This is a genomic window from Xanthomonas sp. F10, from assembly GCF_014206815.1.
In the GTDB taxonomy this organism is placed as follows: Bacteria; Pseudomonadota; Gammaproteobacteria; order Xanthomonadales; family Xanthomonadaceae; genus Xanthomonas_A; species Xanthomonas_A indica.
On the sequence record NZ_JACHNP010000001.1, the window covers coordinates 901,523 to 1,016,865 of the forward strand.

Here is a 115,343-nt window from a genome sequence, read left to right on the forward strand (position 1 = left end):
TGCTACATCGTCGAGTACGACGAAGACCAGCAGAGCATGCGCTTCCTGTACTTCTCCGACCGCCACGACGACTTCGTCGCCGATCCGGAGCGGACCTACTTCCTGCACGACATGCCGCACAGCCTGACCTTCGCCCTGCTGCGCCACGGCCGTGCGGTGCGCGGGCCGTCGGAGCAGGTGCGCGAGCGCCTGAAGGTGGGCGACAACATCGGCCACGGCCCGGAGAGCCGCGACTGGCTGGGCGTGCCGATGCTGCGCGAGGGCCGCGTGTGCGGCGCCATCGTGGTGCAGAACTACGACTATGCGCTGCGCTACACCGATGCCGACCGCGCGCTGCTGGCCTACGTGGCGCAGCACGTGCAGACCGCGATGGACCGACGTCATGCGCAGGTGCAGCTGGAGCGGCGGGTGGACCTGCGCACCCAGGAGCTGCAGCGCGCCAACTGCGACCTGCAGGACGAGATCCAGGAGCGCAAGCGCGCCGAGATGCTGCAACTGGCGCTGTTCCGCATCGCCGAGCTGGCGATCCGCTCGGAGAGCCTGCAACAGTTCTACACCGAGGTACATGCCATCGTCGGCGGGCTGATCGACGCACGCAATCTGTACATCGCCCTGCTGTCCGACGACGACACGATGCTGGAGTTCGTGTATTCGGTGGACGAGTTCACCCCGTACCGGCCGCAACGGCGCCGCGGCCGCGGGCTGACCGAGTACGTGATGCGGGTACGGCGTCCGCAGCTGCTCGAACTGTCCGACATCGACGCCTTGCTGGCGCAGGGCGAGGTGCAGGAGTACGGCCAGCGCCCCTACAGCTGGCTGGGCGCGCCGCTGTTCGACGAGGGCGAGGTGATCGGCGCGATCGTGGTGCAGAGCTACGTCGCCAAGGTGCGTTTCACCGAGCACGACCAGCGCCTGCTCACCTTCGTCGCGCACAACATCGGCAGCGGCCTGGCGCGGCAGCGTGCGCAGGAACGGCTGCGGTTGGCGCACGCGGAGCTGGAGCAGCGCGTGGACGAGCGCACCCGCGAGCTGGCCGAGGTCAACGAGCAACTGCTGGCGCAGATCGCCGAACGCTGGCGCGCCGAGCAGCGGCTGACCCATCAGGCGCTGCACGATGCGCTGACCGGGTTGCCGAACCGCTCGCATCTGCTGGACCGGCTCAGCGAGGCGATCGCCCGTGCCCGCGGCGGCGGCAAGACCTTCGCCGTGCTGTTCCTGGATCTGGACCGGTTCAAGCTGGTCAACGACAGCATCGGCCACGCCGCAGGCGACGAGATGCTGGTGCAGGTGGCCAAGCGCATCGTCTCCACGATCCGCGGCCAGGACGTGGTGGCGCGCCTGGGCGGCGACGAGTTCGCGGTGCTGACGCCATCCGAGCACGGCCTGGACGGCGCGCGCGAACTGGCGCGGCGCCTGCTGCACGTGCTCGGCCAGCCGATGTGGGTGGCCGGCCGCGAACTGTTCCCGTCCGGCAGCCTGGGCATCGCCGCCTGGCATCCGCGCTACCACAACGGTGAGGAGATGCTGCGCGACGCGGATGCGGCCATGTACCGGGCCAAGGCGCAGACCCAGGACCGCTGCGTGGTGTTCGACGAGGCCATGCGCGAGGCGGCGCTGCGCAGCCTCGATCTGGAGGCGGACCTGCGCCGCGCGATCAACAACCGCGACTTCGAGCCGTTCTACCAGCCGATCGTGCGCCTGCACGACGGCGAGGTGATCGGCCACGAGGCGCTGTTGCGCTGGCGCCACGAGAGCCGCGGGCTGCTGGTGCCTAGCCAGTTCATCGACCTGGGCGAAGAGAGCGGCCTGATCGAGCAGGTGGACTGGCTGCTGTACGCGCAGGTGATCCGGCGCCTGGCGCAGAGCGAGGGTGGCTACGTCTCGGTCAACGTCTCGCCGCGGCACTTCCGCTCGCCGGATTTCACCGAGCGGCTGTTCGGTCTGATCGACACCGCGGGCGCCGATCCGCGCCGCCTGCGCGTGGAGATCACCGAAGTGGCGCTGCTCGACGACGCGCCGCGCACCCTGGCCATCCTGCAGGCGCTGCGCGAGCGCGGCGTGCTGGCGCAACTGGACGACTTCGGTACCGGGTTCTCGGCGCTGTCCTACCTGCACCGCTTCCCGATCTCGGTGCTGAAGATCGACCAGAGCTTCGTCGCCGGCCTGCAGGACGAGGGCGGCACCGGCAGCCACGCGCTGGTGCGCGGCATCCTCGCCCTGGCCAGCACGTTGGGCATCGAGACGGTGGGCGAAGGCATCGAGACCGAGCAGCAACTGGCAACCCTGCGCGAGCTGGGCTGTGACTACGGGCAGGGCTATCTGCTGGGGCGCCCGGCCGCCGCGCCGCAACAGCTTTAGGCGATCGAATGCAGAGCGCGTCGCCATGCGCGTGGCGCTTGCTGCCGAGGCGATGTGTTTCGTCTCGGCGCGACACGTTGCGGCGATTCCGGTCGGTCCGTACCTCAGTCATTCCCACAGGCTGGAGCGACTGGAGGGCACCTGCTCTGGCCACACGCAATCCAGATGCGCTTGTCCCGTAGGAGCGGCTTCAGCCGCGACAGGGCGTTACCGGGAACGCCCGTCGCGGCTGAAGCCGCTCCTACGAGACGCTTCCTGTCGTTGTGTGCGGTGACCGAAGCGGTCGCCACGCGCCATGAACTCGCGGTCCGTCAGGCGCCTCATCGCAACGCGTTGCTTTGCTTTTCGTCGATCCGCGCCGCAGGAGCAGTGGGGCGCCGAAGTCTGTAACGCGTTGCCATGCGTCAAACCCTTGCCGCCGATCAGCTGCGCTTAGCGCAATGCATTGCGCCGCTTTTCATCGATCCACTTCGACGCCTGCGCCGGCGTGTAGTCCCGCATCCAGCCCAGCATCGTCTCGATGTCGCTGCCGTACCACAGGTCGGCGCGCTGGTCCGGGTGCAGGAAGCGCTCCTCGACCATGCGATCGATCATGCCGATCAGCGGCGCGTAGAAGCCTTCCACGTCGAGGAAGGCGCAGGGCTTGTTGCCGATGCCAAGCTGGCGCCAGGTCAGCATCTCGAAGATCTCCTCCATGGTGCCGAAGCCGCCGGGCAGGGCGACGAAGGCGTCGGAGAGGTCGAACATGCGCGACTTGCGCTCATGCATCGAGCCGACGATCTCCAGTTCGGTGAGGCCGCGGTGCGCCACTTCCCAGTCGGCCAGTTGCTTGGGAATCACCCCGGTGACCTCGCCGCCGGCGGCAAGCACCGCATTGGCCACGGTGCCCATCAGGCCGACATTGCCGCCGCCATAGACCAGGCGCAGCCCCTGCTCGGCGATGCGCGTGCCCAGCGCGGTGGCGCGTTCGACGTAGGCGGGCTTGTTGCCGGCATTGGAGCCGCAGTAGACGCAGATGCTTTTCATGGGATTCGGGAGTCGGGATTGGGGATTCGTAAAAGCAGTGGGTTTATCGGTCCGCCGATGATGCCGGAGCGGCGATGTGTCATCGCTTGATCGGCTTCATGCGTGGGGCGATCCGCAAAGCACAACGCCGGGCATGTGCCCGGCGCTGCGCGATTGAAGGATGGGGTAGGAAGAGGGCTGCTGTTGCGAATCCCCACTCCCGAATCCCCAATCCCAGCCTCAATTGGCCTTGTGGATCGCCCGCTTGCTCACCGCCATGGCCGCGTCGTGGATCGCTTCGGACAGGGTGGGGTGGGCGTGGCAGATGCGCGCCAGGTCGTCGGCCGAGCCGTTGAACTCCATGGTCAGCACGCCTTCGTGGACCAGTTCGGAGACGCCGACGCCAACCAGGTGCATGCCCAGCACGCGGTCGGTCTCGGCGTGGGCGATGACCTTGACGAAGCCCGCCGGCTCGCCCATCGCCACCGCACGGCCGATCGCCGCGAACGGGAAGCTGCCGGCCTTGTACGGCACGCCCTCGGCCTTGAGCTGCTGCTCGGTCTTGCCGACCCAGGCGATTTCCGGCTCGGTGTAGATGACCCACGGGATGGTGTCGAAGTTGACGTGGCCGGGCAGGCCGGCGATCAGTTCGGCGACCGCGATGCCCTCCTCGAAGCCCTTGTGCGCCAGCATCGGCCCGCGCACGCAGTCGCCGATCGCCCACACGCCGTCGACGCCGGTGTGGCAGTGCGCATCCACCTCGATTTGGCCGCGTTCGTTGACCTTGACCCCGGTGCCTTCGGCCAGCAGGCCCTTGGTGGCGGCGCGACGGCCGACGGCCACCAACAGCTTGTCCACGTTGAGGGTCTTCTCGCCTTCGCCATCGCTATAGGTGACGACGACTTCCTGCTTCTTGCCCTTGCCGGTGACCTCGGTCTTGGACACCTTGGCGCCGAGCTTGATGTCCAGGCCCTGCTTCTTGAATTCCTTCAAGGCGGTCTTGGCTACTTCGGCATCGGCCAGGGCCAGGAAGTCCGGCAGCGCTTCGAGGATGGTGACCTCGGCGCCCAGGCGCTTCCACACGCTGCCCAGTTCCAGGCCGATCACGCCGGCGCCGATCACCGCAAGACGCTTCGGCACTTCGGTGAAGTCCAGCGCACCGACGTTGTCGACGATGGTCTCGCCGTCGAACTTGGCGAACGGCAGTTCGATCGAATCCGAGCCGGCGGCCAGGATCACGTTGGTGCCCTTCAGCTCGACTTCGCTGCCGTCGTGCTGCTTGACCTTGACCACGTTGCCCGGCTGCAGTTCGCCGAAGCCGTAGTACGGGGTGATCTTGTTCGCCTTGAACAGCATCGCGATGCCGCCGGTGAACTGCTTGACGATCTTGTCCTTGCGCCCGACCATCGCCGCGACGTCGATCTTGGCATCCTTGAAGCTGATGCCGTGCTCGCCGAACAGGTGGCCCATGTTCCAGAACTGGCGCGAGGAATCCAGCAGCGCCTTGGACGGGATGCAGCCCACGCGCAGGCAGGTGCCGCCGAGCGCCGGCTTGCCGTCCTTGCCCAGCGCCGCGTCGATGCACGCGGTCTTCAGGCCCAGCTGGGCGGCGCGGATGGCCGCGTGATAGCCGGCAGGACCGGCACCGATGACGACGACGTCGTATTGCTGTTGTTCGCTCATTTCATTCGCTCACGGGATTCGGGATTGGAGATTCGGGATTCGCAAAAGCAGGAGGGGCTCAGGACGGGGACGCTGTGACCAATCCCCAATCCCGAATCCCCAATCCCGGCTCTTACAGACCGAACAGCATCCGGCCCGGGTTTTCCAGCTGGTTCTTGATGTCGACCAGGAACTGCACCGAGTCCTTGCCGTCGATGATGCGGTGGTCGTAGGACAGCGCCAGGTACATCATCGGGGCGATCACGACCTGGCCGTTCTCGGCGATCGGACGCTCCTTGATCGCGTGCATGCCCAGGATCGCGCTCTGCGGCGGGTTGATGATCGGGGTCGACAGCAGCGAGCCGAAGGTGCCGCCGTTGGTCACGGTGAAGGTGCCGCCCTGCAGTTCTTCCAGGCTCAGCTTGCCGTCGCGCGCCTTCTTGGCGTAGTCGGCGATGCCCTGCTCGATGTCGGCGAAGGACTGCCGCTCGACGTTGCGCAGCACCGGCGTGACCAGGCCCTTGTCGGTGGACACGGCGATGGAGATGTCGCTGTAGCCGTGATAGATGATGTCGTCGCCGTCGATCGAGGCGTTGACCAGCGGGAAGCGCTGCAGCGCGTTGGCCGCGGCCTTGACGAAGAAGCTCATGAAACCGAGCTTGATGCCGTGGGCCTTCTGGAACTCGTCCTGCAGTTCCTTGCGCGCGGCCGAAACCTTGGCCAGGTTGACCTCGTTGAAGGTGGTCAGCATCGCGGTCGAGTTCTTCGACTGCATCAGGCGCTCGGCGATGCGCTTGCGCACGCGGGTCATCGGCACGCGCTCTTCCGGACGCGCACCGCTGGCCTTGCCGGCGCCGCCGTGCTTGGCGTAGTTGAGGATGTCTTCCTTGGTCACCGCGCCGCGCCGGCCGGTGCCCTCGACCTGCGACGGATCCACGCCTTCGGTGATGGCGCTGAAGCGCGCGCCCGGCGGCAGGCTGGAGACGTCACCGGCGGCCTTCGGCGCCTCGGCCTTGGCAGCCTTCGGCGCTTCCGCGGCGGCGGCCTTGGGCGCTTCGGCCTTCGGGGCCTCGGCGACCTTGGCCTCGGCCGGCGCCGCAGCGGCGGCCGCGCCTTCCTCGATGATCGCCAGGATCTGCGAGCTGGTTACGGTGGCGCCGGTCTCGAACTTGATCTCCTTCAGTACGCCGTCGACGGGCGAGGGCACTTCCAGCACGACCTTGTCGGTCTCCAGGTCCACCAGGTTCTCGTCGCGCTTGACCGCCTCGCCGGCCTTCTTGTGCCAGCTGGCGATGGTGGCATCGGATACGGATTCGGGCAGTACCGGAACTTTGACTTCGGTGGCCATTGCAGGGGGCGTCCTAGTGGTGTCTTTTTTCGAAAGGGTGATGTGGTTTATTCAGCGACTTGGTCGTTGAACGGATTCAACAGCGCGTCGGCGACCAGCTTCAGCTGCTCTTCCACGTGCTCGGCGAAATGGCCGGCGGCGGGAGACGGCGAACGGGCGCGGCCGGCGTAGTGCAGGCTCTGTCCGTCGGCCAGGCAGGCCTGCAGGTGGTGCTTGATCTGGTACCAGGCGCCCTGGTTCTGCGGCTCTTCCTGGCACCAGACCAGGTCGGTGGCATTGCCGTAGCGCTTCAGTTCGGCCGACAGCAGCTCGCGCGGGAACGGATACAGCTGCTCCACGCGCAGGATGGCGACGTCGTCCTGGCCGCGCTTGGTCTGGTCCTCGAGCAGGTCGTAGTAGACCTTGCCGGAGCAGGCGACCACGCGCTTGACCTTCTTCGGGTCGGCCTTGGCGTCCGGGATCAGGTGCTGGAACTCGCCATCGGCCAGTTCTTCCAGCGTCGACACCGCCAGCTTGTGGCGCAGCAGCGACTTGGGCGTCATCACCACCAGCGGCTTTCGCGTGGACATGCGCATCTGCCGACGGATCATGTGGAACGCCTGCGCCGGGGTGGTCGGCACGCAGACCAGCATGTTCTCCAGCGCGCACAGCTGCAGGAAGCGCTCCAGGCGCGCGGAGCTGTGCTCCGGACCCTGGCCTTCGTAGCCGTGCGGCAGGAACAGCGCCAGGCCGGAGATGCGGCCCCACTTGGCCTCGCCGGCGGCGATGAACTGGTCGATCACCACCTGCGCGCCGTTGGCGAAGTCGCCGAACTGCGCTTCCCAGATGCACAGCGCATTGGGATCGGTGGTGGAGTAGCCGTACTCGAAGCCCATCACCGCCTCCTCGCTGAGCAGCGAGTCGATCACGGTGGCGTCTTCCGGGTTCTCCACCAACTGCCGCAGCGGCAGGTAGTAGCTGTCGGTCTTCTGGTCGTGCAGGATCGCGTGGCGGTGGAAGAACGTGCCGCGGCCCGCGTCCTGGCCGACCAGGCGCAGCTTGTGGCCTTCGCCCAGCAGGGTGGCATAGGCCAGGTTTTCGGCGAAGCCCCAGTCGCCCGGCAGTTCGCCGGCGGCCATCTTCACCCGGTCCTCGTAGATCTTGGCCACGCGCGGGTGCAGCTCGACGCCGCCCGGGATGGTGGTGATGATCTTGGCCAATTGGTCCAGGGTCTTGCGCTTGACCGTGGTGTCGACCTTGTCCGAGAGCTTGCCCGACAGGTACTTGGACCAGTCGATGGCGAATTCGTCGGGCTTGCGGGTCGCCAGTTCGGTGGTGTACTCGCCCGAATCGAGCTTGTTGCGGTAGCCGTCGACCAGCGCCTGCGCCTCGCCGGCCTGCAGTACGCCTTCGCTTTCCAGCTGGGCGGCGTACAGCTCGCGGGTGGTCTTGTGCTTGCGGATGGTCTGGTACATCACCGGCTGGGTGGCCGCCGGCTCGTCGGCCTCGTTGTGGCCCCAGCGGCGGTAGCAGACCAGGTCGATGACCACGTCCTTGTTGAACTGCTGGCGGAAGTCGTAGGCCAGGTTGGCCACGAACGCCACCGCGTCCGGATCGTCGCCGTTCACATGGAACACCGGCGCGCCGATCATCTTGGCCACGTCGGTGCAGTACAGCGTGGAACGGGCGTCGTCGCGGGCGCTGGTGGTGAAGCCGATCTGGTTGTTGACCACGATGTGCACGGTGCCCCCGACCGCGAAGCCGCGCGCCTGCGACATCTGGAACAGCTCCATGACCACGCCCTGGCCGGCGAACGCAGCATCGCCGTGGATGATCACCGGCAGCACCGACTTGCGCGCGGCGTCGCCGTAGCGCTCCTGGCGCGAACGCACGCTGCCGACCACCACGGGGTCGACGATTTCCAGGTGCGAGGGGTTGAACGCGAGCGCCAGGTGCACCGACTTGCCGTCGGCTACCGCCACGTCGGCGGAGAAGCCCATGTGGTACTTCACGTCGCCGGTGTGGGCGCGGTCGTCGTGGGCGTGCTCGAACTTGCCTTCGAACTCGTCGAACAGCTTGCGCGGGTTCTTGCCCAGGGTGTTGACCAGCACGTTGAGGCGGCCGCGGTGGGCCATGCCGACCACGATGTCCTTGACCGCGTCGTTCCCGGCGCGCTGCACCAGCACGTCCATCATCGGGATCAGCGAGTCGCCGCCTTCCAGCGAGAAGCGCTTCTGGCCGACGTACTTGGTGTGCAGGTAGCGCTCCAGGCCCTCGGCGGCGGTGATCCGCTCCAGGGTACGGCGGCGGCTGGCGGCGTCGCCGGCGATGTTGCCGCCCGCGTTCTCCAGGCGCTGGTAGATCCACTGGCGCTGTTCGAACTCGGAGATGTGCATGAACTCGCTGCCGATCGACCCGGTGTAGGTCGCCTTCAGCCGCGCCAGCAGATCGCGCAGTTTCATCCGCGGCTGGCCGCCCAGGCCGCCGGTGCTGAACTCGCTGCCCAGATCGCTTTCCGACAGGCTGTGGAACGGCAGGCCCAGGTCCGGCGGGTTCACCGGCGGGGTCAGGCCCAGCGGATCCAGGCGCGCGCCGAGGTGGCCGCGCGAACGGTAGGCGGTGATCAGGCGGCCGACATGGCGCTCGCGCTCGTCGCCGCTCGGGCCGGTGCCGCTGTTGGCGGCCTGGCGCGCGGCGCTGGCGATGTGGGCGATGACCGCGGAGTGGGGGACGTCACCGGCATCGCGGCCCTGGAAGCCGTCGAAGTAGGTTTTCCACTTGGGATCGATGCTGTCGGGAGAGACCAGGTACTGTTCGTACAGGTCTTCGATATAGGCGGCATTGCCGCCGGCGAGTTGCGATGACTGCGCAAACTGCTTGAGTAGATTGTCCACGATGGTGGGGTGCGGTCGCTTTGTTGGGGTGGCTTGCGGTAGGAACCGGCGGACGCGTGGGCCGCGCGGGCGTAATCAAGCGCAAAAATTATACCCCCATGAACCAGCCGGGGTGTGCATTCGGCGTGGTCAAGGCCGATCCCGGTTCATCCGCGGCGCACGTGGCGGCGCGGTCCGGCGGCCTCACCAACCCAGTGCGCGCAGTTCGCTGCAGGGGCGCGCACGCTCCCAGACCCGGGCGAAGGAGCTGCGCAACTGCCGCGCGCGGGCACTGCCGAGCAGGTCGGTCTCGCCGTCGTAACGGTGACCGAGACCACGGAAGTAGTAGCCGCCGCCCTCGTTGACCAGGTAGGCGGTGGCGTCGCTGCGGTCCACCGGATCGCTGACTTCGCGGAACTGGAACACGCTGGGCAAGCGCTGCGCCAGGGCCAGCAAGGGCGCGCCGGCGCGCTGCGGCGCGGCCGCATCGTGCAGCAGGATCCACACCTGCTTGGCGTGCGCGGCGACCGCGAAGCGGCGCAGTTGCTCCAGCACGCGGGCATCGTCGAGCAGGCCCGGATCCAGCGCGCGGCTGTGGATCAGTACCTGGCGGCGGGCCTGCGCCAGTACCGCGATGCTGGCGGCGATCGCCATCGCCGCGTCCTCCACCGCCACGGCACCGTCGAAGCGGCGCCGCAGCGGCACGGCCTCCGCGGCGGCGGCCATGCCGCCCGCGGGCGGCAGAAAGCCGTGGCGGGCATAGAACGCCAGCGTGGCGGCCGGGGCCTGCAGCTCCAGGTGCGGCCAGCGCCGGCGTTGCGCCGCCTCGACCAGGCCACGCAGCAGCGCGCTGCCGACACCGCGCCCGCGCCAGCCGGGCAGCACGGTCAGTGCGGCGATCCGCCGGTCCGCGCCGAGCCGCACCGCGCCCACCGCCTGGCCGTCGTCGCTGCGCGCGACCAGGTGCTCGCCCAGCGCGTCCAGCGCCGCCGCGGCGGTGTCGGCGGAGTCCGCGGCGGCACCGGTCGCGGCACGCAACGCGCGCAGTTCGGCGCCGTCGCGGACGGGATCCAGCGCAGCGATACGGAAACCGGGGCCGGGCATGGTCGGATCAGCTCGCCTCGGCGTCCTCGTCCTCGGCATCCTGCGCGTCCAGCGGCTGATAGAAGCCGCCTTCGATCAGTTCCAGCAGGGTCTGCCTGCCGGCCGCCGACAGTGCCGCGTAGTCCGTGCCGTCGAGGTGCTCGGCCGCGGCCAGGCGCTTGGCGTCCTTCACCGGCAGCGCGAATTCCAGGCCGCTGCAGAACAGCATGGCGCCGCGGCTGGCGCGCCGCCACGCCGGCCGTGCCCAGGGATGCCGTTGCAGGACCAGGCCCTGTTCCAGCGCCGCGGCGATCTCCGCCGCCGGCGGCAGCCCGGCCGGCGGCAGGATCTCGCCGGCGGCACGGTAGGTGGTGATGAAGCGGCCGAACCAGGCACCCAGCTTGTCCGGATCGTTCATGCGCAGCGCGTTCAGCGCCTCGACCACGCGGCCCATCGCCGCCGTGTCGATCTCGTACGGGTCGGCCGGCGCCTGCAGGTCTTCGTCGTGGTAGCGCAGCGCCTCGTCGGCGCCGTCGATCAGGGTGTCCAGGTAATCGGCGATCAGCTCGGCCGAGGACGGCGCACGCATGCCCACCGAGAAGGTCAGGCAGGCGTCCTCGGCCACGCCGTGGTGCGGCACCAGCGGCGGCAGATACAGCATGTCGCCCGGCCCCAGCACCCAATCGTGGGTCGGGTCGAACTGGCGCAGCAGCTTCAGTTCCACGTCGTCGCGGAAGTCGGTCGGCGGCGCCGGCCGGCCCAGCGCGACGCTGGCGTCGATCTGCCAGCGGCGGTGGCCATGGGCCTGCAGCAGGAACACGTCGTAGTGGTCCACGTGTGCGCCGACCGAGCCGCCGCGCGCGGCGAAGCTGACCATCACGTCGTCCACCCGCCAGCGCGGCAGGAAGCGGAACTGCTCGAGCAGGGCGCGGATGTCCGGGTCCCATTTGTCCACGTCCTGCACCAGCAGCGTCCAGTCGTGGTCGGGCATGCCGGGGAACTCGTGTTCCTGGAACGGGCCGCTGCGCACGCGCCAGCGGTCGTTGGCGCGGTCGTGCTCGATCAGCCGCGACAGCGCCGCCTCCTCGCACGCCAGCCCGGCCAGGTCGCCGGGCTCGATCGGCGAGACGAAGCCGGGGAAGGCGTTGCGGATCAGCAGCGGGCGCTTGTGCCAGTAGTCGCGCAGGAAGGTCGCGGCGGGCATGCCCAGCGGTTGCCCGGGGCGGGCGTGGAGTTCGAAGGCGGGAGCGGCGGTCTTGCGGGCAGCCATGTGCAGTGGGTCCTTGCGACGCGGAAGGTAAAGGGCGGGCGCGCAGCGGCGCCGGCCGGACCCGGCCATTGTCCGCCGGTTTGGCGCGTGTGGCCATCGCGCTGGCCTTCGTGTGCGCCGCTGCGCGCGGATGGGCGGCCGGGCGGAGGCCCTGGCCGTGTGTCGTGACCGCGTATCGTGGGTGACCACGTGCGCAGGCCATGGGCGGCGCTAGGCGCATACGAACTGGGCGATGACGGCGACCCTCAGGGCAGTGGGGGCGCAGCGTCGGTCGCGCTACTGGACGAGGATGCGGTTGTCGCGGCCGCCGTCGTCGACCTGAGCGCTGCCGCTGCGCTGGACGATGGCGTTGTCGTTGCCCTGCAGGGCGATGGTGGCGATCTCGGTGGCCTGCAGTTGGTTCTGGTCGCCGGACACGTCCAGGGTCGCGATGCGTGCCATCTGCAGCCGGCCATTGCGGCCGAACAGCGCGACCTGCCCCGCGTCGCCGCGCATCGCCACCTGGGCGTTGTCGCCGAGCACGCGCAAGGTGTCGGCCCGCTCGATCTGCAGGTTGCCGTTGCGGCCGAACAGGCTGACGGTGGCGCAGTGCCCATGCAGCACCAGGGTGGCGTCGCGGCCGACGATGTTCAGGTCGCGACCGTCGCAATCGATGTCGCCGCTGGCCGAGGCGACCATGCGGATCGGCGCTTCCGCGTCGCGCTCGTCGCCATCGGCAATGTCGCCGGCCGACGGCGCCGCCGCGATCGGCGGCGCGGCCTGCATGATCACGGTACGCGGGGCGGCGGTGTGCGCGCCATCGCCGGCCGGCGGGCGTGGCGCCTGCGCGCAGCCGGCCAGGGCCAACAGCGGCAGCACAAACAACGGGGTGTGTCTCATCGCGGGGCTCTGCTGTGAGCCACCAGCATGCCCCCGGCCGATTAACCCAGGATGGACGGCCCTAGATGGCGCGCGCCAGCCGCTCGGCCAGGCCGACGTAGCCGCCCGGGGTCAGGTCGCGCAGGCGCTGCTTGGCGTCCTCGGGCAGTTCCAGGGTCTCGACGAAGGCGCGCATCGACTCGGCGGTGATGCCCTGGCCGCGGGTCAGCGCCTTGAGCTGCTCGTAGGGGTTGGGCAGGCCGTGGCGGCGCATCACCGTCTGCACGGCTTCGGCGAGTACTTCCCAGGCGGCATCCAGGTCGGCATCCAGGCGCTCGGGGTTCACGGTCAGCTTGCCCAGGCCCTTGGCCAGCGAGTCCAGCGCCACCTGGGTGTGGCCGAAGGCGGTGCCGAGCGCGCGCAGCACGGTGGAGTCGGTGAGGTCGCGCTGCCAGCGGCTGATCGGCAACTTGGCCGAGAAGTGCTCGAACAGGGCGTTGGCGATGCCGAAGTTGCCTTCGGCGTTCTCGAAATCGATCGGATTGACCTTGTGCGGCATGGTCGAGGAGCCGACCTCGCCTTCCTTGAGCTTCTGCTTGAAGTAGCCCAGCGAGATGTAGCCCCAGATGTCGCGCGCCAGGTCGATCAGCACGGTGTTGGCGCGGCGGGTGGCGTCGCCCAGTTCGGCGACGTTGTCGTGCGGCTCGATCTGGGTGGTGTAGGGGTTGAATACCAGGCCCAGGCTTTCCACGAAGCGCTGCGCGAAGCCCGGCCAGTCGACGTCGGGGTAGCTGGCGACGTGGGCGTTGTAGTTGCCGACCGCGCCGTTGATCTTGCCGGTCAGCTCGACCGCGGCGATCTGCCGGCGTTGCCGCTGCAGGCGCGCGACCACGTTGGCGATCTCCTTGCCCAGGGTGGTCGGCGAGGCGGTCTGGCCGTGGGTGCGCGAGAGCATCGGCTGTGCGGCCTGTGCGTGGGCGAGCCCGCGCAGCGTGGCGATCACCGCGTCCAGGGTCGGCAGCAGCACCTCGCGCCGGGCCTGCTCCAGCATCAGCCCGTAGCTGAGGTTGTTGATGTCCTCGCTGGTGCAGGCGAAATGCACGAACTCCAGGGCCGGGCCGAGTTCGGCGTCGTCCTTGAGCTGCTCCTTGATGAAGTACTCCACCGCCTTGACGTCATGGTTGGTGGTGCGCTCGATCTGCTTGACCCGCGCCGCGTGCTCCACGCCGAAGCCGTCGGCCAGCGCGCGCAGGCGTTGCGCCGCCGCCGGCGAGAACGCGGCCAGTTCGCCGATGCCCGGCTCGGCGCCCAGCGCCAGCAGCCATTCGATCTCCACCTTCACCCGCGCCTTGATCAGGCCGTATTCGGAGAAGATCGGCCGCAGGGCGTCGACCTTGCCGGCATAGCGGCCATCGAGCGGGGACAGGGCGAGCAGGGCGGAATCGGACATGGCGGGGGCGTGGGGTGGTGTCGGCGGGGGCGCCATTCTACGTCGGCGCGGCGTCCGTGGCCTGGGCTGGGGTGTGTCGTACTCCCTGAGCAGGCCGCACCACGGCCCTTCGGGTCGGGCGTGGCAGACGCCGGCGGCGCTGCGTGGCGTGACCTGGCGGCCAGTCGGGCGCTGCGCCCAGGCAATGCCGGCGCCTGCCTGCCAGACGCAGGCGACACACTGCGGCACACCCTCACGAAGGAATGACGGACCCCAGCCGCACGGTCACCGCCTGGATGCGGTGCCCGGCCATGCGCTTGACCGTGAACAGGTGGCCGTCGATCTGCAACTGCTCGCCTTCCTCGGGCAGGCGCTGCAACTGATGCACGATCAGCCCGCCGACCGAGTTGAGGTGCTCCGGCGCGTGCAGGTCGCGGCCGAGCAGGCGTTCGAGGCGGAAGATCGAGGTCGAGCCGGCCACCAGCACGCTGCCGTCGGCGCCGCGGGTCGGCGCGTCCTTGACCACGTGCGGGTGCTCGTCCTCGATGTCGCCGACCACCACTTCCAGCAGGTCTTCCAGGGTGAAGTAGCCGAGGATGCGACCGTGCTCGTCCACGCACAGCGCCATGTGCGTGGCGCCGGTGCGGAAGCGCTCCAGCACCAGCGGCACCGGCGTCTCCAGCGCGATCAGGTTGGCCGGGCGCAGCAGCGCGCCCAGATCGTCGCTGCGGCGGCCGCGGGCGATCTCCACCAGCAAATCCTTCATGTGCAGGATGCCGAGCACCTGCTCGCCGTCGCGGTCGAACCACGGGTAGCGGCTGTAGCGGCTCTCGGCGAACTCGGCCATCACCGCCTCCAGCGCCATGCCCTCGCGGAACGCGCGCAGATGGTCGCGCGCGCGCATCAGGTCGCCGGCGACCAGTTCCGGCAGCTCCAGCGCATGGCTCATCAGGGTCAGTTCGTGGTCGGGCGCGCCGCCGGCGGGGTGCTGGCGGCCCACGATCAGCTTCAGTTCCTCGCGCGAGTAGCGGTGCGAGGCATGCTCGACCTCGCCCCAGCCAACGGCCTTCAGCAAGCCGTTGGCGCTGGTGTTGAGCAGCCAGATGGCCGGATACATCGCCCAGTAGAACAGGTACAGCGGCGCCGCGGTCCACAGCGACATGCGCTCCGGGCGGCGGATCGCCATCGACTTGGGGGCCAGTTCGCCGAGCACGATGTGCAGGAACGAGATCACGCTGAAGGCGATGACGAAGGCGCTCAGGCGCGCCGCCTCCTCGCTCAGCCCCAGCAGGTCGAACAGCGGCTGCAACAGGTGCGCGAACGCCGGTTCGCCGACCCAGCCCAAGCCCAGCGATGACAGGGTGATGCCGAGCTGACAGGCGGACAGGTAGGCGTCGAGATGGCCGTGCACATTGAGCAGCAGGCGGCCGCGCCAACCGTGGTGCTCGGCCAGGCCCACGGCCTGGGTATGGCGCAGCTTGACCAGGGCGAACTCGGCGGCGACGAAGAAGCCGTTGAGCAGCACCAGCAGCATCGCCAGTGCCAACAGCAGGAGGTCGCCGATCATGTGCGGTCCCCGGCGCGCGCCGCTGGCGCGTCATCGCGCCGGGCGGGAGGGGTGGAAACGGCGGAGTGCGTGGTCCGGCGCAGCGTGCGCCATCTACAGTCTGAATCGTCGCCCATGGCGGCGTGGAAGTTCCATCGGTGATACGTCGCCGCAGTCTAGCCGATGCGCCATGGCGGCGGCGCCCGCGGGCACCGTCTCGCGCATTCGGTCACAGGCAAGCGTCGCCAACGAACACCCGCACAAGCGCGCAACCGCTGTTGCGAATCCCCAGTCCCGACTCCCCAATCCCGGCCCTCCAGCCATCACGCCGCGACAATCTTTTCGTTTGCTAGACTTTCTGTAACCGTTTTCAACATCAACGTTCCCCCCAATGAAATCTTCTTTGCGTCTGGCGGCGCTGGCCGCCGCTGTGTCCGTTTTCATGACCGCCTGCGGCGGCAAGCCCTCGGCCACGCCGACCGATTCCGATGCCAGTGCCGATGCCCGCCATGCCTCCGCCGATACCGCTGGCAGCGAAACGGATCAGGCCCTGACCAGCAAGCTCAACGCCTACATCGAATGCTTCAACAAGGTCGATGGGCGCATCCACGAAGGCGCGCAGCAGTACATCCGCTGGATGGCCGACCCCAAGGCCGGCCCGACCGGCAAGGAAACCAGCGTGTATGGGCCGGCCCCGATCGACGAGTACGCGATGAAGCTGTGCGATGCGCCGATGACCCAGGCGATCGCGGCCAAGCCGGCGCTGCCGGCGCTGGATGCGGCGGCGAAGCGCTATCTGGCCGCGTTGAAGACGCTGCAACCGTTGGCCAACCAGGCCCGCGACTACTACGACCGCGAGGATTACCAGGACGACCAGTTCGCCAAGGGCAAGCAACTGCATGCGCCGCTGATGGCCGCGCTGTCCGAATTCCACGAAGCCAGCGAGGCCTTCAGCCATGAGCTGGAGGCGCAGAACGATGCCGCGCAGCGCGAGCAGTTGAAGGCGATGGAGAAGGCCGAAGGGCGCACCCGCGAGTTCTACCGGCTGTCGATGATGCTCGAGGCCAAGGAGATCGCCGGCCTGATGCAGGACGACGACTTCGACACCGCCAAGGCCACGGCGCTGGTGGCCGGCTTCAACCGCCTGTCCGACGAGGCGCACGCCAAGGTCGCCGACCAGGAGCCGGGCAAGTCCGACTGGGCAGGCTTCGAAAGCGCGGCAGAGAATTTCCGCAAGGAATCCAAGGCGCGGATCAAGCGCGTGGCGGACAAGATTCCGTACAGCGCATTCGAGCAGCGCTCGCTGGACAATCCGATCGTCGCACCGGAAGGCTCGCCGGCGCGCCTGCTCAAGAGCTACAACGACCTGGTGTTCCAGAGCAACCGGCAGCAATGAGCGTCCGGGCCGGCGGCGCATGCCGCTGGCCCTCACCCGTGTCGTCGTCCCGTCGTTTGCCGACAACGGCGCATGGCTCACGCCGTTCGCACCGCGCTGCCTGGCTCCGCGGATCCGATCCGCGCTCGGATGCGGCTGCCGATCGCGGCAGGTCTGCGCCGGGCGGACAAGCCTCCAGACATTCCTAACATCCGCGGGCGCACACTGCTGACGCCGGGCGCTGCGCCGCGGATAATGCGCGCGCCAGCCGCAATCCCGCCAGCCTGCCTCCCCGGACGTCCGACGACGGCGCCGATGGGTTCCCTTTTGCAGATGCGGAGATTGCGCAATGAGTGACAAATTTAGGGTCGAACACGACAGCATGGGCGAACTGCAGGTGCCCGCCGATGCCTTGTGGGGAGCGCAGACCCAGCGTGCGGTGCAGAACTTCCCGGTGTCGGGGCGTCCGATGCCGCGCGGCTTCATCCGCGCGCTGGGCCTGATCAAGGCCGCCGCGGCCGGCGTCAACGCCGACCTGGAGCTGTTGCCCAAGGCCGTCGCCAAGGCGATCCAGGCCGCCGCGCTGGAGGTGGCCGAGGGCCGCCACGACGCGCACTTCCCGATCGACATCTACCAGACCGGATCGGGCACCTCGTCGAACATGAACGCCAACGAGGTCATCGCCACGCTGGCCAACCGCACCGCCAAGGGCGAGGGCAAGAACGGCAGCAAGGCGCTGCCGACGGTGCATCCCAACGACCACGTCAACCTCGGCCAGAGCTCCAACGACGTGGTGCCGACCGCGATCCGGGTCGCGGCGTTGCTGGCCGCGCGCGAGCATCTGTTGCCCTCGCTCAAGCATCTGCGCAAGGTGATCGACAAGCGCGCCAAGCAACTGCAGGGCGTGGTCAAGACCGGGCGCACCCACCTGATGGATGCGATGCCGCTGACCTTCGGCCAGGAGTTCGGCGCCTGGTCGGCGCAACTGGTGTCGGCGCAGGAACGCATCGACGACAGCCTCAAGCGCCTGCGCCGGCTGCCGCTGGGCGGCACCGCCATCGGCACCGGCATCAACGCCGATCCGCGTTTCGGTGGCAAGGTCGCCAAGGCGCTGTCGACGCTGACCGACTGCACCTTCGAGAGCGCCGAGAACAAGTTCGAGGGCCTGGCCGCGCAGGACGACGCGGTGGAACTGTCCGGGCAGCTCAATGCGCTGGCGGTGGCGCTGATCAAGATCGCCAACGACCTGCGCTGGATGAACGCCGGGCCGCTGGCCGGCCTCGGCGAGATCGAGTTGCCGGCGCTGCAGCCGGGCAGCTCGATCATGCCGGGCAAGGTCAACCCGGTGATTCCCGAGGCCACGGTGATGGCCTGCGCGCAGGTCATCGGCCACCACACCGCGATCACCGTGGCCGGGCAGACCGGCAACTTCCAGTTGAACGTGACCCTGCCGCTGATCGCGGCCAACCTGCTGGAGTCGATCCAGTTGCTGGGCAACGTGTCGGTGCTGCTGGCCGATTCGGCGATCGCCGGGCTCAAGGTACGCGAGGAGCGGGTGCGCGAGGCGCTGGACCGCAACCCGATCCTGGTGACCGCGCTGAATCCGATCATCGGCTACGAGAAGGCCGCGGCGATCGCCAAGCGCGCCTACAAGGAGAACCGGCCGGTGCTGGAGGTGGCCAAGGAGGACAGCGGCCTCGGCGAGGACGAGCTGCGCCGGCTGCTGGACCCCGCCGCATTGACCGAAGGCGGCATTCACGCCGGCGCGGGCGGCGGCGGCTGAAGCGCGCTGGCGCTGCGAGCAGAAATGCCTGGCACGGCGTTATGGCGTGCCAGGCGCAGCGGACGATCGCACGGTGAAAGCAGTCGGGACTGAAGTCCCGCCCACATCGTCTCCGGATATCTCGCCGCAAGCACCTGTAGGAGCGGCTTTAGCCGCGAAGAACGAAGGAGGGCGGCAATCGGACACCGAAGGCAGTCGGGACTGAAGTGCCTCCGACATGGCCTCCGGCTGTCTCACCGCAGGCCTCTGTAGGAGCGGCTTTAGCCGCGACGGGCTTTCTCGGTAAAGCCATCGCGGCTGAAGCCGCTCCTACAGGAAGACATCCAGCTTTACTGGAGGCGCTCTTGTGCCGGCACTTGCGCGCGCCGGCGCCCCTCAGCGACGCTCGGCCTGCAGGTTGCCGAAGCTATCGCGGTACGGCTGCAGCGACGGAATGTCGCGCAAGACCGCTTCCTGCGCGGCGGTGATCTCCGGAGTCGGCGCGAAGCCGACCGAGCGCATGTTCGGGTCCGGCGCCGCGGTCTCCAGGGTGCGCTGGCGCTGCATCTGCAGGTGCATGAACAACTGCTGCAACTCGGTGCGCTGCGCGGCCGGCAGCGGCAGTTCGATGTCGTCGATGCGCAGGCTGCCATCGGGGCCGATGGTGGCATTGGCGGCCGGGGCGCGGCGCAGCATCACGTTCATGCTGTCCACTGCCACCCGCGGCTTGCTGCGCTCGGCGCGCGAGGAGGCGGTCTCGCCGCCGCGTCCGCCGCAGGCGGCGAGCAGCAGGCACAGCGACAGCAGCGAGAACCAGGCGAACAGCGTCTTCTTCATGGGGGCAATGCAGTGGGGGAGTAAGGCATTCTAGAACGTGCGGCGGCTGCGGTCGTGGCGAGGCGCGCTGGCCGCGCGCTAGCGGCGCGGGTTCGGGGTGGACTGCATGGCGCGCGCGAGCACGCTGAACATCCGCTCGTCGGTGGATTGCGCCACGTTGAAACGCAGGAAATCGCCCGCGCTCAGCGACTGGCTGAAGGCATTGCCCGGTGCCAGCACCACGCCCTCCTGCAGGCAGGCGCGCGCGATCGCGGCGGCCTCCATATCCGCTGGCAGCCTGCACCAAAGGAACAGGCCGGCCTGCGGGATCAGCCAGGGCCGGATGTCGAGGCCCTGGAGCCGCGCCACGGTCCTGGCCATCTGCTCCGCCAGCCGTCGCCGCAAGGTCTCCATGTGCCGGCGGTAGCCACTGTCGGTCAGGGCGATCAGCACGGCCTCGGCCGCCAGCCGTCCGCCGCCGAAGCTGGTGGCGATCTTCAGGTCGGCGAGGCTGTCGATCCAGTCGCCACGCGCGGCGATGTAGCCGCAACGCAGCGACGCCGACACCGTCTTCGAGAAGCTGCCGACCTGGATGACCCGCGCCAGGCCGTCGAAGGCCGCCAACCGCGGGGCGGGGCTGGTCTCGAAGTCGGCGAAGATGTCGTCCTCGACGATCACCAGGTCCGAGCCCTCGGCCAAGAGCAGCAGCCGGTGCGCCGTCGCCGCGGACAGGGTCGCGCCGGTGGGGTTGTGGATCCCCGAATTGGTGATGTACAGCCGCGGGGCGTGCGCCTGCAGTGCAGCTTCGAAGTGCGCCACATCCGGTCCGTTCGGCGTGTAGGGCACGCCCACGAGCTGCACGCGATGCGCCTTGAGCAAGGCATGGAAATTGAAGTAGCACGGGTCGTCGACCAGCACCGTGTCGCCGGGCGAGAGCAGGAAACGGCCGATCAGGTCGATCGCATGCGTTCCCGATTCGGCGAGCAGGATCTGTTCGGGCGGCGCCTGCACGCCATTGCTCGCCAACCGTCGCGACAGGAACTGGCGCAAGCCGGGGTGACCCAGGGGCGTGGCGTACTCGGTCAGTTCCAGCGTGTCGGCGCGCGCCAGCGTGCGCAGTGCGCGGCGCATGCCCGCGCCGTACAGCCACTCCGGGGGCAGCCAGCCGCAGCCGGGCTTGAGCGCACGCGCATCCGCTTCCAGCGACTGCCGCGACACCCACAGCGGATCGATCTGCCTGTCGAGCTTCGGGCCGAGGTGCGCCAGCGCCAGCGGGGCCACGGACCCGGCCACATAGAAGCCCGACCCCGGTCGCGCCACGATCGCGCCTTCGGCCGCCAGCCGCTCGTAGGCTTCCACCACCGTCGACACCGATACGCGCAGCGCGCGCGCCTGTGTGCGTACCGAAGGCAGGCGCGCTCCGGGCAGGCTGGTGCGGTTGGCGATGCGGGCGCGGATATCGGTCATCACCGCATCGATGCGCGTACCGGGTGCTTCAGGTCTGTCCACTGTCGTCGTCTGTACTGGGTCTTGAGGCATAACAGTACTGCGAAACCGTATTGGACCGTATCTGGCCGCAGCGGCTTCGCGCGGCGTCTACTACAGCGGCGACGCAACCGGGAGACTCGCATGGAAAAGATCACCAGTGGCTGGATCAATGGATGTATCGGCGTGATGATTTTCGCGGGGTCGTTGCCGGCGACCCGCGTCGCGGTTGCCGATTTCTCTCCCGTGTTCCTGACCTGCGCCCGCGCCAGCATTGCCGCCGCACTTGGGCTAGCGCTCCTGCTCGCGTTTCGGCAGCCGCGTCCGCGCCCCGCCGAGCTACCCGCCTTGGCGATGACGGCGCTGGGGGTCGTGGCCGGGTTTCCGCTGCTGACCGCGCTGGCGCTGCAGCACGTCACCTCGGCGCATTCCATCGTGTTCGTGGGCCTGCTGCCGTTGTGCACCGCCGTCTTTGCCGTGTTGCGCGCCGGCGAACGCCCGCGTCCGTCGTTCTGGGTGTTCTCGCTGGCCGGTGCCTCCAGCGTCGTCGGCTATGCGGCGATCGGCGGGATCGACGCCTCGCTGCGAGGCGATCTGCTGATGCTGGCTGCGGTGGCGCTGTGCGGGCTGGGCTATGCGGAGGGCGCGCGCCTGTCGCGCACGCTGGGCGGATGGCAGGTCATCTGTTGGGCGCTGGTGCTGTCGTTGCCGCTGATGGTGTCCCTGGCCTTGCTGACGCAGCCCGCGTCGTTCGGCGCTGTGCGGATGCCGGCATGGCTCGGCCTGGGCTATGTCTCGCTGTTCAGCATGTTGATCGGCTTCGTGTTCTGGTACCGCGGCTTGGCGCAAGGCGGGATCGCGGCGGTCGGGCAACTGCAGTTGTTCCAGCCCTTCATCGGCTTGGGCCTGGCGGCGCTGCTGCTGCACGAAACGGTGAGCTGGACGATGCTGGCGGTGACCCTGGTCGCGGTGGTCTGCGTGGCCGGCGCGAAACAGTACGCCCGCTGAGACCGCGAGCCGCCCGGCAAACGTTTGCACGACTGCCGGGTGGAGCGCGAACATGGCGGGCGGTTGTGGACGAGCGTCGCGGCAGCGCGGCTGCCGCTGGTTACGCGGCCGAGTGCCTGCAGTCGCTGACGTCGCTGTCGTCAAGGGTGGAGTAGGGACGGAACGCCGGCACCTTCTGCATCAGCGCATCCTGCGCGGCACGCAGCGCGGCGACCTGGTCGCAGATCTTCAGCGCCGCCTGCTTGATCTTGTCGGCCTGCGCCTCGACCTGCGCACCGATGTGCTCGGTGTCGCCGCTGAGCACGCCGCTGATGGCATCGCCGGCCGCCTTCACGCCGAGCGCCGCCCCGGCCTTGCCGACTTCCACGCCCTGCTTGCCCACCGCCTCGATCTGGCTGCGGTAGGCCAGCAGCAGGCGTTGCTGCTCGGCGTCCAGCGCGACCGGCTTGCCGTCTATCAGCAGCTTGCCGTCGCGGGTGATGGTGGCCGGCGGCTGTCCGTCGGCCTTCAGGGTCAGGTCGCCGTTGAGGAAGGTCAGGCTTTGCGCGCCGCCGTGATCGACCACGACGCGGTCGTTGGATGAGCGTTGGCAGGCGCTCAGCGCGAGCAGGGTGGCCAGGGCGACGCCGGCCAGGGGCAGGGAACGGAACTGCATGGGCGTGTCCTCGTACGAAAGGGAGAAAGCGGAGGAGATCAGCGCGGCTTGGGCAGGTTGACGCTGCCGCGCACGCCACGGTGGGTGACGTCGCCGCTGCCGACCTTCTGCACGCTCAGGTTGCCGCCGACGTTGCCCACGTCCAGGTCGCCGGAGCCGACGGTCTGCACCGCGACGCTGCCGCTGACGTCGCGCAGTTGCACATCGCCCGAACCCACGCTGTCGAGCTGCACGCTGCCGCGCACGCCGTGCACGGTGAGGTCGCCGGAGCCCACGGTGCCGACCTTGACGTCGCCGCCGACCTGATCGGCCTTGACGTCGCCCGAACCCAGCGTCGGCAGGGCCACGCTGCCGACATTGCGCAGTTCGATGTCGCCGGAGCCGACCGTGGCGCTGACCGCGCCGCGGATGTTCTGCGCGTGCAGGTCGCCGGAACCGATCTTGGCGTCGAGCGAGGCCACGCCGCTGATCTCGGCATCGCCGGAGCCCAGTTGCAGCTGCACCGGCAGGTTGGCGGGAATGCTGCCGGCCACGTTGAGGTAGGCGTAGCGGTTGCCGACGCTGATGCCGTGGATCTTGCCCTCGTGCTTGAGCGTCACCACCAGGGTATCGCCGTCGTGGCGCTGGCGCAGGGTCAGCTCCTTGAGCATGTCCTCGTCGGAGGCGCAGGCGCGGCCGCGCAGCGTGGAGTCGCCGCCGCTGGCGCCGCTGAGCTTGAGGTCGTTCTGCTGCACGTCAAACAGCACCGACTTGACGCCGGCCAGGTCCAGCTTCAGTTCGCGCGGTTCGGAATACTTGCAGTCGTCGGCCATGGCGACGGCCGGCAGCGACAGCAGCGCACACAGGGCGAGGGTCTTGCGCATCGGGATACTCCTTGCAGAAAAGGGAAGGGGACTGCGCTGCGATCAGGCTTCGTCGCGCCAGCGGCGCACGTAGATCGCGGCGACGATGAAGGCCACGCCGACGGCGGCGCCGATCCACATGTCCGGGTCGCGGAACAGCACCCAGCTGTCGCCCAGGTGGATCGCATTGACCAGGTCCTGCGGACCGCTGATGTGGGTCTCGGCCACCTGCTCGTTCAGTACCGGGCCCCAGCTGCCGGGCAGCACGCTGAGCAGGCCGCGATAGACCACCGTGTACCAGATCAGATTGTGGTTGACATTGAGCATCGGCAGGATGCCCATCATGCTGGCGGTCACGCAGCCCAGGATCGGGATCAGCACCGCCCACAGGAACGGCTTGCTGCGCGCCCAGGCCGAGCACAGCATCAGCCAGCCGATCGCCGGCAGCGACCACATCACCTGTACCGGCAGCGCGGCCAGGACCATGCCGATGATGCGCAGCGGGTGCGATTCGGTGAAGACCGCGGTGCTCTGCGGGATGCCGTTGACCGACAGGGTCAGGGCGGTGACCACCCACAGCGCCAGGCCGATCAGCAGGCCGACGCCGATCGCCAGCAGCGGCGCCAGCAGCAGCGCCCAGGCGGCCTTGGACAGCACCGTGCCGGTGTCCGACAGCGGCAGCGACTTCCAGAACAGCACGCTGCGGTCGCGGCGGTCGTCGTACAGCGCGCCCAGCGCGTAGAAGAACACCACGAAGCCGACCACGATGCTGGCCAGCAGGACGCCGGCGAGCATGGTGCCGTCGCCGACCGCGCCGATGATCTGGTGGGCGTTCTGGGCCTGGCCGTCCCACTGCACGTCGTTCAGGCGCGAACCGCCGCCGTGGTTGCGGCCGGCGATGCTGCCGATGATCGACAGCACCGTGTACAGCGCGGCGACGATGCCGCCGGTGATGACCGGGGCCCACAGGAAACCGCCGCGGTGTTCCCAGAACTCGCGCTTGAGCAGCCACGTGAAGGTGGACACGGGAGAGATTGTCTTGGCGGGAGCGTTCATGCGTAGGTGCCCTTCATGATGGCGACGAACAGGTCGGCCAGGCCGGGAGTGCGGGTTTCGCCGAGCGCGGCCAGCTGCGCCTGCGGCACGCCGTCGTACAGGAACACCGACTTGCCGAACGGCAGGCCGCGTTCGTCGATCGGCTGCAGCGCGCGCGCCGCGTCGATGCGCTCGGCCGGCACCAGCAGCTCGGTGTAGCGGGTGGCCATGTGCTCCATGTCGGCGCTGAGCACGATGCGGCCGTCGCGGATGAACAGCACGTCGGTGAGGATGTGCTCGATCTCCTCCACCTGGTGGGTGGTGATGACGATGGTCTTCTGCTCGTCGAAATAGTCTTCCAGCAGGCGCTGGTAGAACTCCTTGCGGTACAGGATGTCCAGGCCCAGGGTCGGCTCGTCCAGCACCAGCAGGCGCGCGTCGATCGCCATCACCAGCGCCAGGTGCAACTGCACGATCATGCCCTTGGACATCTCGCGCACCCGCAGCTTGGGCGAGAGCTTGGTGTTGGCCAGGAAGCGCTCGCACTTGGCGCGGTCGAAGCGCGGATGCACGCCGGCGACGAAGTCGATCGCCTCGCGCACCCGCATCCAGCGCGGCAGCACCGCCACGTCGGCGATGAAGCACACCTCGTTCATCAGCGCGTCGCGCTGCTTGCGCGGGTCCATGCCCAGCACGCGCAGTTCGCCTTCCACCGCAGTCAGGCCCAGCACCGCCTTCAATGCGGTGGTCTTGCCGGCGCCGTTGGGGCCGATCAGGCCGACGATCCGGCCGGGCGCGATGGTGAAGGACGCGTCGGCCAGCGCCGGCTTGTGGTTGTAGGTCTTGCGCAACCCCTGCGCAGAGACGACGGATTCGGATGCGACAGCGGCAGTCATGGCGTTTTCCCCGGTGGCAACAAGTCTTGCAGTGTCAGGCCCAGGCGCTGGATGCGTTCCAGCACCAGAGGCCACTCTTCGTTGAGGAAGCGCTCGCGCTCGCTGCCACGCAGCTTCTGCGCCGCTTCCTCGGTCATGAACATGCCCAGCCCGCGGCGCTTCTCGACCAGGGCCTCGTCGGCCAGTTCCTGGTAGGCGCGCGAGACGGTGATCGGGTTGAGCTGGTATTCGGCGGCCACCTGGCGCACCGAGGGCAGGGCGTCGCCGGGCTTGAGGATGCCGTCGAGCATCATCGCGATGACGCGCTCCTTCAGCTGGCGGTAGATCGGAGCGCCATCGCTCCATTGGATATCGCTCATGGTCAGCTCCGTGGGCGCAGGGTGCGCGCGAAGGAGAAATAAGGCACGGACAGCGAGGCCCGCAGACGCCGTACCGCCGGGGCGGTGGCGGGTGCGGCGCCGGTGGCGCTGTCGTCGTGCGGCGTGCTGGCGCCATAATCCAGCGGCCGTCCCTGGTGGCGTTGGGCGCCGATCCAGCTCGCGCAGAGCAGGGTGCCGACGATGACCAGGGCCGGAAGGCTGCGCTGGAAGCGTTTGAGATTCATCGTGGGACCTGCTCTGGGTGAGTGGTGTTGTATTTAACTATAACACCGTTACACGGCATGTCAACACGCTGCGGACCCAACTTCCGACCTGGTCGTACGCGACTTCCCTTTCTCTTCGACGGTGCCCCATGAAATTTTCCAAGCGTCTGTTTTTCCTCGCGATCCTGGCCGCTGCCGGCACCGTCGGCAGTGCCTGGGCGGGCTCCTTGCTGGACCGGGACTACCGTCCGCTGGCCGGCAAGGACAAGGTGAACCTGAACAAGACCTACGGCGGCAAGGTGCTGCTGGTGGTCAACACCGCCAGCAAGTGCGGCTACACCCCGCAGTACGACGGCCTGGAGAAGCTGCAGCGGCAGTACGCGGCGCAGGGCTTCAGCGTGCTCGGCTTCCCGTCCAACGATTTCAAGGGCCAGGAGCCGGGATCGGAGAAGCAGATCCAGGAATTCTGCACGCTCACCTACGGGGTCAAGTTCCCGATGTTCGAGAAGGTGCACGTGATCGGCGACGAGGCCACGCCGCTGTACAAGCAACTGACCCAGGCCACCGGCGTGGCGCCGGGCTGGAATTTCCACAAGTATCTGATCGCGCGCGATGGGCGCGTGGTCGCGCAATTCCCGAGCAAGGTCACGCCGGACGATCCGGCCTTGCGCAGTGCCATCGAACGCGAACTGAAAGCGCAGCCTGCGTCGCACTGAAAGCGAGTCAACATCTCGGCCGCGCATGCGACAATGCCGGCCTCTGTCTGCGCCATCCCGGCGCGTCCAGTTCACGGTTCACTTCCAGGGAAAGTAGCGAATGAAGATGGGAATGCGCGGCGCCGTGGCGTCGCTGGTGGTGGGGATGATGCTGGCCGCCGGCCAAGCGCAGGCGCAGGCGCCGGCTGCCGGCAGCGCGACGACGACGCTGAGCAGCGAGAAGCAGAAGGTCAGCTACGCGATCGGCATGGATGTGGCGCGTTCGTTCGAGCCCATCGCCCAGGACATCGACGTCAACGCGCTGCAGCGTGCGATCGAGAACGCGTTCAAGGGCGGCAAGCCGCTGTTGTCCGACGAGCAGACCCAGGCCACCGACACCGCGCTGCGCACGCAACTGGCCGCGCGTAACGGCCAGCCGGTGCCGGGCATGGCGCCTGGCACGCAGCCGCCGCCGGTGTCCAAGGAGAACGTCGGCCTGATGCTGGGCGACCGTGCGGTCGGCCCGTCGCTGGCGCGGATCCAGAACGACATCGACCTGCCGACGCTGATGGGCGCGGTGCGCACGGTGTTCGCCAAGGGCCAGACCGCGATGACCCAGGAGCAGGCGATGGCCACGCTGCAGGCGTTCGGCGCCTCCAAGCAGGCTGCCGTGGCGACCAAGAACAAGCAGGAGGGCAACGCCTTCCTGGCGCAGAACAAGAACCAGAAGGGCGTGATCACCACGCCGTCGGGCCTGCAGTACATGGTGCTGCGCGAAGGCAGCGGCGCGCGGCCCACGCCCACCAGCAAGGTGCGGGTGAACTACGAAGGCAAGCTGCTCGACGGCACCGTCTTCGACAGCTCCTACAAGAACGGCCAGCCGGCCGAGTTCTCGCTGAGCCAGGTCGTGCCGGGCTGGAGCGAGGGCGTGGCGCTGATGCCGGTGGGGTCCAAGTACCGCTTCTGGATTCCGTCCAACCTGGGCTACGGCCCGCAGGGAACGCCGGGCGGCCCGATCGGCCCGGATGCGATGTTGACCTTCGACGTGGAACTTTTGAACATCCTTCAATAACCGAAAGGAGATTACATGCGCGTAGCGATATTCGGCACCGGCTATGTCGGGCTCGTCACCGGAACCTGTCTGGCCGAAGTCGGCCACCATGTGGTGTGCGTAGACATCGACCAGGCCAAGGTGGATGGGCTCAACAAGGGCGTGGTCCCGATCTACGAGCCTGGCCTCTCGCCGATGGTCAAGGCCAATCACGCCGCACGGAGGCTGTTCTTCACCACCGATGCGGCCAGCGCCATCGCGCATGGGGATATCGTGTTCATCGCCGTCGGTACGCCGCCGGACGAGGACGGTAGCGCAGATCTGCAGTACGTCCTGGCGGTGGCCCGCACCATCGGCCAGCACATCCAGGGGCCGACCATCGTGGTCAACAAGTCGACGGTGCCGGTGGGCACCGCCGACAAGGTGCGCGCGGCGATCGCCGCCGAGCTGGAAGCGCGCGGCGAAGCGATCGAGTTCGACGTGGTCTCCAACCCGGAGTTCCTGAAGGAAGGCGATGCGGTGGCCGACTGCATGCGGCCGGACCGCATCGTCATCGGCAGCAGCAAGCCCGGCTCGGCCGCGCGCCTGCGCCGCCTGTACGCGCCGTTCAACCGCAACCACGACCGCATCGTGGAGATGGACGTGCGTTCGGCCGAACTGACCAAGTACGCGGCCAACGCGATGCTGGCGACCAAGATCAGTTTCATGAACGAGATCGCCAACATCGCCGAGCGCGTCGGCGCCGACGTGGAGAAGGTGCGCCAGGGCATCGGCTCGGATCCGCGCATCGGCTGGCACTTCATCTACCCGGGTGCCGGCTACGGCGGCTCGTGCTTCCCCAAGGACGTGCAGGCACTGGCGCGCACCGCGCAGCAGTACGGCCACGCGCCCAGGCTGCTGGATGCGGTGGAAGCGGTCAACGAGGCGCAGAAAGGCCACCTGTACGAGCTGATCCAGCGCCACTACGGCGCGGCACAGCCGCTGAAGGGCAAGACCTTCGCAGTGTGGGGCCTGGCGTTCAAGCCCAACACCGACGACATGCGCGCCGCCTCCAGCCGCCGCCTGCTGGCGCAACTGTGGGAAGCGGGCGCCACGGTCTGTGCCTACGATCCTGAAGCGACCGAGGAGGCCAAGCGCATCTTCGGCGAGCGCGCCGACCTGCACTTCTGCAGCGATGCCTTCGATGCGCTGGAAGGCGCCGACGCGCTGGTGGTGGTCACCGAGTGGAAGCAGTTCCGCAGCCCGGACTTCACCCGCATGAAGGAGCTGATCGGCGATGCGGTGGTGTTCGACGGCCGCAATCTCTACGATCCGCAGGAAATCGAGAGCTTCGGCCTGGCGTACTACGGCATCGGCCGCGGACGTTCGATCCATGCAGCATGATTTTTCCACCCAGGATCGGTTGCTGGAGAACCGCCTGATCGAGCTGGAAACGCGCCTCTCCTTCCAGGAGCAGGCGCTGGCGGAAATGAGCGATGCCCTGGCCGAAGCGCGGATCGAAAGCCAGCGCAACGCCGAGTTGCTGCGTCACCTGCTCGAAGATCTGGGCAAGGTGCGCAGCACGCTCTACGCCGACCCGGCCGACGAACCGCCGCCGCCGCATTACTGATCCCCCGAACCGATCGATTCCGTCCCGATGAGCGATACCCTCCGCGAGCAGTTGCTGGGCCTGGGCTTCAAGCCTGCGCCAAAACCCGAACGCAAAGCCCCGCCCGCCGCGCCGCGGCCGCAGGGACGGCCGGGCCAGCGCCCGGCACCGGCCGGGGCGCGCGGCGAGCGCGCTCCCGGCGGCGCGCCCAACGCCGGCAAGCCCGGCGGCGGGCGCGGCCGTCCGCACGGCCACGGCCAGGGCAAGCCGCAGGGTGCGGGCGGCCAGCCTGCACGGCCGCCGCGCAGCCGCGAGGACATCGACCTGGCCAAGGCCTATGCGATCCGCGCCCAGCGCGAGAAGGACGAGCGGATCGAGGCGGAGCGGCAGAAGCAGGAAGAAGCACGCCTGCGCCGCGAGGCGCGGGCCAAGCTCGACGCGTTGCTCAAGGACCAGGCGCTGAACCAGTCCGAGGCCGACATCGCCCGCCACTTTCCCTATGGTGGCAAGATCAAGCGCATCTACGTCACCGCCGACCAGCTCAAGGCGCTCAACGCCGGCGAGCTGGGCGTGCTGCAGCAGAACGGCCGCTACCTGCTGGTGACCGCGGCGCTGCTGGACCAGGCCGAAGCGATCTTCCCGGCAGCGGTGGCGCTGCGGGTGGATCCGAACGCGCCGGCCGAGGAAGACCCCTACGCCGATCCCAAGTACCAGATCCCCGACGATCTGGTCTGGTAAGCGTGGCACTGCCAGGGACGGGCACGCAGGACGCCGGGCGTCTGCGCACGCCGCCGCACGCGGGCGGCGGTTACCTGCCGTACGTGGATGGGCTGCGCGCGATCGCGGTGCTGGCGGTGATCGCCTACCACCTCGATCCGGCGTGGCTGCCGGGCGGGTTCACCGGCGTGGACATGTTCTTCGTGATCTCCGGCTTCGTGGTCAGCGCCTCGCTGCAGCGCTTGCCGGCGGCCGGACAGCTGGGCGTGTTCGCGCAGTTCTACGCGCGGCGGATGCGCCGCATCGCGCCGGCCCTGGTGGCGTGCCTGCTGGTCACGGGGCTGGCCAGCGGCCTGTTCATTCCCGAGTCCTGGCTCAGCGAGACCAGCGCCAAGACCGGGCGCATGGCCTTCGTCGGCCTCAGCAACTGGGTGCTGGCCGCGACCGGCAACGATTACTTCTCGCCCAAGGCCGAATTCAATCCCTACACCCACACCTGGTCGCTGGGCGTGGAGGAGCAGTTCTACCTGCTGTTCCCGCTGTTGTTCCTGGCCTGGAACCGCGGTGGCCGCGGCCGGCTGTGGTCGACGCTGCTGGTGGCGCTGGCCTCGGCCGCCTCGCTGGCGTTCGCCTGGCGGCATAGCCGTGACGCCGGCGATGCCGCGGCGGCGTTCTATCTGACCACCGCGCGCTTCTGGCAACTCGGCAGCGGGGTGCTGCTGTACCAGGTGCTGGCATTGCGCGGACGATACGACGCCGGCACACAGGCGCCGCCGCCGGCTGCCTGGACCTGGCGTTCGCCATTGCTGGCGGTGGCGCTGGGAGCGGTGGCGGTCGGCCTGTGGCGCGCGCGCCCGGGCCACTCGCCGTGGCCGGATGGCCTGTGGCCGGTACTGGGCACGCTCGGCCTGCTGGCGCTGCTGCATGGTGCTCCGGCCGGCTGGACCCGTCGCGCGCTGGCCCACCGCCTGCCGGTGGCGATCGGCCGCGTGTCGTATTCGCTGTACCTGTGGCACTGGCCGGTGTTCGTGCTGTTCCGTTGGACCGTCGGCCTGGAATCGGCGCCGGCCAGGGCCGTGGCGCTGCTGCTGGTGGCGGCGCTGGCGCTGGCCTCGTACCGCTGGGTGGAGCTGCCGTGGCGGCATGGCCGGATCGGCCGCGTGCGCACCCCGGCGCGGACCGTCGTCGCCGGCCTGGGCGTGGTGCTGCTCGCCGCGGGCACCCATGCGCTGCTGCAGGACACCCAGCGCTACTACGGGCTGAGCACGGTCAGCCGGCATCCGCTGGACTGGTACGCCTATGCCAAGGGCCTGCGCCGGGAATTCCCGCACTGCGCGCTGCAGACCCGCCAGGTACCGGTACAGGTGGGCAGCGCCAAGCTGTTCGAACGCGGCGCCTGTACGCTGCACAACCGCGCGGGCGGCCGTTTGTTCGTGGCCGGCGACTCGCATGCGCTGGCCTACAACGAACTGCTGCGGCGCTTTGCGCTGCAGAGCGGGATGCCGGTGCGCCTGTACGGCGTCGGCGGTTGCCCGATCGTCGGCCTGCAGGCCTGGCAGGCGAGTAACCCCGGCTGTCAGGCCTACGAGCGCAGCACCCTGGCCGACGTCGCCGCGCATGCGCGCGATGGCGATGTGCTGTTCCTGCCCGCGTTGCGGGTGCTGCGCCTGGCCGACCAGGACCGCCTGTTCGACGAGACGGCGGTGATGGCCGAGCAGGAAGGCGCCGAAGCGCAGGCCGCGCGCAGCGCTGGCGAAGCGGCCGCGCTGGCGCTGCTGCAGCCACTGGCGCAGCGCGGCGTGCGCATCGTCTTCGAGGCGCCCAAGCCGGTGCTGCGCGCGCCGCCGTATCGCTGTTCGGATTGGTTCAACCGCGGCAATCCGATCTGCGCGCGCGGCATCCCGATTTCGCGCGCAACCATGGAGCGTTACCGCGCACCGGTGCTGCAGAGCCTGCAGCGCATCGCCGCGCAGCTGCCGCATGCCTCGGTGTGGGATCCCTTGCCGCTGCTGTGCGACGCGCAGCGATGCAGCGGCCGCCGCGACGGGCGCCCGCTGTTCTTCGATGCCGATCACCTCAGCGGCTACGGCAACCGCGTGCTGTTGCCGGACTTCACGTCGCACATCGCGGCGATCCAGGCACACTCGCCGCCGGCGCCTTGAGGCGCAGCCCCTCCGCCTCCCGCCTCGCAAGGAGTTCGCGCATGCCTGTTCCACGTTTTCTCGCGCCGCCGTCGCTGGCGGTGTCGGCGTCCGTCGCCGCCCGCCATGGCCGCCGGCCGCCGTTGCGCCGCCGCGGCGATGTGCTGTTGCGCGGGGCGCTGCTGCTGGCCGCCACTGCCGGCAGCGCCGGCGTGGCCTGCGCCGACGACGCACCGGCGTTCGACCGGCCTGGCATCGGCTTCGCCTCGAGCACCCTGCAGCGCGGCCAGGTGGCCTGGGAGCAGGCGTTCTTCGATGGCAGCTACGACCGCGACGGCGACGTGCGCAGCACCGAGTACGTCGCCAACAGCCGGCTGCGGATCGGCCTGAGTGCGCGCACCGAACTGCAGTTGGCGATCGACAGCCAGGTGTGGCAACGCGTGCGCGGCGGCGGCCAGGACCGGCGCGGGCACAGCGGCGGCGACGCCAGCATCGGCCTGAAGCAGGCGCTGCCGAGCACCCGCGACGGCTTTACCTGGGCGCTGCTCGGCAGCGCCAGCCTGCCGGTCGGCCGCGCGCCGTACGGCGATGCCGGCCACCGCTACGACCTGGGCCTGAGTGCCGGGTGGGACCTGCCGCAAGGACGTAGCGTGGCCCTCTATGGCAATGTCAGCGACAGCGAGGACGGCTCCGGCTGGAGCGTCTCGCCGAGCTACACCTTCTATGCCGGCGACACCCTGAGCGCCTACGTCGAGGCCGGCATCGGCGGCGGCGAGGACGACATGCGCGCGCTCGGCAGCGGCGTCACCTGGCTGTTCGCCAAGCGTGTGCAACTGGACGTGTCGGTGTTGCGCGGTCTCTCCTCGCAGACCCCGGACTGGCAGGGCGGCCTCGGCATTTCGGTGTTGTTGCGCTGAGCGCGCCGTGCGCGTTGCGCCTTTTCGCAGCGGTCTTGGGCGCGCGACGCGCAGAGGCTGCACGCGGGATCAAGCCGCACGACGCCTGGTCATGTGCGTCTCGATCCGCGCACCGGTGCGCGTGCGACAAGCCGGCGCTTCCATCAGCGCCAGCGCGTCATCGTTGTTTCGATCCACGCACGCGTGAGCGCGCGACGGTGCCGGCTCACTCCGGGTCATAGTCCAGGTTCGAGGCCAGCCAGCGCTCGGCCTGTTGCAGCGAGACACCTTTGCGCCGGGCGTAGTCGGCGAGTTGGTCCTTGCCGAGCCGGCCGACCACGAAGTACTGGCTCTGCGGGTGGCTGAAGTAGTAGCCGGACACCGCGGCGGTCGGCAGCATCGCGAAACTCTCGGTCAGCGACATGCCGGCGTTGCGTCCGGCGTCGAGCAGCGCGAACAGGGTCTGCTTTTCGCTGTGGTCGGGGCAGGCCGGATAGCCGGGGGCGGGACGGATGCCGCGGTAGCGCTCGGCGATCAGCGCCTCGTTGTCCAGCGCTTCGTCGTCGACATAGCCCCAGAACTCGGTGCGCACGCGTTGGTGCAGGCGCTCGGCCAGCGCCTCGGCCAGGCGATCGGCCAGGGCCTTGAGCAGGATCGCGTTGTAGTCGTCATGCGCGGCCTCGAAGCGCGTCACGTGCGGCTCGATGCCGATGCCGGCGGTGACCGCGAACGCACCGATCCAGTCCTGCTTGCCGCTGTCGCGCGGGGCGATGAAGTCGGCCAGGCAGAAGTCCGGTCGCTCGGCGGGTTTGTCGACCTGTTGGCGCAGGAAGTGCAGGAGGTGCCGGGACTCGGGACCCGGGACCCGGGACCCGGGGGAAGCAGATCCCAAAGTGTCGGCAGTTTCTTGCTGTTGCGGGTCTTGGGTCCCGGGTCCCGGGTCCCGCCCAACCACCACTTCCACATCATCGCCCACCGACTGTGCCGGCCACAGCCCGAATACCGCCTTGGCGGTCAGCCATTTCTCCTCGACGATCCGCTGCAGCATCGCCCGCGCGTCCTGGTACAGCTCGCTGGCCTGCTGGCCGACGATCTCGTCGGTGAGGATCGCCGGGAACTTGCCGGCCAGTTCCCAGGCCTGGAAGAACGGGGTCCAGTCGATCAGCGGGACCAGGTCGTCCAGCGGGTAATCGTCGAACACATGCAGGCCGGGCTGGCGCGGGGTCGGCGGGGTGTAGGCGTCCCAGCCGCCGTCGAAGCGCTGCCCGCGCGCGTGCGCGAGCGAGACCAGGCGCTTGGCGTCGCCGCGGTTCTTGTGGCGCTGGCGGATCTCGGCGTAGTCGGCGTCGTTGGAAGCGACGAAGGCCGCGCGCAGTTCGCGCGAGATCAGCGATTGCGCCACGCCCACCGCGCGCGAGGCGTCCTTGACCCACACCGTCGGCGCCGCATAGTGCGGGTCGATCTTCAGCGCGGTGTGCGCGCGCGAGGTGGTGGCGCCGCCGATCAGCAGCGGCATCGAAAAGCCCTGCCGCTGCATCTCGCGGGCGACGTGGGTCATCTCTTCCAGCGACGGGGTGATCAGCCCGGACAGGCCGATGATGTCGGCGTTCTCGGCGCGGGCGCGGTCGAGGATGGTCTGGGTCGGCACCATCACCCCCAGGTCGATCACGTCGAAGTTGTTGCAGGCCAGGACCACGCCGACGATGTTCTTGCCGATGTCGTGCACATCGCCCTTGACCGTGGCCATGATGATCTTGCCGTTGGACTTGCCCGTGTCGCCGCTGCGCAGTTTCTCCGCTTCGATGTAGGGCAGCAGGTAGGCGACCGCCTTCTTCATCACCCGCGCCGACTTCACCACCTGCGGCAGAAACATCTTGCCGGCGCCGAACAGGTCGCCGACCACGTTCATGCCGTCCATCAACGGGCCTTCGATCACGTCCAGCGGGCGCGCGGCCTGCTGCCGCGCCTCTTCCGTATCGACCTCGACGAACTCGTCGATGCCGTGCACCAACGCATGGCTCAACCGCTCGCGCACGGTCTTTTCGCGCCAGGCCAGCTTTTCCCGATTCCCGATTCCCGCCTCCCGATTTCCCGCCTTTTTGTAACGCTCGGCGATCTCCAGCAAGCGTTCGGTGGCGTCGCGGCGGCGATTGAGGATCACGTCCTCCACGCGCTCGCGCAGCTCCGCATCCAAGTCGTCGTAGATCGGCATGCCGCCGGCGTTGACGATGCCCATGTCCATGCCGGCGGCGATGGCGTGGTACAGGAACACCGAATGGATCGCCTGGCGCACGGTCTCGTTGCCGCGGAACGAGAACGACACGTTGGAGACGCCGCCGGAGACGTGGCAGTGCGGCAGGGTGCGCTTGATCTCGCGGGTCGCCTCGATGAAGTCGACCGCGTAGTTGTCGTGCTCCTCGATGCCGGTGGCCACGGCGAAGATGTTCGGGTCGAAGATGATGTCTTCCGGCGGGAACCCGACCTGCTCGGTGAGGATGCGGTAGGCGCGGGTGCAGATCTCCACCTTGCGCGCGCAGGTGTCGGCCTGGCCGACCTCGTCGAAGGCCATCACCACCGCCGCGGCGCCATAGCGCAGCACCTTGCGCGCCTGTTCGACGAACAGCGCCTCGCCTTCCTTGAGCGAGATCGAGTTGACCACGCTCTTGCCCTGCAGGCACTTCAGCCCGGCCTCGATCACGCTCCACTTGGAGGAGTCGACCATGATCGGGATGCGCGCGATGTCCGGCTCGGACATGATCAGGTTGAGAAAGCGCACCATCGCCTTCTCCGAATCGATCAGGCCCTCGTCCATGTTGACGTCGAGGATCTGCGCGCCGTTGGCGACCTGCTGGCGCGCCACCTCCACCGCTTCCTCGTAGCGCTCTTCCTTGATCAGCTTGCGGAACTGCGCGCTGCCGGTGACGTTGGTGCGCTCGCCGACGTTGACGAACAGCAGGTCCGGGGTCAGCAGCAACGGCTCCAGGCCGGACAGGCGGGTGTGGCGGGCGGACATGGTCAGCGTTCCGGAAACGGAGAGGTGCAGGCGCGCGCGCAGGCGGCACCGTGCCGGCGCAGGAGTACGGGGGCGAGGACGGCGGGCATGCGCACGGCGGACATCAGGCGACCTGCGCCTGCGCCGCCAGCGGCACGCGCGGCGGCAAGCCCCGCACCGCCTCGGCGATGGCGCGGATGTGGGCGGGGGTGGTGCCGCAGCAGCCGCCGACCAGGTTCAGCAGCCCGGACTCGGCGAACTCGCGCAGCGTCGCCGCCATTTCCTCGGGCGTCTCGTCGTACTCGCCGAAGGCGTTGGGCAGGCCGGCGTTGGGGTGCGCGCTGACGTAGCCGTCGGCGATCCGCGCCAGGGTTTCCACGTGCGGGCGCAGGTCCTTGGCGCCGAGCGCGCAGTTCAGCCCCACCGACAGCGGCCGCCCATGCGCGACCGAGGCATAGAACGCTTCGGCGGTCTGCCCGGACAGGGTGCGGCCGGAGGCGTCGGTGATGGTCCCGGAGATCATCACCGGCAGGCGCCCGCCGCGCGCGTCGAACACCTCTTCGATCGCGTACAGCGCGGCCTTGGCGTTGAGCGTGTCGAAGATGGTCTCCACCATCAGCGTGTCGGCGCCGCCGTCGATCAGGCCGTCGATGGCCTCGCGGTAGGTGGCGCGCAGCTCGTCGAAGCTGGTGTTGCGGAAGCCGGGATCGTTGACGTCCGGGCTGATCGAGGCGGTACGGCTGGTCGGACCGAGCACGCCGATCACGAACCGCGGCTTGTCCGGCGTCAGTGCCTCGACCGCATCGCAACAGGCGCGGGCGACCTGTGCGCCGGCCTTGTTGAGTTCGTAGACCAGGTGTTCCAGGTGGTAGTCGGCCTGGCTGATGGCGGTGGCATTGAAGGTATTGGTCTCGAGCAGGTCGGCGCCGGCGTCGAGGTAGGCCCGGTGGATCTCGGCGATCACCTCGGGGCGGGTCAGCAGCAACAGGTCGTTGTTGCCCTTCAGGTCGTGGCCCAGCGGTGCGTGGTCGCAGCCGGGGCCATGCACATGCTCGGCCTGCGCGTCGTAGCCCTCGGCGAAGCGCTCGCCGCGGTAGTCGGCCTCCTGCAGCCCATGGCGCTGGATCATTGTGCCCATCGCCCCGTCGATGATCAGGATGCGCTCGGACAAGGCCTGCAGCAGTTTCTGCGTGCGCTCTGGGTTTAGCCAGGGCAGGCCCGGGACCCGGGACCCGGGACCCGGGACTCGGGGAGAAGCGTCGCTCATGCGCCTTCTCCTGCTTTTGCCGTGGCTTTACCGGGTCCCGGGTCCCGGGTCCCCGGTCCCGGCTCTCCCGGCTTCCCCGCAATCAACGAAATCACCTCGAAATGCGGCGGACGCTTCTCGCGGGTCACGGTTTCCAGGCTGGAGACCTCGAGCCCGGCCTTGCCGACGAACTTGCGCAGTTCCTTGGCGGCGAAGCCGAGGTTGACGTGGCCGTAGGCCTGCACCGCGGCCTTGTGTTCGTGGCGCGCCAGGCTGCACAGCAGCAGGCGGCCGCCCGGGCGCAGCACCCGCGCCGATTCGCACACCGCCTGCGCCGGCTTGGTGGCGTAGGTCAGGGCGTGCATCATCACCACCAGGTCGAAGCTGGCGTCGGCGAAGGGCAGGGCGTGCATGTCGCCCTCGCGCACCTCCACGTTGCCGAGCCGGCGCAGGCGCTCGCTGGCCGCGGCCACCACCCGCGCGCTGGTGTCGATGCAGACGTAGCGGCGCGCGTGCGGCGCCACCAGTTCGGCCAGCACGCCGTCGCCGGAGGCGATGTCGAGCACGTCGCCGGTCTCCAGCAGCGGCAGCGCGGTGCGCGCCAGCGCTTCCCAGGTGCGGCCCGGCGAATAGTGGCGTTCCATGTCGCCGGCCACCGAGTCGGCCCAGTTCTGGTCGGCGGCGCGGTTGGCCAGCACCGCGGCCACGCGTTCGGCGTCCTGGCGCAGCAGCGGATCGTCGCTGCCGGTGCTCAGCGCCAGCCACAGCGCGCGCTGGGCCGGGTCCAGCAGGGTCTCGTCGAAGCGATAATAGGCCGACACGCCGGCGCGGCGGTCGCGCACCAGCCCGGCCTCCTTGAGCTTGGCCAGGTGGGTCGAGACGCGCGGCTGCGCCAGGCGGGTGATGGCCGACAGTTCGGCCACGGTCAGCTCCTCCTGCTCCAGCAACGCCAGCAGGCGCACGCGGGTGGCGTCGGCGAAGACCTTCAGCCGGGACGACCAGTCCTCCAGATCCATAAATATCTTCCTATCGCGATATAGAGATATTTTGGTCCGCGCGGCGGTTGCGGTCAAGTTGCACACGCCGGCGTATGGTCGGCGCGGCTACAATGGCCGCACCAACAAGCCCGGGAGGGGTTCGACGTGGATTTCAGCTTTACCGAAGAGCAATTGATGATCCAGGACGTGGCGCGGCGCATCGCCCAGGAGCGGATCGCCCCCAGCGCCGAGCACCACGACCGTGCCGGCGAATTCCCGCTGGAGAACATCCGCCTGCTGGGCGAGAACGGGCTGATGGGCATCGAGGTGCCGGAGGAATACGGCGGTGCGGGCATGGACCCGATCGCCTACGTGCTGGCGATGGTCGAGATCGCCGCCGGCGACGCGGCGCATTCCACCATCATGTCGGTCAACAACTCGCTGTTCTGCGCCGGCATCCTCAAGAACGGCAATGAGGAACAGAAGCAGAAATACGTGCGCGCCATCGCCGAGGGCCGCGAGATCGGCGCCTTCGCCCTGACCGAGCCGCAGTCCGGCTCCGACGCCACCGCGATGCGGTGCCGCGCGGTGCGCCAGGACGACGGCAGCTTCGTCATCAACGGCAAGAAGAGCTGGATCACCTCCGGCCCGGTCGCCAAGTACATCGTGCTGTTCGCGATGAGCGAGCCGGACAAGGGCGCGCACGGCATCACCGCGTTCGTGGTCGATACCGACAAGCCGGGCTTCCATCGCGGCAAGACCGAGCCCAAGCTGGGCATTCGCGCCTCGGCCACCTGCGAGATCGAGTTCCAGGACTACGTGGCCAGCGCCGACGAGGTGCTGGGCACGCCGGGCGAAGGCTTCAAGATCGCGATGAGCGTGCTCGACGCCGGCCGCATCGGCATCGCCTCGCAGGCGATCGGCCTGGCCCGCGCCGCCTACGAGGCCACCCTGGAGTACGTGAAGGAGCGCAAGGCGTTCGGTTCGCCGATCGGCGCGTTCCAGATGACCCAGGCCAAGATCGCCGACATGAAGTGCAAGCTGGACGCCGCGCTGCTGCTGACCTTGCGCGCGGCCTGGCTGAAGGGGAAGGGCCAGCGCTTCACCACTGAGGCCTCGGTGGCCAAGCTGACTGCCTCCGAGGCGGCGATGTGGATCACCCACCAGGCGGTGCAGATCCACGGCGGCATGGGTTACTCCAAGGAGATGCCGCTGGAGCGCTACTTCCGCGATGCCAAGATCACCGAGATCTATGAGGGCACTTCGGAGATCCAGCGCCTGGTGATTGCCCGTAACGAGACGGGATTGCGTTGAGGCGGGGATTTGGGAGTCGGGATTGGGGATTGGCCGGTTTCCGAATCGGTTGAGGCATCGGGAGAAGCGGCCGCAAGGCCGCTTTTTCTTTTTGTGGAAAAGGGATGAGTGGCGTTCGGGCTGCATTGCGTCGGGACTGAAGTCCCTCCCACAGGGAGCGCTCGGCCTTCAAGGAGCTCTCCGTCTTGCGGCGGGTTTTGGATCGCGCTTCCCGACTAGATTCCCGGACAACAAAAAGCGGCCTTGCGGCCGCTTCTTGTTTTGCCTCTACAGGACGGAAGGATCAGGGCCGGGAGCGGGCCGATTCACGAATCCCAACTCCCAAATCCCTGGCCTTTCAGCAGCCGAATGGCTGATCATCCCCGCCCCTCAGCGATCCGGCTGATGCCGCGCCAGGCCGGCTTCCTGCATCTGCGTGAACTCCTTCGAGGGCTCGTCCAGCTTGTCGCCGAGCATGCGCCGCACCATCACGAAGAACAGCGGGATGAACAGCACGCCCAGCACGGTGGCGAACAGCATGCCGCCGATCACGCCGGTACCGATGGCGTGGCGGGCGTTGGCGCCGGCACCGGTGGAGATCGCCATCGGCAGCACGCCGAGGATGAACGCGAACGAGGTCATCAGGATCGGGCGGAAGCGCAGGTGCGCCGCCTCGGCCGCGGCCTCGCGCAGGGTCTTGCCCATCGCCCGCTGCTCCACCGCGAACTCGACGATCAGGATCGCGTTCTTGGCGGCCAGGCCGATCACCGTGATCAGGCCGATCTTGAAGTAGATGTCGTTGGGCAGGCCGCGCAGCAGCGAGAACGCCACCGCACCAAGCACGCCGATCGGCACCACCAGCAGCACCGACACCGGGATCGACCAGCTCTCGTACAGCGCCGCCAGGCACAGGAACACCACCACGATCGACAGCACCAGCAGCAGCGTGGCGGTGTTGCCGGCGATGATTTCCTGGTACGACATGCCGCTCCAGTCGAAGCCGAAGCCCGGCGGCAGGTCGTTGTTGACGATGTCCTCCATCGCGCCCATCGCCTGGCCCGAGCTGCCGCCCGGGGCCGGGTTACCGACGATGTTGACCGCCGAGTAGCCGTTGTAGCGGCTCAGCGAGGGCGAGCTGTAGATCCAGTCCGAGCTCACCACCGTGCTCAACGGGATCATCTGCGGCAGGCCGCTGCTGTCGGTGGCGGTGCTGCTGGGCACGTAGAAGTTGCGCAGCGACTCCGGACCGGTGCGGAACGGCGCGTCGGCCTGCATGTTGACGCGCTTGATGCGGCCTTCGTAGAAGAAGTCGTTGACGTACACCGGCGCCAGCATCAGCTGGATCGACTGGTAGATGTCGTTGACCGACAGGCCCATCGACTGCGCCTGCACGCGGTCCACCTTCAACTGCAGCTGCGGCGAGTTCTCCAGGCCGTTCGGACGCACGCCGGCCAGGGTGTCCTGGCGCTGCGCGGCCTTGCCGAGCACGATGTTGCGCGCCTGCAGCAGGGCTTCCTCGCCGGCACCGGTCCGGTCCTGCAGCCACATGTCGAAGCCGCCGAACTGGCCCAGGCCCTGCACGGTCGGCAGGTTGACCACGAAGATCTGCGCGTCCTTGATCCCGTAGAACATCCCGTTCAACTGCTGGATCAGGTCGCCTGCGGCGATGTCGCGGTCTTCCCAGGGCTTGAGCCGGATGAAGCCCATGCCCACGTTCTCGCCGCGGCCCAGGAAGCTGAAGCCGGCCACCTGCAGCATGCCTTCGACCGCCTTCTGCTGCTGCAGCACGCCGCGCATCTGCGCGAACACCTCGTTGGTGCGGGTCTTGGTCGCACCCGGCGGCAACTGCACGATCGCCAGCGCGAAGCCCTGGTCCTCTTCCGGCAGGAAGCTGCCCGGCATGCGCGTGAACAGGAAGCCGCACAGCACCAACAGCAGGGCGAACACGGCCATCCAGCGCGGCGCGCGGCGGATGGTGCTGCCGACCGCGCCGACATAGCGGTGCGCCAGCTTGTCGTAGTACTTGTTGAAGGTGCGGTAGACCCAGTTCGGGTTGTCGTTGTGGGTGGGCTTGAGGAACGCCGCGCACAGCGCCGGGGTGAAGCTCAGCGCCAGGAACGCCGAGAACCCCATCGACATGGCGATGGTGATCGCGAACTGCTTGTAGATCGCGCCGGCCGCGCCGGGCTGCATCGCCGAGGGGATGAACACCGCCGCCAGCACCACGGTGATCGCCACCACCGCGCCGGTGATCTGGGTCATCGCCTTGTGGGTGGCCGCCTTCGGTGCCAGGTGCTCCTCGGACATGATGCGTTCGACGTTCTCGATCACCACGATCGCGTCGTCGACCACGATACCGATCGCCAGCACCATCGCGAACAGGGTCAGCTGGTTGATGGTGAAGCCGATCGCCCACATGCCCAGGAAGGTGCCCAGCAACGCCACCGGGATGACCAGGGTGGGGATGATGGTGGCGCGGAAGTTCTGCAGGAACACCAGCATCACCAGGAACACCAGCACGATCGCCTCGGCCAGGGTCTTGACCACTTCCTCGATCGAGATCTTGACGAAGGTGGTGCTCTCGTACGGCGTGAACCAGGTGACGCCCTGCGGGAAGCTGGGCTGCAGCTCGTCCATCTTGGACTTGACCGCCTCGGACACGCTCAGCGCATTGGCGCCGGGCAGCAGCTGGATCGCGAAGGCGCCGGTCGGCTTGCCGTTGTACTGGGTGTCGAAGCCGAAGTTGGTCGGGCCGAACGCGACCCGGGCCACGTCCTTCAGCCGCACCACGGTGCCGTTGCCGTCGGCGCGCAGGATGATGTTCTCGAACTGCTCGGGCGAGGTGAAGCGGCCTTCGGCGCTGACCGTGGCGGTGAACGACTGGCCCTGCGGTGCCGGATCGGAACCCAGCGAGCCGGCCGCGAACTGCACGTTCTGGGCGCGGATCGCGGTGTACACGTCGTTGGCGGACATGTGGTAACCCTGCAGCTTCTCCGGGTTCAGCCAGATGTCCATGGCGTACTCGGCACCGAACTGCTGGGTGCTGCCGACGCCGGGCACGCGCGAGATCTGTTCCAGCACGCGCGAACCGACGATGTCGTTGAGCGCGTCGCGGTCGATCGACGGGTTGTCCGAACGCAGCGCGATCACACTGAGGAAGCCGGCGTTGGCCTTGGCCACCACCACGCCCTGCGCGGTCACTTCCGAGGGCAGGCGCGGGGTGGCCAGTGACACCTTGTTCTGCACCTGCACCTGGGCGATGTCCGGATCGGTGCCGGTCTCGAAGGTCAGGGTGATGGTGGCGGTGCCGCTGGAGGACGACGACGAGCTGAAGTAGAGCAGGTGGTCGATGCCGGTCAGTTGCTGCTCGATCACCTGGGTGACCGAGCGTTCGGTGGTGCTGGCGCTGGCGCCGGGATAGGTGGCGGTGACGGTGACCTGGGGCGGGGCGATCGAGGGATACGACTCGACGCCGAGATTGAGGATGGCGATCACGCCGCTGAGCGAGATCAGGATCGCCACCACCCAGGCGAAGACCGGGTGTTCGATGAAGAACTTAGGCATGGGGGGAGTCCGTTACTGCTTCGGCTGGTCGGAATGCGAGGCGGCGTCCGGCGAATCGCCGTGCGCTGCGCCCTGTGCCGGGGCGGCGCCCTTGGCCGGTGCGGCAGCACCCTGGCCGGGGGCGGCGCCAGCGCCCGGGCCCTGGCCCTGCGCAGCGGCGTTCGGGTCCCACGGCTTGGCCACGGCCGGTGCGCCTTCCTTGACCTTGGGCAGGCCACTGACGACCACCTGGTCGCCGCTCTGCAGGCCGCCGCTGACGATCCACTTGTCGCCCTGCTGGCCGACCGTGGTCAGGTCCTTGCGCACCACCTTGCTGTCCTTGCCGACGACCATGGCGTAGGCGCCCTTGGCATCGCGCAGCACCGCCGCCTGCGGGATCAGGTAGACGTCCTTGCGCTGGCCCAGGTTGGCCGCGAAGCTGACGAAGGCGCCGGGCAGCAGCACCCGGTCCGGGTTCGGCAGCAGTGCGCGCAGCGTCACCGAGCCGGTGCTCGGATCCACCGCGGCGCCGGAGAAGTCCAGCGTACCGGCATGCGCATAGGTGCTGCCGTCGCCGAGCTTGATCTGCACGGTGGACTTGTCCTCGGCGTTGAGCGCGACGTTGCCCTCGGTCTGCGCCTGGCGCAGCTGCGCCAGTTCGTCGGCGCTCATCGAGAAGTTGACGTACAGCGGGTCGAGCTGGTCGATCGTGGTCAGCAGGGTGCTGTCGCCCTGGCCGACCAGCGCGCCCTCGGTGACCTGCTGCTTGCCGGCGCGGCCGGAGATCGGCGCGGTGACGGTGGCGTAGCCGAGGTTGATGCGTGCGGTTTCGACCGCCGCGCGGGCCTGCTGCACCGACGCGGCGGAGCTGCGCTCGGTGGCCTCGGCGTTGTCCAGGTCGGACTTGGACACGTAGGCCTGCGGCGCCAGGCTGCGCGCGCGGGCGGCGGCGGCCTTGGCGTTGGCGTAGGTGGCTTCGGCGGCGGCCAGCTGGCCCTGCGCCGAGGCCAGCGTCGCCCGCAGCGGCGCCGGGTCGATCTGGAACAGCGGCTGGCCTTCCTTGACGTCGGTACCTTCGGTGTACAGGCGCTTTTCCAGCACGCCGGCCACGCGGGCGCGCACATCGGCGCTACGGAACGCGGACAGGCGGCCGACCAGTTCGCGCTGCAGCGGCACGGTCTGCGGCTGCGCCTGCAGCACGCCCACCTCCGGCGGCGGCATGGCCTGCTGCTGATCCTGTTTCTTGCAGGACGCCAACACCACCACGACGGCGCAGGCCAGGGCGAAAGAACGCAACGGGGAGGTCATCGGGTGGTACTCCGGTCTGGTTTTGTAGAAGGAAGGGAAGGGGCGGGGGTGAAGGCGCGCAGGAAACCGTCCACGGCGAACTCGGCCCAGGCGCGCTGCGCGGCGGGCGCGTCGCGATGCGCGCTGTGGAAGCGCCGACGTTCGAAATCCATGCCGACGATCATGCTCAACAGCAGTTCGGCCATGAAGTGCGGATCGTCATGCCGGAGCTGGCCCCGGGCCATGGCATCGCGCAGGTGCTCGCTCAGGCGTTGCATCAGCGCTCCGGCGCTGTCGCGGAACAAGGAGCGGGCTTCTTCGGGGAAGTGCCGAGATTCGGCGGCGATCAGCTGGGAACTCTGCAGAACGCTCGGCTCGAACAACTGTTCCAGGTATTCGCAGGCGAAGCGCAGCAGGCTGCCGCGCAGGTCGTCCTGCGCCGGCTCCAGGTGCGCGGTGGCCAGGTCCAGGTGGTCCTGCAGCGCCCGCCGCAGCAAGGCTTGCTTGCTGCGGTAGCGGCTGTACAGGGTCTGCTTGGAGCAGCCGGCGCGTGCCGCCACCGTGTCCATGCTCAGGCCCATGCCTTCCTCGGCCAGCAGCTCGCGCACGACCGCGTACACGCGTTGGTCGCGCGCCTGGCGCTGTGCGGCAGAGGCGAGGGGGGTGCTCATCGATTGTGGACTATACCGTCCAGTTTAGAATTAGAACAGCCTTGACACCGCGGCGTTCTTGCTGACAACAACGCGGCCCGCAAAGCGTGGTGATCGCGGCGTGACGATGGTGTCGCGACCCGCTTTGCCCGATTTGGCGCCTCGTCTCCGCCACGCCGTCGGTTTGCGATGCAGCAAGGTAGTTGAACGGAGCACCGGTACAATTCTCGCTTTCCCATCGAGCATCGTTGCTGCTCTCCGTCATGAAACCCAAACACGCCGCTTCCCGTTCCAAATCTCCGGCCGCCACCCGCACCTCCGCGACCCCGTCCGCCACCAAGTCGGCCAAGGCGCCCGCCAAGCCCAAGGCGGCCGCCAAGCCTGCGGCCAAGCCGGCCGCCCCGCGCAAGGCCGCGACGCCGCCCAAGCTGGCCGCGACCGTGCCGGCCACGTCCAAGGTGATCGACGCGGCGCCCGCCGCCGGCGGTTTCAGCCTGACGCCGGTGTTCGCGGCGCTGCGCAAGCGCTACCCGGCCGCCCGCCAGGAGGAAGCGCAGACGTTCGCCGAGGAGTTCTACAAGCGCATGGAGGAGGACGAGTTCCCCCACCACAGCGCACAGGAGTGGGCGGCGCTGGCCGCGTCGATGCTGGAATTCGCGCGCAAGCGCAAGCCGGGCACGGTCAACGTGCGGGTGTTCAATCCGAATCTGAAGGACGACGGTTGGGAGTCGTCGCACACGGTGCTGCAGATCGTCAACGACGACATGCCGTTCCTGGTCGATTCGGTGAGCATGGCGCTGGCGGAACTGGGTATCGGCGTGCACGTGCTGGGCCATCCGGTGCTGCGCATGCAGCGCGACAAGAGCGGCATGCTGGAGAACGTGGGCGAGGGCAAGGCGGAATCGCTGATGGCGCTGGAGATCGACCGCCAGCCGCCGGAAGACATGGCGCAGGTGGAAGCGGCGATCCGGCGCATCCTCGGCGAGGTGCGCAACATCGTGCGCGACTGGGGCAGCATGCGCGAGAAGATGCTGGCGCTGGCCGACGACCTGACCACCCGGCGCCTGCCGGTGGACGACAAGGGCCGGCGCGAGGCGCAGGAATTCCTGCGCTGGGCCGCGGCCGACCACTTCACCTTCTTCGGCTACCGCGAGTACCGCGTGGAGAAGCAGGGCGGGGAAGACGTGCTGGCGCCGCTGGAAGACAGCGGCCTGGGTCTGCTTCGCGGGCAGGACAAGTCGCCGGCGCGGCCGGTGCGCACGCTGGCCGCGCACGGCCTCAGCGAGTCGGGCAACAAGGAAGCGCTGATCCTGACCAAGACCAATGCGCGCTCGCGTGTGCACCGCAGCGGCTACATGGACTACATCGGCGTGCTGGAGTTCGACGCCAAGGGCCGCATCGTCGCCGAACAGCGCTTCCTCGGCCTGTTCACCTCCAGCGCCTACAACCGCCGCCCGTGGGAGATCCCGCTGGTGCGCGAGCGCTTCGACTATGTCATGCGCAAGTCCGAGCTGACCCCGAGCAGCCACAGCGGCAAGGCGCTGCGCCACATCCTGGAGACGCTGCCGCGCGAGGAACTGTTCCAGTCCAACGAGGAAGAGCTGTACCGCACCGCGATGGGCATCCTCGGCCTGCAGGAGCGGGTGCGCAGCCGCCTGTTCCTGCGCCGCGACAAGTACGGCCGTTTCATTTCCGCGCTGGTGTACATCCCGCGCGAGCGCTTCAACACCGACGTGCGCCTGCGCATCGAGGCATTGCTGAAGGACGCGCTGCACGGCGAGTACATCGATTCCAACGTGGTGCTGGGCGAATCGCCGCTGGCGCAGCTGCACCTGATCGTGCGGCCGAAGCCGGGCGAGGCGCTGGAGTTCGACACCACCGAACTGGAGTCGCGCCTGGCGCACCTGCTGCGCAACTGGCACGACGACCTGCGCGAGGCGCTGGTGGCCAGCCGCGGCGAGCGCGATGGCCTGCGCCTGGCCGCCGGCTATGGCCGCGCGCTGCCGGCCGGCTACATCGAGGAGTCGACCGCGCAGATCGCCGCGCGCGACGTCGAGCGCCTGGCCGCGCTGCGCGGCCCGGAAGACCTGCACCTGAGCCTGCAGGCGCTGCGCCGCGACGGCGCCGACAGCCTGCGCCTGAAGCTGTACCGCCAGCACGACGACCTGCCGCTGTCGGACGTGTTGCCGATGATGGAGAACCTGGGCCTGCGGGTGATCTCCGAGCGTCCGTACCGCCTGGTGGTGGACGGCACGCCGCTGTCGATCCAGGACTTCGAGGTCGAGCCGCTGGCCGGCAGCATCGACGTGGACGCCGCCGACGCGCCGCTGTGCGAGGCGTTCGTGCGGATCTGGCGCGGCGACGCCGAGAACGACGGCTTCAACCGCCTGATCGTCGGCGCCAGCCTGAGCTGGCGCCAGGTCGCGGTGCTGCGCGGCTACTGCAAGTACCTGCTGCAGACCGGCGTGCCGTTCTCGCAGGCCTACGTGGAAGAGACCTGCAACCGCTATCCGCTGCTGGCGCGGCTGCTGGTGGAGCTGTTCGAGGCGCGCTTCGATCCGGCCACCGGCAGCGAGAGCAAGGCGCAGATCGCCGAAGGCCAGGCCGCGCTGGCGGCGCAGCTGCGCCTGCTCGCCAACGGCGACGAGGCCGCGCTGAAGGCGCTGCAGCCGGTGATCGACGCGCGCAGCGGCAACCGAGAGACCCAGCTGGAGGCGGTCTCGGCCGCGCTGCTGAAGCTGTTCGACCAGGTGGCGAGCCTGGACGAGGACCGCATCCTGCGCAGCTTCAAGGGCGTGATCGAAGCGACCCTGCGCACCAGCCACTACCAGCGCGGCGCCGATGGCGGGCTGGGCCACTGCATCAGCTTCAAGCTGGATTCGGCCAAGGTGCCGGACCTGCCCAAGCCGCGCCCGTACCGCGAGATCTTCGTGTACGGCCCGCGCGTGGAAGGCGTGCACCTGCGCTTCGGCGCGGTGGCGCGCGGCGGCCTGCGCTGGTCCGACCGGCGCGAGGACTTCCGCACCGAGGTGCTGGGCCTGGTCAAGGCGCAGATGGTCAAGAACACGGTGATCGTGCCGGTCGGCGCCAAGGGCGGCTTCTTCTGCAAGCGCCCGCCGGTCGGCGGCGACCGCGATGCGGTGCTGGCCGAAGGCATCGCCTGCTACAAGCTGTTCATCCAGGGCCTGCTGGACATCACCGACAACATCGTCGGCGGCAAGATCGTGCCGCCGCCGCAGGTGGTGCGTCACGACCAGGACGACCCGTACCTGGTGGTCGCCGCCGACAAGGGCACGGCCACCTTCTCCGACATCGCCAACGGCCTGGCGCTGGACCACGGCTTCTGGCTGGGCGACGCGTTCGCCTCCGGCGGCTCGGTCGGCTACGACCACAAGGGCATGGGCATCACCGCGCGCGGCGCCTGGGAGTCGGTCAAGCGCCACTTCCGCGCGCTGGGGCGCGACTGCCAGAACGAAGACTTCACCTGCGTGGGCATCGGCGACATGTCCGGCGACGTGTTCGGCAACGGCATGCTGCTGTCGCGCCACATCCGCCTGCTGGCCGCGTTCGACCACCGCCACATCTTCCTGGACCCGAACCCGGACGCGGCGGCGTCCTTCGCCGAGCGCGAGCGCCTGTTCAAGCTGCCGCGTTCCAGCTGGGCCGATTACGACGCCAAGCTGATCAGCGCCGGCGGCGGCATCTATCCGCGCACGCTCAAGTCGATCGAGATCAGCGCCCCGGTGCGCGAGGCGCTGGGCCTGGAGCCGGGCATCAAGCAGCTCTCGCCGAACGACCTGATGAACGCCATCCTCAAGGCGCCGGTGGACCTGTTCTGGAACGGCGGCATCGGCACCTACGTCAAGGCCGCCAGCGAGACCCACGGCGATGTCGGCGACCGCGCCAACAACGGCCTGCGCGTCAACGGCGGCGAGCTGCGCTGCAAGATCGTCGGCGAGGGCGGCAATCTCGGCCTGACCCAGCTCGGCCGCATCGAGGCCGCGCAGGTCGGGGTGCTGCTCAACACCGACTTCATCGACAACTCGGCCGGCGTGGATACGTCCGACCACGAGGTCAACATCAAGATCCTGCTCAACGACGTGGTGCAGGCCAAGAAGCTGACCCTGGACGCGCGCAACAAACTGCTGGCGTCGATGACCGACGAGGTCGCCGAGCTGGTGCTGTGGGACAACATCCGCCAGAACCAGGCGCTGAGCCTGATGGAGCGGATGAGCCTCAAGCGCCTGGGCTCCAAGCAGCACTTCATCCGCACCCTGGAAGCGCAGGGCCTGCTCGACCGGCAGATCGAATACCTGCCCTCGGATGCGGAGATCTCCGCACGCAAGGCTCGCGGCCAGGGCCTGACCCGGCCGGAGCTGGCGGTGCTGCTGTCCTACTCCAAGCTGGTGGCGTTCCAGCAGTTGCTGGAATCGGACATCCCCGAGGACCCGTACCTGTCCAAGGAACTGCAGCGCTATTTCCCGCAGCCGCTGCAGAAGAAGTACGCGGACGCGATGGAGCGGCACCGCCTCAAGCGCGAGATCATCGCCACCGCGGTGACCAACACCACCATCAACCGCATGGGCGCCACCTTCCTGATGCGCATGCAGGAAGACACCGGCCGCAGCATCGCCGAAGTCGCCAAGGCCTACACCATCAGCCGCGAGACGCTGGATGCGCGCGCGCTGTGGACGCAGATCGACGCGCTGAACGGCAAGGTGCCCGAGTCGGTGCAGATCGACGCGCTGGAGGTGATCTGGACGCTGCAGCGCGCCTTCGTGCGCTGGCTGCTGTTCCGTCCGGGCCCGATGCCGGGCATCACCGCGGCGGTGGAGCGCTACTACGAGCCGTTCAACGACATCCGCGTCGCCTCCGGCGTGCTGCCCGATTCGCAGCGTCCGCGCTACGAGGCCCTGGTGCAGGAGTGGCAGGACAAGGGCCTGCCGCCGGCGCTGGCGCAGCAGCTGTCGGAACTGCGCTTCCTGGAGCCGGCGTTCGACATCATCGAGATGGCGCGCACCCGCAAGCTCAAGCCGGTGGAGGTGTCGAAGGTGCACTTCCGCCTCGGCGAGGCGCTGCAGTTGCCGTGGCTGTTCGAGCAGATCGACGCGCTGGAGGTCAACGGCCGCTGGCATGCGGTGGCCCGCGGCGTGCTGCGCGACGAACTGGCCAAGCACCACAGCGCGCTGGCCGGCCAGGCGCTGAGCCTGCCGGGCGGCACCGCCGAGGCCAAGGTGCAGCACTGGCTGCAGCGCGACGACAGCAGCCTGCGCTTCACCCTGAGCATGCTGCAGGAACTGGCTGCGCAGAAGACGCTGGACTATCCCACCGTGTCGGTGGCGGTGCAGCGGCTGGGCCAGTTGGCGGCGCACGGGGTGACGGCGCACGGGGTGTAGCCCCGTGGTCAGGCCCGTGCGGGCCTGACCCAGCCGTTTGCGGCGCAAACGGTTGGCGCCGCACGGCCACCTTGCCTATCCCCCGCGGCTTCGCCGCGCTCCCCTTAACAGAAGGGGGGGGCTTCCTCCAGAGAGGAGTGTGGGATGGGAGAGGGGGCGTGGTGATGGGGGTTAGGGAGTCGGGAGTTGGGATTCGCAACAGCGCATCACGTTCTCGATTCCTCTGTGCATCTGACGATCCCGTTGCTCGCTTTTGACAATCCCGAATCCCCATTCCCGAATCAGAGCCTTTGGGTTGCCCAGTTCTGCGGTCTTGACTGTCCCGTTTCCGACGCGATAGCCGCTTCTGCCAATCCCGAATCCCCACTCCCGAATCCCGGCTTTACACCCGGACAGGTATGATCGGCGCCATGAATGCGCCCATGCCGTCCTCGCCCCGCATCTGTTTTCTTGCCAGTGTCCCCACCGAGTCGCAGCGGGCGCGCGAACAACTGGTCGCGCGTTATGGCGATTGCGAGCCGGCGGAGGCCGATGTGCTGTGCGCGCTCGGCGGCGACGGTTTCATGCTGCAGACCCTGCATCGCCACGGCAGCCTGGGCAAGCCGGTGTTCGGCATGAAGCTGGGCACGGTCGGGTTCCTGATGAACCAGTTCCGCGACGACGACCTGGTCGCGCGCTTGGCCCAGGCCGAGCCGGCCAAGCTGCGGCCGCTGGAGATGCTGGCGCAGACCGAATCCGGCGCCACCACCGGCTCGCTGGCCTACAACGAGGTCTCGCTGCTGCGGCAGACGCGCCAGGCCGCGCACGTGAGCATCGATCTCAACGGCCAGACCCGGGTCGACGAACTGATCTGCGATGGCGTGCTGGTGTCCACCCCGGCCGGCAGCACCGCCTACAACTCCTCCGCGCACGGACCGATCCTGCCGCTGGGTTCGCACACCCTGGCGCTGACCCCGATCGCGCCGTACCGGCCGCGGCGCTGGCGCGGCGCGATCCTCAAGGCCGACATCGAAGTGCGCTTCCGTGTGCTGGACCCGTACAAGCGCCCGGTCAGCGTCACTGCCGACTCGCACGAGACCCGCGACGTGGTCGAAGTCACCATCCGCGAATCCCGCGACCGCCTGGTCACCTTGCTGTTCGATCCGGAGCACAACCTGGAGGAGCGGATCTTGAGCGAGCAATTTATGGTGTAGGGCGGGGATTCGGGAGTCGGGATTGGGGATTCGCAACAGCGCACCGCTTTCTCAGATTCCTCTGTGCACCTTCCCACCCCTTTGCTCGCTTTTGCCAATCCCCAATCCCCACTGCCGAATCCCTGCTCTCATGTCCGACAACTCCCCCCGTCTGCTCACCGTCGCGGTCACCTCGCGCGCCCTGTTCGATCTGGAAGAGGGTCATGCCCTGTTCGAGCGGGACGGGGTGGAGGCGTACAGCGCGTACCAGCGCGAGCGCGAGGACGATGTGCTGGCGCCCGGGGTGGCGTTTCCGGTGGTGCGCAAGCTGTTGGCGCTGAACCAGGGCACGCCGCCGGAGACGCCGCCGGTGGAGGTGATCCTGCTGTCGCGCAATTCCGCCGACACCGGGCTGCGCATCTTCAATTCGATCCAGCACTACGGCCTGGGCATCGTCCGCGCCACCTTCACCTCCGGCGAGGCGACCTGGCCCTACGTCAAGCCATTCGGCACCGACCTGTTCCTGTCGGCCAACCCGGAGTCGGTGCGGCGCGCGCTCAGCCACGGCATCGCCGCGGCGACCATCCTGCCCAAGCCGCCCGGCGAGCACGCGCAGGAAGCGGCCGCGGCGGCCGGCGCGATCGACGCCGATCGCCTGTCCACGCAGCTGCGCATCGCCTTCGACGGCGATGCGGTGATCTTCGGCGACGAGGGCGAGCGCTTCTCGCGCGAGCAGGGCGTGGAGGCGTTCGGCCGCTACGAGCGCGAGAACGCGCGCGAGCCGCTGACCGGCGGGCCGTTCCGCAATTTCCTGTCGGCGCTGCATGCGCTGCAGTCCGCGTTTCCGGCCGGCGAAGCGTCGCCGATCCGAACCGCGTTGGTCACCGCGCGCTCGGCGCCGGCGCACGAGCGGGTGATCCGCACCCTGCGCGAATGGGGCGTGCGCCTGGACGAGGCGCTGTTCCTCGGCGGCCGCCACAAGGGCCCGTTCCTGCAGGCGTTCGGAGCGGACATCTTCTTCGACGATTCGCAGCACAACATCGACAGCGCCGCCCGCGAGCGCGTCGCCGCCGGGCATGTGCCGCATGGGGTCGCCAACGACATCGCCACGCCGTGAGCGCGGCGCCGGGCGGCGGCCGCTGGGCCGCGCTGCGCCGCCTGTTGCGGCAAGACGCGGACGCGCCCACCGACCTGCGTCCCGGGCGGCCCTACGTGCGCCACGGCTGGCGCTACACCAGCCTGCAGTTCAAGGGCGAGGTGACCCAGAGCCGCATGTACACCTGGTGGCCGGACGTGCTGCAGGTGGGCTACACCCGCAGCATGCTCGGTGCGCTGCTGCTGCGCCCGGATCCGCGGCGGATCGGCATCGTCGGTCTCGGCGGCGGTTCGCAGGCCAAGTTCTGCTATCGGCACTTGCCGCAGGCGCGGATCGAGGCGATCGAGGCCGATGCCGACGTGCTGGCCCTGCGCACGGCCTTCCGCATCCCGGACGACGACGCGCGCTTCGAGGCCATGCACGGCGACGGCGCGCGGTTGCTGCGGCAACGGCGCGACCGCTACGACCTGCTGCTGCTCGACGCCTACGACGCCGACGGCATCCCGGCCGCGCTGCTCAGCCGCGGCTTCTACGAGGACTGCCACGCGGCGCTGGCGCCGGGCGGGGTATTGGTGGTGAACCTGTACGACACCGACACACGCCGGCATCTGGCGCATCTGCGCGCCCTGTTCGGTGGCCGCGTACTGCGCCTGGACGAACCGGCCATGGACAACCACGTGGTGTTCGCCTGGACCGGCGCGCTGCCGGCGCTGGATGCGCATGCAGCGCTGGCGCGGCTGCCGTGGTCGGCACGCTGGCAACTGCGCACGCCGTTCCGGCGCGTGCAGCAGGCGATGGCCGGCAGGACGGGGCAAGGCGCTCAGCGCTAGGCGGCGCCTGGCTGTATCGGGTCATTGGGTTGCGCGTGCATCGTTCGCACACGGCGCCTGTCCGACGTTGCACGCCAGCGCTGGCAAACACAGCGATGGCAAACACGTTGTGCTCAGGTGCGATTTGCAAGAATTTCTGCTCGTTGATGGAAGAGTCCGCGCATCGATGCGTCCACAACACGATTCAGCTGCGTCCCCGCCTGCGCACGCGAGCGCAGATCCCGAAGCTGCCACGCTTCTGTGGCGGACCACCGTGCCCGGCGTGGCCGCCCATCGACTCTGGCTGGACGAACGGACCGGGCAGGTGCTGGTCGCGGATGGATGGGGCGTCAGCTTCGGCGCGCTGCGGGTGCGCGCGCTGTCCATGGCGACAGGCGACGAAGTGGCGTCGGTCGCCCTGGGCAACCAGGCGCGGGCCTTCGCCAGCGACGGCGGGGGCAGCGTGCTGGCGGCCACCGAGACCAAGCTGTTCCGGCTCGAGTCCGGCACGCTGCGCGTCGCGGAAAAATGGACATCGCGCATTCCGCGGTACATCGACCGCCTGCTGCCGCTGGACGGCCATGTGCATGCGGCCAATGCCCGCTCCGCACAGCTCAGCGCCATCAGTCTGGCGGATGGCAGCGTGCGGCGCAGGGCGCTGGCGGAGGAATTGCAGCTGCACGCGACGCCTGATGGCAAGATCCTGGCGGTGGCGGCCGAGGGCAGCGTCTGGCTCGCAGAGCCCGGCCTGCCCCAGCCGCCCAAGCGCATCGCGCGGACGCCGCCGATGTGCCACTCGGCGATGGACGGACAGGGCCGCCTGTGGCTCTCGCTCGGATCCGGCCGCATCGTCGACGGCAACCGCGTGTCCTGGGCGGCGCCGACCGCGAGCGCCGGATTCATGGATCCACCTTACACGTCGGTGACGGAGATCGACCTTGGCACCGACTTCTGGAACATCGCGGTCACTCGCGATGGCCGCATGCTGACGGTGGCCGCCACCACGGCGACGACTGGCGAGCAAGTGCGACATGTCCAGACGGGTGTCGCGTCCTTCCGCACCGACGAGTGCACTCCACACGGCTGGGTGCAGGCGCCGCCGGAGTTCGAGATCGCGCTGATGTGCCCGGACGCCGGGTGCGCATTCGCCACCCGAAACCTATGGCGCAGCGCCGGCGATCCGGAAGTGTCCGAGCTGATCTGCCTGCAGTTGTAGCGACTCTCCCGTGCCGGGGCCGGACAGGCGACGGTGGAGGACCTGCATGCGTGAGGTCAGTCGAACAGTCGATCCAGCCCGGCAGAAGGCGGATGGCGGAGGATGGCCAGACGTGACTCCTGTGGGAGGGACTTCAGTCCCGACTGCATGCTGCCCGGGAAGCCATAGCGCTTTGATCGTCGCGACTGAAGGAGCCTCCGATCACGACAGGGCGCACCGGCGTAGGAGCGGCTTGAGCCGCGACAGCCATGCAGGGAACGTCTCGTCGCGGCTGAAGCCGCTCCTACGAGACTAGCGAATGCTTGGCAAACAACGGGTTGTTGGTTTTGCCCTGAACGTCCTCGCCACAGGAGGGCGCCGCGTGCTCGTGGCCTGACGTGCCCTTGGCGCTCGGCCGAGACGCCTTGCGCCGCCCGCCATCGCCTACAGCGGCAGCAGGATGTTGCTGAGCTTCCAGCGCAGGCCGTCGCGGGTGAATACGAAGGGCACCGCGGTGCCGTCAGCGGTGTGCACGGTGGCGACGAAGCGCGTGGTCGATTCGAAGCGGTGTTCGGCCTGGCGCAGCGGTTGCGGCGGACGCGGCGCGGCGTAGGTGTCGCCGCCGACGGTGTCGCCGCTGGCGCGCTTCCACAACGCGTCGCCCTGCATCAGCGCGCCGATGCCGGCCGGGGTGACCAGCGCGTCCACGCTCATCCCACCGAGGCCGCCGGCCAGCGACAGCAGCGCGCCGCCGAACAGGCTGGACTGCAGGTCTGGTCCGGCGCGGCGTACCAGCGCATCGTCCACCTGGGCCTTGAGGTTCACCCGCAGGGTCGGGAAGTCGACGTAGCGCTCCAACGCCGCCGCATCGCGCTCGCGCAGCGCCTGGTCGATGCCGCGGATGGCCAGGTACGGTCCGGCGACGACATAGCCGCCGAGGGCGAACAGGGCGAGGAACAGCAATGCCAGCCATTTCTTCATGGGATGTCCTCGGGTCGCGTAGGAGCGGCTTCAGCCGCGACCGGCGTCGACGGAATGCCTGTCGCGGCTGAAGCCGCTCCTACGGGAAAACGTTGCCGTTCTAGAATTCCAGGTCCAGCGCCGCGCACAGATAGTCCACGAACGGACCGAGCGTCTGCAGGTCGGCGGCGATCTGCGAGCGCAGCCGCGGGCCGGTCATCGCCGCGTCGTCGACCTGGCGCCAGAACACCCAGTTCTTGTGCTTGAGGTCGTCGATGCACTCGAAGTCGGCCGGGAAGCCGCGCGGCGGCCGCACCAGCATCTCGCTTTCCTCGAAGTCGAAGCGGCGGCGCAGCGCCGGCGCGTGCGCGGCGGCCTTCCAACTGCCGGGATTGTCGAAGATGAACTGGCGCACCTTGCGCTGCGTGTCCGGTTCCGGATGCCACAGCCCGGCGCCGACGAAGCTCTCGCCCGGCTGCAGGTGGATGTAGAACGACGGCGCCGGCACCTGCTTGCGCCGCTCGTGGAACAGGCGCGCGCCCTGCCAGGTCTTGTACGGCGACTTGTCGTGGGAGAAGCGCGCGTCGCGATGGATGCGGAACAGCGAGCCGCCGACGCCGCGCGGATCGGCGCGGAAGTGCTCGCTGACCTGGGCCAGGTCCGGCTGCAGATCGGTGATCAGGCGCAGGAACGGCTGGCGCACGTGTTCTTCGTACTTGTGCCGGTTGTCGTTGAACCAGGCCTTGTCGTTGTGCCGGGCGAGCGCCCGCAGGAACTTGAAGCTGGCGTCGCTGAAATAGCTGGTCATAGGCTGCGTTGCAGGTCGTGGCCCCAGGCGGCCAACTGGTCGAGCAGGGCTTGCTTGGTAGCATCCTGCGAGTGAGCCAGGCGTAAATCGGCCAGCTCCGCATAGAAGGCGTCGAAGCTCAGTTCGGACAGGCCGCTGTCCTGTTGCAGGCGCTGCCGCCGGTACTCGTCCCAGCGCGCCTGCTCGGCGATGGACAGACTCTGCGGCCAGTTGCGCGCGCGGTAGCGGAACAGCAGTTCGGGCAGGCGCGGATCGCGGAACTGGCCTTCCAGCGCGGCCAGTTGCGCCGGCGGGCTGGCGCGGACCTGGGCCATGGCGCGCTTGTCGCCGTCGGCCAGGAAGCCGTCGTACAACGAGGCGTCGACATCGGCCGGCACCGCGGCACGCTCGCTGGCGAACACCCGCCGTACCTTCTCCGCCAGCGCCGGGCCGGCCTCGCGCAGGCGCGCGGCCTTGGCCAACAGCTGCGCCGGGTCCAGCCGCAGCCGGGCGAAGTCCGCCTCGCGCAGGTGCGCCCAGGCGACCAGCGCCGGCGCCTTGTTCAGATGCACTTCCTTGAGCGGGATGCGCTGTTCGCCCTCGGGCAGGTCGGCCTGCGGGGTGTACAGGCGGTCGGCGATCTGTTCTGGCGTATAGCGCAGCAGCGGCTCGATGTCGCCTTCCAGGTCGAACACCAGCACCCGGCTGTCGATGCGTGGATGCCGTGCCAGCGGCAGCACCGGCGCCGCGCACAGGCGCGCGGCCGGATAGCGCATCGACACATGCAGCACGGGCTGCATCGCCACCGCGTCGAGCAGGCTGCCGCAGAAGCGCTTGTCGCGCAGCTTCAGCGCGTATTCCCACAGCCGCGGCTGGCTGCGGCGGAAATGCCGGGCCATGCCGATGGTGGCGTACACGTCGGACAGCGCCTCGTGCGCATCGCCGTCGCGCACGCCGTTGGCTAATGCCAGTTGCTCCAGCTTGAACGAGGTGGCGCCGTCCTCGCGCTGCGGCCAGACGATGCCCTCCGGGCGCAGTGCGTGCATCAGCCGCAGCATGTCCAGCAGGTCCCAGCGCGAGTTGCCGTTGCGCCACTCGCGTTCGTAGGGATCGTAAAAATTGCGGAACAGGCCGTGGCGCACGAACTCGTCGTCGAAGCGCAGCGAGTTGTAGCCCAGTGTGCAGGTTTGCGGCCGCGCCATCTGTTCGGCGATACGCGCGAACGCCTCGGCTTCGCTGACCCCCTCGCGCAGCGCCTGCTGCGGGGTGATGCCGGTGATCAGGGTGGCGACCGGCGAGGGCAGCAGGTCGTCGGCCGGCTTGACGAAGAAGCTGATCGGCTCCTCGATCACGTTGAGGTCGGCGTCGGTGCGCACCGCGGCGAACTGCGCGATGCGCGTGCGCCGCGGATCGGCGCCGAAGGTCTCCAGGTCGTAGAAGAGGAAGCTGTCGGGCATGACGAATCGAATGGTGCGGGGCAGGCGAGGCGCGGAGCGCGGATGCTTGTGTAGGAGCGGCTTCAGCCGCGATGGGCGTTACCGGTAATGCTGTCGCAGCAGATCGCCCCAGACCAGGGAGAGCCGCTCCTGCGGAAGACCGGGTGCCCGCACAGGGTACGCCGGTTCAATGCGCCCCCTCCAGCGGCGCCAGCCGCGCGTGCACGATCCGCTCCAGCCACCGCCAGTCGATCCGCGACAGATCGCTGTGGCCCTGCGTGGCCTGGACCAGGATGTCGCGCTGCACCTCGCTGCGTTCCAGCGCCTGCGCGTAAGGCGTGCGCAGGAAGGTGACCATGGTGTAGTGCGGGACGAAGCGGGTGGGGTGCCGCGCCTGCAGGGCCTGGCCGAGTTCGCGCTGCAGCAGGAAGCCGGCGTCGCCGACGCGGTCGCGCATTTCCACATAGTTTTCCAGCGCCATCTGCTGGATCGCGCCGGCGTTGGGCTTGCGCTCGGCCTCGAAGGCGGCGTAAGCGCGCGCCAGGTCCGGTTCGCGCTGCAGGTGCGCGGCCAGCGCGGCGCAATCCTCGAACGCGCAGTTCATGCCTTGCCCGTGGAACGGCACCATCGCGTGCGCGGCGTCGCCCAGGAGGACCGCGCGGCCGTCCAGGTGCCAGCGCTCCAGGCGCAGCGTGCCGAGCAGGCCCGGCGGGTGCTGTTCCCAGTGTTCGGCCAGTTGCGGCATCAATGGCAGGGCGTCGGCGAAATCGCGCGCGAACAGCGCCAACGCCTCCTCGCCGCTGCGCACGGTGGCGAAGCTGGGCTCGCCCTTGTTGGGCAGGAACAGGGTGACGGTGAAAGTGCCTTCGTGATTGGGCAGGGCGATGCACATGTAGTGCCCGCGCGGCCAGATGTGCAGCGCGTTGGGTTCGATGCGGAAACCGCCGCTGGCGCTGGGCGGGATCTCCAGTTCCTTGTAGGAATGATCGAGGAACTCGATGTGCTCGGCCATCGGCGCCTTGCGCTGCATCGCCGCGCGCAGCGCCGAGCCGGCGCCGTCGGCGCCGATCATGCTCTCGAAGCGGATGTCGTGCGGCTGGTCGTCGCGGTCGTCGATGAAGCGCGCATAGCCGGCGTCGAAATCCACCGTGTGCAGGCGCCGGTAGAAGTGGATGCGCGCGCCGGCCTGCTCGGCCAGTTGCAGCAGGGTGATGTTGAGATCGTTGCGATGCACCGACCAGATCACTTCGCTGTCGTCGCGGCCGTAGCGCTGCAGTTGCTGTTGGCCGTCGGCGAAATGCACCATGCGCCCGCGCATCATCACCGCCTTGGCCATCACCGCGGCATCGGCGCCGGCCTGGCGCAGCACGTGCAGGCCGCGCTCGGCCAAGGCCAGGTTGATCGAGCGGCCGCGCTCGTAGTCGTGCACGCGCGGGTCGCCGCGGCGTTCGTAGACAGTGACCTGCCAGCCCTGGCGCGAGAGCAGGATGGCGAGCAGGGAGCCGGCCAGTCCGGCACCGATCAGGGTGATGCTGCGGGGGGATGCGTTCAATGCGGTGTCCGGAAGGCGCGGCCGCGGGCCGCGCGAAGAAGGTGGGTCAGACCCCGGCCCAGGTTTCCACTTCCTCGACGAAGCGGTAGACGTCGCGGTACCGGTTGTACAGCGGCACCGGGCTGATCCGGATCACGTCCGGCTCGCGCCAGTCGCCGAGCACGCCCACCGATTGCAGATACTCGAACAGGGCGCGGCCGCGCTCGCGGCCGCCGGCCACGCGCAGCGACAGCTGGCAGCCGCGTTGCGCCGGGTCGGACGGGGTGATGATCTGCAGGGTGTCGGCCAGGCGGGCGCGGATCAGCGTCTCCAGGTAGCCGGTGAGCTGCTGCGACTTCTGTCGCAGCGCGTCCAGCCCCGCCCGCTCGAACAGGTCCAGCGAGGCGCGCAGCGGCGCCATGCTCAGGATCGGCGGATTGCTCAGCTGCCAGCCGTCGGCGCCGGGTGCGGCGACGAACTCGGGCGCCATGCGGAAGCGGGTGCGCTTGTCGTGGCCCCACCAGCCGGCGAAGCGCGGCGTGTCGCCGTGGCCGTGGCGCTCGTGCACGAAGGCGCCGGCGACCGCGCCGGGGCCGGCGTTGAGGTACTTGTAGTGGCACCACACCGCGAAATCCGGCGCGGCATCGTGCAGGTGCAGCGGCACGTTGCCGATCGCGTGGGCCAGGTCGAAGCCGACCGCGGCGCCGGCCGCGCGCGCCAGCCGCGCCACCGCGGCCAGGTCGAAGGCCTGGCCGGTGCGGTACTGCACCCCCGGCCACAGCACCAGCGCCAGGCGCGGGCCGTGCTCGCCAATGGCGCGCTCGATCGCCGCCAGCGACACGGTGCCGTCGGCGCCATCGGGCTGCACTTCGATCAGGTCGGTGGCCGGGTCGAAGCCGTGGAAGCGGATCTGCGAGGCCACGGCGTGCTGGTCGGAGGGGAACGCGCCGGCCTCGATCAGGATCGCCGGGCGCTCGCGGGTGGGCCGGTAGAAGCTGACCATGAGCAGGTGCAGGTTGACCGTCAGCGTGTTCATCGCCACCACTTCGTGCGGCAGCGCGCCGACCAGCCGCGCCAGCGGCGCGGCCAGCAGTTCGTGGTAGGTCATCCACTGCGTGTCGCCGTTGAAATGGCCTTCCACCGCCAGCGAGGACCACTTGTCCAGCACCTCCTGCACCGCGGCGCGCGCCCCGCGCGGCTGCAGGCCCAGCGAGTTGCCGACGAAGTAGGCCTGGTCGGCGCCCTGATGCTGCGGGAACAGGAACTCCTGGCGCAAGGCGCGCAGCGGATCGGCGGCGTCGAGGGCGATGGCGTGCTGGCGGGACAGGATCTCGTTCATCGGCGTGGGTTCCTGGAAGCAGGGCGAGAGTCTAGAGCGTGCGGGACGACGTGAGGTGACTGTCCGCCGGCAGGCAGTCGGGTGTGCCGCGGGCGTTGCCAGCACCGTCGGCACGACACGCCTTCACCCGCTGCGGTGCGCGCCCACCGGCGGCGGTTCCTTTGCGGCCGCCGCGGTCGGCAGCAGGGCGCTGCGGACCAGGTGGGTGAGGGTGCCGATGCTGTCGGCCACGCGGTCACTGGTGTCGGCCAGCGCGGCCAGGGCGCCACCGTCGCTGCCGTCCTGCAGGTGCGCGGCCAGCGTCTCGGCCAGGTGCCGCTCGTGCGTGCGCAGGCTGGCCTGCGGCGGAGGGGTGCCGGTGCGCAGACCCTCGGCCAGTTCGGTGAGCGCGGCATGCGCCTGCTGCCGGAACTGCTGCAGTTCCGGCAGCGGCGGCAGCGGCGGCGCATCGCGCAGCACTGCTTCCAGCGACAGCGAGGCGCGGATCAGCCGATTGCCGTTGGCCAGTATCGATTCGGCCAGGGTCAGCTCGCGCAGGTTGCGCTTGCGCCGCGGCTCGCCGCGCAGGCGTTCGATCGAGGCCTGCGCGTTGGTGCGCGCGGTACGCGAGACCGCGCGGGTGTCCGGCAGCGCCTGCAGGCGCCCCTCCAGCACCGCGCTCAAATGGTCGCGATAGGCGAGCAGCAACTGCGCGAGGATGGCGCGGATGTGCTTGCGTTCCCAGGTCGGCCACAGCGCATAGGCCGCCAGCGCCAGCGCGCTGCCGAGCACGGTGGCCTGGATGCGCTCGCCGATCGCCTCGCCCGGGGCCATGCCCTCGAACGACAGCAGCAGCACCAGCATGCCGGTCAGGCAGGCCACGCCGAGCCCGTAGTTGACCTGGGTCAGCAGGCGGAAGCCCAGGCAGAATACGGTCAGCAACAGCAGCCGCACCACCGCCCCGTCCATCACGAAATGCGCCAGCACGGTGGCCAGCAGCAGCCCGGCGAAGGTGCCGGCCACGCGCAGCGCGCCGAAGCTGAGGGTGCCGCCGAAATCCGGTTTGAGCACGATCGCGGTGGTCATCGGGATCCAGTAGCCGTGCGGGATCGCCTGCCAGCGCGCGAACAGCACCGCCAGCGCCAGGCACACGCCGCAGCGCAGCGCATGCCGGAACGCGACCGAAGACAGGTTCAGGTTCGCCCGCAAGGTCTGCAGCGGCGCCAGCGGGCGCAGCGCCGCCGGCAGCCGCGCTTCTGCCAGCTCGGCCTGGATCTCGCCGCGGCTGCTGGCCCAGCGGCCGTTGCGCACCAGTGCGCGCAACTGCCCGCCCAGGCCCTGCGCACGGGCCACGGCGATGCGCAGCAGGCGGCGTTCGCGGGTGCCTTCGGTCTGCGTCTGCACCTGCGCCAGCGCGTCGATGAGATCGTCGAACCCGGTCATGGAGGCATTGGCCGCGTCGGGATCCTCGGCGCCGTCCAGCGCGTGCGCGAGCTGGTCCAGCACCACCGCGCTGCGTTCGAGCACGCGTTCGATCGGCAGCCGCGCGGGCGACGCCGTGTCCAGGCGCCCGTGCAGGTCGGCCAGGGCCAGCAACTCCAGCCGCGCGCGTTCGCACAGTTCGGCGATGACCCGAAACGCCTGCACCGCACGCCCGCGGGAGCGGTGTTCGCCATGCAGCATCACCATCGCCTCGAGCACCGCCTCGGTGGCTGGCGGCGCCGCGGTCGCGCTCGGCCGCTGGCGGGCGAGGCCGGCCAGTTGCCGCATCAGGTCGGCCAGGGCGAAGCGCTCCGGCCGGTAGCGCTGCAGCGGCCAGGCCGCCAGTGCCATCAGCATCTGCAACACGCCGCCGGCGAAGATCAGCGCCGCCACGCCCACGCTCTGCAGCGGCGGCAGGCGTACGTCGGCGCTGACCACCAGCAGGATCATGCTGGTCAGCCCGACCCGCGCCGCCACCGGGCCCAGCGCCACCAGCAGGCCGCCGCCCAGGCCGAGCAACAGGGCGCTCAGCGCCAGTGCGACCGTATGCGCGCCGATCAGCATGCCCAGCAGCGCGGCCACGCCCGCTGCCAGGGCCGCCATCAGCATGCGCTGCATCCGCGCCCGGTACGGGCCGGGCTGGTCGGAGAACATGGTGTTGAGCGCGCCGGTGGACACTGCCAGGCCGAGTTCGGCATGGCCGGCGGCCACGCCCAGCGCCAGCGGCGCGACCACCGCGGCGGTGTTGCGCAGGGCCACGCGCACCGGCACGTCGCGCGGCTTGAGCGCGATCAGGCTGCGCAGCATCGCAATCCGGAACGGTGCGGGCCCAGGGCGGTCACGGCGCGGCGGCCGCCGGCGGCCGCGGATGCACGTGACCGCAGCGGGCGCAGGTGCGCAGCGCTTCGGAGGCGTAGAAGCGTGCGAACACCGGCGGGAAGTCGGTCTCGATGTCCTGCAGCGGGAAGTAGGCTTCGTACAGCAGGTGGTTGCAGTGCGCGCAATACCACAGCAGGCCGTCCTGTTCGTGCGGCAGGCGTCGCCGTTCGATCACCAGGCCCACCGAGTCGGGCCCACGCTGCGGCGAATGCGGCACCTTCGGCGGCAGCAAAAAGGTTTCGCCGGCGCGGATCGGGATCTCGCGCACCGCGCCGTCCTCCTGGATCTTCAGCACCATCTCGCCTTCGAGCTGGTAGAACCACTCCGGGCCTTCATCGTAGTGATAGTCGCTGCGCGCGTTCGGCCCGCCGACCACCATCACGATGAAGTCGCCGGCGTGGATGCACTTGTTGCCGACCGGCGGCTTCAGCAGGTGCCGGTGGGCGTCGATCCAGGCGTGCAGGTTGAGGGGGCCGGGGAGCATGTGGATCCTAGCGGGGAAGGACGGGGCCGTGCGCGCCGCTCAGCGGTCCTCGCGGTCCTGGCTGATGCGCGCCAGGGCGGCATCGTAGCGCGGCGCCAGGTCGTCGATGCGGTCCAGTTCCATGCCCAGGTCGTGCACGCGGCCATCGCGCAGGCTGTAGACCCAGCCGTGCACGGTCAGTTCCTGGCCGCGCGCCCAGGCGTCGAGCACGATCGAGGTGCGGCTGACGTTGACCACCTGCTCGAGCACGTTGAGTTCGCACAGGCGCGCGTGCTGCACGTTGAGGTCGCCGGCCTGCTGCAGGCAGTGCTCGTGCTTCTCGGCCACGTCGGTGACGTGGCGGATCCAGTTGTCGACCAGGCCCAGCCGCGCGCGGGTCAGGCCCGCGTGCACGCCGCCGCAACCGTAGTGGCCGACCACCAGGATGTGCCGCACCTTCAGCACCTCGACCGCGAACTGGATCACCGACAGGCAGTTCAGATCGGTGTGCACGACCACGTTGGCGATGTTGCGGTGGACGAACACTTCGCCCGGCGCCATGTCGATGATCTGGTTCGCCGGCACCCGCGAATCGGAACAGCCGATCCACAGGTACTCCGGCGTCTGCTGCTTGGACAGGCGACTGAAGAACTCGGGATCCTCGCGATTGATGCGTTCGGACCAGGAGCGGTTGTTGTCCAGGAGTTGCGCGATTTTGCTCATAGCCCGGCATTATCCCAGAAGCCCGCGGCCGGTGCGCAGCCCGGCGCGGCGCACCGGCATGCGCGCCGGCGCGCCCTGATCGCCGCGGCGCCTCAGTGCGCAGGCGCCGCCGGATCGGGCTTTTGCCGATCCCGCCGCCGCGCACCGCTGCGCAGACTTCCTCCACGCCCACCAGCGGGCACCAGCGGAGGAACCCATGGCCGACTTCAACGCATTCTTTCCGACCCTGCTCAAGCACGAGGGCGGCTTCGTCAACGACCCGGTGGACCCGGGCGGCGCCACCAACAAGGGCATCACCCTGGCGACGTTCCGCGTCTACGCCAAGAGCCTGCTGCAACTGGAGCCGACCCTGGACAACCTGCGCGCGCTCACCGACGCGCAGGCCGGGGTGATCTACAAGACCTGCTACTGGAACGCAGTGCACGGCGACGAGATCGCGCTGCAGCCGTTGGCCAACATCCTGTTCGACTTCCAGGTCAACGCCGGCAGCAACGCGATCAAGCTGCTGCAGCGCGTGCTCAACGCACAGACCCCGGCGCTGAAGCTGCCGGAGGACGGCAAGCTCGGCCCGACCACCCTGGCCGCGCTGAAGGCGGCGGACCAGCGCGATCTGTACGCGCGCTACAAGCAGGGCCGGCGCGACTACTACCAGCGCCTGGTCGCGGCCCGGCCGCCGCTGGCCAAGTTCCTCAAGGGCTGGCTGGCGCGCACCGATTCCTTTCCCGACCTGAGTTGAGCACGCGCCCGGCGCATGCCGCCGATCCGCCGCCGTCGCCGACGGCGGCCTTCTTTCCCCAGGAGCGACCATGGCTGGACCGACCGCATTGAACGACCTGATCGAAGCGCTGGCCGGCGCGGTGATCGAGGCGCAGGACCGCATCGAGCAGCACCAGATGGCCAACCTCGGCGACTACTTCGACGAGTTCCACCGGCCCAAGAGCGTGATCATCCGCCTGCCGTCGCAGCACCCGCAGGCCGCCGAAGGCGACGAGGACTACTACCGCGCGCCGCTGCTGCCGCTGGTCTCGACCAATGTGCTGCGGATCAAGGACGTGGAGATCAGCTTCGATGCGCAGCTCGGCGACCTCGGTGGCCTGCAGTCGGCCGACGGTTTCTTCGCGCCGGAGCCGCCCGGCCCGAAAGCGGCCTGGCAGGCCAAGCGCACCGCCACCCGTTCCAGCGTGCGCGTGGATACCAGCGCCAGCGCGCGGAGCCAGCGCCAGAGTGCCGTCCACGTCGTGCTGCGCGTGGAGGGGACCGAACCGACTGACGGAGCGGCCAGATTGCTCAACCATCTGGCGCAGACGCAGGGCGTGTTCAAGACGGTCATGGCCGACAAGCCGGACGTCGCGGGCACGGACGATGTAACCAATCCCACCAACTAAGGAGTCACTGCAATGGCTGACGAACTCGTCAACATGTCGAGTCAATTCAAGGGTCTGCCGATGGGCGACCTGATCGGCGGACCGCTGGATGCGGCCTGCGACGCGCAGGTCAAGCTGGCCCGCGCCACCGCCGATTTCATCCGCGTCATCGGCTTCCTGCCGCCGGACACTCCGGACCCGAAGAATCCGCAGGCGGCCGGCGCCACCCGCACCGCCAGCTTCCGCTTCAAGCGGCCGGTCGACGATCCGGACAAGGCCGGCGGCATCGCCGAGGAGGAGGTCGAGCTGGAAGTGCCGCTGCTGGCCATCGTCAACGTGCCCAGCCTGAGCATCCAGACCGTGGACGTCACCTTCGACATGGAAGTGAAGTCGTCCTTCTCCGCGAAGGAAAAGACCGATGCCTCCGCGTCGCTGTCGGCGGACATGGAGTTCGGCTGGGGCATGTTCAAGGCCAAGGTGCACATCCAGGGCTCGGTCTCCACGAGCAAGGAAAACACGCGCAGCTCGGACAACTCGGCCAAGTACCACGTCTCGGTGCACGCCGCCGACAAGGGGCCGCCGGAAGGCCTGGCGCGGGTGCTGGACATCCTGCAGACCTCGGTGGCGCCGCGCAAGATCGGCAAGCCGGTTGCGGTCACCCCGTAATCCCATAGCCGTCCGTTGAACCATCTCGTCGGGGAACTCGTCAACGATGTTCGACCTTACTGAAGTCAAGTTCGTCAAGCGGGTCGTGGTCGGTAGCGACAACCCGACGCAGATGCAATCGCCCGAGCAGATCGAAGCGGCGCGGGCCTTGCTCAACCGGTGCCTGAGCGATTCGCCCAAGGGCGCGATCATCGGCACCGAGAAGAATTTCGCCGTGCTGCAGATCGGCGAGCACCAGGTGGTGATGCAGTGGCTGTGCTACCACGTGGGGTTTCCGCGCAAGCCCGGCTGGCTGAAGGACGACTGATGGCCAGGTTGCGCTGCGAATTCGACCTGCTGCTGCAGGGGCTGTCGGCGGCGCTGCTGGACGCGCAGCGCCGGTGCCGGGCCCGCCACGAGCAGGCCTTGCGCGCGTGCTTCGGCGCCGCCGAGACCGTGCAGGTGGTGGCGGAGGAGGCCGAGCCGCCGGCGTGGCAGATCCCGTTGTGGGAACTGCGCGCCTGGCAACTGCCGCAGATCGGCGAGCTGGCCCTGTCCTTCGACGTGGAGCTGGACGTGGTGGAGATGCCGGACGAGGCACCGCGCCTGCTGCTGCAGGTGTTGCCGCGACGGCCACGGCGGCCGGGCCACCGCCTGCAGGTGCTGTTCCGCGGCACCCACATCCCGGTCGGCGAAGTGCTGTTCGACGGGCAACTGCTGAAGCTGTGGCACCTGTCCGAACCGGCCGCGCCGCAGGACCCCGCCCAGGAGACCGCACATGCGTAGACACGGCTTTCTGCTGTCCCGGCACGACACCGACCTGTGGTGCCGAGAACTGCATATCGACCTGCGCTCGCTGGCCCGTGCGCAGCGGTCACGGCGGCGCCGGCGCCGGGCGCTGTGGCTGCTTGCCGTACTGTGCCTGGTGGCGGCCGTGTCGGCGCTGCTCTGGTTCGGCCTGTCCTGACCGCGCCCATCGTTTTCCCGTTCGTATTCCTACAGGAGAGTCGTATGCACATTCGTTCGCGTGGTGTTGCGCGTTTTCCGCTCTGGCTGGCGCTGGGCCTGGCCTTTTCGCCGATGGCCGGCGCCGCGCCGCAGGCGCCCGCTCCGGCGTTGTCGGACGCAGCGGCCAGTGCCGAGGCGCTGCCGGCCGGCGAATGGAACGGCACCCTGGCGCTGGACGCGCAGCGCCTGGCGGCGGTGCGCCTGGTCCAGCGCGATGACAAGGCCAGGTTGATGTTCGGCTCGCCGCTGAACTGCACGCTGCTGGTCAAGTCGCAACCAGGTGGCGGCTTCGCGCTGGACTCGATCAACGGCGGCGCCTATTGCGACAAGCTGATGGGCAAGCAATTGCACGTGCAACGCAGTGGCGACGACCTGCGCTTGAATGTCGACGGCAAGGACCTGCCGGTGGTGCTGCATAGCGATCCGGGGCAGCCCAGCCCGTTGCAGGGCAGGTGGCGCGGGATGGTCCGCACCGAGCGCGGCGATCGGGACGTTGTCGTGGAACTGAGCATCGCCGCGACGCCGCAGGCGCCCGGCAATGCCACGGTGCAGCTACGCTACGGCGCGCCGCGCGAGTGCAGGGTGCAAGGCCGCTACGTGGGCATGCGCGAAGCAGACGCGCTGTATGCGCTGGACATGAACGATCAGGGGATCTGCGCGCGATTGAGCGACGGCCAACTGACCCTGCGCGCCAGGCCGGACGGCGAGCTCGAACTGCAGACCGTGGACCGCGCCGGGACGCGTCGGGAAAACGCACTGCTGGAGCGCGCGCCCACCAATCCGTAGCCCGTCGCGCGGACGCGCCGGCCGTCGTTTCCGTCCAGGAGTCGTGCGATGAACCTCGTCTGGATCAAGACGCTGGCCGGCGCGCTGCGGCGCCGGCTGACCGCGGCCCGCAGTGCCGGGCCGCGCCTGCCGCCGCCGGGCATCCTGCCGCAACTGCGTGCGGAGTGCGAAGCGATGGCGCGTTACGCGCTGGAACACGGCATGGCGGTGCCGCCGGAGCTGATCGCGCGTCTGTCGGTGCTGGTCGGCGCCGGTTCCGCGGAGGGCGCGGCCGACGATGGCGAGATCGAGCCGCGCGCGCACGAACTGGCGGTGACCCATCGGCGCCTGGCGCAGCTGATCCGCCCGGCGACGCCGCAGGCGGTGTTCCTGCTCGATGCCGAGCGCCGCCGCCCGCACTGGGCCACGTTGCTCGGCCCGCTGCCGCTGGTGCGCGCGCTGACCGTCACGTCGCTGCTGTTCCTGTTCCTGGTGGTGGCGTCGGCGCTGTCCAGCAAGGTCAGCGCGGACAACGTGCGCCTGGGGTTCCTGGATTCGTCCGGCAGCGTGCTGCTGTGGAACGCGCTGTTCCTGCTGTTCTGCGCCGGCCTGGGCGCCTCGTTCTCTTCGCTGTTCCAGGTGCACCGCTACGTCGCCGACGCCACCTACGACCCCAAGTACGACGCCTCCTACGGCGCACGCATGATCCTGGGCCTGATCGCCGGCCTGATCCTGGTCGAGGTGCTGCCGCCGGATCTGTTCGAGAGCGGCAGCATGCGCAGCTTCGGCAAGCCGACCCTGGCGATGCTGGGCGGCTTTTCCGCCACTGCGGTGTACCGCCTGCTGCAACGCCTGGTCGATTCCATGGAAACCCTTGTGCGCGGAGACACCTCGGCGCAGGCGCAGGCCTCGCTGGAAGTGCAGCGCGCCAGCAACGACACCGAGCGCATGCGCTGGCAGGGCGAACTGGCCGCGCAGTTGATGGCGCTGCAGCAGTCGATCGCGGCCGGCACGCCGCCGGCGGCGATCCAGCAACGGCTGGCCGAGTTCGCCCGCGCGATGCTGCAGGTGGAGGCCGCCCGGCTGCCGCCACCCTCGGCTCCAGCCGACTGACGGCGCCGCCGAGGTGCGCGCAGCGCACCGGCCTCAACACCGATTTCATCGCAGGACTTCGTTCTGCGTCACAGCGCGAACGCGCTAGCACGGGATTCTGTCTACGAGGCTAGACGAATGCGGCAATTCGCACAATTTCAGCCGTCCTGCTCGCCCATATCAGCCTGAAACCGATGGCCGCCATAGCGCAGCGTGACAAGCTGAGGACGTAACGCAAGCGCAGGTTCAGCGCTGTCGCATCGATTGAAAAGGGGCGCGTCGCACTGCAGGGGAGGCGGGTTGCCGCGCGGTCGCGCGTTGGGAGTTCCATTGCCAACACAGGTAGAGAATGAACACACGTATCGTGATTGCCGCCGAACGCAGCATCGTGCTGGAGGGCATGGTGGCCCTGCTGAACAATACGCCGGACATCGACGTGGTCGGCCATGCGGTCGACGGACTGGAGTGCGTGCAACTGGTGACTCGACGGCAGCCGGACGTCGTGCTGATGGACGTGATGCTGCCGGGTCTCAACGGCATCGAGGCCACCCGCCGGCTGCTGCAGCGCAGCCCGCGCAGCAAGGCGATCTGCATCGCCGCCTCCGATGCCGCGGCCAACGTGCGCGCGGCCATCGACGCCGGCGCCAAGGGCTACCTGGCGCGCAACAGCACCTTCCACGAACTGTTGCGCGCGATCCAGCAGGTCGGCAACGACCAGCTGTACATCAGCCCGCAGTTGTCGCAGTCGCTGGTCAGCGAGTACCGCTGTCCGCCCGGCGACACGGTCTCCGCGTACACCCTGCTGACCTCGCGCGAACGCGAGATCGTGCAGTTGCTGTCCGAGGGCCTGTCGACCAAGGAGATCGCCGCGCGCCTGCACATCAGCGTCAAGACCATCGGCACCCATCGCGAGCACATCATGCTCAAGCTGGGCATGCAGAGCATCGCGCAGTTGACGCGCTATGCGATCCGCGAAGGCCTGTCGCCGCTGGAGGGTGGGCGGGCCAGTGCGCGCCGCGCCGAGCACGACCGGCAGGGGCCGGCCAGCCGCTGCGGATGAAGCGGCGAACGCCACTGCGGCGCGGCTGTGTGGCGACGGCGCGGGGTGCAGTCAGTCCCGCTGCAGGACAGCGAGGTTCAGTCCGGGCGGCGCGCGTGCATCAGCGCCGCGATGGCCTGCGCACCGGCGCCGGCCTGGGCCTGCAACGCCTCGCGCACCGCGGCCTGGTTCGCCGGCGGATGGTTCTGGCTGAGCTTGAACTTCAGGTCGACCCGCTCGACCTCGAGCCGGAAGCCGACAATCCCGCGCAACTGGCGCCGGTGCGCGTCGTTGCCCGGCTCGTAGCGCCAGTCGCTGCCCAGCGCACGCTCGTGGTGTTCGCTCAGCCGCGCCACCACATCGGCCAGCAGTGCTGCGTCGTCGCTGGCGTGCAACTGCCCGTGCAGGTGCGCGGTGGCGTAGTTCCAGGTCGGCACCCGCGCCATCGCCTCCTTGTCCGGGTACCAGCCCGGTGAGACGTAGGCATGCGGGCCGTGCACGATCAGCAAGGCCGGCCCGACGTGCCGCGCCTGCGGGTTGGCCCGCGACCAATGGCCTTCGACCAGGATGCGCGCGCCGTCGCGCCGGTACAGCACCGGCAGCGGCGTGGCGCAGGGCAGGCCGTCGGCGACGGTGACCAGGGTGGCGAACGGGTTGTCCGCGATCAACGCGTCGAGCGCGCCCAGGTCGTGTTCGGCGAAGGCGGGCGGAACATGCATCGCCGGCTCAGGCGCGTGCGCCCAGGGTCTGGGTCATGCGACCGCGCAGGCCGGCGTCGTCCTCGGCCTGCGGCGGCGACACTTCGCCCAAGGAGAAGCCGCGCGCCCGCGCATCGTCCTCGTCGAGACCGTCGAAGGCGACGAACTCGGCGTCGAACAGCGCCGCGCGGGCGGTGTCCTCGCTGTCGTAGCTGAGGGTGTTGCCGTCGCTGTCCAGCACCTCGGCGGTGCCGGCCGCGCGCACGCGCAGGCGTGCCCACACCAGCAGGCGGCCGAGACTGGCCAGGTACCACTGATCGTGGGCGGGGGAATCTGAGGTCATGGGATCACCAGGGAAAGCAGCCAGAGCAGGGCGGCCATGCCCAGGCCGAAGAAGATGGTCAGCAGCGACAGCCAGGCCGGCGTCGCCAGCCCGGACAGGCCGCGGTCGCCGAGCGGACGGTAGCGCCGCGCCAGCAGCCAGCCCAGCGCTGCGGGCTTGAGGAAGGCGCCCGGCCCGAACGCCGCCACCAGCGGCGGATGGCGGTCGCGGATGTGCACCAGGGTCAGCGGCCAGAAGATCAGGAACGCGCTGGCCCCGGCGATCGCCACGCCGACGAAGCACAGCGCGAAGAACAGGATCATGGCGCGCGCTCCCCGGCTCGCCTCAGAACTCGGCGCTGCCCGGCGCGCGCGGGTAGGGGATGGCATCGCGGATGTTGCTCAGTCCGCACACGTACACCACCAGGCGCTCGAAGCCCAGGCCGAAGCCGGCGTGCGGCACCGTGCCGTAGCGGCGGAAGTCGCGGTACCAGCCGTAGTGCTGCGGATCCAGGCCGAACTGCAGCATGCGCGCATCGAGCACGTCCAGACGCTCCTCGCGCTGGCTGCCGCCGATGATCTCGCCGATGCCCGGCGCCAGCACGTCCATCGCCGCGACGGTCTTGCCGTCGTCGTTCAGGCGCATGTAGAAGGCCTTGATGTGCTCGGGGTAGTTGGTCACCACCACCGGGCGGCCGACGTGCTGCTCGGTCAGCCAGCGCTCGTGCTCGGTCTGCAGGTCCAGGCCCCATTCCACCGGGAACTCGAACTTCTGCCCGGACTTCTGCAGCAGGCCGATCGCGTCGCCGTACTCGATGCGCTCGAACGGCGAGTTGATGAAGGTCTCCAGCTTGCTGATCGCGGTCTTGTCCATGCGCTCGGCGATGAACGCCAGGTCGTCGGCGCGCTCTTCCAGCACCGCGCGGAACAGGTACTTGAGGAAATCCTCGGCCACGCGCGCGTCCTCGGCCAGGTCGGCGAAGGCGATCTCCGGCTCGATCATCCAGAACTCGGCCAGGTGGCGGGTGGTGTGGCTGTTCTCGGCGCGGAAGGTCGGGCCGAAGGTGTAGACCTTGCTCAGCGCCAGGCAGTAGGCCTCGACGTTGAGCTGGCCGGACACGGTCAGGAAGGTTTCCTTGCCGAAGAAGTCGCGGCCGAAGTCGACCTGGCCGTGTGCGTCGCGCGGCAGGTTGGCCATGTCCAGGGTGGAGACGCGGAACATCTGCCCGGCGCCTTCGGCGTCGGAGGTGGTGATGATCGGCGTGCTGATCCAGGAATAGCCGTTGCTGTGAAAATAGCGGTGCACCGCCTGCGCCAGGCAGTTGCGGATGCGCGTCACCGCGCCGAACAGGTTGGTGCGCGGGCGCAGGTGCGCGACCTCGCGCAGGAACTCCGGCGACATCGGCTTGGGCTGGATCGGGTAGGTCAGCGGGTCCTCGACCCAGCCCACCACCTCGACCGCGCTGGCCTGGATCTCGTACGACTGGCCCTTGCCCTGCGACTTCACCAGCACGCCCTTGGCGATCAGCGAGCAGCTGCCGGTGAGCCGCTTGACCTCGTCGAAGTTGGGCAGCGCGTCGGTCGCCACCACCTGGATCGGGGCGAAGCAGGAGCCGTCGGTCACGTTGATGAAAGCCAGTCCGGCAGATCCGCGCAGCGTGCGCACCCATCCCCGCACCGTGACTTCGCCGCCTTCCGGGATCTTCCCGGCCAGCGCATGTGCAACGCTCACCACCGTCATGACTTGAATCCTCGCCGCAGCGACTCGATATGGAAGGGGCAAGTGTAATGGCTGGAGCGCAGCGCTTGCGAGGCGTGGCGGCGATCGGCCGCCGTCCTCCCTATAATGATCGTTCGCAGTCGCCGGAGTCGTTGCCATGGCCATCCGTCTCACCCCCGTCGCCCACGCCCGCGTGCAGCGCTTCGTCGCGCAGACGCCCGGTGCGCTGGGGTTGCGTTTCGGCGTGGAGCGCACCGGTTGTTCCGGCTGGGGCCACGTCACCGACCTGGCGCGCGAGGCGCGTGCGGACGACGCGGTGTTCGAGCAGGACGGCGTGCGCATCTACGTCGATGCGACCAGCCTGCCGCTGGTGGACGGCACCGAGATCGACTTCGCCAAGCAGGGCCTGGGCGAGACCTTCGTGTTCCGCAACCCCAATGCCACCGCCGAGTGCGGTTGCGGCGAGAGCTTCACCACCGACGCCGCGCACGCCGCCGCGCCCTGAGCGTTGCCGCGGCGGCCAAGCGTCCTGCATCCCGCCTCCCGTCGCGGCACCTTGCCCGCAGCGGCACTTCTGCGCCATAATGTGCGGCTTCCTGCCTTTCGGGGCAGGAGTCCTTGCCCCACCGCCGTCGCACCGCGGGGGGCTGTCCGGCCGCAAGGCCACATCCGAAAGGTAAACACCATGAGTCGTCATTACGAAATCGTGTTCCTGGTCCACCCGGACCAGAGCGAGCAGGTCCCGGCCATGATCGAGCGCTACAAGTCGCTGGTCGAGAACGGCAAGGGCACCATCCACCGTCTGGAAGACTGGGGCCGCCGCCAGCTGGCGTACCCGATCCAGAACCTGGTGAAGGCCCACTACGTCATGCTGAACATCGAAGTGGACCAGGCCGTGCTGAGCGAGCTGGTCGAGAGCTTCCGCTTCAACGACGCCGTGCTGCGCCACCTGGTGATCAAGCGCGACGGCGCCGACACCGAGCAGTCGCTGATCATGAAGAGCAAGGACGAGAAGGCCGACAAGCCCGAGCGCGGTGAGCGCCGTCGTCGCGACGACGAAGAGGGCGATGCGCCCGCCGCCGCCACCGAAACCGACGGCGACGCCGCCGAAGCCGCCTAAGGAGCACGCTCATGTCCAAGTTCTTCCGTCGTCGCAAGTTCTGCAAGTTCACCGCCGAGGGCGTCAAGGAGATCGACTACAAGGATCTCAACACCCTGCGCCAGTACCTCACCGAGAACGGCAAGATCGTGCCGAGCCGCGTGACCGGCACCAAGTCCAAGTACCAGCGTCAGCTGGCCACGGCGGTCAAGCGTGCGCGTTTCCTGGCGCTGATCCCGTACACGGACAACCACGACGTTTGATTCCGGGGTTTCCCGGAACGCCTGGCCCGCACCCTCCGGTGCGGGCATTCCACTGAAGTCTGGCGATTGAAGAGTGCGGTGCCGATCGGGCGCAATCCCGATTCCCGAATCCGAATCCCGGCTTCTCCTATTCGGACAGCACCCGTTGCGGCGGCCGCGTGCCGACGCTAACGAATAACGGAGCAAGACCATGCAACTGATTCTTCTGCAGAAAGTGACCAACCTGGGCGGCCTCGGCGACAAGGTCGACGTCAAGCCGGGTTACGGCCGCAACTACCTGGTGCCGCAGGGCAAGGCCGTGCCGGCCACCGCCGCCAACATCGCCGAGTTCGAAGCCAAGCGCGCCGAATACGAAGCCAAGGCCAAGTCGATCCACGACGACGCCGAAGCCCGCGCCGCCAAGCTGGAAGGCGCCAGCGTGACCGTCAAGGCCAACGCCTCCACCGAAGGCAAGCTGTACGGTTCGGTCGGCCCGCGCGACATCGCCGAGGCCTTCACCGCCGCCGGCATGCCGCTGGAGAAGGGCGAAGTGGTGCTGGGCGAAGGCGCGTTCCGCAACATCGGCGAGTACGAGGTGCTGGTGCGCCTGCACGCCGACGTGGAAACCACGGTCAAGGTCGTGGTCGAAGCCGACGCCTGATCGTAGCGTCATCGCTGGACCGACACGGGCACCGCAAGGTGCCCGTGTCGTTTTTGCGGACCTGCGCCGCCGCCGGCGGGTCGTGCGGCCTGGCCGGCACGGCCGGCAGGGCGCGATCGCCCGGCGTGTGCGACCGCCGTCGCATCGCTGCCGCCCGGCGTGGGCCGCCCCAGCCTTGCGCAGGGGCCGCTATACTCAGCAATTCGTGTCCGATGTCGACCCGGTGGTGTAGCCGCATCAATGGGTTGGACGCAGGACCTCACCTGGATCTTCATTAGCGGCAGCGCAGCTCGGAATGCCGGCGGCGCCTGCCATGGATTGCCCGCACCATGCGCCTGTCGACCATCAAGCTGTCCGGCTTCAAGTCCTTCGTCGATCCGACCACGCTGCACCTGCCGACCAACATGACCGGCATCGTCGGTCCGAACGGCTGCGGCAAGTCGAACATCATCGACGCGGTGCGCTGGGTGATGGGCGAAAGTTCGGCCAGCCGGTTGCGCGGCGATTCGCTGACCGACGTGATCTTCTCCGGGTCCTCGGCGCGCAAGCCGGTGTCGCAGGCCACGGTGGAGCTGATCTTCGACAACACCGATCACACCATCGCCGGCGAGTACGCCTCCTTCAACGAGATCTCGGTCAAGCGCCAGGTCAGCCGCGACGGCAGCAGCAGCTATTACCTCAACGGCACCAAATGCCGGCGCCGCGACATCACCGACCTGTTCCTGGGCACCGGCCTGGGCCCGCGCAGCTACTCGATCATCGAGCAGGGCATGATCAGCCAGATCATCGAGGCGCGCCCGGAAGACCTGCGCGTGTACCTGGAAGAGGCCGCCGGCATCTCCAAGTACAAGGAGCGGCGCAAGGAAACCGAGACCCGCATCCGCCATACCCGCGAGAACCTTGAACGCCTGGGCGACCTGCGCGAGGAGATCGGCAAGCAGCTCGAGCACCTCAAGCGCCAGGCGCGCCAGGCCGAGCAGTACCAGGCGCTGCAGGAAGAACGGCGGATCAAGGACGCGCAGTGGAAAGCGCTGGAGTACCGCGGCCTGGACGGACGCCTGCAGGGGCTGCGCGAAGCGCTGGGCCAGGAAGAGACCCGCCTGCAGCAGCTGATCGCCGAGCAGCGCGATGCCGAGGCGCGCATCGAGACCGGCCGCGTGCGCCGCGAGGAGGCTGCCGAGGCGCTGAGCACCGCGCAGGCCGAGGTCTACAAGGTCGGCAGTACCCTGGCCCGGATCGAACAGCAGATCCAGCACCAGCGCGACCTGTCGCAGCGCCTGCACAAGGCGCGCGACGAGGCGCAATTGGCGCTGGCCGAGCTCGGCCAGCATATCGGCACCGACGAGGCCAAGCTGGCGCTGTTGCGCGAATCGGTGGACGTGGCCGGCCCGCAGCTGGAGCAGTTGCAGGAAGACAACGAGTACAAGCAGGAAGCGCTGCGCGAGGCCGAGGCGCGCCTGGCCGACTGGCAGCAGCGCTGGGAATCGCATCAGCGCAACACCGCCGAAGCCTCGCGCGCCGGCGAAGTGGAGCGCACCCGCGTCGATTACCTGGACCGGCAGTCGCTGGAGGCCGAGCGCCGCCGCGAGGCACTGCAGGCCGAGCGCGCCGGGCTGGACCTGGACGCGCTGTCCGAGGCGTTCGCGCAACTGGAACTGCAGCACGAGACCCAGCGCGCCGCGCTGGACGGGCTGACCGAGCAGGTCGAGGCGCGCAAGCTGGCGGTGGCGGCGCTGCAGGACCAGCAGCGCTCGGCGCAGGCCGAGCTGGCCGACGTGCGCAAGCAGGCGCAGGCCGCACGCGGCCGGCTGTCGTCGCTGGAAACCCTGCAGCAGGCCGCGCTCGGCCAGGAGCAGGGCGCGGCGGTGGCCTGGCTGCAGGCGCGCGGGCTGGATTCGGCGGCGCGCGTCGGCGAGCGGCTCAGCGTCGAGAGCGGCTGGGAGAACGCGGTCGAAGGCGCGCTCGGGCAATTGATCGAAGGCGTGCTGGTGGAGGCGCCGGAGACCCTGGTCGACGCCCTTGGCGAACTCGGCGAAGGCCGCATTGCCCTGGTCAGCGGCGAGGACGCGGCCGAGACCTTCGCGCCGACCTCGCTGGCGGCCAAGGTGCAAGGCCCGATCGCGATCCGCCGGCTGCTGGCGCGGCTGCACGCGGCCGAGGACCTGGCTGCCGCGCGCGCGCTGCTGCCGCAGCTGGGCGAGGGCGATTCCATCGTTACCCGCGACGGCGCGCGCCTGGGCCAGGGCTGGTTGCGGGTGTCGCGCTCCGGCGCGGCCAAGCAGGGCGCGCTGCTGCGCGAGCGCGAGATCCAGAGCCTGCGCGGCCAGATCGAGACACTGCAGGAGCGCGAGGCCGACCTCGAGCAGCGCCTGGGCGAACTGCGCGCGCAGTTGCTGGCCGGCGAGCAGCAGCGCGAGGACGCGCAGCGCCAGCTGTACCAGGCGCACCGGAGCGTGTCCGAACTGGCCGGGCAGTTGCAGAGCCAGCAGGGCAAGGTCGACGCCGCGCGCACCCGCATCGAGCGCATCGAACTGGAGGTCGCGCAACTGCTGGAAACCCTCGACAGCAGCCGCGAGCAGGCACGCGAGGCGCGCTCCAAGCTAGAGGACGCGGTCACCAGCATGGGCGATCTGGAGTCGGTGCGGCATGCGCTGGAAAGCGAGCGCCGCCAGCTCACCGAAGCACGCGATCTGGCCCGCGACGCCGCGCGGCGGGTGCGCGAGGCCTCGCACGCGCTGGCCCTGACCCTGGAATCGCAGCGCACCCAGATCGCCTCGCTGAGCCAGGCGCTGGAGCGCATGGGCAACCAGCGCGGACAGTTGGACGCGCGCCTGGGCGAGCTCAGCGCGCAGTTGAACGAGGGCGACTCGCCGGTGCTGGCGCTGGAGGCCGAGCACCAGGCCGCGCTGAGCGAGCGCGTGCGCACCGACCGCGCACTCGGCGAGGCGCGCGCGCTGCTGGACGGCATCGACAACGAACTGCGCGCGCTGGAGCAGACCCGCCAGCAGCGCGACGAACAGGCGCTGGCGCAGCGCGAGCGCATCGCCCAGCGCCGGCTCGACCAGCAGGCGCTGGTGCTCAGCGCCGAGCAGCTGTCGGCCGCCGTGGTCAAGGCCGGCTTCGTGCTCGAGGACGTGATCAACGGCCTGCCCGAACACGCCGACCCGGCCGAGTGGGAGCAGGCGGTGCAGCAGATCGATGCGCGCATGCGCCGGCTGGAGCCGGTCAACCTGGCGGCGATCAGCGAGTACGGCGAGGCCGCGCAGCGCGCCGAGTACCTGGAAGCGCAGGACGTCGACCTGAACACTGCGCTGGAGACCCTGGAAGACGCCATCCGCAAGATCGACCGCGAGACCCGCGGTCGCTTCAAGGACACCTTCGACCGGGTCAATTCCGGCGTGCAGGCGTTGTATCCGCGCCTGTTCGGCGGCGGTCACGCCTACCTGGAACTGACCGGCGAGGACCTGCTGGACACCGGCGTGGCGATCATGGCGCGGCCCCCGGGCAAGCGCGTGTCGAGCATCTCGCTGTTGTCCGGCGGCGAGAAGGCGATGACCGCGGTGGCGCTGGTGTTCGCGATCTTCCAGCTCAACCCGGCGCCGTTCTGTCTGCTCGACGAGGTCGACGCGCCGCTGGACGAAGCCAACGTCGGCCGCCTGGCGGCGATGGTCAAGGAAATGAGCGAGAAAGTGCAGTTCCTGTTCGTCAGCCACAACAAGGCGACGATGGAGGCGGCGCATCAGCTCAGCGGTGTCACCATGCGCGAACCCGGCGTCAGCCGCCTGGTCAGCGTGGACCTCGAGGAGGCCGCGCGTTTGGCGGGCGCGGCCTGACGTGACATGCTAAAGGACGCGATGCGCGTGGAGGCGTTGGTCCCGGACCGGCAGGCCTCGTGCGCACCTAGCAGTTGTTTTCCCCCTGTGTACCCTTGCCGGAGTAACCCCTGAATGTCCGACATGGCAATGCTACGCATCGGCATCCTCGCCGCCGGCTTGCTGTTGATTGCGGCGATCTTCCTGTTCGGCCGCCCGAAGAAACCGAGCCAGGGCCGGCGCGTGGAACCGGCCGATCCGGCCGCGCCGCGCCGCGAACCCTCGCTGGGCGATGCCCCGGCCACCGGCGACGACGCGCTGGCCGCACCGGGTGCGGACGGCGAGGCGCGCGAACCCGAACTGGGCCTGCCCGCGGCGGAAGCGCCGGGTGCCGAACTCGGCAAGCGGCCGAGCCAGGATTTCGACAAGATCGTCTCGCTGTACGTCGCCGCCCGCGCGGGGCAGGTGCTGCGCGGCGAGGACATCGTGGTGGCCGCGGAGAAGACCGGCCTGACCTTCGGCCACATGAACGTGTTCCACCGCCTGGTGGAAGGTCATCCCGAGCGCGGTCCGATCTTCAGCATGGCCAGCATCATGAAGCCGGGCAGCTTCGACATGGCCCACATCCGCGAGATGGAGACCCCGGCGATCGCCTTCTTCCTGACCCTGCCGGCGCCGCTGACCGCGCTCGACGCCTGGGAGAAGATGCTGCCGACCGTGCAGCGCATGGGCGAACTGCTCGACGGCGTGGTCCTGGACGACAGCCGCAACGCCTTGGGCCGCCAGCGCATCGCCCACATCCGCGACGACCTGCGCGCCTACGATCGCCAGCACCAGGCACCGCCGTTGACGAAGGCGCCGCGCTGGTAAGCGCCGCGCCGGTGGCGCGCCGCCGGGATTGGGGAGTCGGGATTGGGGAGTCGCTTAAGGGCAGGGATTGGATAGGGATTTGTAAAAGCCAGTCCCTGTCGCGCTGATCCTCGAGCGCGCTTTTCCCTTCTCCCTTCAAGAGAAGGTGCCCCGAAGGGGCGGATGAGGGTACGACCGCCGCCGACGCCAGAAGCCCTGGCTTTTGGCTCTCGCGAACTCCAATCACCATTCCCGAATTCGGGCCCCGTCTGGCGCGCCGTGCCGGAGCTAGCGAATCGTGCATCGTGAATGCGACGCACCGAGGCAACACCAGCCACGCCTCAGCCCCACGGCAACCCGCTTTTACGAATCCCCAATCCCGACTCCCCAATCCCGGCGCGCGCTACTTGCGCGCCTTCACAAACGCCTCCCGGAACCGCAGCATCTCCGCTTCGCTGCCGACGGTGACGCGGACAAGCTTCGGCCAGATCGGCCAGCTGCGGCCGACGATCACGCCTTGCTTGGCCATCGCCGCGGCGAAGGCGGCGCCGTCGCGCTTGACGTCGACCATGAAGCAGTTGGCCTGCGACGGCAGGCACTTGTAGCCCTTGCTCTGCAGCCAGGCGATGGTGGCGTCGCGGATGCGTGCGTTCTCGGCGCGACGGGTCGGCACGAGTTGCAGGTCCTGCAGGCTGGCGATGCCGGCGGCGAGGGCGGGCACCGAGACCGGATTCTGGCCGAACGCGGCCAGCTTGGTCTGCAGCCCCGGCGCCGCCACCGCCAGGCCCAGGCGCAGCCCGGCCATGCCGTACAGCTTGGAGAAGGTGCGCAGCACCAGCAGGTCCTGGCGCTGGCCGATCAGGTCGATCACCGACGGTTCTTCGCTGTAGTGCAGGTAGGCCTCGTCGACCAGCAGCACGCTGGAGGCGGGCTTGTTGGCCAGCAGCCACTCGATGTCGGCGCGCTTGGTGATCGAGCCGGTCGGGTTGTTCGGATTGCACAGGTAGATCAGGCCGGCGTTCGGGTCGGCGCTGGCCATGGCCTTGACGTCGTGCGCGCCGTCGGCGCGCAGCGGGACGCGCCGCACCGGCGCCCCATGCGCGGCGGCGACATCGGCGACGGCCTCGAAGGTCGGGTCGGCCACCACCACGCCGGCGCGCGGCGAGGTGAAGGCGCGCGCCGCGCGCGCAAGCGGCTCGCTGGACCCGGGATATACCGCGACGTGGTCGGCCGGCAGATGCTGCTGGCCGACGAAGGCAGCGATCAGTTCGTCGGAAAGTTCGAACAGATAGCGGCCGCTGCGCGGCAGGATCGCCTGCGCCGCCGCCAGCGCTGCGGGCGCAGGACCCAGCGGGCACTCGTTGAAGTTCAGGTACACCGTGCCCGCCGCCGGCGCCACGCCGGGAGTCGTGACCGCGGCGGCGGCCGCCTTGCGTCGCGCCGCCTCCGCGACGGGCGCCAGGCCGACGGCGCCGAGCGCCAGGCCCGAGGTGGCCAGGGACAGGAAGGAACGGCGCGAGACCGGTAGCGACACGGGGCTCTCCAGAGCGGGCGGGGGAGGCCACGTTAACGGGGTGTTAATGGTGGGGCAAGGGTGGTGGGGGCGGGGATTCGGCATTTGGGATTGGCTTAAAAGCCGGGATTGGGGATTGGGGATTGGGGATTGGCAAAAGCCGGGGTGCTGACGTCGATGGCGCTGCGCGCTCCGTACCCTCACCCCAACCCCTCTCCCGGCGGGAGAGGGGCTTCGGCGTTTCCCTTCTCCCCTTGGGAGAAGGTGCCCCGCAGGGGCGGATGAGGGTCCGGGCGAAGCCTCGCATTGCCAGATCGGCGCGGGTATTGCGCGATCCGCACCCTCACCCCAACCCTTCTCCCGGCGGGAGAGGGACTTCGGCATTTCCCTTCTCCCCTCGGGAGAAGGTGCCCGCAGGGGCGGATGAGGGGCCGGGCAAAGCCTCGCATTGCCAGATCCGCGCGAGCGCTGCGCGCCGTACCCTCACCCCAACCCCTCTCCCGGCGGGAGAGGGGCTTCGGCCTCTTCCTTCTCCCCTTGGGAGAAGGTGCCCCGCAGGGGCAGATGAGGGTGCGACCGCCGCCGACGCAAGCAGTCCGAGCGTTGGCATTTGCGAATCCCAAAATCTCCAATCCCCAATCTCGGCCGTTAAGCCGATTCCCCATCCCGACTCCCCTGTCCCGGCCTTCCAGCTACTATCGCCCCCCTCTCCGTTACCGCATTTCCGCTGCGCATGACCGCGAATTCCGATCCCCAGCAGCGTGCCGCCGAGTTGCGCCAGCGCATCGACGACGCCAACCACCGCTACTACGTGCTCGACGACAACACGATTCCTGACGCCGAGTACGACGCGCTGATGCGCGAGTTGGAAGCGCTGGAAGCCGCGCACCCGGAACTGGCCAGCGCGGATTCGCCGACGCGCAAGGTCGGCGCGCGGCCGGACGGCGGCTTCCCGGAAGTGCGCCACGCGATCCCGATGCTGTCGCTGGCCAACGCCTTCGAAACCCCGGGCGTGGACGAGGACGCCGATGACCGTACGCGCTTCGCCGAAGTCGCCGATTTCGAGCGCCGCATCGAGCGCGAACTGGATCTGGCCGCACCCGTGTTCTCGGTCGAGCCGAAGCTCGACGGCCTGGCGATCAGCCTGCGCTACGAGGACGGCGTGTTCGTGCAGGGCGCCACCCGCGGCGACGGCAGCACCGGCGAGGACGTCACCGCCAACCTGCGCCAGGTGCGCTCGGTGCCGCTGAAGCTGCGCGGCCTCGGCACGCCGCCGCCGGCGGTGCTGGAGGTGCGCGGCGAGGTCTACATGCCGCGTGCCGCCTTCGCCGCGTGGAACGCGCAGGCGCTGGAGCGCAACGAGAAGCTGCTGGCCAACCCGCGCAACGGCGCCGCCGGCTCGCTGCGCCAGCTCGATCCGGCGGTCACCCGGCGCCGGCCGCTGGCGTTCTTCGCCTATTCGGTGGGCGAGGTGCGCGGCCTGGAGCTGCCGGAAACCCATTCGCAGACGCTGCAATTGCTGCGCGACTACGGCTTCCCGGTGGCGCCGGAGGCCGACACCGCCACTGGTTTCGACGGCCTGATCGCCTATTTCCGCCGCATCGGCGCCGCCCGCGACCGCCTGCCGTACGACATCGACGGCGTGGTCTACAAGCTCGACGACTACGACCAGCAACAGGCGATGGGCTTCGTCTCGCGCGCGCCGCGCTGGGCGCTGGCGCACAAGTTCCCGGCGCAGGAACAGTCCACCGTGTTGCGCGCGATCGAGGTGCAGATCGGCCGCACCGGCGCGGTTACCCCGGTGGCGCGGCTGGAGCCGGTGCAGGTCGCCGGCGTCACCGTCACCAACGCCACCTTGCACAACGCCGACCAGATCGCGCGGCTGGACGCGCGCGAGGGCGACACGGTGATCGTGCGCCGCGCCGGCGACGTGATCCCGGAAGTGGTGCGGGTGATCGAGGAACGGCGTCCGCCCGGCACCGTGCCGTGGATGATGCCGGCGGTGTGCCCGGTGTGCGGCTCGGAGCTGGTCAAGGAAGAGGATGCGGTGGCCTGGCGCTGCAGCGGCGGCCTGGCCTGCGCCGCGCAGCGCAAGGAGGCCTTGCGCCACTTCGCCTCGCGCCGCGCGCTGGACATCGAAGGCCTGGGCGAGCGCCAGGCCGACGCCCTGGTCGAGTTCGGCTTCGTGCAGTCGCTGGCCGACCTGTACGCGTTGAGCGTGGAGGACCTGGTGCGGATGAAGGCGGCGCTCGACGCTGCAACTGCTGCCGACCTGCTGCAGGCGGTGGAGGACAGCAAGGGCGCACTGGCGCTGGACGCGGCCGGCCGCGCCGCGCTGGACGACGAAGCCACGCCGTGGCGGCGCGCCGATTTCCTGCGCACGCACCTGGCGGTGGATCTGGGCGGCAAGCTGGCGACCAAGTGGGCCGAGAACCTGGTCGCCGGCATCGACGCCAGCCGCGCCACGACCCTGCCGCGCTTCCTGTTCGCGCTGGGCATCCCGCACCTGGGCGAGACCACGGCCAAGGCGCTGGCCCATTGGCTGGGCTCGCTGGCGTTCGTGCGCAGCACCCCGGCAGTGCTGTTGCAGGCCTTGCCGGACATCGGCGGCGAGGTGGCGCGCTCGATCGCGACGTTCTTCGAGCAGCCCGGCAATGCGGAGGTGGTTGATGCGCTGATCGCCGCCGGCATTCGCTTCTCCGACGAGGGCGCGCCGCCGGCGGAATTGCGCGAGCGGCTGGACCTGGCGCATCTGCTCGGCACGCTGCCGGTGGACAAGCTCGGCGGCAAGAGCGCGCAGCGCCTGGCCGCCACCTACGGCACCCTGGACGCGCTGCTGCGCGCCAACGAAAGCGGCTGGACCGGGGCCGGCCTGTCCACGGCAGGTGCCGCCAACCTGGCCGCATACCTGGCCGATCCGGCGCAGAAGCAGGCCTTGCTGGAGGCCGAGGCGGCGATGCGACGCCTGCTCGATGCCGCGCCGGCGCAGACGCGGCGCCGCGCCGGTCCGCTGGACGGGCAGACCGTGGTGCTGACCGGCACGCTGACCGCACTGACCCGCGACGAGGCCAAGGCGCAACTGGAGGCGCTGGGCGCCAAGGTGGCCGGCAGCGTGTCGAAGAAGACCGCGTTCGTGGTCGCCGGCGAAGCCGCCGGCTCCAAGCTCGACAAGGCGCAGGAACTGGGCGTGGCGGTGTGGGACGAGGCGCAGTTGCTGGCGTTCCTGCAGTCGCCGGGGCAGGGCGCATGAGCGCGCCCGGCACGGTGCAGGAAGAACTGCGCTGGCGCACCGCCGGCACCGTCGACCAGCCGGCCTTGCTGGCGATGCTGCAGGCGTTCTACGCCGAAGACGGCATCGCCTTCGATGCCGAGCGGGTGACGCGCGGCCTGCAGGCGCTGCTGGCGCAGCCGGCACTGGGCGAGGCGCTGCTGTGGCTGGCGCCGGACGGTGCGGTGGTCGGCTATGCGCTGATCACCGCCTGCTTCAGCGTCGAACTGGGCGGGCGCTATCTGCTGCTCGACGAGCTGTACCTGGGCCCGGCCGCGCGCGGCCGCGGCTGGGGCCGGCGCGCGGTGGCGCTGGTCGAGGCGCGCGCCCGCGCGCTGGGCGTGGACGTGCTGCGGATGGAGGTCAACCACCACAACGCCGCTGCCAAGCGTCTGTACCTGGGCCTGGGCTACCGCGACGACGCGCGCGACCAACTGAGCCGCCGGCTCGACATGGCGCCCTGATGGACCTGCTGTCCACCCTGCAGTTGCGCGCCCGGCTCAATGCCGCCATCCGCGCCTTCTTCGCTGCGCGCGGGGTGCTGGAAGTGGAGACGCCGATGCTGTCGGCCGCCGGCAATACCGAGCCGAACATCGACAGCTTCCAGACCCGCTTCAGCGGCCACGTCGATGCCGGCCCGGCATTGCGCTGGCTGCGCACCTCGCCCGAGTACCCGCTGAAGCGGCTGCTCGCCGCCGGCATCGGCGACTGCTACGAACTGGGGCGGGTGTTCCGCAACGGCGAGGCCGGCGGCCGCCACAATCCCGAGTTCACCATGCTCGAGTGGTACCGGGTCGGCTGGGATCACCGGCAGTTGATCGAGGAGACCGTGGAGCTGGTGCGCACCGCGCTGGCCCTGGTCGGGCGCAGCGCCACGCTGCAGGTGCTCAGCTACCGTGCGCTGTTCCTGCAGGGGCTGGAGCTGGATCCGTTCGCCGCGCCGCTGGAGGCGCTGCAGCAACCGTTGCGCGATGTCCGCATCGACGCCGAGGGCCTCGGCCGCGACGACTGGCTGGACCTGCTGATGACCCATCGCCTGCAGCCCGCGTTCCCCGCCGACCGTCTTACCGTGGTCCACGATTGGCCGGCCAGCCAGTGCGCGCTGGCGCGGGTCCGCGATGGCGATCCGCCGGTGGCCGAGCGCTTCGAACTGTACCTGGGCGGCTACGAACTGGCCAATGGCTATCACGAGCTCAACGATGCCGCCGAGCAGCGCCGGCGTTTCCTGCGCGACCATGCGCTGCGCCAGGCGCGCGGCGCGGTGCTGCCGCCGCTGGACGAACGCCTGCTGCAGGCGCTGCCTTCGCTGCCCGATTGCGCCGGTGTGGCAGTGGGCGTGGATCGGCTGCTGATGGCGATGCGCGGCACCGCGCAGATCGGCGATGTGCTCGCCTACGATTTCGCGCATGCCTGAACCGGCCGTCACGCGCTGCCACGGCGCGTTGTTGCGTTGTCCACACCGATGATGGTTTGATCGGGCACGGCATGCGCACGCCGCGCGCCAGCAGGTCTTCGTTGTTCAGGTTCTAGGCATAGGGGCAGAGCCAAGCATGAAGTGGGCGTACGGGCTCGGTGGCTGGTGTTGGCTGGGATTGGCGGCAAGCGTGTGGCCGATGCCGTCGCCGGCACAGACCGCCGATGCGTACGACGCAGCGGTGGTGCGCTGCGAATCGCGCGACATGACCTGGGTGCACTGCCCGATGCCGACCGCGCAGGGCGTGCAACTGGTGCGGCAACTGTCCGACAACGACTGCATCCGCGGCAGCGAGTGGGGCTCCGACGCCACCGGCGTATGGGTGACCCTGGGCTGTCGCGCCGAATTCCGCCCCAATCCGGGAGAGGCGCCGCGCAGTGCCATGCGCCGCGTGCTGCGCTGCGAGTCCGATGGTCGCCTCGAGAGTTGCCCGGTGATGCTGCGCGGCGCACCGGTGCGGCTGATGCGGCAGCTGTCGTCGGTGCCATGCCGCGAGGAGCGCAGCTGGGGCGTGCGCCGCAACGAGATCTGGGTCGCGCGCGGCTGCCGCGGCGAGTTCGAGATCGGTGCCGCCGACGGATCCGGATTCCCCGCCGGTCCGCGGCCGGTGCTGTGCGAGTCCAAGGGCAAGGCCCGGCGCCGCTGCGGCGTCAGTGTGCAGGACCATGTCGAGCTGCGCCGGCAGCTGTCCGGCGCGGCCTGCGTGCAGGACGATAGCTGGGGCTGGGACCGCGACGGCATCTGGGTCGACAAGGGCTGCCGCGCCGAGTTCAGCGTCAACTGAGCGCTGGTGCGGCGCTTCGGCGCCGTGCGCCGCCCTCAATCCGCAATCGCCGGCGTTTACAATGGGGCGATGAACGCCGCCCTCGATATCGATTACGCCCGCTACGACCATATCCGCCCGATCCTGTGGACCGGCGACGCGCTGGAACTGCTGGACCAGCGCAAGCTGCCGTTCGCGGTGGAGCACGTGCGCTGCAGCGACAGCGATCAGGTCGCCGCGGCGATCCATGCCCTGGCCGTGCGCGGCGCGCCGGCGATCGGCATCGCCGCCGGCTGGGGCACGGTGCTGGCCGCGCGCGAGGTGCAGGCCGACAACGGCGCCGAGGCGCTGCTGAAGCTGGAGCCGGCCCTGCAGCGGCTCAATGCCGCGCGGCCCACCGCGGTCAATCTGGCCTGGGCCCTGGCGCGCATGCGCACGGCGCTGGGCGCGGCCGGCAGCGACTGGCGCTCGGTGCTGGAGCGCGAGGCGCAGGCGATCGCCGAAGAGGATCTGGCCGCCAACCGCCACATGGGCGCGCTCGGCGCCGGCCTGATCGCCGCCGGCAGCGGCGTGCTGACCCATTGCAACACCGGCTCGCTGGCCACCGCCGGTTTCGGCACTGCGCTGGGCGTGATCCGCGCCGGCGTCGCCCAGCAGCGCATCGCCAAGGTGTTCGCCGGCGAGACCCGGCCCTGGCTGCAGGGCGCGCGGCTGACCGTGTGGGAGCTGCAGCAGGACGGCATCGACGCGACGCTGATCGCCGATTCGGCGGCCTCGCACCTGATGAAGACCGGGGCGGTGCAGTGGGTGATCGTCGGCGCCGACCGCATCTGCGCCAACGGCGACACCGCCAACAAGATCGGCACCTATCAGCTGGCGATCGCCGCGCGCCACCATGGGGTCAGGTTCATGGTGGTGGCGCCGTCGTCCACCGTGGACATGGACACCGCCGACGGTGCGCAGATCGAGATCGAGCAGCGCGATCCGGGCGAACTGTTCGGCGTCGGCGGCACGCGCACCGTGGCCGACGGCATCGCCGCCTGGAACCCAGTGTTCGACGTGACCCCGGCGACGCTGATCGATGCCATCGTCACCGAGCGCGGGGTGATCGAGCAGCCGGACCTGGCGCGCATGCGCGCCGCCTTCGGCGGCTGAGCGCCGGGGCGGCGCCACAGCGCCCGGCAAACCCGGCCGATGGCGCGCAAGTGCTTGTTCGGGCCGGCAAAAACCGGGCAATCGGGCGCCCGTCATGATAGAATCCGGCGGTTCGATCGACCGCCGTGCGCCCTAGGCGTGCGGCCGCGGCGGGCCCGCCTGTCGTGGGCCGGCGTCGTGGTCGATCCGCCACCAGACTTACGGAACCCGAATGGCAGAATCCGCCAAGGAAATCATCCAGGTCAACCTGGAAGACGAGATGCGCAAGAGCTACCTCGATTACGCCATGAGCGTGATCGTGGGGCGTGCCCTCCCGGATGCGCGCGACGGCCTCAAGCCGGTGCATCGCCGCGTGTTGTTCGCGATGAACGAGTTGGGCGCGCACAGCAACAAGCCCTACTACAAGTCGGCGCGTATCGTCGGCGACGTCATCGGTAAGTACCACCCGCACGGCGACCAGTCGGTGTACGACACCCTGGTGCGCATGGCGCAGCCGTTCTCGCTGCGCTACATGATGGTGGACGGGCAGGGTAACTTCGGCTCGGTCGACGGCGATTCCGCGGCGGCGATGCGTTACACCGAGGCGCGCATGTCGCGGCTCGCGCACGAGATGATGGCCGACATCGACAAGGAGACCGTCGATTTCCAGCCCAACTACGACGAGAAGGAACAGGAACCGTCGGTGATGCCGACGCGCTTCCCGAGCCTGCTGGTCAACGGCTCGGCCGGCATCGCGGTGGGCATGGCCACCAACATCCCGCCGCACAACCTGACCGAGTCGATCAATGCCTGCCTGGCGCTGATCGACAACCCGCAGATCGACGTCGACGGCCTGATGGAACACATCCCCGGCCCGGATTTCCCGACCGCGGGCATCGTCAACGGCACCACCGGCATCGTCGCCGGCTACCGCACCGGCCGCGGCCGCGTGCGCATGCGCGCCAAGGCCGAGATCGAGATCCAGGACAACGGCCGCGAAGCGATCGTGGTCACCGAGATCCCGTACCAGGTCAACAAGGCGCGGCTGATCGAGAAGATCGCCGAGCTGGTCAAGGAAAAGAAGCTCGAGGGCATCAGCGAGTTGCGCGACGAGTCCGACAAGGACGGCATGCGCATCTACATCGAGGTCAAGCGCGGCGAAGCCGCCGACGTGGTGCTGAACAACCTGTACCAGCAGACCCAGATGGAGTCGGTGTTCGGCATCAACATGGTGGCGCTGGTCGACGGCCGCCCGCAGTTGCTGAACCTCAAGCAGATGCTGGAGGCGTTCGTCCGCCACCGTCGCGAAGTGGTGACCCGCCGTACCATCTTCGAACTGCGCAAGGCGCGCGCGCGTGCGCACATCCTGGAAGGCCTGACCGTCGCGCTCGCCAACATCGACGAGATGATCGAGCTGATCAAGACCTCGGCGAACCCGAACGAAGCGCGCGAGCGCATGCTGGCCAAGACCTGGCAGCCGGGCCTGGTCGGCGCGCTGCTCAATGCGGCCGGCGCCGAGGCCTCGCGTCCGGAAGACCTGCCCAGCGGCGTCGGCCTGGTCGGCGGCGGCTACCAGCTGACCGAAGTGCAGGCCACGCAGATCCTGGAAATGCGCCTGCACCGCCTGACCGGCCTGGAGCAGGAGCGCCTGACCGAGGAATACAAGCAGCTGCTGGAGGCGATCGCCGGGCTGATCCGCATCCTGGAAAACCCGGACGTGCTGCTGCAGGTGATCCGCGAAGAGCTGGTCAACATCCGCGAGGAATACGGCGATGCGCGCCGCACCGAAATCCGCCACAGCGAAGAGGATCTGGACATCCTCGACCTGATCGCGCCGGAAGACGTGGTGGTGACCTTGTCGCATGCCGGCTACGCCAAGCGCCAGCCGGTCAGCGCCTACCGCGCGCAGCGCCGCGGCGGCCGCGGCCGCAGCGCGGCGGCGACCAAGGAAGAGGATTTCATCGACCAGCTGTGGCTGGTCAACACCCACGACACGCTGCTGACCTTCACCAGCAGCGGCAAGGTGTTCTGGCTGCCGGTGCATCAGTTGCCCGAGGCCGGACCGAATGCGCGCGGCCGCCCGATCGTCAACTGGATTCCGCTGGAGAACGGCGAGCGCGTGCAGGCGGTGCTGCCGGTGCGCGAGTACGCCGAAGGCCGCTACGTGTTCTTCGCCACCCGCAACGGCATGGTCAAGAAGACCCCGCTGAGCGAGTTCGCGTTCCAGCGCAAGATCGGCAAGATCGCGATCAACCTCGACGAGGGCGACGCGCTGGTCGGCGTGGCGCTTACCGACGGCGAGCGCGACGTGCTGCTGTTCGCCTCCAACGGCAAGACCGTGCGCTTCTCCGAGCGGCCCAAGGACGACGAGGCCGATGATGCGGTCATCGACGACACTGGTGCCGACGAAAGCGCCGCGGCCGACGACGAGGCCGCGGGCGAGGAGGGCGACGAGGCCCGTGGCGCGCGACGCAAGAGCCGCGGCGGAGTCAAGCCGACCGGGCGCAGCAGCCGCGGCGTGCGCGGCATCCGCCTGGCCAAGAGCGAGTACGTGGTCAGCCTGATCGTGGCCGAGCCGGCCGTGGGCCAGGACGAGGACGCCGACGATGTCGACGCCGCGGCCGACACCGAGGTCGAGGCCGACGCGCGCAATGGCGACGAGGCCGATGCCTACATCCTCACCGCGACCGAGAACGGCTACGGCAAGCGCACCCCGCTGGGCGAGTATCCGCGCAAGGGTCGCGGCACCCAGGGCGTCATCGGCATCCAGACCAGCGAGCGCAACGGCAAGCTGGTCGGTGCGGTGCTGTTGAGCACGCGCGACGAAGTGCTGCTGATCTCCGACGGCGGCACCCTGGTGCGCACCCGCGCCTCGGAAATCTCCCGCGTCGGCCGCAACACCCAGGGCGTGACCCTGATCCGCCTGTCCAAGGGCGAGAAGCTGCAGGCGGTCGAACGCCTGGACGGCTCCCTGGTCGAGGAAGACGCGCTGCCGGGCGAGGACGGCGTCGCCGACTCCGCTGGCGAGGCGGCACCGCCGCAGGAGTGATCCGCGCCTGAGCGAACGACGACGCCGGCCTCGTGCCGGCGTTGTCGTTTTCGAAGGAGGCCATGACGATGATGCGGGTGATCTGCTGCGAGCGCGTGCAGGCAGCCGCCCGTGTTGCCGCCGCGCCACAATGCATGCACCCATACCGTCATTCGGGCGTTGCCTGGGAAGGCACACGCCGCGTGACGCGCAGGTCGGCGTTTGGTCACGAGGACTGCAACGTTACGTGTCAGTGTGTGTCAGCGAGAAACGCATCACGTTCACTTGCTGCTTGGGATAAGGATGCGCGGCGCGCGTGCGCCGCTGCCACGTCGGATGTTCCGCGTGGCCGTGTCCTGCAAGGAGTGGCAATGAATGCATTCGAACAAACGCAGCGTCGCGGCGGCTGGCCGCTGCGCCTGCTCGGCGGCGCCTGCGCGCTGATCGGCTTGGTGCTGGCGGCCGGTGGCGCCTGGCTGCTGGCGCTGGGCGGGTCCTGGTACTACCTGGTCGCCGGCCTCGGCCTGGCGATTTCCGGCGTGCAGCTGTGGCGCGCGCGGCGCAGCGGCGCGTTGTGGTTCGCCGCGACCTTCCTGCTGTCCCTGCTGTGGGCGGCATGGGAGTCGGGCACCGATTATTGGCGCTGGGTGCCGCGCATGGGCCTGATGGTGTTCCTGGCGTTGTTGCTGGCGCTGCTGCTGCCGCGGCTGGACCGGCCGTTCTCGCGCACGCTGTCGCGCGCGCTCGCCGCGGTGCTGGCCCTGGTGTTCGTCGGCGCGTTCGCGCTGGCGTTCCTGCCGTACGGCGTGACCGAGGCCGACGGCACGCTGGCGCATGCGGCCGGGATGGCCGCGGCGCTGGCGACGCCGCGCACCGGCGCGCAGCCGGCCGATGCGCCCGCCGATGCCGACTGGGCCGCCTACGGCCGTGACAACGCCGGCAGCCGCTACACGCCGCTGCGGCAGATCGCGCCGGACAACGTGGCGCAGTTGCGCACCGCCTGGACCTTCCGCACCGGCGACCTGCCGGACAAGCGCTGGGGTGCGGAGACCACGCCGCTGAAGATCGGCGACAGCCTGTATCTGTGCAGCGCACGCAACCAACTGATCGCGCTGGATGCGCGCAGCGGCCGCGAACGCTGGCGCTACGACCCCAAGGTGGCGGACAAGGCGATCCCGTACACCGCCGCCTGCCGCGGCGTCAGCTACTACGCGGTGCCCGAGGACAAGGCGACGGCGTCAGCCGCGTGCCGCCATCGCATCATCGAAGGCACCCTGGACGGGCGCCTGATCGCGGTCGATGCGGCCGACGGCAAGCCCTGCGAGGACTTCGGCCAGCATGGCCAGGTCGACATCACCGTCGGCATGGGCTCCACACCGCCCGGCTATGTCTCGATCAATTCGCCGCCGACCATCGTGCGCGGCGTGGTCGTCACCGGCCACCAGGTGCTGGACGGACAGAAGCGCTACGAGCCGTCCGGCGTGATCCAGGGCTTCGATGCGGTGACCGGTGCGCTGCGCTGGGCCTGGGACATGACCCATCCGGACTGGGCCGGCGCGCCGCCGCCGGGGCAGACCTGGACCCGCGGTACGCCCAACATGTGGACCAGCGCGGCCGGCGACGAACAACTCGGCTACGTGTACCTGCCGATGGGCAATTCCTCGGCCGACTACTGGAGCAGTTCGCGCACCCCGCAGGAAGACCGCTATGCGACCTCGCTGGTCGCGCTGGACGTCACCACCGGCAAGCCGGTGTGGAACTTCCAGACCACCCATATCGACGTGTGGGACTACGACCTGGGTTCGCAACCGACCCTGCTGGACTTCCCGCACGACGGTAAGAGCGTGCCGGCGGTGCTGCTGCCGAGCAAGCAGGGCGAACTGTACGTGCTCGACCGGCGCACCGGCAAACCGCTGGTCGGGGTCGAGGAACGCGCGGTGCCGGGCGGCGGCGTGGAGCCGCAGCGCCGCGCCAAGACCCAGCCGTTCTCGCTGTACCACTCGCTGCGCAAGCGCGACCTGACCGAGCGCGACATGTGGGGCATGACCCCGATCGACCAACTGGTGTGCCGCATCCAGTTCCGCAGCGCCAGCTACAAGGGCATCTACACGCCGCCGGAAGCCGACCGCCATTCGATCGAGTATCCCGGCTACAACGGCGGCTCGGACTGGGGCAGCGTGGCGGTGGACCCGCAGCGCGGGGTGGTTGTGGCCAACTACAACGACATGCCCAACTACAACCTGCTGGTGCCGCGCGCCAAGGCCGACAAGATGGGCTGGGCGCCGCGCGATCAGGTGCGCGGCGACAGCGGCGGCGCCGAGGGTGCGGGCGATCCGCAGGCGGGCACGCCGTACGCGATCAACGTCAACGCCGGCTGGCGGCTGCCGTTCACCGGGCTGCTGTGCAAGCAGCCGCCCTACGGCGGCATCCGCGCGATCGACCTGGCCAGCGGCAAGACCCTGTGGGATCGCCCGTTCGGCAGCGCACGCGGCAACGGCCCGTTCGGCATCCACTCCGGCTTGCCGATCGAGATCGGAACGCCCAACAACGGCGGCGCCGTGGTTAGCGCCAGCGGCCTGATCTTCATCGCCGCGGCCACCGACGACATGATCCGCGCGATCGACCTGGCCAGTGGCAAGACCCTGTGGCAGGCCAAGCTGCCGGCCGGCGGCCAGGCCACGCCGATGGTGTACGCGGTCGACGGCCGCGAGTACCTGGTCATCGTCGCCGCCGGCCATCACTTCATGGAGACCAAGCGCGGCGACTACGTGATCGCCTACGCGCTGCCGCCGGCAGGGTGATGCGCGCCGCCGCTGCGACATCGCGTTGCGATGTCGCAGCGGCGGAACGTGGTGGATGGCGACACGATGTGTCGGCCTCACCGCCGCCGATCGCGCCAGTCGCGTCGCGGTGCGGTCGGTTACGGGCGTGCGATTCGTCATAGGAGCGGCTTCAGCCGCGACAGGCGTTCCCGGGGAGGCCTGTCGCGGCTGAAGCCGCTCCTACGATACGATCGGGATACGGTCAGTTCGCTGGCGTGCGCAGCGCGGCGCTACTCCAACTGGTCGCGGGCGAACGCCGCGTCCAACGCTTCCATCGCATCGCGCGGCTTGAGCTTGGCGGCCTTCTCGAACGCCGCGGCGGCGTCCTCTTCGCGCTTGTCGCCGTACAGCAACAGCAGCACGTTGGCGTGTTCGACGTGGGCAATCGGCGCGTCCGGCACCAGCTTCAGCGCCTGCTGGATGTGCTGTTCGGCGGTGGCGGCCTTGGCCCCGTAGGTGAGGCCGCCGATCATCGCGCCGACCTTGCCGATGATCTCGGCGTGGTACAGGGCCAGCGCCATGTGCGCCTCGGCATGCTTGGGCTCCAGCTCGAGCGCCGCTTCCAGCGACGCGCGCACCTTGCTGGCGATGCCCTGCTTGAGCGCCTTGACGATGCTCAGGCCTTGGCTGTAGCGGCCCAGCGCGAAGGCGTGGCGGTAGTGGCTGTTGGCCTCGTCCGGTAGCGCGGCGATCGCCGCCTCGGCCAGTGCCGCGGCCTGCTGCAGCCGCTGCAACTGCTCCTTTTCGTCGTCGACCAGATAGCCGGCGTGGATGCCGATCGCCTTGACCGCGACCGAGGCGCCGAACACGCCCAGCGCCTTGCCGCCCTCGTAGGCCTGCTGGAACTGCCCGTGGTGGAAGGCGCGCCAGGCCTCGATCAGCGCCGCCGAGAGGGTCTGCGCGTCGTGGCCCTTGCCGGCCTTGCCGGCGGCGTCCAGCAGCGCCTGTGCATGGGCCGGATCGGGGTAGGGCTCGCGGTCGCCGGCGTGCAACTTGGGCCAGGCCTTCTTCAACGCATCGCCGGCGTAGCCCTTGGCGTCGTACGGAAACGGTGCCCACGCGCTCGATTTTGCTGCCATGCGGATCTCCCTGTGCGGCGCCGGGCCACGGCGTCCGCGCCGAGCATGGCAAGGGCGCCGGCGCGTGGCAAGGGTGGCGGCGGATAGTGTGTTTGCTCAAGCCGCCGGCGCCAGCATGGCGCGCATCGGGGCCACGTCGGCCCAGTTGGAGATCGTGCGATGGCGACCAAGAAGCGTTCCACCTCCGCGCTGCGGCCGGACCGGCTGAACCCGCGGCACCTGTGGCTGGCCGGGCTGGGCGTGGTCGCGCTGACCCGCAAGCGTGCGCTGGCTGCGGCGGCCGATGCCGCGCAGGGCGCGGCGACGTTGAAGGCGCTGGCCACGCAACTGGCGGACGAGGCCGAGAGCAGCGTGCGCGAGGGCGCCGCGGCGCTGCGCGGGCAGGTGCAGCCGCTGAGCGCCGAGGTCGAGGCGCGCCTGCAGCCGGTGCTGGTCAAGCTGGGGCTGCAGCCGCGCCCGCACCCGCGCAAGCGCGCGGCCACCGGCAAGCACGCCGCCGAGAAGCGCGTCGCCAAGAAGCCGGCCGGCAAACGCACGGCGGGCGCGGGCAGGGCGCGCCGCACCGGCACCTGACCTGGCGTTCGCCACGGCGCACAGTGGCAGGCGCGCTCGGGCATACTCGGCCGCGTCGACCCGACCCGAGGCAACAGCGTCATGCAGATCAGGCCCGCCACGCGCGACGATGCTGCCGCCATGGTGGCGGTGCAGCACGCCATCTTCGCCGCCGGCCTGCGCAAGGCGCCCACCGACCTGGCGACGGTCTGCGCGACCTACCTGACGCATCCCGACCGCGTCCAGTGCGTGCTGGCCGAGGACGCCGACGGCGCGGTCCTCGGTTTCCAGTCGCTGCGGATCGCCCGTCCCGGCAATGCCTACGACGTCGCCGAGGGCTGGGGCATCATCGGCACCCACGTCGATCCGCGCGCAGCCCGCCGTGGCGTCGGCAGCGCGCTGTTCCGGGCCACCTGTGCGGCAGCGCGCAGCGCCGGGCTGACCCGGATCGACGCCAGCATCGCCGCCGACAATGCGCTCGGGCAGGCGTACTACGATGCCATCGGCTTTCGTACCTATCGCGAGCCGCCAGGCCTGGTGTGCAAGGTCTACGAGCTGGACGGCGCGGACGCCCAGGTCGCTGCCGGGGCGAGCGACTGACGCCCTGCGCCGGCGCGCAGGGCAGGCGCCTCAATCCAGATAGGCGTCCATCAGCGCGGCCAGGTGCGCGCGTTCGATCTCGCGCAGGAACGGCGCGATCAGGCGCATCACCTGCACGATGCCGTGGCGGATCGCCACCTGCTCGTCCTTCTCGCCGCGTGCGGCCGCGTAGTTGAGCCAGAACGTGGCCACCACCAGCGCGTTGGTGGCCACGCCCTCCAACTCCTGAGGGCTGGCGCGCATCGCCCCGGTCTGCGCCAGCCCCTGGAACACCGCCTGCACGCTGGCGTCGGCGCGGCGCAGGATGCGCGCGAAGCGCAGGCGCAGGCGCCGGCTGCGGCTGAGGATCTCGACCAGGTCGCGGTACAGGAAGCGGTAGTCCCAGATGCACTCGAACACCAGGTGCAACTGCAGCCAGATGTCTTCCAGCCCGGGCAGGCGCGCGCTCGGCAACGCCAGCGCCGCGTCCATGCGCTCCTCGTAGCGCGCGAACAGGTGCTCGATGATGTCGTCCTTGTTGCGGAAGTGGTAGTACAGATTCCCGGGGCTGATCTCCAGCTCGTCGGCGATGTGGTTGGTGGTGACGTGCGGCTCGCCCTGCGCGTTGAACATCGCCAGGGCGGTCTCGAGGATGCGCCGCCGCGTGTCGCGGGCCATCAGGCCAGCAGCTTCTTCACCAGGTCCACGTACTTCTTCTGCGCGTCGGCCTGCGGCATGCCCTTGAGCTTGGCCCAGGCTTCGTACTTGGCGGTGCCGACGAAGTCGAAGAAGCCCGGCTTGGCGCCGCTCACGTCGCCCTCCGAGCCTTGCTTGTACAGCGCATACAGCCGCAACAGGGTGTCGTTGTCGGGACGCTCCGCGCGCTGCTTGATGTCCTGGACCGCTTTCTCGAAGGCCGCCTTGCTGTCCGCCATGATCCCGCTCCGCCCTGACCGGCAGGCATCACAGCACGGGCGACCGGCCGGGTCAACGCGGGCCGCGGACGGCCATGCCTACGGCCGTCGGCACGGACACCGCCGTCACAGCATCGACAGTGCGTCGATCTGGTGGCTCTCGGCGATGCGTTCGTGCGCGTGCGCGGCCTGTTCCTGCGCGGCCTGCGCCTGCCGTGCCAGCGAGGCCTTGGCCGCGATCGACCGGATCGCATCGGTGACTTCGGCCAGCGGCACTTGCGTGCTGAGCCGCTGGAAGGTGTCGCGGCTGTTGTAGCCGGAGCCGTCGCGCAGGTACTGCTCGTACATGGTCAGCAGTTCGGTGCAGGCCGCGGTCAGGGTTTCCATGTTGTTGCGGGCCAGCGCATGGCCGACCTGGTCGAGATTGTGCAGGCAGTCCGAGAGCCAATGCAGGTCGTAGCGCGCGCTGGCCGGTTCCGGTCCGTTGTGGCCGCGGCTGTAGGCGCTGTAGCGGCGGATGCTGCGCGCCACCCGCGCCACGTGCGCGAGCAGGGTGCCGACCTCGTCGGCGATGTCGATCTGCGCCAGGGCGATGGTCGACGGCGGCGCGACCGGGGCCGGGGCGGGCGCCACCTTCGAGGTGGTGGTCGCAGGCGCACTGGCAGGCGCGGCGGTGGCAGACGCGGCCGCAACCGGTGCCGCCTCGTATTCGTAGGTCGCGCGCAGGCGCTCGTGGTCCTGACGCAGCGTCTCCAGTTCCTGCGCGCTGGCGGCGGCCTGCGCCTTCAGCTGGCTCAGCGCCGCCTGATACCGCGCGATGGTCTCCTTCGCAGTCGCGTCGCGTCGATAGGCATGCCCCAGACGCTGGAACAAGCCATGCGCGAACGCGGTGGCAACGGCAGCCCACAGCGCCACGGCAGGAGTGAGGTAGATCAGGATGCCCATGCAGGCTCCTTGAAACGATGCATCCCTTGTCGGCGTGGCGCGGCCGATCTTGAGGGTGCATCGTCGGAGCGGTGACGCAGTTCCGGTTTGGCGCCTGGTGCACCCGGCCGCGCCTCGAGCGGCGGCCGGGTGCGGGGCTCAGCGCAGGATGCCCGGCAGGTCCAGGTGTTTCTCGCGGGCGCACTCCAGGGCGATGGGATAGCCGGCGTCGGCATGCCGCATCACGCCGGTGGCCGGGTCGTTCCACAGCACGCGCGCGATGCGCTTGGCCGCAGCCTCGGTGCCGTCGCAGACGATGACCATGCCGGCATGCTGCGAGAAGCCCATGCCGACGCCGCCGCCATGGTGCAGCGACACCCAGGTGGCGCCGCTGGCGGTGTTGAGCAGGGCGTTGAGCAGCGGCCAGTCGGAGACCGCGTCCGAGCCGTCGGCCATGGCCTCGGTCTCGCGGTTGGGCGAGGCGACGCTGCCGCTGTCCAGGTGGTCGCGGCCGATCACCACCGGCGCTTTCAGTTCGCCCCTGGCGACCATCTCGTTGAACGCCAGGCCCAGGCGGTCGCGGTCGCCCAGGCCGACCCAGCAGATCCGCGCCGGCAGGCCCTGGAACTGGATCTTCTCGGCGGCCATGTCCAGCCAGCGATGCAGGTGCGGGTTGTCGGGAATCAGTTCCTTGACCTTGGCATCGGTCCTGGCGATGTCTTCCGGATCGCCGCTCAGCGCCGCCCAGCGGAACGGGCCGACGCCGCGGCAGAACAGCGGGCGGATGTAGGCCGGCACGAAGCCGGGGAAATCGAAGGCGTTGGTCACGCCTTCTTCCAGCGCCATCTGCCGCAGGTTGTTGCCGTAGTCCACGGTCGGCACGCCCAGCGCGTGGAAGCCGAGCATGGCGCGGATGTGGTTGGCCATCGAGGCACGCGCGGCCTGTTCCACCTCCTTGGGGGCGGAGACGCGCTTGGCGTCCCACTGCTCGACCGTCCAGCCCTGCGGCAGGTAGCCGTTGACCGGGTCGTGCGCGGAGGTCTGGTCGGTCAGCAGGTCCGGCTTGACCCCGCGCGCCAGCAGTTCGGCGAGCACGTCGGCGACGTTGCCAAGCAGGCCGACCGAGCGCGGCGTCTTTGCCGCGCAGGCTTCGGCGATCAGGCGCAGCGCCTCGTCCAGCGAATCGGTCCAGGTGTCCAGATAGCCGGTGCGCAGGCGCATGTCGATGCTGCTCTTGCGGCATTCCACCGCCAGGCACGAGGCGCCGGCCATCACCGCCGCCAGCGGCTGTGCGCCGCCCATGCCGCCGAGGCCGCCGGTGAACAGCCATTTGCCGGACAGATCGCCGCCGTAGTGCTGCCGGCCCATTTCCACGAAGGTCTCGTAGGTGCCCTGGACGATGCCCTGCGCGCCGATGTAGATCCAGCTGCCGGCGGTCATCTGGCCGTACATGGCCAGGCCTTTCTTGTCCAGTTCGTTGAAGTGGTCCCAGTTGGCCCAGCGCGGCACCAGGTTGGAGTTGGCGATCAGCACGCGCGGCGCGTCGGCGTGGGTGCGGAACACGCCCACCGGCTTGCCCGACTGCACCAGCAGGGTCTGGTCGTCGTCCAGGCGCTTGAGCGTCTCGACGATGGCGTCGAAGCTTTCCCAGTCGCGTGCGGCGCGGCCGATGCCGCCGTACACCACCAGTTCCTGCGGGCGCTCGGCCACGTCCGGGTGCAGGTTGTTCATCAGCATGCGCAACGGCGCTTCGGTCAGCCAGCTCTTGGCGGTGAGGGTGCTGCCGGTGGGCGCTTGGATGGTACGGGTGGCGTCGAGGCGGGTCATGCGGGAATCCTCAGGTGGATGCGCGGAAGGCGAAACGCGGTGCATGGGTCAGTCGGCGGCGCGGCCGGATGCGGCAGGGCGGCGGGCGAAATCGAGACAGGCCTGCAGCACCTGCTGCAGCACCGCGCGCAACGGCGCGGCGTATTCGGGTTGCCACGGCGAGGGCCAGTTGCTGGGGTCGACCGTGTCGGGCTCGTGCATGTAGCCGCGGCAGGCCAGTTCCATCTGGATCGCGTGCACGCCGTCGGCCGGCGCGCCGTGGTGGCGGGTGCTCCAGCCGCCCTTGAAGCGGCCGTTGCGCACGTGGCTGAAGCCGCTGCCGGCGCAGACGCGTTCGACCGCATCGGTCAGCGCTGCCGCGCAACTGCTGTCCACCGCGCCGGAGGCACCGGCGCTGCCGATGTTGAACTGCGGCAACTCGCCGTCGAACAGGTGCGGGATGCGCGAGCGGATCGAATGCGCGTCGTACACCACAATCGCCGGGTGCAGGGCGCGCAGGCGCGCGATCTCCGCCTCCAGCGCGGCGTGGTACGGCGCGAACCAGCGCGTGCGGCGTGCGTCGATCTCGGCCGCATCCGGCTCGGCGCCGGGTCGGTACAGCGGCTGCGCGTCGAAGGTGGTCAGCGGGCACAGCCCGGTGGTGTTCTGTCCGGGATACAGCGACACCCCGGCCGGATCGCGGTTGACGTCGATCACCGAGCGCGAGATCGCGGTGCGCACGGTGGTCGCGCCGAGTGTCCCGGCGAAGTCGTACAGCAAGTGCACCCACCAGTCGGCATCGCGCTGCGCCAGCCACGGCGAGACGAAGCGGTCGGCCAGCGCCTCAGGCAACTCGGTGCCGGTATGCGGGAAGCTGAGGATCAGCGGCGCATCGCCGCGGTGCACAGTGAGCCAGTCGGGCAGGGATGTCATACGGCCTCGCGCGTTGTGCGGTGTCGTAGGAGCGGCTCAGCCGCGAGGGGCATTACCCGGTAACGCCCCGTCGCGGCTAAAGCCGCTCCTACAAGGGTCTCATCAGATCAAGCACTCGCCTCGGGCAAGCGCATCCCCACCGCCGCGGCCAGCGCGCCGTCGCGCACCAGCGCGGTGGCGGCCAGCATGTCCGGGTGGAAGTAGCGGTCGTCCTGCAGTGCCGGTACGCGCGTGCGCAGCAGCGCGCGCGCCGCTTCCAGTGCGGCGCTGGAGCGCAGCGGTGCGTGGAAATCGCAGCCCTGCGCGGCCGCCAGCAATTCGATGCCGACCACGTTGGCCGCGTTCTCGGCCATCGGCAGCAGCCGGCGCGCGCCGTGCGCGGCCATCGATACGTGGTCTTCCTGGTTGGCCGAGGTCGGGATCGAGTCGACGCTGGCCGGATAGGCGCGTTGCTTGTTCTCCGACACCAGCGCCGCGGCGGTGACCTGCGGAATCATGAAGCCGGAGTTGAGGCCGGGCTTGGGCGTCAGGAACGCCGGCAACCCGGACAGCGCCGGATCCACCAGCATGGCGACGCGGCGCTCGCTGATCGAGCCGATCTCGCACACCGCCAGCGCCAGCATGTCGGCAGCGAAGGCCACCGGCTCGGCGTGGAAGTTGCCGCCCGACAGCGCTTCGCCGGTGTCGCTGAATACCAGCGGGTTGTCGGAGACGCCGTTGGCCTCGGTGGCCAGGGTGGTGGCCGCCTGGCGCATCACGTCCAGCGCCGCGCCCATCACCTGCGGCTGGCAGCGCAGGCAGTAGGGATCCTGCACGCGTACGTCGTTGTCGCGGTGCGAATCGCGGATCGCCGAGTCCTGCATCAAAGTGCGCAGCGCGGCGGCGGTGGCGATCTGCCCGGGCTGGCCGCGCAGCGCGTGGATGCGCGGATCGAACGGGGTATCCGAGCCTTTCGCGGCCTCGGTGGACAGTGCGCCGGTGACCAGTGCGGCATGGAACACGCGCTCGATCTCGAACAGCCCGGCCAGCGCATAGGCGGTGGAGTACTGGGTGCCGTTGAGCAGCGCCAGGCCCTCCTTGGCGCCCAGCGTCAGCGGCTGCAGCCCGGCCTGGGCCAGCGCCTGGGCGGCCGGCAGGCGCGCGTCGCCGACGAAGGCCTCGCCGACGCCCAGCATCACCGTGGCCAGGTGCGCCAGCGGCGCCAGGTCGCCGGAGGCGCCGACCGAGCCCTGGCATGGCACCACTGGGATCACCTCATGCTGCAACAGCGCCTCCAGCAGCGCCAGCGTCTGCGGCCGCACGCCGGAAGCGCCCTGGGCCAGGCTGGCCAGCTTCAGCGCCATCATCAGCCGCACCACCGGCACCGGCATCGGCGCACCGACCCCGGCCGCATGCGACAGCACGATGTTGCGCTGCAGGGCTTCCAGGTCCTCGCGCTCGATGCGCACGCTGGCCAGCTTGCCGAAGCCGGTGTTGATGCCGTACACCGGCGCGCCGCTGGCCACGATCGCCTCCACGGTCTGCGCGCTGCGCAGCACCGCGTCGGCGCAGGCGGGGTCCAGCCGCACGCCGGCGCCGCGGTACACGTCGCGCCACTGCGCCAGGCTCACCGCGCCCGGGCGCAGCAGGATCTCGTTGTCGCTCATTGTCCTCTCCAGATACGCGCATGCAGCGGGTTGAAGCCCATGCGATAGACCAATTCGGCCGGTTCGGCGATGTTCCAGATCGCCAGGTCGCAGGCCAGCCCGGCGCGCAGCCGGCCCACCCGGTCCTGGCGCCCGAGCGCGCGCGCCGCCTCGCGGGTGAAGCCGGCGATGCATTCGGCCACGGTCAGCCGGAACAGCGTCGCCGCCAGGTTCATCGCCAGCAGCGGGCTGGTCAGCGGCGAGGTGCCGGGATTGCAGTCGGTGGCCAGCGCGCGCGGCACGCCGGCGGCGCGCAGCGCGGCGATCGGCGGCAGCTGGGTATCGCGGGTGAAATAGAAGGCGCCCGGCAGCAGCACCGCGACGGTGCCGGCGGCGGCCATCGCGGCGACGCCGGCGTCGTCCAGGTATTCGACATGGTCGGCCGAGCGCGCGCCGTAGCGCGCCGCCAGTGCCGCGCCGCCCTGGTTGGACAACTGCTCGGCATGGATCTTCAGCGCCAGGCCATGGCGCTGCGCGGCCTGGAACACCTGCTCGGTCTGCGCCGGGCTGAACGCCAGGTGCTCGCAGAACACGTCCACCGCCTCGGCCAGGCCCTGCGCGGCGACCGCCGGGATCATGCGCGCGCAGACGTCGTCGATGTAGGCCTGCGCCTCGCCGCCAGGCGGCACTGCGTGCGCGCCGAGGAAGGTCGGCGACACCTCCACTGCGCGCAGTTCGCCCAGGCGGCGGGCCACACGCAGCAGACGCAGTTCGTCCTCCAGCGTGAGGCCGTAGCCGGACTTGATCTCCACCGTGGTCACGCCTTCGGCCAGCAGCGCGTCCAGCCGCGGCAGGCTGGCGGCGAGCAGGGCGTTCTCGTCGGCGGCGCGGGTGGCGCGTACCGTGGAGACGATGCCGCCGCCGGCGCGGGCGATGTCGGCGTAGCTGGCGCCGAGCAGGCGCTGCTCGAACTCGCCGGCGCGGTTGCCGGCATAGACCAGGTGGGTGTGGCAATCGATCAGACCGGGGCCGATCCAGCGTCCGCCGCAATCGATGCTGCGTTGCGCCGACAGCGGACCGGGCAACTGCGCGGCGGCGCCGGCATAGACGATGCGGCCGTCGCGGCACGCCACCACGCCGTCGTGGACCAAGCCCAGGCCGTCGTCCTCGGCGTCCAGCGTCATCAGGTGCGCGTTGTGCCAGAGCGTGTCGCAGGGCATGGTCACGGGCAGGCTCGTCGGTTATTTTGTATATACAATATTGTGGTCGATGGAGGGTGTCCAGTGCAGACCCAGGCGCAGCAGCAGGCCAGCGGCAACAAGGGATCGGGCGAATTCTGGTGCGCGCACGCGCTGCTGCCGCAGGGCTGGGCGCGCGACGTACGCATCGGCGTGCGCGGCGGTCGCATCGACACGGTGGACAGCGGCGTGGCCGCGGCACCGGGCGATCAGCGCCTGGACATCGTGGTCCCGGGCCTGGGCAACCTTCACAGCCACGCCTTCCAGCGAGGCATGGCCGGGCTCACCGAGATCGGCGGACGCAGCGGCGACAGCTTCTGGAGCTGGCGCGAGCTGATGTACCGCTTCCTGCAGCGGCTGGACCCGGACGATCTGCAGGCCATCGCCGAGCAGGCCTACGTCGAGATGCTCGAGGCCGGCTTCACCCGGGTCGGCGAATTCCATTACGTGCATCACGCCGCCGACGGCCGACCCTACGCCGACCGCGCCGAGATGGCGCAGCGCCTGGCCGCCGCGGCGCAGACCAGCGGCATCGGCCTGACCCTGCTGCCGGTGTTCTACGCGCACGCCGACTTCGGTGGCGCCGCGCCGAACCCGGCGCAGCAGCGCCTGCTGCACGACGTGGACGGCTTCGCCGCGCTGCTGGACGGCAGCCGCCGCGCCCTGCAGGGGCTGGACGATGCGGTGCTGGGCCTGGCCCCGCACAGTCTGCGCGCGGTCACCCCTGACGAACTGGCGGCGCTGCTGCCGCTGTGCGATGGCCCGGTGCACATCCATATCGCCGAGCAGACCCGCGAGGTCGACGCCTGCCTGGCCTGGAGCGGGCAGCGCCCGGTGCAATGGCTGCTGGCGCACGCACCGGTGGATGCGCGCTGGTGCCTGGTCCACGCCACCCATGTCGACGCCGCCGAAGTGCAGGGCATCGCCGCCAGCGGCGCCGTGGTCGGGCTGTGCCCGATCACCGAGGCCAACCTCGGCGACGGCCTGTTCCCGATGCCCGCGTTCGTGCGCGCCGGCGGCCGTTTCGGCGTGGGGTCGGACTCCAACGTGCTGATCGATGCGGCCGAGGAACTGCGCCTGCTCGAATATGGTCAGCGCCTGAGCCTGCGCGGGCGCAACGTGCTGACCGGCGACACCGCGCTGTCCAGCGGCCGCTTCCTGTTCGAGTCCGCTGCGCAGGGTGCGGCGCAGGCGCTCGGCGTGGCCCAGGGCCTGTACGTGGACGCACCGGCCGATCTGGTCGAACTGGACGCCGCGCATCCGGCACTGCAGGCGCGCCACGGCGACGCCTGGCTGGACAGTTGGCTGTTCGCCGCACGCGGCGGCGCGGTGCGTTCGGTCTGGCGCCACGGCCGCGAACTGGTGCGCGAGGGCCGCCACCTGCAGCGCGACGCCGTCGCCGCGCGCTATGCGCGTGCGTTGACCCGGTTGCTGGACGCATGAGGCGCGCGGATCGCGTGGAGTCGTGCACCGATCGCCGCAGCACGGAGCGCCCATGAGTCTCGCTGCACCGATGCTGCCGCTCAACCAGCGCATTCGCCGCGACATCGAGGCGCGCATCCGCAGCGGCGAGTGGCCGCCGGGCCATCGCATTCCGTTCGAACACGAACTGATGGCGCAGTACGGCTGCTCGCGCATGACCGTCAACAAGGTGCTGGCGCTGCTCGCCGACGCCGGCATGATCGAACGCCGGCGCCGCGCCGGTTCGTTCGTGGCGCGGCCGCACCCGCACATGGAACAGGTCGCGCTGGAGATCCCGGACATCCCGGTCGAGGTCGCCGCGCGCGGCCATGCCTATCGCTTCGAACTGCTGGAACGGCAGCAGCGCGCGCCGCGCGCGTCGCTGCCGCAGGAGGCCGAGGTCGCCGCGGGCGGCAGCCTGCTGGCGCTGCAGTGCCTGCACTACGCCGATGGCCGCCCGTTCGCGCTGGAGGAACGGGTGATCAACCCGGTGGCGGTGCCCGAGGCCCTGCAGATGGACTTCGCGGTGACCGTGCCCGGCAGTTGGCTGCTGCAGCACGTGCCGTGGACCCGCGCCGAGCACCGCATCAGCGCGGTCGGCGCCAGCGCCGCGCAGGCGGCGCGCCTGCAGGTGCCGGCCGGCACCGCCTGCCTGCTGATCGACCGCCGCACCTGGCGCGGCGAGCAGGCGGTGACCTTCGTGCGCCAGGTGTTTCTCGGCGACACCTACGACCTGGTCGCACGGTTCTCGCCCGGCGCGCGCTGAGCCTGGCGCTTACGGCGATTGCAGGCAACTCACGTGCGTCGGGAAGCATCGCGTAGGAGCGGCTTCAGCCGCGACGAAGGTGTCCATGGAAGGCCGTTGTGGCCGACGCCGCTCTTTCAGGACGCAGCACGACGCGCGACGAGCACACGTGATGAGGTGCCCGCAGTGGCCTCTGCACTGCGCGATGCTGCGATGCCGCACGTTCGCCATACGCCAGCTTGGGTTTGTCCTGCTTGCCGCACTCTGGCAAGTTAGCGCCGGGGCCGGGCGAGGGGCCATGGCCGCGGAACGAGGGATGGTTCGGCATGACGTATTTCGTGACAGGCGCCACCGGTTTCATCGGCCGCTACCTGATGGCCAAGCTGATGCGGCGCAAGGGCGTCGTGCATGTGCTGCTGCGCAAGGAGTCGCAGCGCAAGTTCGATGCGCTGGTCCGCGAGCAGGGCTGGGACCCCAAGCGCCTGGTGGTGCTGCACGGCGACGTCGCTGCCGCGTACTGCGGGCTGTCGGCGGCGCAGCGCAAGGCGCTGCACGGCAAGGTCAAGCACTTCTTCCACCTGGCCGCGCTGTACGACCTCACCGCCAAGGCCGAGGAACAGCGCGTCGCCAACCTCGACGGCACCCGCAACGCGCTGGAACTGGCGGCGCAGCTCGGCGCCGGCATTTTCCACCACACCAGTTCGATCGCAGTGGCCGGGCTGTACCCGGGCATCTTCCGCGAGGACATGTTCGAGGAAGCCGAGGGGCTGGACGATCCCTACCTGCGCACCAAGCACGACGCCGAGGCGCTGGTGCGTGCCGAGACCCGGATCAAGTGGCGCATCTACCGCCCGGCGATGGTGGTGGGCGATTCGCGTACCGGCGCCATCGACAAGATCGACGGCCCGTACTATTTCTTCCCGCTGATCAAGAAGCTGCGCCAGCTGCTGCCGCCGTGGGCGCCGATGCTGGGCATCGAGGGCGGACGGATCAACCTGGTGCCGGTGGACTTCGTCGCCGACGCGATGGACCACATCGCGCACAAGCCCAAGCTCGACGGCCACACCTTCCACCTCACCGACCCCGAGCCGCTGCGCGTGGGCGAGGTGCTCAACGTGTTCTGCCGCGCCGGCCATGCGCCGGAAATGACCTTGCGGGTGGACGCGCGCATGTTCGCGTTCGTGCCCTCGAGCATCCGCGCCGCGGTCGGCAGCTTGCCGCCGATCCGCCGCTTCACCGGCATGTTGCTGCGCGATTTCCGCATCCCGCGCGAGGTGCTGAAGTTCATCACCTATCCCACGCGCTTCGACAGCCGCGAGACCGAGCGCGCGCTCAAGGGCAGCGGCATCGCCGTGCCGCGGCTGGAAGACTATGCCTGGCGCCTGTGGGACCACTGGGAACGGCACCTGGACCCGGACCTGTTCGTCGACCGTTCGCTCAAGGGCAAGGTCCGCGGCAAGGTGGTGCTGATCACCGGCGGTTCCTCCGGCATCGGCCTGGCCACCGCGCAGCGCGTCGCCGAGGCCGGCGCCATCACCGTCATCGTGGCCCGCGGCGAGCAGGAACTGCACGCCGCGCGCAACGCGATGAACGCCAAGGGCGGCAAGGTCTTCGCCTATACCGCCGACCTGTCGGATCTGGCCGACTGCGACCGCCTGCTGAAGACCGTGCTGGAGGCGCACGGCCACGTCGACGTGCTGATCAACAACGCCGGCCGCTCGATCCGCCGCTCGATCGAACTGAGCTACGACCGCTTCCACGATTTCGAGCGGACCATGCAGTTGAACTACTTCGGCAGCCTGCGCCTGATCATGGGCGTGCTGCCGGGCATGACTGCGCGGCGCAAGGGCCACATCATCAACGTCAGTTCGATCGGCGTGCTGGCCAACTCGCCGCGCTTCTCCGCCTACGTCGCCTCCAAGGCGGCGCTGGACGCCTGGAGCCGCTGCGCGCAGGGCGAACTGTCGGGCAAGGGCATCAGCTTCACCACGGTCAACATGCCGCTGGTGAAGACGCCGATGATCGCCCCGACCAAGATGTACGACAGCGTGCCGACGCTGAGCGTGGACGAGGCCGCCGACCTGATGGTCAAGGCGATCATCGAACGCCCCAGCCGCGTGGCCACGCGCCTGGGCATCTTCGCCGCCCTGGTCAACGCCGTGGCGCCGAAGGCCTACGAAGTGGTGATGAACACCGCCTTCGAACTGTTCCCGGACTCGGCCGCGGCCAAGGGCGACCGCAAGGCGCTACGCGAGACCAAGCCGAGCCAGGAGCAGATCGCGTTTGCTGCGCTGATGCGGGGGGTGCATTGGTGATGGGGCGGGGATTGGGGAGTCGGGATTGGGGATTCGCAAAAGCAGGTCCGCGATATCGGATCCGCGTTTGCGTGGCCTAGGGTCCTGCTGCTGTTCCGCTGGGAGGCGGAAGGACAGGCAGTGGTCGCGGTGAGCGCGGCGCTGCCTCTCCTCAGAAGGAAGCCGACCTGGAGAAACGCCGCAGCGACCCGCTTTTACCAATCCCCAATCCCAACTCCCCAATCCCGCCCTATCAAAACGTCCTACATTGCCGCCAGCGCACCGGCTCCTCGCGGCCGGGGCGGGGGTTGAGCTGGATGCGCACGGTACGCAGGGACGGGTAGCGCTCCACTTCCTTGCAGATGCGCGGCCACACCTGGGCGTCGTCGCCGCTGCGGTCGACCACCAGGGTCATCTGCGTCTGCCAGATGCCGCGGATCACGCCCGGGGTGCCGGCCAGGGCCTTGGACAGGGCCTGGCGGTTGCGCTGTTCGGTGGCAGGGTCGGGTTCGGCGAGATTGCCGGCGTCGTCGAGTGTCGGCTGGGGCGGCGCGGCGGGCGTGGCCGTCGGCGTAGCCGCGGCCTGGGTGGGGGTTGCAGCAACGGCCGGCGTAGGCGGAGTCGCCGGCACCGGGGTGGCCACCGTGGCCGGCGGCTCTGCGGGCTGCTGCAGCGCCATCGCGCCGACGCCAACCACCACGCCCAGGGCCAGCGATGCCAGGCCGGCGATGGCGATGTGGCGCTGCGCCCGGCGCCGGCTGGCGCCGATCACGCCGTCTTCCAGTTCGCTGGGCAGGTAGGGCTTGAGCATCGGCCAGATGCGGCGGCCGTCGAGGATTTCCACCGCCTGCTTCTCCGCGGCGGCGATGCCGTCGCGCTGCACCTTGCCCTCGGTGATCAGGATGCCGCCCTGTGCGCCCATCAGCCGCGCCGCCGCGCCCAGTTCGTTGACCGCGGCCGAGCCGATCCGATACGCCCGGCCGTGCTTGCACGACAGCAGCCAGCGTGCGTCGCCGCGGGTCATCACAAAGTCGCTTTGCGGTTCCTGGCTCGCGTGCTCGTCGACGGTCGCATCCTGCAGATCGCGCTGCTCGCGCATCGCGCGCCGCACCATGTAGGAGAAATCGCGCCAGTGCAGGCCGGCCAGTGCATGCAACCCGGCCATGGTCTCGTTTTCGCGGCGCCGCACCAGCCACAGGTACAGGCTGGCCGCCAGCCATGCCGCGACCGCCAAGAGCGCTGCCGCTATCCAGGAAAACATGCTCGCACCCGCACACGCGCCATAAAGAAGTCAGTGTATCGCCAGCGTGTCACGGCGCCGGCAAGGCGACAGCGGTGGAAGGCGGACAAAAAAGACCCGCCAGTCCGAAGCCGAGAGGGGAGGGGAGCAAACGGTCTTCTGATGGACTGGCGGGTCCGTTTCGATTGTCTGGAAAAAGGTGCTGCTTTGCAACAATCCGGTTACTCGGCCGGGGTCGGCACCGCATTGCGCTTGCGGCTGGCGCGCTTGGGCGCGCTCGCGCTCCCGGCAGGCGCGACCTTGGCGACCACCGGGCCGGCGCGTCGGCGCGCCGGTGCCGCGCGCTTGGCGGTGCCGGGTTGCGCTGCGGCGGTCTTCTTGGCGGTCTTCTTCGCTGCCGGCGCCTTGCCCGACGCCTGCGGCCCACGGCCGCCACGCAGATGGCGCAGTTCGCCATTGAGCGCGTCCACGCGTTCGATCAGCGCGCCCAGGTCTTCGCGGCTGGGCACTTCCAGGCGGCGCAGGGCGCGCTGCACGCGGTCCTCGAATACCTTCTCCAGGCGGTCCCAGGTGTCGGCGGCGCGCTCGCGGGCCTGGCCGACCCGGTTCTCCACCGCATCGCGCACCGCGTCGACGCCGCCGCCGGCCAGCTTGCGCGTGCTCTGCTCCAGGTTCAGCCCTTCCTTCACCAGGGTCTCGAACAGCTTGCCGCCTTCGGCCTGGGCGCGGCCGAAGGCGCCGACGCCGGCCAGCCAGACCTGCTGTGCCGATTCGCCCAGGCGCTTGGACAGCTTCTCCGCCTGCGCCTGCAGGGTGTCGTCGGCAGGGGCGGTGCTGCGCTTCTTGCGCGCGGATTTCTTCAGAGTGGCCATGACGGTGCGGTTCCTTCGGCGGGTGAGTGGCGGAGATCGAGACTCGGGAGGTTGCTTAGAGTAATCACACCAGCGTGCGCGTGGCGTACGCGGACGACACCGTTGGTCGGCGCGGCCTTCGCTACGCCGGCGGCGAACGCCGGGTGCGGCGCGTGGCGCGGCGGCCGGCGATGACCTGGTCGACGTCGTCCAGCGCACGCCGCAGGCGCGCGGTGGTCTCGGTCATGCGCCGCGGCTGCACGTCCACGCCGTCGAGGAAGGTGCGGTTGCGGTCGTTGAGGATCTGGTGGCGCAGCGCGATGCCGTGCGCGGCCAGCAGCGGCTCCAGCGTCTGCGCATTGCGGCGCAGGTCCGACAGGGTGTTGCGGTAGGCGAGCTGGCAGACGCGGTGGCGCGCGGCGTAGCTGAAGAGATTGGTGAAGAACAGCTCGCCATTGTCGGCGTTGGGCTCGAACACCAACTGGTCCACCTGCGGGTACTGCCGCGCATACTTCTCCAGCCCCACCTGCATGCGCGACTGCAGCAGGGTGCGGAAGGTCTGCGACAGCACCGCCGGCAGGCCACCGGCGAGCAACCGCGCGCGGTCGACGCGGCCATTGCGGCGCGGCGCGTGGGTGGCGTCGTAGGGCACCAGCGGGTTGATCCCGATCATCAGGTCGATGCCGCGCTCCAGCAGGGTGGAGGCGTGCATGGTGCGGCGCAGCGCGCCGTCCACGTAATGGCGGCCGTCGATCTGCACCGGCGGGTACAGCCCCGGCAGTGCCGCGCTGGCCTGGATCGCCAGCGAGATCGGCACGTGGTCCATGCCCGGCTCGCCGAAGCGCACCGTGCCGCCGCTGTCCAGATCCACCGCGACCACGAACAGGTTGGTGCCCAGTTCGCGGAAATCGTTGCTGCGGCCGCGGCGGCTGAACACGTCCTGCAGGAAGCGCTCGACCCCGGCGTTGTCGAACAGGCCGCTGGGCACCAGTCCGCCGAAGCGGGTGATCAGGTCCGACCAGCGGGTCTTGCGCGGTTCGGTGAGCAGGTCGTGCCACCAGCCGTAGGCCAGCCGCGGCAGGGTCGCGGCGCGGCGCAGGTATTCGTAGACGTTGGGCCGCAGGAAGTCTTCCGGGCGGAAGTGCGCATCGTCGCTGTTGCCGGTGACGAAGATCCGGCAGATCTCGGCGCTGCTGACCCGGTTGGCCAGGCCGGCGGTGAGGAAGGCGCCGGAACTGACCCCGACGTAGCAATCCAGGCGGGTCAGGTCCAGGCCGTCGAGTGCCTCGTCCAGCGCACGCAGCGCACCCAGGCCGTACATGCCGCCGATCGGGCCGCCGCCGGCGATGGCCAGGCCGATGCGGCCGTTGGAATGGGGACGGGGCGAGGCGCTGTGGAGGGAAAGCATGCGCGGTCCGCAGGAGGCAGTGGCGCGAGTGTAGCCGAGCGCCGTGACGCTTGCGGTCGTGCCGGGCTGCGACCATCATCGGCGGCCATGGCGCGCAGCAATCCCGTCCTGGAACGACTCGGCCGCCGCCTGGCGTGGCACCAGGCGCTGCACGATCCCGCGCGCGAACCGCGCAATGCGCTGCGCTGGCTGCAGGAACTGCGGCGCTGGCAATCGGAACGGCTGGAACGCAGCTTCGAGCATTTCCTGGAGGATCCGCAGCGGCGCCCGGCGGCGATGTTCTTCCTCACCGATGTCTATGGCGACCGCGACTTCAGCCGCCGCGATGCCGATATCGTCAAGGTGCTGCCGATGATGCAGCGGCTGATGCCGGCCTCGCTGCTGGAGACCGTGGCCGACGGCATCGGCCTGGGCGCACTGACCCACGCCCTGGATCTGCGCATGGCCGAGGCGCTGCAGGCCCTGGCGCCGCGGCGCAAACGCCTGGACGAGGCGCTGTATGCCCAGGCCTATCGGCAGACCGGGCTGCCGCGCCTGCGCCAGCGCCAGATCGATCTGATCGCCCGCGTCGGCCTGGGCCTGGCCAGCGCGGTGCACACGCCCGGCGTGCGCATGCTGCTGCGCTTCGCCCGCGGCCCGGCCAAGGCGGCGGGGCTGTCGGAGTTGCAGGGGTTTCTGGAACGCGGCTTCGACGCGTTCTCCAAGCTGGGCGATGCCGAGGGGTTCATCGGCGATATCGAGACCACCGAGCGCGCCGTGTCGCGGCGATTGTTTGCGGGCGACCCGGATCCGTTCGCGTTGGAGTGACCGGGCGGTCGGACCCTCACCCCAACCCCTCTCCCGAGGAGAGATGGGCAAGCGCTTTTCCTTCTCCCACCGGGAGAAGATGCCCCGCAGGGGCGGATGAGGGTACGGCGGCGCGTGTTCCAACCTCAGCGAGTCGCTGCGCGCCGCACCCTCACCCCAACCTCTCTCCCGGCGGGAGAGGGGCTAGCGCTTTTCCTTCTCCGACCAGGAGAAGATGCCCCGCAGGGGCGGATGAGGGTACGGGCAGCACGTGTTCCAACCTCGGCGAGTCGCTTCGCGCCGCACCCTCACCCCAATCCCTCTCCCGGCGGGAGAGTGGCTCGATCCACTTAGCCCAGCTTTTCCGACAGCACCCGGCGAATCTCGCTTTCCACCGTGCCCTTCATCGCCGACAGCAGAAAACCCAGTTCGGCGGTGACGTGCACCTGCTTGGGCAGCAGTTCGATGCGTCCGTCCACGCCCGAGCGCGAGAACAGCAAGGAATCGCCATCCCAATGCGATTCCAGATCGAAACGCTCGGCCAGTTTCTTGGCGGCGGTTTCGATGGCCTTGCGGGCCTGCGCGGGGGTCTTGGTGTGGTCGTGGCGGATGTCGATGCTGGACATGCTGGCTCCTGTGCGGGCGGCTGCCCACGTGAACGATCAGGCATTGTGCGTATGCGCGGTGCATTGTCCAGCACGCGCGCTTCTGCGCACGCAGGCAACCTGCTAGGCTGCCCGCCGTGCACGATCTGCAACTCCATTTCAGCAACCGCCAACATCCCGACCGGCCCCTGCGCGCGGGCGTGCATCGCATCGTGCGGCTGGCCTCCGGCCAGGTCAGCGTGGTCGACGACACCCAGGGCGCGTTGCTGCTGGCGCAGTTCTGCCTGGACCGGCGTGGCCTGTGGCTGCAGGTCGCCAACGGCAGCCGTGGGATCCACGTCAACGGCCGCCCGGTACGGCGCATGGCCCTGCTGCGCGCCGGCGACGCGATCTACGCCGACGGCGTGGAGATGGTGGTGCAGGGCAAGTGCGAGCCGCTGCACCGGCTGCCCGAGGTCAGCGAGGCCGAGCACGACGATCCGCGGCTGGTGCTGCGCGGCGTCGGTGGTCCGCACCATGGCCGCAGTTTCACCGTTGACCGGGTGCGCAGCATCGGCCGCCTGCGCGAGTGCGATATCCGCATCGACGATCCGGCCTGCGCCGAGCAGCACGCGCGCCTGGAACGGCATGGCGAGCGGGTGCTGCTGCGCGGCTTCGGCGATGCGCAGACCCAGGTCAACGGCATCGCCGTGCGCAGCTGCTGGCTGCAGCCCGGCGACCAGGTGGTGTTCGATGCCCAGCACCGGTTCGTGCTGGAAGTGCCGCAGGTGGTCGGCGCCGAGCCGCTGCGCGACGACCCGGCACTGGCCGCGTTGGCGCTGACGCCGGCGGCGGTGGCGCCGCGTCCGGCCACCGCGCGGCGCTGGCCGTGGCTGTTGCTCAGCGCCCTGCTGCTGGCCGCCGCGCTCAGCGGCCTGCTGTGGTTCGGCGCGCGCTGAGCGCCCGCCAGCCGCGCCAGCCCAGCAGCACCGCCAGGATCGCCGCGTACAGCAGCGGCTCGCGGATGTCCGACTTCACCAGCCACCAGAAGTGCAACACGGCGAGCACGCCGATCGCGTAGATCGCCTTGTGCAGCTTGCCCCAGTTGCGTTTGAGCCGGCGCATCCAGCCCTGGGTGGAGGTGATCGCCAGCGGCACCAGCAGCAGCCAGGCGAGGAAGCCCACGGTGATGTAGGGGCGTTTGACGATCTCCTCGAAGATCTGCGTCCAGTAGCCGCGCAGGTCCAGCCCCAGGTAGGCCGCCAGATGCACGGTCGCGTAGAAGAACGCATACAGCCCGAGCATGCGCCGGAAGCGCAGCAGCACCGGTTGCCCGGTCAACTGCCGCAGCGGCGTGATCGCCAGGGTCAACAGCAACAGCCGCAGCGCCCACAGCCCGGTGCGGTGCTCGACCTCGGCCACCGGATCGGCGCCGAGCGCATCGCTGCCGGTCTGCCACACCTGCCAGAGCTGCCAGCCCAGATACGCCATCGGCGCCAGCGCCAGCGTATGCACCACCGCCTTGGCAGCGATCAGCGAAGCGGAAGTCTTAGCCATGTCCCGTCATCGCGCCGTGTTGGCACAGGTGCCACGCGGCACGCCGACTGCGATTCCAGCCTTCGCGCGATGCAACCACCAGGCGCCGCGCTTTTCCCATTCCCGATTCCCAGTTCCCCATTCCCAGTTCCCCATTCCCAGCCTCTCCTCAATACCATTTCTTCAGATCCATCCCCGCATACAGCGACGCCACCTGGTCGGCATAGCCGTTGAACGGGCGGGTGGGGATGCGTTCGGCGAACAGCTTGCTGGCCTTGCCGGCGATGCGCCGCTCGGTCTTCTGGCTCCAGCGCGGGTGGTCCACCGCCGGATTGACGTTGGAGAAGAAGCCGTACTCGGACGGCTGCAACTCGTGCCAGGCGGTCTCCGGCATGCGCTCGACGAAGCGGATCTCGACGATCGACTTGATGCTCTTGAAGCCGTACTTCCACGGCACGACCAGCCGCAGCGGCGCGCCGTTCTGCTGCGGCAGCGGCTTGCCGTACAGGCCGGTGGCGAGCAGGGTCAGCGGATGCATGGCCTCGTCGATGCGCAGGCCTTCCTTGTACGGCCAGTCGATCGAGCTGTAGCGGATGCCGGGCATCTGCTGCGGATCGGCCAGGGTGGTGAAGGCGACATACTTGGCCTTGGAGGTCGGCGCGAAGCGCTTGAGTACATCGCCCAGCGGCACGCCCAGCCACGGGATCACCATCGACCAGCCTTCCACGCATCGCAGGCGGTAGATCCGCTCCTCGGGCGTGTGGCCCTTGAGCAGGTCGTCCAGCGACAGCGTGCCGGGCTTCTCGCACTCGCCGGACACCTTCACCGACCACGGCGAGGTGCGCAGGGTCTTGGCCGCCTTGGACGGATCGGTCTTGTCGGTGCCGAACTCGTAGAAGTTGTTGTAGCTGGTCACGTCCTCGTAGCGGGTCAGCTCCTCGTTGGTGCGAAACCCGCTGCGCGCCTGCTCCGGGGTCACCACGGTCTTGGGCGGGGCCGGCGGCTCGGCATCGGCGCAGCCGACCAAGCCGGCCACCGGGGTCAGCGCCAGGACCTGCAGCAGGCGCCGCCGGTCGCGGTAGACCGCCTCGTCGGTGATCTCGCGGCTGGGGACGGAGAGGGCATCGCGCAACGACATGGCGGACTCCTGGAGCGAAGGGGGCGAGCAGTGGCGGGGACTTCAACACAGACTACGCATGCGCAGGGCGAATGGATGCAAATGCAACCTAAATTGCCCGGGCCGCAAGCTGTTGCGCTGCGGCATACTAGGGGTCCTGTCC

Annotated in this window: 95 protein-coding genes and 1 pseudogene (1 of these 96 cut by a window edge); 46 read left to right on the plus strand and 50 right to left on the minus strand. The window is 69.4% G+C overall.

What is annotated here, in order from left to right:
• A protein-coding gene (locus FHR56_RS04035; protein WP_184502410.1) for an EAL domain-containing protein crosses the window boundary here: on the plus strand, positions 1–2,358 show its 3' portion. The gene continues 528 nt to the left of window position 1, outside the view; 2,358 of the gene's 2,886 nt are visible here — the last part of the coding sequence; its start codon lies beyond the left edge, outside the window; it ends in the stop codon at positions 2,356–2,358.
• Positions 2,359–2,790: 432 nt separating this feature from the next.
• On the opposite strand, the gene FHR56_RS04040 is transcribed toward FHR56_RS04035, so the two are convergent.
• The 9 genes from FHR56_RS04040 to FHR56_RS04080 all read right to left on the minus strand — a co-directional run bounded on the left by FHR56_RS04040 (position 2,791) and on the right by FHR56_RS04080 (position 15,432).
• Positions 2,791–3,384: a TIGR00730 family Rossman fold protein gene (locus tag FHR56_RS04040; protein ID WP_160946040.1), complete on the minus strand. Its 594-nt coding sequence runs from the start codon at positions 3,382–3,384 to the stop codon at positions 2,791–2,793.
• Between the two features lie 219 nt (positions 3,385–3,603).
• On the minus strand, positions 3,604–5,046 hold the full coding sequence (lpdA, locus tag FHR56_RS04045) for a dihydrolipoyl dehydrogenase (RefSeq protein ID WP_160946041.1): 1,443 nt from the start codon (positions 5,044–5,046) through the stop codon (positions 3,604–3,606).
• Between the two features lie 112 nt (positions 5,047–5,158).
• Positions 5,159–6,373, minus strand: coding sequence for a dihydrolipoyllysine-residue succinyltransferase (gene sucB, locus FHR56_RS04050; protein WP_160946042.1), 1,215 nt, complete (start codon positions 6,371–6,373; stop codon positions 5,159–5,161).
• 47 nt (positions 6,374–6,420) lie between these two features.
• The gene (locus FHR56_RS04055; protein WP_160946043.1) at positions 6,421–9,246 is read right to left on the minus strand and encodes a 2-oxoglutarate dehydrogenase E1 component; all 2,826 of its coding nucleotides are present in this window, start codon (positions 9,244–9,246) and stop codon (positions 6,421–6,423) included.
• A 183-nt stretch (positions 9,247–9,429) separates the two neighbouring features.
• On the minus strand, positions 9,430–10,329 hold the full coding sequence (locus FHR56_RS04060; protein WP_160946044.1) for a GNAT family N-acetyltransferase: 900 nt from the start codon (positions 10,327–10,329) through the stop codon (positions 9,430–9,432).
• 7 nt (positions 10,330–10,336) lie between these two features.
• On the minus strand, positions 10,337–11,578 hold the full coding sequence (locus FHR56_RS04065; protein ID WP_160946045.1) for a cupin domain-containing protein: 1,242 nt from the start codon (positions 11,576–11,578) through the stop codon (positions 10,337–10,339).
• A gap of 276 nt (positions 11,579–11,854) precedes the next feature.
• On the minus strand, positions 11,855–12,457 hold the full coding sequence (locus tag FHR56_RS04070) for a DUF3060 domain-containing protein (RefSeq protein ID WP_160946046.1): 603 nt from the start codon (positions 12,455–12,457) through the stop codon (positions 11,855–11,857).
• 61 nt (positions 12,458–12,518) lie between these two features.
• The gene (purB, locus tag FHR56_RS04075) at positions 12,519–13,886 is read right to left on the minus strand and encodes an adenylosuccinate lyase (RefSeq protein WP_160946047.1); all 1,368 of its coding nucleotides are present in this window, start codon (positions 13,884–13,886) and stop codon (positions 12,519–12,521) included.
• Positions 13,887–14,118: 232 nt separating this feature from the next.
• A complete protein-coding gene (locus FHR56_RS04080; protein WP_160948230.1) occupies positions 14,119–15,432 on the minus strand; it encodes a hemolysin family protein in 1,314 nt (437 codons plus the stop codon).
• 370 nt (positions 15,433–15,802) lie between these two features.
• Here FHR56_RS04080 and FHR56_RS04085 point away from each other — a divergent pair, with 370 nt between their 5' ends.
• The gene (locus tag FHR56_RS04085) at positions 15,803–16,807 is read left to right on the plus strand and encodes a YiiG family protein (protein ID WP_160948231.1); all 1,005 of its coding nucleotides are present in this window, start codon (positions 15,803–15,805) and stop codon (positions 16,805–16,807) included.
• Positions 16,808–17,135: 328 nt separating this feature from the next.
• On the plus strand, positions 17,136–18,569 hold the full coding sequence (locus FHR56_RS04090) for a class II fumarate hydratase (protein WP_160948232.1): 1,434 nt from the start codon (positions 17,136–17,138) through the stop codon (positions 18,567–18,569).
• Positions 18,570–18,944: 375 nt separating this feature from the next.
• On the opposite strand, the gene FHR56_RS04095 is transcribed toward FHR56_RS04090, so the two are convergent.
• Positions 18,945–19,385, minus strand: coding sequence for a hypothetical protein (locus FHR56_RS04095; protein WP_160948233.1), 441 nt, complete (start codon positions 19,383–19,385; stop codon positions 18,945–18,947).
• Positions 19,386–19,463: 78 nt separating this feature from the next.
• On the minus strand, positions 19,464–20,831 hold the full coding sequence (locus FHR56_RS04100; protein WP_160948234.1) for a PLP-dependent aminotransferase family protein: 1,368 nt from the start codon (positions 20,829–20,831) through the stop codon (positions 19,464–19,466).
• A 162-nt stretch (positions 20,832–20,993) separates the two neighbouring features.
• On the opposite strand from FHR56_RS04100, the gene FHR56_RS04105 reads away from it, so the two are divergent.
• Positions 20,994–21,857 (plus strand): DMT family transporter, encoded by an 864-nt coding sequence (locus FHR56_RS04105; RefSeq protein WP_160948235.1) that lies wholly within the window; start codon positions 20,994–20,996, stop codon positions 21,855–21,857.
• Between the two features lie 100 nt (positions 21,858–21,957).
• On the opposite strand, the gene FHR56_RS04110 is transcribed toward FHR56_RS04105, so the two are convergent.
• Genes FHR56_RS04110 through FHR56_RS04135 form a run of 6 tightly spaced genes read right to left on the minus strand, consistent with a single transcriptional unit; the run spans position 21,958 to position 25,889 of the window.
• Positions 21,958–22,512: a DUF2884 family protein gene (locus tag FHR56_RS04110; RefSeq protein WP_160948236.1), complete on the minus strand. Its 555-nt coding sequence runs from the start codon at positions 22,510–22,512 to the stop codon at positions 21,958–21,960.
• 38 nt (positions 22,513–22,550) lie between these two features.
• Positions 22,551–23,375, minus strand: a complete 825-nt coding sequence (locus FHR56_RS04115) for a DUF4097 family beta strand repeat-containing protein (protein ID WP_160948237.1) — start codon at positions 23,373–23,375, stop codon at positions 22,551–22,553.
• A 42-nt stretch (positions 23,376–23,417) separates the two neighbouring features.
• Positions 23,418–24,410: an ABC transporter permease gene (locus tag FHR56_RS04120; protein WP_184502411.1), complete on the minus strand. Its 993-nt coding sequence runs from the start codon at positions 24,408–24,410 to the stop codon at positions 23,418–23,420.
• Positions 24,407–25,285: an ABC transporter ATP-binding protein gene (locus FHR56_RS04125; RefSeq protein WP_160948239.1), complete on the minus strand. Its 879-nt coding sequence runs from the start codon at positions 25,283–25,285 to the stop codon at positions 24,407–24,409. The genes FHR56_RS04120 and FHR56_RS04125 overlap by 4 nt, the downstream gene beginning before the upstream one ends.
• Positions 25,282–25,644 carry a GntR family transcriptional regulator gene (locus tag FHR56_RS04130; RefSeq protein ID WP_017908106.1) on the minus strand — a complete coding sequence of 121 codons (363 nt, stop codon included), beginning with the start codon at positions 25,642–25,644 and terminating at the stop codon, positions 25,282–25,284. The genes FHR56_RS04125 and FHR56_RS04130 overlap by 4 nt, the downstream gene beginning before the upstream one ends.
• Before the next feature lie 2 nt (positions 25,645–25,646).
• Complete coding sequence (locus FHR56_RS04135; RefSeq protein WP_160948240.1) at positions 25,647–25,889, minus strand: hypothetical protein; 243 nt, start codon at positions 25,887–25,889, stop codon at positions 25,647–25,649.
• Positions 25,890–26,017: 128 nt separating this feature from the next.
• On the opposite strand from FHR56_RS04135, the gene FHR56_RS04140 reads away from it, so the two are divergent.
• The 7 genes from FHR56_RS04140 (at position 26,018) to FHR56_RS04170 (ending at position 32,977) form a co-directional block, all read left to right on the plus strand.
• Entirely contained in the window at positions 26,018–26,584 is a 567-nt protein-coding gene (locus FHR56_RS04140) for a glutathione peroxidase (RefSeq protein ID WP_160948241.1), read from the plus strand.
• A 100-nt stretch (positions 26,585–26,684) separates the two neighbouring features.
• The gene (locus FHR56_RS04145) at positions 26,685–27,635 is read left to right on the plus strand and encodes an FKBP-type peptidyl-prolyl cis-trans isomerase (protein ID WP_160948242.1); all 951 of its coding nucleotides are present in this window, start codon (positions 26,685–26,687) and stop codon (positions 27,633–27,635) included.
• 15 nt (positions 27,636–27,650) lie between these two features.
• Entirely contained in the window at positions 27,651–28,997 is a 1,347-nt protein-coding gene (locus FHR56_RS04150; RefSeq protein ID WP_160948243.1) for a UDP-glucose/GDP-mannose dehydrogenase family protein, read from the plus strand.
• Positions 28,987–29,223 (plus strand): SlyX family protein, encoded by a 237-nt coding sequence (locus tag FHR56_RS04155; protein ID WP_010344225.1) that lies wholly within the window; start codon positions 28,987–28,989, stop codon positions 29,221–29,223. Before FHR56_RS04150 ends, FHR56_RS04155 begins: the two co-directional genes overlap by 11 nt.
• 27 nt (positions 29,224–29,250) lie before the next feature.
• Positions 29,251–29,940, plus strand: a complete 690-nt coding sequence (locus FHR56_RS04160) for a DUF2058 family protein (protein ID WP_184502412.1) — start codon at positions 29,251–29,253, stop codon at positions 29,938–29,940.
• Positions 29,941–29,942: 2 nt separating this feature from the next.
• The gene (locus tag FHR56_RS04165; protein ID WP_160948245.1) at positions 29,943–32,081 is read left to right on the plus strand and encodes an SGNH hydrolase domain-containing protein; all 2,139 of its coding nucleotides are present in this window, start codon (positions 29,943–29,945) and stop codon (positions 32,079–32,081) included.
• Positions 32,082–32,122: 41 nt separating this feature from the next.
• A complete protein-coding gene (locus FHR56_RS04170; protein WP_260400238.1) occupies positions 32,123–32,977 on the plus strand; it encodes a transporter in 855 nt (284 codons plus the stop codon).
• A gap of 205 nt (positions 32,978–33,182) precedes the next feature.
• Here FHR56_RS04170 and metH read toward each other — a convergent pair whose 3' ends face one another.
• The 3 genes from metH to FHR56_RS04185 form a co-directional block, all read right to left on the minus strand.
• Positions 33,183–35,969, minus strand: coding sequence for a methionine synthase (gene metH / locus FHR56_RS04175; protein ID WP_160948246.1), 2,787 nt, complete (start codon positions 35,967–35,969; stop codon positions 33,183–33,185).
• 103 nt (positions 35,970–36,072) lie between these two features.
• Entirely contained in the window at positions 36,073–37,215 is a 1,143-nt protein-coding gene (locus FHR56_RS04180) for a homocysteine S-methyltransferase family protein (protein ID WP_160948247.1), read from the minus strand.
• Complete coding sequence (locus FHR56_RS04185; RefSeq protein WP_160948248.1) at positions 37,212–38,210, minus strand: metalloregulator ArsR/SmtB family transcription factor; 999 nt, start codon at positions 38,208–38,210, stop codon at positions 37,212–37,214. The genes FHR56_RS04180 and FHR56_RS04185 overlap by 4 nt, the downstream gene beginning before the upstream one ends.
• A 126-nt stretch (positions 38,211–38,336) precedes the next feature.
• Between FHR56_RS04185 and FHR56_RS04190 the strand changes: the two genes are divergently transcribed.
• Complete coding sequence (locus FHR56_RS04190) at positions 38,337–39,485, plus strand: acyl-CoA dehydrogenase family protein (RefSeq protein ID WP_160948249.1); 1,149 nt, start codon at positions 38,337–38,339, stop codon at positions 39,483–39,485.
• Between the two features lie 369 nt (positions 39,486–39,854).
• Here the strand turns inward: FHR56_RS04190 and FHR56_RS04195 are convergent, their stop codons facing one another.
• The 3 genes from FHR56_RS04195 to FHR56_RS04205 are packed head-to-tail and all read right to left on the minus strand — an operon-like array spanning position 39,855 to position 44,965.
• Positions 39,855–43,028: a multidrug efflux RND transporter permease subunit gene (locus FHR56_RS04195; RefSeq protein WP_160948250.1), complete on the minus strand. Its 3,174-nt coding sequence runs from the start codon at positions 43,026–43,028 to the stop codon at positions 39,855–39,857.
• A gap of 12 nt (positions 43,029–43,040) precedes the next feature.
• Positions 43,041–44,315 (minus strand): efflux RND transporter periplasmic adaptor subunit, encoded by a 1,275-nt coding sequence (locus FHR56_RS04200; protein ID WP_160948251.1) that lies wholly within the window; start codon positions 44,313–44,315, stop codon positions 43,041–43,043.
• Complete coding sequence (locus tag FHR56_RS04205; protein WP_160948252.1) at positions 44,312–44,965, minus strand: TetR/AcrR family transcriptional regulator; 654 nt, start codon at positions 44,963–44,965, stop codon at positions 44,312–44,314. The genes FHR56_RS04200 and FHR56_RS04205 overlap by 4 nt, the downstream gene beginning before the upstream one ends.
• Positions 44,966–45,207: 242 nt before the next feature.
• Between FHR56_RS04205 and FHR56_RS04210 the strand changes: the two genes are divergently transcribed.
• The 5 genes from FHR56_RS04210 (at position 45,208) to FHR56_RS04230 (ending at position 54,633) form a co-directional block, all read left to right on the plus strand.
• A complete protein-coding gene (locus tag FHR56_RS04210) occupies positions 45,208–50,340 on the plus strand; it encodes an NAD-glutamate dehydrogenase domain-containing protein (protein WP_160948253.1) in 5,133 nt (1,710 codons plus the stop codon).
• Between the two features lie 422 nt (positions 50,341–50,762).
• Positions 50,763–51,533 carry an NAD kinase gene (locus FHR56_RS04215; protein ID WP_184502413.1) on the plus strand — a complete coding sequence of 257 codons (771 nt, stop codon included), beginning with the start codon at positions 50,763–50,765 and terminating at the stop codon, positions 51,531–51,533.
• Between the two features lie 130 nt (positions 51,534–51,663).
• Positions 51,664–52,629, plus strand: coding sequence for a 5'-nucleotidase (locus FHR56_RS04220; protein WP_160948255.1), 966 nt, complete (start codon positions 51,664–51,666; stop codon positions 52,627–52,629).
• Complete coding sequence (locus FHR56_RS04225) at positions 52,626–53,438, plus strand: fused MFS/spermidine synthase (RefSeq protein WP_160948256.1); 813 nt, start codon at positions 52,626–52,628, stop codon at positions 53,436–53,438. Before FHR56_RS04220 ends, FHR56_RS04225 begins: the two co-directional genes overlap by 4 nt.
• A gap of 262 nt (positions 53,439–53,700) precedes the next feature.
• A complete protein-coding gene (locus tag FHR56_RS04230) occupies positions 53,701–54,633 on the plus strand; it encodes a hypothetical protein (RefSeq protein ID WP_184502414.1) in 933 nt (310 codons plus the stop codon).
• 423 nt (positions 54,634–55,056) lie between these two features.
• On the opposite strand, the gene FHR56_RS04235 is transcribed toward FHR56_RS04230, so the two are convergent.
• The 8 genes from FHR56_RS04235 to can form a co-directional block, all read right to left on the minus strand.
• On the minus strand, positions 55,057–55,593 hold the full coding sequence (locus FHR56_RS04235) for a DUF2939 domain-containing protein (RefSeq protein ID WP_160948258.1): 537 nt from the start codon (positions 55,591–55,593) through the stop codon (positions 55,057–55,059).
• A 100-nt stretch (positions 55,594–55,693) separates the two neighbouring features.
• Complete coding sequence (locus tag FHR56_RS04240) at positions 55,694–56,380, minus strand: DUF2461 domain-containing protein (protein ID WP_160948259.1); 687 nt, start codon at positions 56,378–56,380, stop codon at positions 55,694–55,696.
• The gene (sbcB, locus tag FHR56_RS04245; RefSeq protein WP_160948260.1) at positions 56,377–57,816 is read right to left on the minus strand and encodes an exodeoxyribonuclease I; all 1,440 of its coding nucleotides are present in this window, start codon (positions 57,814–57,816) and stop codon (positions 56,377–56,379) included. Before sbcB ends, FHR56_RS04240 begins: the two co-directional genes overlap by 4 nt.
• Positions 57,817–57,982: 166 nt before the next feature.
• Complete coding sequence (locus FHR56_RS04250) at positions 57,983–59,347, minus strand: NAD(P)/FAD-dependent oxidoreductase (RefSeq protein ID WP_160948261.1); 1,365 nt, start codon at positions 59,345–59,347, stop codon at positions 57,983–57,985.
• A gap of 46 nt (positions 59,348–59,393) precedes the next feature.
• On the minus strand, positions 59,394–60,665 hold the full coding sequence (gene kynU / locus FHR56_RS04255) for a kynureninase (RefSeq protein WP_160948262.1): 1,272 nt from the start codon (positions 60,663–60,665) through the stop codon (positions 59,394–59,396).
• A gap of 123 nt (positions 60,666–60,788) precedes the next feature.
• A complete protein-coding gene (locus tag FHR56_RS04260; protein WP_160948263.1) occupies positions 60,789–62,933 on the minus strand; it encodes an FUSC family protein in 2,145 nt (714 codons plus the stop codon).
• A 31-nt stretch (positions 62,934–62,964) separates the two neighbouring features.
• Positions 62,965–63,489: a 3-hydroxyanthranilate 3,4-dioxygenase gene (locus tag FHR56_RS04265; protein WP_160948264.1), complete on the minus strand. Its 525-nt coding sequence runs from the start codon at positions 63,487–63,489 to the stop codon at positions 62,965–62,967.
• Positions 63,490–63,528: 39 nt separating this feature from the next.
• On the minus strand, positions 63,529–64,191 hold the full coding sequence (gene can, locus FHR56_RS04270; protein ID WP_160948265.1) for a carbonate dehydratase: 663 nt from the start codon (positions 64,189–64,191) through the stop codon (positions 63,529–63,531).
• 196 nt (positions 64,192–64,387) lie between these two features.
• Here can and FHR56_RS04275 point away from each other — a divergent pair.
• From FHR56_RS04275 to FHR56_RS04315, 9 genes and pseudogenes are all read left to right on the plus strand, one after another.
• Positions 64,388–65,019: pseudogene (locus tag FHR56_RS04275) on the plus strand (glycosyl hydrolase 108 family protein).
• Positions 64,998–65,576, plus strand: coding sequence for a DUF2589 domain-containing protein (locus FHR56_RS04280; protein WP_184502415.1), 579 nt, complete (start codon positions 64,998–65,000; stop codon positions 65,574–65,576). Before FHR56_RS04275 ends, FHR56_RS04280 begins: the two are co-directional and overlap by 22 nt.
• A 12-nt stretch (positions 65,577–65,588) precedes the next feature.
• On the plus strand, positions 65,589–66,221 hold the full coding sequence (locus tag FHR56_RS04285; protein ID WP_160948267.1) for a DUF2589 domain-containing protein: 633 nt from the start codon (positions 65,589–65,591) through the stop codon (positions 66,219–66,221).
• A gap of 46 nt (positions 66,222–66,267) precedes the next feature.
• Positions 66,268–66,528 carry a hypothetical protein gene (locus FHR56_RS04290; RefSeq protein ID WP_048492013.1) on the plus strand — a complete coding sequence of 87 codons (261 nt, stop codon included), beginning with the start codon at positions 66,268–66,270 and terminating at the stop codon, positions 66,526–66,528.
• Complete coding sequence (locus tag FHR56_RS04295; RefSeq protein WP_160948268.1) at positions 66,528–66,986, plus strand: hypothetical protein; 459 nt, start codon at positions 66,528–66,530, stop codon at positions 66,984–66,986. The genes FHR56_RS04290 and FHR56_RS04295 overlap by 1 nt, the downstream gene beginning before the upstream one ends.
• On the plus strand, positions 66,979–67,167 hold the full coding sequence (locus FHR56_RS04300; protein WP_160948269.1) for a hypothetical protein: 189 nt from the start codon (positions 66,979–66,981) through the stop codon (positions 67,165–67,167). Before FHR56_RS04295 ends, FHR56_RS04300 begins: the two co-directional genes overlap by 8 nt.
• 44 nt (positions 67,168–67,211) lie before the next feature.
• On the plus strand, positions 67,212–67,994 hold the full coding sequence (locus FHR56_RS04305; RefSeq protein WP_160948270.1) for a hypothetical protein: 783 nt from the start codon (positions 67,212–67,214) through the stop codon (positions 67,992–67,994).
• 174 nt (positions 67,995–68,168) lie between these two features.
• Positions 68,169–69,086, plus strand: a complete 918-nt coding sequence (locus tag FHR56_RS04310) for a hypothetical protein (protein ID WP_237473365.1) — start codon at positions 68,169–68,171, stop codon at positions 69,084–69,086.
• Between the two features lie 328 nt (positions 69,087–69,414).
• Positions 69,415–70,125, plus strand: a complete 711-nt coding sequence (locus tag FHR56_RS04315) for a response regulator transcription factor (RefSeq protein ID WP_160948272.1) — start codon at positions 69,415–69,417, stop codon at positions 70,123–70,125.
• 77 nt (positions 70,126–70,202) lie between these two features.
• Here the strand turns inward: FHR56_RS04315 and FHR56_RS04320 are convergent, their stop codons facing one another.
• The 4 genes from FHR56_RS04320 to asnS are packed head-to-tail and all read right to left on the minus strand — an operon-like array spanning position 70,203 to position 72,864.
• Complete coding sequence (locus tag FHR56_RS04320; RefSeq protein ID WP_160948273.1) at positions 70,203–70,823, minus strand: FMN-binding negative transcriptional regulator; 621 nt, start codon at positions 70,821–70,823, stop codon at positions 70,203–70,205.
• Positions 70,824–70,830: 7 nt separating this feature from the next.
• Positions 70,831–71,145 carry a hypothetical protein gene (locus tag FHR56_RS04325; protein WP_160948274.1) on the minus strand — a complete coding sequence of 105 codons (315 nt, stop codon included), beginning with the start codon at positions 71,143–71,145 and terminating at the stop codon, positions 70,831–70,833.
• Positions 71,142–71,447 (minus strand): hypothetical protein, encoded by a 306-nt coding sequence (locus tag FHR56_RS04330; protein ID WP_160948275.1) that lies wholly within the window; start codon positions 71,445–71,447, stop codon positions 71,142–71,144. Before FHR56_RS04330 ends, FHR56_RS04325 begins: the two co-directional genes overlap by 4 nt.
• A 22-nt stretch (positions 71,448–71,469) precedes the next feature.
• Positions 71,470–72,864 (minus strand): asparagine--tRNA ligase, encoded by a 1,395-nt coding sequence (asnS, locus tag FHR56_RS04335; RefSeq protein WP_160948276.1) that lies wholly within the window; start codon positions 72,862–72,864, stop codon positions 71,470–71,472.
• A gap of 136 nt (positions 72,865–73,000) precedes the next feature.
• On the opposite strand from asnS, the gene FHR56_RS04340 reads away from it, so the two are divergent.
• The 6 genes from FHR56_RS04340 to zipA all read left to right on the plus strand — a co-directional run bounded on the left by FHR56_RS04340 (position 73,001) and on the right by zipA (position 79,527).
• The gene (locus FHR56_RS04340) at positions 73,001–73,348 is read left to right on the plus strand and encodes an iron-sulfur cluster assembly accessory protein (protein WP_160948277.1); all 348 of its coding nucleotides are present in this window, start codon (positions 73,001–73,003) and stop codon (positions 73,346–73,348) included.
• A gap of 180 nt (positions 73,349–73,528) precedes the next feature.
• Positions 73,529–73,963, plus strand: a complete 435-nt coding sequence (gene rpsF, locus FHR56_RS04345; RefSeq protein ID WP_010342529.1) for a 30S ribosomal protein S6 — start codon at positions 73,529–73,531, stop codon at positions 73,961–73,963.
• A gap of 11 nt (positions 73,964–73,974) precedes the next feature.
• Positions 73,975–74,205, plus strand: coding sequence for a 30S ribosomal protein S18 (gene rpsR / locus FHR56_RS04350; RefSeq protein ID WP_002804494.1), 231 nt, complete (start codon positions 73,975–73,977; stop codon positions 74,203–74,205).
• A 190-nt stretch (positions 74,206–74,395) separates the two neighbouring features.
• Positions 74,396–74,845, plus strand: a complete 450-nt coding sequence (gene rplI / locus FHR56_RS04355) for a 50S ribosomal protein L9 (protein WP_010342531.1) — start codon at positions 74,396–74,398, stop codon at positions 74,843–74,845.
• A gap of 329 nt (positions 74,846–75,174) precedes the next feature.
• Positions 75,175–78,678 (plus strand): chromosome segregation protein SMC, encoded by a 3,504-nt coding sequence (gene smc, locus FHR56_RS04360; RefSeq protein ID WP_160948278.1) that lies wholly within the window; start codon positions 75,175–75,177, stop codon positions 78,676–78,678.
• A 114-nt stretch (positions 78,679–78,792) separates the two neighbouring features.
• A complete protein-coding gene (zipA, locus tag FHR56_RS04365; protein ID WP_160948279.1) occupies positions 78,793–79,527 on the plus strand; it encodes a cell division protein ZipA in 735 nt (244 codons plus the stop codon).
• A gap of 382 nt (positions 79,528–79,909) precedes the next feature.
• Here the strand turns inward: zipA and FHR56_RS04370 are convergent, their stop codons facing one another.
• Complete coding sequence (locus FHR56_RS04370; RefSeq protein ID WP_160948280.1) at positions 79,910–81,040, minus strand: pyridoxal phosphate-dependent aminotransferase; 1,131 nt, start codon at positions 81,038–81,040, stop codon at positions 79,910–79,912.
• 712 nt (positions 81,041–81,752) lie between these two features.
• On the opposite strand from FHR56_RS04370, the gene ligA reads away from it, so the two are divergent.
• The 7 genes from ligA (at position 81,753) to FHR56_RS04405 (ending at position 93,487) form a co-directional block, all read left to right on the plus strand.
• Positions 81,753–84,269, plus strand: coding sequence for an NAD-dependent DNA ligase LigA (ligA, locus tag FHR56_RS04375; RefSeq protein WP_160947869.1), 2,517 nt, complete (start codon positions 81,753–81,755; stop codon positions 84,267–84,269).
• Positions 84,266–84,751: a GNAT family N-acetyltransferase gene (locus FHR56_RS04380; RefSeq protein WP_160947868.1), complete on the plus strand. Its 486-nt coding sequence runs from the start codon at positions 84,266–84,268 to the stop codon at positions 84,749–84,751. The genes ligA and FHR56_RS04380 overlap by 4 nt, the downstream gene beginning before the upstream one ends.
• Positions 84,751–85,701, plus strand: coding sequence for an EF-P lysine aminoacylase EpmA (epmA, locus tag FHR56_RS04385; protein WP_160947867.1), 951 nt, complete (start codon positions 84,751–84,753; stop codon positions 85,699–85,701). Before FHR56_RS04380 ends, epmA begins: the two co-directional genes overlap by 1 nt.
• A 199-nt stretch (positions 85,702–85,900) precedes the next feature.
• On the plus strand, positions 85,901–86,545 hold the full coding sequence (locus tag FHR56_RS04390) for a DUF3011 domain-containing protein (RefSeq protein ID WP_160947880.1): 645 nt from the start codon (positions 85,901–85,903) through the stop codon (positions 86,543–86,545).
• Between the two features lie 69 nt (positions 86,546–86,614).
• A complete protein-coding gene (mtnA, locus tag FHR56_RS04395) occupies positions 86,615–87,679 on the plus strand; it encodes an S-methyl-5-thioribose-1-phosphate isomerase (RefSeq protein ID WP_160947866.1) in 1,065 nt (354 codons plus the stop codon).
• Between the two features lie 211 nt (positions 87,680–87,890).
• On the plus strand, positions 87,891–90,707 hold the full coding sequence (gene gyrA, locus FHR56_RS04400) for a DNA gyrase subunit A (protein ID WP_160947865.1): 2,817 nt from the start codon (positions 87,891–87,893) through the stop codon (positions 90,705–90,707).
• A 350-nt stretch (positions 90,708–91,057) separates the two neighbouring features.
• Positions 91,058–93,487, plus strand: a complete 2,430-nt coding sequence (locus FHR56_RS04405) for a membrane-bound PQQ-dependent dehydrogenase, glucose/quinate/shikimate family (protein ID WP_160947864.1) — start codon at positions 91,058–91,060, stop codon at positions 93,485–93,487.
• A 251-nt stretch (positions 93,488–93,738) separates the two neighbouring features.
• Here the strand turns inward: FHR56_RS04405 and FHR56_RS04410 are convergent, their stop codons facing one another.
• Positions 93,739–94,587: a hypothetical protein gene (locus tag FHR56_RS04410; protein ID WP_160947863.1), complete on the minus strand. Its 849-nt coding sequence runs from the start codon at positions 94,585–94,587 to the stop codon at positions 93,739–93,741.
• Positions 94,588–94,746: 159 nt separating this feature from the next.
• Between FHR56_RS04410 and FHR56_RS04415 the strand changes: the two genes are divergently transcribed.
• On the plus strand, positions 94,747–95,160 hold the full coding sequence (locus FHR56_RS04415; protein WP_237473330.1) for a hypothetical protein: 414 nt from the start codon (positions 94,747–94,749) through the stop codon (positions 95,158–95,160).
• 81 nt (positions 95,161–95,241) lie between these two features.
• Positions 95,242–95,739 carry a GNAT family N-acetyltransferase gene (locus FHR56_RS04420; RefSeq protein ID WP_237473329.1) on the plus strand — a complete coding sequence of 166 codons (498 nt, stop codon included), beginning with the start codon at positions 95,242–95,244 and terminating at the stop codon, positions 95,737–95,739.
• Between the two features lie 30 nt (positions 95,740–95,769).
• Here the strand turns inward: FHR56_RS04420 and FHR56_RS04425 are convergent, their stop codons facing one another.
• From FHR56_RS04425 to hutI, 7 genes are all read right to left on the minus strand, one after another.
• Positions 95,770–96,396, minus strand: coding sequence for a TetR/AcrR family transcriptional regulator (locus tag FHR56_RS04425; RefSeq protein ID WP_160947862.1), 627 nt, complete (start codon positions 96,394–96,396; stop codon positions 95,770–95,772).
• Entirely contained in the window at positions 96,396–96,653 is a 258-nt protein-coding gene (locus tag FHR56_RS04430) for an acyl-CoA-binding protein (RefSeq protein ID WP_010342548.1), read from the minus strand. The genes FHR56_RS04425 and FHR56_RS04430 overlap by 1 nt, the downstream gene beginning before the upstream one ends.
• Positions 96,654–96,758: 105 nt before the next feature.
• On the minus strand, positions 96,759–97,577 hold the full coding sequence (locus FHR56_RS04435) for a hypothetical protein (RefSeq protein ID WP_160947861.1): 819 nt from the start codon (positions 97,575–97,577) through the stop codon (positions 96,759–96,761).
• Positions 97,578–97,715: 138 nt separating this feature from the next.
• The gene (gene hutU, locus FHR56_RS04440) at positions 97,716–99,383 is read right to left on the minus strand and encodes a urocanate hydratase (RefSeq protein ID WP_160947860.1); all 1,668 of its coding nucleotides are present in this window, start codon (positions 99,381–99,383) and stop codon (positions 97,716–97,718) included.
• Between the two features lie 48 nt (positions 99,384–99,431).
• Complete coding sequence (hutG, locus tag FHR56_RS04445; protein ID WP_160947859.1) at positions 99,432–100,295, minus strand: N-formylglutamate deformylase; 864 nt, start codon at positions 100,293–100,295, stop codon at positions 99,432–99,434.
• A 107-nt stretch (positions 100,296–100,402) separates the two neighbouring features.
• A complete protein-coding gene (hutH, locus tag FHR56_RS04450) occupies positions 100,403–101,941 on the minus strand; it encodes a histidine ammonia-lyase (protein WP_160947858.1) in 1,539 nt (512 codons plus the stop codon).
• Positions 101,938–103,140, minus strand: a complete 1,203-nt coding sequence (gene hutI / locus FHR56_RS04455) for an imidazolonepropionase (RefSeq protein ID WP_160947878.1) — start codon at positions 103,138–103,140, stop codon at positions 101,938–101,940. The genes hutH and hutI overlap by 4 nt, the downstream gene beginning before the upstream one ends.
• A gap of 63 nt (positions 103,141–103,203) precedes the next feature.
• Between hutI and FHR56_RS04460 the strand changes: the two genes are divergently transcribed.
• From FHR56_RS04460 to FHR56_RS04470, 3 genes are all read left to right on the plus strand, one after another.
• Positions 103,204–104,601 carry a formimidoylglutamate deiminase gene (locus tag FHR56_RS04460; protein WP_160947857.1) on the plus strand — a complete coding sequence of 466 codons (1,398 nt, stop codon included), beginning with the start codon at positions 103,204–103,206 and terminating at the stop codon, positions 104,599–104,601.
• A gap of 52 nt (positions 104,602–104,653) precedes the next feature.
• On the plus strand, positions 104,654–105,385 hold the full coding sequence (hutC, locus tag FHR56_RS04465) for a histidine utilization repressor (protein WP_160947856.1): 732 nt from the start codon (positions 104,654–104,656) through the stop codon (positions 105,383–105,385).
• Between the two features lie 305 nt (positions 105,386–105,690).
• Positions 105,691–107,679 (plus strand): SDR family oxidoreductase, encoded by a 1,989-nt coding sequence (locus tag FHR56_RS04470; RefSeq protein WP_160947855.1) that lies wholly within the window; start codon positions 105,691–105,693, stop codon positions 107,677–107,679.
• A 232-nt stretch (positions 107,680–107,911) separates the two neighbouring features.
• Here the strand turns inward: FHR56_RS04470 and FHR56_RS04475 are convergent, their stop codons facing one another.
• The 3 genes from FHR56_RS04475 to FHR56_RS04485 form a co-directional block, all read right to left on the minus strand.
• Complete coding sequence (locus tag FHR56_RS04475) at positions 107,912–108,919, minus strand: restriction endonuclease (protein WP_184502416.1); 1,008 nt, start codon at positions 108,917–108,919, stop codon at positions 107,912–107,914.
• A gap of 200 nt (positions 108,920–109,119) precedes the next feature.
• A complete protein-coding gene (locus FHR56_RS04480) occupies positions 109,120–109,770 on the minus strand; it encodes a phasin family protein (RefSeq protein ID WP_160947854.1) in 651 nt (216 codons plus the stop codon).
• Positions 109,771–109,891: 121 nt separating this feature from the next.
• Positions 109,892–111,157, minus strand: a complete 1,266-nt coding sequence (locus FHR56_RS04485) for a patatin-like phospholipase family protein (RefSeq protein ID WP_160947853.1) — start codon at positions 111,155–111,157, stop codon at positions 109,892–109,894.
• Between the two features lie 87 nt (positions 111,158–111,244).
• Between FHR56_RS04485 and FHR56_RS04490 the strand changes: the two genes are divergently transcribed.
• A complete protein-coding gene (locus tag FHR56_RS04490) occupies positions 111,245–111,964 on the plus strand; it encodes a hypothetical protein (RefSeq protein WP_160947852.1) in 720 nt (239 codons plus the stop codon).
• Between the two features lie 329 nt (positions 111,965–112,293).
• On the opposite strand, the gene FHR56_RS04495 is transcribed toward FHR56_RS04490, so the two are convergent.
• The gene (locus FHR56_RS04495; RefSeq protein ID WP_160947851.1) at positions 112,294–112,569 is read right to left on the minus strand and encodes a polyhydroxyalkanoic acid system family protein; all 276 of its coding nucleotides are present in this window, start codon (positions 112,567–112,569) and stop codon (positions 112,294–112,296) included.
• A gap of 116 nt (positions 112,570–112,685) precedes the next feature.
• Here FHR56_RS04495 and FHR56_RS04500 point away from each other — a divergent pair, with 116 nt between their 5' ends.
• Entirely contained in the window at positions 112,686–113,486 is an 801-nt protein-coding gene (locus FHR56_RS04500; RefSeq protein WP_160947850.1) for an FHA domain-containing protein, read from the plus strand.
• Here FHR56_RS04500 and msrQ read toward each other — a convergent pair.
• Together msrQ and msrP are read right to left on the minus strand one after the other, a co-directional pair.
• Entirely contained in the window at positions 113,455–114,084 is a 630-nt protein-coding gene (gene msrQ / locus FHR56_RS04505) for a protein-methionine-sulfoxide reductase heme-binding subunit MsrQ (RefSeq protein ID WP_160947849.1), read from the minus strand. The genes FHR56_RS04500 and msrQ overlap by 32 nt on opposite strands.
• Positions 114,085–114,232: 148 nt before the next feature.
• A complete protein-coding gene (msrP, locus tag FHR56_RS04510; RefSeq protein WP_160947848.1) occupies positions 114,233–115,201 on the minus strand; it encodes a protein-methionine-sulfoxide reductase catalytic subunit MsrP in 969 nt (322 codons plus the stop codon).
• Positions 115,202–115,343 lie beyond the last annotated feature (142 nt).

Coding starts and splice junctions, on each gene's coding strand:
- rpsF (WP_010342529.1), top strand. CDS start 73,529: ATGAGTCGTCATTACGAAATCGTGTTCCTGGTCCACCCGGACCAGAGC.
- FHR56_RS04425 (WP_160947862.1), bottom strand. CDS start 96,396: ATGGCCCGCGACACGCGGCGGCGCATCCTCGAGACCGCCCTGGCGATG.
- FHR56_RS04130 (WP_017908106.1), bottom strand. CDS start 25,644: ATGAGCGATATCCAATGGAGCGATGGCGCTCCGATCTACCGCCAGCTG.
- FHR56_RS04235 (WP_160948258.1), bottom strand. CDS start 55,593: ATGAAGAAATGGCTGGCATTGCTGTTCCTCGCCCTGTTCGCCCTCGGC.
- FHR56_RS04475 (WP_184502416.1), bottom strand. CDS start 108,919: ATGTTTTCCTGGATAGCGGCAGCGCTCTTGGCGGTCGCGGCATGGCTG.
- FHR56_RS04280 (WP_184502415.1), top strand. CDS start 64,998: ATGGCTGGACCGACCGCATTGAACGACCTGATCGAAGCGCTGGCCGGC.
- asnS (WP_160948276.1), bottom strand. CDS start 72,864: ATGACGGTGGTGAGCGTTGCACATGCGCTGGCCGGGAAGATCCCGGAA.
- FHR56_RS04300 (WP_160948269.1), top strand. CDS start 66,979: ATGCGTAGACACGGCTTTCTGCTGTCCCGGCACGACACCGACCTGTGG.
- FHR56_RS04405 (WP_160947864.1), top strand. CDS start 91,058: ATGAATGCATTCGAACAAACGCAGCGTCGCGGCGGCTGGCCGCTGCGC.
- FHR56_RS04060 (WP_160946044.1), bottom strand. CDS start 10,329: ATGCCCGGCCCCGGTTTCCGTATCGCTGCGCTGGATCCCGTCCGCGAC.
- FHR56_RS04215 (WP_184502413.1), top strand. CDS start 50,763: ATGCCGTCCTCGCCCCGCATCTGTTTTCTTGCCAGTGTCCCCACCGAG.
- FHR56_RS04240 (WP_160948259.1), bottom strand. CDS start 56,380: ATGACCAGCTATTTCAGCGACGCCAGCTTCAAGTTCCTGCGGGCGCTC.
- hutC (WP_160947856.1), top strand. CDS start 104,654: ATGAGTCTCGCTGCACCGATGCTGCCGCTCAACCAGCGCATTCGCCGC.
- FHR56_RS04420 (WP_237473329.1), top strand. CDS start 95,242: ATGCAGATCAGGCCCGCCACGCGCGACGATGCTGCCGCCATGGTGGCG.
- FHR56_RS04220 (WP_160948255.1), top strand. CDS start 51,664: ATGTCCGACAACTCCCCCCGTCTGCTCACCGTCGCGGTCACCTCGCGC.
- mtnA (WP_160947866.1), top strand. CDS start 86,615: ATGAACGCCGCCCTCGATATCGATTACGCCCGCTACGACCATATCCGC.
- FHR56_RS04290 (WP_048492013.1), top strand. CDS start 66,268: ATGTTCGACCTTACTGAAGTCAAGTTCGTCAAGCGGGTCGTGGTCGGT.
- FHR56_RS04410 (WP_160947863.1), bottom strand. CDS start 94,587: ATGGCAGCAAAATCGAGCGCGTGGGCACCGTTTCCGTACGACGCCAAG.
- hutG (WP_160947859.1), bottom strand. CDS start 100,295: ATGACATCCCTGCCCGACTGGCTCACTGTGCACCGCGGCGATGCGCCG.
- FHR56_RS04480 (WP_160947854.1), bottom strand. CDS start 109,770: ATGGCCACTCTGAAGAAATCCGCGCGCAAGAAGCGCAGCACCGCCCCT.
- FHR56_RS04100 (WP_160948234.1), bottom strand. CDS start 20,831: ATGACCGATATCCGCGCCCGCATCGCCAACCGCACCAGCCTGCCCGGA.
- FHR56_RS04135 (WP_160948240.1), bottom strand. CDS start 25,889: ATGAATCTCAAACGCTTCCAGCGCAGCCTTCCGGCCCTGGTCATCGTC.
- FHR56_RS04160 (WP_184502412.1), top strand. CDS start 29,251: ATGAGCGATACCCTCCGCGAGCAGTTGCTGGGCCTGGGCTTCAAGCCT.
- FHR56_RS04090 (WP_160948232.1), top strand. CDS start 17,136: ATGAGTGACAAATTTAGGGTCGAACACGACAGCATGGGCGAACTGCAG.
- zipA (WP_160948279.1), top strand. CDS start 78,793: ATGTCCGACATGGCAATGCTACGCATCGGCATCCTCGCCGCCGGCTTG.
- FHR56_RS04120 (WP_184502411.1), bottom strand. CDS start 24,410: ATGAACGCTCCCGCCAAGACAATCTCTCCCGTGTCCACCTTCACGTGG.
- FHR56_RS04140 (WP_160948241.1), top strand. CDS start 26,018: ATGAAATTTTCCAAGCGTCTGTTTTTCCTCGCGATCCTGGCCGCTGCC.
- FHR56_RS04185 (WP_160948248.1), bottom strand. CDS start 38,210: ATGGATCTGGAGGACTGGTCGTCCCGGCTGAAGGTCTTCGCCGACGCC.
- hutH (WP_160947858.1), bottom strand. CDS start 101,941: ATGAGCGACAACGAGATCCTGCTGCGCCCGGGCGCGGTGAGCCTGGCG.
- can (WP_160948265.1), bottom strand. CDS start 64,191: ATGAGCAAAATCGCGCAACTCCTGGACAACAACCGCTCCTGGTCCGAA.
- FHR56_RS04070 (WP_160946046.1), bottom strand. CDS start 12,457: ATGAGACACACCCCGTTGTTTGTGCTGCCGCTGTTGGCCCTGGCCGGC.
- FHR56_RS04430 (WP_010342548.1), bottom strand. CDS start 96,653: ATGGCGGACAGCAAGGCGGCCTTCGAGAAAGCGGTCCAGGACATCAAG.
- gyrA (WP_160947865.1), top strand. CDS start 87,891: ATGGCAGAATCCGCCAAGGAAATCATCCAGGTCAACCTGGAAGACGAG.
- FHR56_RS04150 (WP_160948243.1), top strand. CDS start 27,651: ATGCGCGTAGCGATATTCGGCACCGGCTATGTCGGGCTCGTCACCGGA.
- FHR56_RS04155 (WP_010344225.1), top strand. CDS start 28,987: ATGCAGCATGATTTTTCCACCCAGGATCGGTTGCTGGAGAACCGCCTG.
- FHR56_RS04110 (WP_160948236.1), bottom strand. CDS start 22,512: ATGCAGTTCCGTTCCCTGCCCCTGGCCGGCGTCGCCCTGGCCACCCTG.
- FHR56_RS04380 (WP_160947868.1), top strand. CDS start 84,266: ATGAGCGCGCCCGGCACGGTGCAGGAAGAACTGCGCTGGCGCACCGCC.
- FHR56_RS04305 (WP_160948270.1), top strand. CDS start 67,212: ATGCACATTCGTTCGCGTGGTGTTGCGCGTTTTCCGCTCTGGCTGGCG.
- purB (WP_160946047.1), bottom strand. CDS start 13,886: ATGTCCGATTCCGCCCTGCTCGCCCTGTCCCCGCTCGATGGCCGCTAT.
- ligA (WP_160947869.1), top strand. CDS start 81,753: ATGACCGCGAATTCCGATCCCCAGCAGCGTGCCGCCGAGTTGCGCCAG.
- FHR56_RS04065 (WP_160946045.1), bottom strand. CDS start 11,578: ATGGCTGCCCGCAAGACCGCCGCTCCCGCCTTCGAACTCCACGCCCGC.
- rplI (WP_010342531.1), top strand. CDS start 74,396: ATGCAACTGATTCTTCTGCAGAAAGTGACCAACCTGGGCGGCCTCGGC.
- FHR56_RS04170 (WP_260400238.1), top strand. CDS start 32,123: ATGCCTGTTCCACGTTTTCTCGCGCCGCCGTCGCTGGCGGTGTCGGCG.
- FHR56_RS04210 (WP_160948253.1), top strand. CDS start 45,208: ATGAAACCCAAACACGCCGCTTCCCGTTCCAAATCTCCGGCCGCCACC.
- FHR56_RS04490 (WP_160947852.1), top strand. CDS start 111,245: ATGGCGCGCAGCAATCCCGTCCTGGAACGACTCGGCCGCCGCCTGGCG.
- msrP (WP_160947848.1), bottom strand. CDS start 115,201: ATGTCGTTGCGCGATGCCCTCTCCGTCCCCAGCCGCGAGATCACCGAC.
- FHR56_RS04310 (WP_237473365.1), top strand. CDS start 68,169: ATGGCGCGTTACGCGCTGGAACACGGCATGGCGGTGCCGCCGGAGCTG.
- FHR56_RS04470 (WP_160947855.1), top strand. CDS start 105,691: ATGACGTATTTCGTGACAGGCGCCACCGGTTTCATCGGCCGCTACCTG.
- FHR56_RS04325 (WP_160948274.1), bottom strand. CDS start 71,145: ATGACCTCAGATTCCCCCGCCCACGATCAGTGGTACCTGGCCAGTCTC.
- hutI (WP_160947878.1), bottom strand. CDS start 103,140: ATGCCCTGCGACACGCTCTGGCACAACGCGCACCTGATGACGCTGGAC.
- msrQ (WP_160947849.1), bottom strand. CDS start 114,084: ATGGCTAAGACTTCCGCTTCGCTGATCGCTGCCAAGGCGGTGGTGCAT.
- FHR56_RS04105 (WP_160948235.1), top strand. CDS start 20,994: ATGGAAAAGATCACCAGTGGCTGGATCAATGGATGTATCGGCGTGATG.
- FHR56_RS04200 (WP_160948251.1), bottom strand. CDS start 44,315: ATGACCTCCCCGTTGCGTTCTTTCGCCCTGGCCTGCGCCGTCGTGGTG.
- FHR56_RS04040 (WP_160946040.1), bottom strand. CDS start 3,384: ATGAAAAGCATCTGCGTCTACTGCGGCTCCAATGCCGGCAACAAGCCC.
- epmA (WP_160947867.1), top strand. CDS start 84,751: ATGGACCTGCTGTCCACCCTGCAGTTGCGCGCCCGGCTCAATGCCGCC.
- kynU (WP_160948262.1), bottom strand. CDS start 60,665: ATGAACGAGATCCTGTCCCGCCAGCACGCCATCGCCCTCGACGCCGCC.
- smc (WP_160948278.1), top strand. CDS start 75,175: ATGCGCCTGTCGACCATCAAGCTGTCCGGCTTCAAGTCCTTCGTCGAT.
- FHR56_RS04265 (WP_160948264.1), bottom strand. CDS start 63,489: ATGCTCCCCGGCCCCCTCAACCTGCACGCCTGGATCGACGCCCACCGG.
- FHR56_RS04285 (WP_160948267.1), top strand. CDS start 65,589: ATGGCTGACGAACTCGTCAACATGTCGAGTCAATTCAAGGGTCTGCCG.
- FHR56_RS04320 (WP_160948273.1), bottom strand. CDS start 70,823: ATGCATGTTCCGCCCGCCTTCGCCGAACACGACCTGGGCGCGCTCGAC.
- FHR56_RS04145 (WP_160948242.1), top strand. CDS start 26,685: ATGAAGATGGGAATGCGCGGCGCCGTGGCGTCGCTGGTGGTGGGGATG.
- FHR56_RS04260 (WP_160948263.1), bottom strand. CDS start 62,933: ATGCTGCGCAGCCTGATCGCGCTCAAGCCGCGCGACGTGCCGGTGCGC.
- FHR56_RS04180 (WP_160948247.1), bottom strand. CDS start 37,215: ATGAGCGACGCTTCTCCCCGAGTCCCGGGTCCCGGGTCCCGGGTCCCG.
- FHR56_RS04330 (WP_160948275.1), bottom strand. CDS start 71,447: ATGATCCTGTTCTTCGCGCTGTGCTTCGTCGGCGTGGCGATCGCCGGG.
- FHR56_RS04485 (WP_160947853.1), bottom strand. CDS start 111,157: ATGCTTTCCCTCCACAGCGCCTCGCCCCGTCCCCATTCCAACGGCCGC.
- FHR56_RS04415 (WP_237473330.1), top strand. CDS start 94,747: ATGGCGACCAAGAAGCGTTCCACCTCCGCGCTGCGGCCGGACCGGCTG.
- FHR56_RS04205 (WP_160948252.1), bottom strand. CDS start 44,965: ATGAGCACCCCCCTCGCCTCTGCCGCACAGCGCCAGGCGCGCGACCAA.
- FHR56_RS04315 (WP_160948272.1), top strand. CDS start 69,415: ATGAACACACGTATCGTGATTGCCGCCGAACGCAGCATCGTGCTGGAG.
- FHR56_RS04295 (WP_160948268.1), top strand. CDS start 66,528: ATGGCCAGGTTGCGCTGCGAATTCGACCTGCTGCTGCAGGGGCTGTCG.
- FHR56_RS04435 (WP_160947861.1), bottom strand. CDS start 97,577: ATGGGCATCCTGATCTACCTCACTCCTGCCGTGGCGCTGTGGGCTGCC.
- rpsR (WP_002804494.1), top strand. CDS start 73,975: ATGTCCAAGTTCTTCCGTCGTCGCAAGTTCTGCAAGTTCACCGCCGAG.
- FHR56_RS04080 (WP_160948230.1), bottom strand. CDS start 15,432: ATGATCGGCGACCTCCTGCTGTTGGCACTGGCGATGCTGCTGGTGCTG.
- FHR56_RS04390 (WP_160947880.1), top strand. CDS start 85,901: ATGCCGTCGCCGGCACAGACCGCCGATGCGTACGACGCAGCGGTGGTG.
- metH (WP_160948246.1), bottom strand. CDS start 35,969: ATGTCCGCCCGCCACACCCGCCTGTCCGGCCTGGAGCCGTTGCTGCTG.
- sbcB (WP_160948260.1), bottom strand. CDS start 57,816: ATGCCCGACAGCTTCCTCTTCTACGACCTGGAGACCTTCGGCGCCGAT.
- hutU (WP_160947860.1), bottom strand. CDS start 99,383: ATGACCCGCCTCGACGCCACCCGTACCATCCAAGCGCCCACCGGCAGC.
- FHR56_RS04095 (WP_160948233.1), bottom strand. CDS start 19,385: ATGAAGAAGACGCTGTTCGCCTGGTTCTCGCTGCTGTCGCTGTGCCTG.
- sucB (WP_160946042.1), bottom strand. CDS start 6,373: ATGGCCACCGAAGTCAAAGTTCCGGTACTGCCCGAATCCGTATCCGAT.
- FHR56_RS04340 (WP_160948277.1), top strand. CDS start 73,001: ATGGCCATCCGTCTCACCCCCGTCGCCCACGCCCGCGTGCAGCGCTTC.
- FHR56_RS04495 (WP_160947851.1), bottom strand. CDS start 112,569: ATGTCCAGCATCGACATCCGCCACGACCACACCAAGACCCCCGCGCAG.
- FHR56_RS04115 (WP_160948237.1), bottom strand. CDS start 23,375: ATGCGCAAGACCCTCGCCCTGTGTGCGCTGCTGTCGCTGCCGGCCGTC.
- FHR56_RS04195 (WP_160948250.1), bottom strand. CDS start 43,028: ATGCCTAAGTTCTTCATCGAACACCCGGTCTTCGCCTGGGTGGTGGCG.
- FHR56_RS04085 (WP_160948231.1), top strand. CDS start 15,803: ATGAAATCTTCTTTGCGTCTGGCGGCGCTGGCCGCCGCTGTGTCCGTT.
- lpdA (WP_160946041.1), bottom strand. CDS start 5,046: ATGAGCGAACAACAGCAATACGACGTCGTCGTCATCGGTGCCGGTCCT.
- FHR56_RS04125 (WP_160948239.1), bottom strand. CDS start 25,285: ATGACTGCCGCTGTCGCATCCGAATCCGTCGTCTCTGCGCAGGGGTTG.